General features: G+C 38.4%; 106 protein-coding genes and 3 tRNA genes. 47 read left to right on the top strand and 62 right to left on the bottom strand.

The window, feature by feature from the left end:
• The first annotated feature begins 323 nt into the window (after positions 1-323).
• Positions 324-1,748 carry a glutamine synthetase family protein gene (locus tag RMB06_RS10095; protein WP_311079331.1) on the top strand — a complete coding sequence of 475 codons (1,425 nt, stop codon included), beginning with the start codon at positions 324-326 and terminating at the stop codon, positions 1,746-1,748.
• A 75-nt stretch (positions 1,749-1,823) separates the two neighbouring features.
• Here RMB06_RS10095 and RMB06_RS10090 read toward each other — a convergent pair whose 3' ends face one another.
• The 9 genes from RMB06_RS10090 to RMB06_RS10050 form a co-directional block, all read right to left on the bottom strand.
• Positions 1,824-2,540, bottom strand: a complete 717-nt coding sequence (locus RMB06_RS10090) for a response regulator transcription factor (RefSeq protein ID WP_311079330.1) — start codon at positions 2,538-2,540, stop codon at positions 1,824-1,826.
• An 11-nt stretch (positions 2,541-2,551) separates the two neighbouring features.
• Positions 2,552-5,206, bottom strand: a complete 2,655-nt coding sequence (locus RMB06_RS10085) for a sensor histidine kinase KdpD (protein WP_311079329.1) — start codon at positions 5,204-5,206, stop codon at positions 2,552-2,554.
• A 38-nt stretch (positions 5,207-5,244) separates the two neighbouring features.
• On the bottom strand, positions 5,245-5,850 hold the full coding sequence (gene kdpC, locus RMB06_RS10080; protein ID WP_311079328.1) for a potassium-transporting ATPase subunit KdpC: 606 nt from the start codon (positions 5,848-5,850) through the stop codon (positions 5,245-5,247).
• Positions 5,851-5,863: 13 nt separating this feature from the next.
• Complete coding sequence (gene kdpB / locus RMB06_RS10075) at positions 5,864-7,903, bottom strand: potassium-transporting ATPase subunit KdpB (RefSeq protein WP_311079327.1); 2,040 nt, start codon at positions 7,901-7,903, stop codon at positions 5,864-5,866.
• An 8-nt stretch (positions 7,904-7,911) separates the two neighbouring features.
• The gene (gene kdpA, locus RMB06_RS10070; protein WP_311079325.1) at positions 7,912-9,621 is read right to left on the bottom strand and encodes a potassium-transporting ATPase subunit KdpA; all 1,710 of its coding nucleotides are present in this window, start codon (positions 9,619-9,621) and stop codon (positions 7,912-7,914) included.
• 258 nt (positions 9,622-9,879) lie between these two features.
• Positions 9,880-10,317: a 2-amino-4-hydroxy-6-hydroxymethyldihydropteridine diphosphokinase gene (locus tag RMB06_RS10065; RefSeq protein ID WP_017480850.1), complete on the bottom strand. Its 438-nt coding sequence runs from the start codon at positions 10,315-10,317 to the stop codon at positions 9,880-9,882.
• Positions 10,274-10,654, bottom strand: coding sequence for a dihydroneopterin aldolase (gene folB / locus RMB06_RS10060; protein WP_000338783.1), 381 nt, complete (start codon positions 10,652-10,654; stop codon positions 10,274-10,276). Before folB ends, RMB06_RS10065 begins: the two co-directional genes overlap by 44 nt.
• A 15-nt stretch (positions 10,655-10,669) precedes the next feature.
• The gene (locus RMB06_RS10055) at positions 10,670-11,968 is read right to left on the bottom strand and encodes an AarF/UbiB family protein (protein ID WP_311079322.1); all 1,299 of its coding nucleotides are present in this window, start codon (positions 11,966-11,968) and stop codon (positions 10,670-10,672) included.
• Positions 11,969-12,026: 58 nt separating this feature from the next.
• The gene (locus tag RMB06_RS10050) at positions 12,027-12,803 is read right to left on the bottom strand and encodes a HesA/MoeB/ThiF family protein (protein WP_311079320.1); all 777 of its coding nucleotides are present in this window, start codon (positions 12,801-12,803) and stop codon (positions 12,027-12,029) included.
• Between the two features lie 173 nt (positions 12,804-12,976).
• Here RMB06_RS10050 and RMB06_RS10045 point away from each other — a divergent pair, with 173 nt between their 5' ends.
• Positions 12,977-13,555: a flavin reductase family protein gene (locus RMB06_RS10045; RefSeq protein WP_311079318.1), complete on the top strand. Its 579-nt coding sequence runs from the start codon at positions 12,977-12,979 to the stop codon at positions 13,553-13,555.
• Positions 13,556-13,694: 139 nt separating this feature from the next.
• Here RMB06_RS10045 and RMB06_RS10040 read toward each other — a convergent pair whose 3' ends face one another.
• Both RMB06_RS10040 and RMB06_RS10035 read right to left on the bottom strand, forming a co-directional pair.
• A complete protein-coding gene (locus RMB06_RS10040) occupies positions 13,695-14,831 on the bottom strand; it encodes an acyl-CoA dehydrogenase family protein (RefSeq protein WP_311079535.1) in 1,137 nt (378 codons plus the stop codon).
• A 19-nt stretch (positions 14,832-14,850) separates the two neighbouring features.
• The gene (locus tag RMB06_RS10035; RefSeq protein WP_311079317.1) at positions 14,851-15,621 is read right to left on the bottom strand and encodes a 3-hydroxyacyl-CoA dehydrogenase; all 771 of its coding nucleotides are present in this window, start codon (positions 15,619-15,621) and stop codon (positions 14,851-14,853) included.
• A gap of 169 nt (positions 15,622-15,790) precedes the next feature.
• Between RMB06_RS10035 and RMB06_RS10030 the strand changes: the two genes are divergently transcribed.
• From RMB06_RS10030 to RMB06_RS10020, 3 genes are all read left to right on the top strand, one after another.
• Positions 15,791-16,819: an AraC family transcriptional regulator gene (locus RMB06_RS10030; protein WP_311079315.1), complete on the top strand. Its 1,029-nt coding sequence runs from the start codon at positions 15,791-15,793 to the stop codon at positions 16,817-16,819.
• 242 nt (positions 16,820-17,061) lie between these two features.
• Entirely contained in the window at positions 17,062-18,036 is a 975-nt protein-coding gene (locus RMB06_RS10025; RefSeq protein WP_068563427.1) for an aliphatic sulfonate ABC transporter substrate-binding protein, read from the top strand.
• A 3-nt stretch (positions 18,037-18,039) separates the two neighbouring features.
• On the top strand, positions 18,040-18,879 hold the full coding sequence (locus tag RMB06_RS10020; RefSeq protein WP_262739729.1) for an ABC transporter permease: 840 nt from the start codon (positions 18,040-18,042) through the stop codon (positions 18,877-18,879).
• Positions 18,880-18,881: 2 nt separating this feature from the next.
• Here RMB06_RS10020 and prmC read toward each other — a convergent pair whose 3' ends face one another.
• From prmC to RMB06_RS10005, 3 genes are all read right to left on the bottom strand, one after another.
• Positions 18,882-19,697 carry a peptide chain release factor N(5)-glutamine methyltransferase gene (gene prmC, locus RMB06_RS10015; RefSeq protein ID WP_078225097.1) on the bottom strand — a complete coding sequence of 272 codons (816 nt, stop codon included), beginning with the start codon at positions 19,695-19,697 and terminating at the stop codon, positions 18,882-18,884.
• Positions 19,697-20,785, bottom strand: a complete 1,089-nt coding sequence (gene prfA / locus RMB06_RS10010) for a peptide chain release factor 1 (protein WP_002119588.1) — start codon at positions 20,783-20,785, stop codon at positions 19,697-19,699. Before prfA ends, prmC begins: the two co-directional genes overlap by 1 nt.
• Before the next feature lie 290 nt (positions 20,786-21,075).
• Entirely contained in the window at positions 21,076-21,915 is an 840-nt protein-coding gene (locus tag RMB06_RS10005) for a type 1 glutamine amidotransferase domain-containing protein (RefSeq protein WP_311079533.1), read from the bottom strand.
• Between the two features lie 119 nt (positions 21,916-22,034).
• Here RMB06_RS10005 and RMB06_RS10000 point away from each other — a divergent pair, with 119 nt between their 5' ends.
• The 5 genes from RMB06_RS10000 to RMB06_RS09980 all read left to right on the top strand — a co-directional run bounded on the left by RMB06_RS10000 (position 22,035) and on the right by RMB06_RS09980 (position 26,139).
• Positions 22,035-22,937, top strand: coding sequence for a LysR family transcriptional regulator (locus RMB06_RS10000; RefSeq protein ID WP_130118858.1), 903 nt, complete (start codon positions 22,035-22,037; stop codon positions 22,935-22,937).
• Positions 22,938-23,129: 192 nt separating this feature from the next.
• Entirely contained in the window at positions 23,130-23,549 is a 420-nt protein-coding gene (locus RMB06_RS09995) for a glycine zipper domain-containing protein (RefSeq protein WP_005068514.1), read from the top strand.
• Positions 23,550-23,783: 234 nt separating this feature from the next.
• A complete protein-coding gene (locus RMB06_RS09990; RefSeq protein WP_002119687.1) occupies positions 23,784-24,290 on the top strand; it encodes a hypothetical protein in 507 nt (168 codons plus the stop codon).
• 133 nt (positions 24,291-24,423) lie between these two features.
• Positions 24,424-25,428, top strand: a complete 1,005-nt coding sequence (locus tag RMB06_RS09985) for an LLM class flavin-dependent oxidoreductase (protein ID WP_086394989.1) — start codon at positions 24,424-24,426, stop codon at positions 25,426-25,428.
• Positions 25,429-25,575: 147 nt separating this feature from the next.
• Positions 25,576-26,139 carry a hypothetical protein gene (locus tag RMB06_RS09980; RefSeq protein WP_002119689.1) on the top strand — a complete coding sequence of 188 codons (564 nt, stop codon included), beginning with the start codon at positions 25,576-25,578 and terminating at the stop codon, positions 26,137-26,139.
• A gap of 39 nt (positions 26,140-26,178) precedes the next feature.
• On the opposite strand, the gene pgaD is transcribed toward RMB06_RS09980, so the two are convergent.
• The 5 genes from pgaD to RMB06_RS09955 form a co-directional block, all read right to left on the bottom strand.
• Positions 26,179-26,637 (bottom strand): poly-beta-1,6-N-acetyl-D-glucosamine biosynthesis protein PgaD, encoded by a 459-nt coding sequence (gene pgaD / locus RMB06_RS09975; RefSeq protein WP_005073598.1) that lies wholly within the window; start codon positions 26,635-26,637, stop codon positions 26,179-26,181.
• Positions 26,634-27,881 carry a poly-beta-1,6-N-acetyl-D-glucosamine synthase gene (gene pgaC, locus RMB06_RS09970; RefSeq protein WP_046811962.1) on the bottom strand — a complete coding sequence of 416 codons (1,248 nt, stop codon included), beginning with the start codon at positions 27,879-27,881 and terminating at the stop codon, positions 26,634-26,636. The genes pgaD and pgaC overlap by 4 nt, the downstream gene beginning before the upstream one ends.
• Complete coding sequence (gene pgaB, locus RMB06_RS09965; protein ID WP_311079308.1) at positions 27,881-29,707, bottom strand: poly-beta-1,6-N-acetyl-D-glucosamine N-deacetylase PgaB; 1,827 nt, start codon at positions 29,705-29,707, stop codon at positions 27,881-27,883. Before pgaB ends, pgaC begins: the two co-directional genes overlap by 1 nt.
• Entirely contained in the window at positions 29,707-32,145 is a 2,439-nt protein-coding gene (gene pgaA / locus RMB06_RS09960) for a poly-beta-1,6 N-acetyl-D-glucosamine export porin PgaA (protein WP_311079307.1), read from the bottom strand. The genes pgaB and pgaA overlap by 1 nt, the downstream gene beginning before the upstream one ends.
• Before the next feature lie 388 nt (positions 32,146-32,533).
• Positions 32,534-33,370 carry a pyruvate, water dikinase regulatory protein gene (locus RMB06_RS09955; RefSeq protein ID WP_016145814.1) on the bottom strand — a complete coding sequence of 279 codons (837 nt, stop codon included), beginning with the start codon at positions 33,368-33,370 and terminating at the stop codon, positions 32,534-32,536.
• Between the two features lie 147 nt (positions 33,371-33,517).
• Here RMB06_RS09955 and ppsA point away from each other — a divergent pair, with 147 nt between their 5' ends.
• From ppsA to alr, 12 genes are all read left to right on the top strand, one after another.
• Positions 33,518-35,905 (top strand): phosphoenolpyruvate synthase, encoded by a 2,388-nt coding sequence (ppsA, locus tag RMB06_RS09950; RefSeq protein ID WP_262447807.1) that lies wholly within the window; start codon positions 33,518-33,520, stop codon positions 35,903-35,905.
• A 64-nt stretch (positions 35,906-35,969) separates the two neighbouring features.
• Positions 35,970-36,725 (top strand): RDD family protein, encoded by a 756-nt coding sequence (locus tag RMB06_RS09945; protein WP_002119677.1) that lies wholly within the window; start codon positions 35,970-35,972, stop codon positions 36,723-36,725.
• 316 nt (positions 36,726-37,041) lie between these two features.
• Entirely contained in the window at positions 37,042-38,094 is a 1,053-nt protein-coding gene (gene cyoA / locus RMB06_RS09940; protein WP_002119579.1) for a ubiquinol oxidase subunit II, read from the top strand.
• A gap of 3 nt (positions 38,095-38,097) precedes the next feature.
• A complete protein-coding gene (gene cyoB / locus RMB06_RS09935) occupies positions 38,098-40,089 on the top strand; it encodes a cytochrome o ubiquinol oxidase subunit I (RefSeq protein WP_311079303.1) in 1,992 nt (663 codons plus the stop codon).
• A 4-nt stretch (positions 40,090-40,093) separates the two neighbouring features.
• Complete coding sequence (gene cyoC, locus RMB06_RS09930; RefSeq protein ID WP_016140562.1) at positions 40,094-40,714, top strand: cytochrome o ubiquinol oxidase subunit III; 621 nt, start codon at positions 40,094-40,096, stop codon at positions 40,712-40,714.
• Positions 40,714-41,043, top strand: coding sequence for a cytochrome o ubiquinol oxidase subunit IV (locus RMB06_RS09925; protein WP_016140561.1), 330 nt, complete (start codon positions 40,714-40,716; stop codon positions 41,041-41,043). Before cyoC ends, RMB06_RS09925 begins: the two co-directional genes overlap by 1 nt.
• A gap of 10 nt (positions 41,044-41,053) precedes the next feature.
• Positions 41,054-41,932, top strand: a complete 879-nt coding sequence (gene cyoE, locus RMB06_RS09920; protein WP_014207135.1) for a heme o synthase — start codon at positions 41,054-41,056, stop codon at positions 41,930-41,932.
• Positions 41,933-42,112: 180 nt separating this feature from the next.
• Positions 42,113-42,496 (top strand): 30S ribosomal protein S6, encoded by a 384-nt coding sequence (gene rpsF / locus RMB06_RS09915; RefSeq protein WP_002119610.1) that lies wholly within the window; start codon positions 42,113-42,115, stop codon positions 42,494-42,496.
• Positions 42,497-42,507: 11 nt separating this feature from the next.
• Positions 42,508-42,735, top strand: coding sequence for a 30S ribosomal protein S18 (rpsR, locus tag RMB06_RS09910; protein ID WP_000090661.1), 228 nt, complete (start codon positions 42,508-42,510; stop codon positions 42,733-42,735).
• 8 nt (positions 42,736-42,743) lie between these two features.
• Positions 42,744-43,190, top strand: a complete 447-nt coding sequence (rplI, locus tag RMB06_RS09905; RefSeq protein WP_000382591.1) for a 50S ribosomal protein L9 — start codon at positions 42,744-42,746, stop codon at positions 43,188-43,190.
• Between the two features lie 197 nt (positions 43,191-43,387).
• Entirely contained in the window at positions 43,388-44,833 is a 1,446-nt protein-coding gene (gene dnaB / locus RMB06_RS09900) for a replicative DNA helicase (RefSeq protein WP_002119718.1), read from the top strand.
• A 32-nt stretch (positions 44,834-44,865) separates the two neighbouring features.
• Positions 44,866-45,936: an alanine racemase gene (alr, locus tag RMB06_RS09895; RefSeq protein ID WP_081404559.1), complete on the top strand. Its 1,071-nt coding sequence runs from the start codon at positions 44,866-44,868 to the stop codon at positions 45,934-45,936.
• A gap of 59 nt (positions 45,937-45,995) precedes the next feature.
• Here alr and RMB06_RS09890 read toward each other — a convergent pair whose 3' ends face one another.
• Genes RMB06_RS09890 through RMB06_RS09875 form a run of 4 tightly spaced genes read right to left on the bottom strand, consistent with a single transcriptional unit; the run spans position 45,996 to position 49,698 of the window.
• The gene (locus RMB06_RS09890) at positions 45,996-46,730 is read right to left on the bottom strand and encodes a proteasome-type protease (RefSeq protein WP_311079298.1); all 735 of its coding nucleotides are present in this window, start codon (positions 46,728-46,730) and stop codon (positions 45,996-45,998) included.
• A gap of 16 nt (positions 46,731-46,746) precedes the next feature.
• A complete protein-coding gene (locus tag RMB06_RS09885) occupies positions 46,747-47,526 on the bottom strand; it encodes a transglutaminase family protein (protein WP_311079296.1) in 780 nt (259 codons plus the stop codon).
• Positions 47,527-47,528: 2 nt separating this feature from the next.
• Entirely contained in the window at positions 47,529-48,125 is a 597-nt protein-coding gene (locus RMB06_RS09880; protein ID WP_311079294.1) for an alpha-E domain-containing protein, read from the bottom strand.
• A gap of 22 nt (positions 48,126-48,147) precedes the next feature.
• Positions 48,148-49,698 (bottom strand): circularly permuted type 2 ATP-grasp protein, encoded by a 1,551-nt coding sequence (locus tag RMB06_RS09875; RefSeq protein WP_014207140.1) that lies wholly within the window; start codon positions 49,696-49,698, stop codon positions 48,148-48,150.
• A gap of 225 nt (positions 49,699-49,923) precedes the next feature.
• Between RMB06_RS09875 and RMB06_RS09870 the strand changes: the two genes are divergently transcribed.
• Positions 49,924-50,931, top strand: a complete 1,008-nt coding sequence (locus RMB06_RS09870) for a YafY family protein (protein WP_017385459.1) — start codon at positions 49,924-49,926, stop codon at positions 50,929-50,931.
• 376 nt (positions 50,932-51,307) lie between these two features.
• On the opposite strand, the gene mnmG is transcribed toward RMB06_RS09870, so the two are convergent.
• Complete coding sequence (gene mnmG / locus RMB06_RS09865) at positions 51,308-53,188, bottom strand: tRNA uridine-5-carboxymethylaminomethyl(34) synthesis enzyme MnmG (RefSeq protein WP_311079292.1); 1,881 nt, start codon at positions 53,186-53,188, stop codon at positions 51,308-51,310.
• Between the two features lie 232 nt (positions 53,189-53,420).
• Between mnmG and RMB06_RS09860 the strand changes: the two genes are divergently transcribed.
• From RMB06_RS09860 to RMB06_RS09810, 11 genes are all read left to right on the top strand, one after another.
• Positions 53,421-53,651 carry a hypothetical protein gene (locus RMB06_RS09860; RefSeq protein ID WP_000859008.1) on the top strand — a complete coding sequence of 77 codons (231 nt, stop codon included), beginning with the start codon at positions 53,421-53,423 and terminating at the stop codon, positions 53,649-53,651.
• Positions 53,652-53,805: 154 nt separating this feature from the next.
• On the top strand, positions 53,806-54,711 hold the full coding sequence (gene prmA, locus RMB06_RS09855) for a 50S ribosomal protein L11 methyltransferase (protein ID WP_311079288.1): 906 nt from the start codon (positions 53,806-53,808) through the stop codon (positions 54,709-54,711).
• Positions 54,712-54,723: 12 nt separating this feature from the next.
• Positions 54,724-55,569 (top strand): zinc-ribbon and DUF3426 domain-containing protein, encoded by an 846-nt coding sequence (locus RMB06_RS09850; protein WP_032035554.1) that lies wholly within the window; start codon positions 54,724-54,726, stop codon positions 55,567-55,569.
• A 376-nt stretch (positions 55,570-55,945) separates the two neighbouring features.
• Positions 55,946-56,215, top strand: coding sequence for a DNA-binding transcriptional regulator Fis (gene fis / locus RMB06_RS09845; RefSeq protein WP_001086304.1), 270 nt, complete (start codon positions 55,946-55,948; stop codon positions 56,213-56,215).
• A gap of 85 nt (positions 56,216-56,300) precedes the next feature.
• Positions 56,301-57,875 (top strand): bifunctional phosphoribosylaminoimidazolecarboxamide formyltransferase/IMP cyclohydrolase, encoded by a 1,575-nt coding sequence (gene purH, locus RMB06_RS09840; protein ID WP_311079285.1) that lies wholly within the window; start codon positions 56,301-56,303, stop codon positions 57,873-57,875.
• Positions 57,876-58,001: 126 nt separating this feature from the next.
• On the top strand, positions 58,002-59,288 hold the full coding sequence (purD, locus tag RMB06_RS09835; protein ID WP_311079283.1) for a phosphoribosylamine--glycine ligase: 1,287 nt from the start codon (positions 58,002-58,004) through the stop codon (positions 59,286-59,288).
• Positions 59,289-59,775: 487 nt separating this feature from the next.
• Entirely contained in the window at positions 59,776-60,648 is an 873-nt protein-coding gene (locus RMB06_RS09830; protein ID WP_002119639.1) for a MetQ/NlpA family ABC transporter substrate-binding protein, read from the top strand.
• 75 nt (positions 60,649-60,723) lie between these two features.
• Positions 60,724-61,749, top strand: a complete 1,026-nt coding sequence (locus RMB06_RS09825; RefSeq protein WP_002119636.1) for a methionine ABC transporter ATP-binding protein — start codon at positions 60,724-60,726, stop codon at positions 61,747-61,749.
• Positions 61,746-62,441 (top strand): methionine ABC transporter permease, encoded by a 696-nt coding sequence (locus tag RMB06_RS09820; RefSeq protein WP_002119707.1) that lies wholly within the window; start codon positions 61,746-61,748, stop codon positions 62,439-62,441. The genes RMB06_RS09825 and RMB06_RS09820 overlap by 4 nt, the downstream gene beginning before the upstream one ends.
• 152 nt (positions 62,442-62,593) lie before the next feature.
• Positions 62,594-63,325, top strand: a complete 732-nt coding sequence (gene gloB / locus RMB06_RS09815) for a hydroxyacylglutathione hydrolase (protein WP_311079279.1) — start codon at positions 62,594-62,596, stop codon at positions 63,323-63,325.
• Between the two features lie 361 nt (positions 63,326-63,686).
• Positions 63,687-63,890 carry a hypothetical protein gene (locus tag RMB06_RS09810; protein ID WP_002119766.1) on the top strand — a complete coding sequence of 68 codons (204 nt, stop codon included), beginning with the start codon at positions 63,687-63,689 and terminating at the stop codon, positions 63,888-63,890.
• A gap of 166 nt (positions 63,891-64,056) precedes the next feature.
• Here RMB06_RS09810 and RMB06_RS09805 read toward each other — a convergent pair whose 3' ends face one another.
• Positions 64,057-65,355, bottom strand: coding sequence for a dicarboxylate/amino acid:cation symporter (locus RMB06_RS09805; protein ID WP_046811946.1), 1,299 nt, complete (start codon positions 65,353-65,355; stop codon positions 64,057-64,059).
• A gap of 457 nt (positions 65,356-65,812) precedes the next feature.
• Positions 65,813-66,373 (bottom strand): TetR/AcrR family transcriptional regulator C-terminal ligand-binding domain-containing protein, encoded by a 561-nt coding sequence (locus RMB06_RS09800; RefSeq protein ID WP_311079276.1) that lies wholly within the window; start codon positions 66,371-66,373, stop codon positions 65,813-65,815.
• A gap of 137 nt (positions 66,374-66,510) precedes the next feature.
• Between RMB06_RS09800 and RMB06_RS09795 the strand changes: the two genes are divergently transcribed.
• Positions 66,511-67,713: an MFS transporter gene (locus RMB06_RS09795; protein WP_311079274.1), complete on the top strand. Its 1,203-nt coding sequence runs from the start codon at positions 66,511-66,513 to the stop codon at positions 67,711-67,713.
• A gap of 39 nt (positions 67,714-67,752) precedes the next feature.
• Here RMB06_RS09795 and RMB06_RS09790 read toward each other — a convergent pair whose 3' ends face one another.
• From RMB06_RS09790 to RMB06_RS09770, 5 genes are all read right to left on the bottom strand, one after another.
• Positions 67,753-68,904 (bottom strand): sterol desaturase family protein, encoded by a 1,152-nt coding sequence (locus tag RMB06_RS09790; RefSeq protein WP_311079272.1) that lies wholly within the window; start codon positions 68,902-68,904, stop codon positions 67,753-67,755.
• Positions 68,905-69,128: 224 nt separating this feature from the next.
• Complete coding sequence (locus RMB06_RS09785; RefSeq protein WP_311079270.1) at positions 69,129-70,475, bottom strand: sorbosone dehydrogenase family protein; 1,347 nt, start codon at positions 70,473-70,475, stop codon at positions 69,129-69,131.
• Positions 70,476-70,642: 167 nt separating this feature from the next.
• Positions 70,643-71,053 (bottom strand): PH domain-containing protein, encoded by a 411-nt coding sequence (locus RMB06_RS09780; protein ID WP_262440311.1) that lies wholly within the window; start codon positions 71,051-71,053, stop codon positions 70,643-70,645.
• A 66-nt stretch (positions 71,054-71,119) separates the two neighbouring features.
• The gene (locus RMB06_RS09775; RefSeq protein ID WP_311079531.1) at positions 71,120-72,949 is read right to left on the bottom strand and encodes a DUF1302 domain-containing protein; all 1,830 of its coding nucleotides are present in this window, start codon (positions 72,947-72,949) and stop codon (positions 71,120-71,122) included.
• A gap of 100 nt (positions 72,950-73,049) precedes the next feature.
• Complete coding sequence (locus RMB06_RS09770) at positions 73,050-73,655, bottom strand: alpha/beta hydrolase (protein WP_081410479.1); 606 nt, start codon at positions 73,653-73,655, stop codon at positions 73,050-73,052.
• Between the two features lie 290 nt (positions 73,656-73,945).
• On the opposite strand from RMB06_RS09770, the gene RMB06_RS09765 reads away from it, so the two are divergent.
• Positions 73,946-74,956, top strand: coding sequence for an AraC family transcriptional regulator (locus RMB06_RS09765; protein ID WP_159137627.1), 1,011 nt, complete (start codon positions 73,946-73,948; stop codon positions 74,954-74,956).
• Positions 74,957-75,048: 92 nt separating this feature from the next.
• Here RMB06_RS09765 and RMB06_RS09760 read toward each other — a convergent pair whose 3' ends face one another.
• The 8 genes from RMB06_RS09760 to RMB06_RS09725 form a co-directional block, all read right to left on the bottom strand.
• On the bottom strand, positions 75,049-76,059 hold the full coding sequence (locus RMB06_RS09760) for a YeiH family protein (protein ID WP_130120190.1): 1,011 nt from the start codon (positions 76,057-76,059) through the stop codon (positions 75,049-75,051).
• Positions 76,052-76,360 (bottom strand): Rieske 2Fe-2S domain-containing protein, encoded by a 309-nt coding sequence (locus RMB06_RS09755; RefSeq protein ID WP_130120384.1) that lies wholly within the window; start codon positions 76,358-76,360, stop codon positions 76,052-76,054. Before RMB06_RS09755 ends, RMB06_RS09760 begins: the two co-directional genes overlap by 8 nt.
• A gap of 14 nt (positions 76,361-76,374) precedes the next feature.
• On the bottom strand, positions 76,375-77,031 hold the full coding sequence (locus tag RMB06_RS09750) for a DsbA family oxidoreductase (RefSeq protein WP_159137626.1): 657 nt from the start codon (positions 77,029-77,031) through the stop codon (positions 76,375-76,377).
• On the bottom strand, positions 77,028-78,377 hold the full coding sequence (locus tag RMB06_RS09745) for an MFS transporter (RefSeq protein WP_311079265.1): 1,350 nt from the start codon (positions 78,375-78,377) through the stop codon (positions 77,028-77,030). Before RMB06_RS09745 ends, RMB06_RS09750 begins: the two co-directional genes overlap by 4 nt.
• A 117-nt stretch (positions 78,378-78,494) precedes the next feature.
• Positions 78,495-79,547 (bottom strand): 3-keto-5-aminohexanoate cleavage protein, encoded by a 1,053-nt coding sequence (locus tag RMB06_RS09740; protein ID WP_262440309.1) that lies wholly within the window; start codon positions 79,545-79,547, stop codon positions 78,495-78,497.
• Between the two features lie 60 nt (positions 79,548-79,607).
• On the bottom strand, positions 79,608-80,456 hold the full coding sequence (locus RMB06_RS09735) for a TauD/TfdA family dioxygenase (RefSeq protein WP_262440308.1): 849 nt from the start codon (positions 80,454-80,456) through the stop codon (positions 79,608-79,610).
• A gap of 11 nt (positions 80,457-80,467) precedes the next feature.
• Positions 80,468-81,454: a quinone oxidoreductase gene (locus tag RMB06_RS09730; RefSeq protein WP_311079256.1), complete on the bottom strand. Its 987-nt coding sequence runs from the start codon at positions 81,452-81,454 to the stop codon at positions 80,468-80,470.
• Positions 81,455-81,590: 136 nt separating this feature from the next.
• Entirely contained in the window at positions 81,591-82,343 is a 753-nt protein-coding gene (locus RMB06_RS09725) for an aspartate/glutamate racemase family protein (protein ID WP_311079255.1), read from the bottom strand.
• 137 nt (positions 82,344-82,480) lie between these two features.
• On the opposite strand from RMB06_RS09725, the gene RMB06_RS09720 reads away from it, so the two are divergent.
• From RMB06_RS09720 to RMB06_RS09705, 4 genes are all read left to right on the top strand, one after another.
• Positions 82,481-82,975 carry a GNAT family N-acetyltransferase gene (locus RMB06_RS09720; RefSeq protein ID WP_032055581.1) on the top strand — a complete coding sequence of 165 codons (495 nt, stop codon included), beginning with the start codon at positions 82,481-82,483 and terminating at the stop codon, positions 82,973-82,975.
• A 168-nt stretch (positions 82,976-83,143) separates the two neighbouring features.
• A complete protein-coding gene (locus RMB06_RS09715) occupies positions 83,144-83,716 on the top strand; it encodes a nuclear transport factor 2 family protein (protein ID WP_262440305.1) in 573 nt (190 codons plus the stop codon).
• Positions 83,683-84,177, top strand: a complete 495-nt coding sequence (locus RMB06_RS09710) for a chalcone isomerase family protein (protein WP_000350280.1) — start codon at positions 83,683-83,685, stop codon at positions 84,175-84,177. Before RMB06_RS09715 ends, RMB06_RS09710 begins: the two co-directional genes overlap by 34 nt.
• A gap of 17 nt (positions 84,178-84,194) precedes the next feature.
• The gene (locus RMB06_RS09705; protein ID WP_086611365.1) at positions 84,195-84,890 is read left to right on the top strand and encodes a response regulator transcription factor; all 696 of its coding nucleotides are present in this window, start codon (positions 84,195-84,197) and stop codon (positions 84,888-84,890) included.
• Here the strand turns inward: RMB06_RS09705 and RMB06_RS09700 are convergent.
• The 10 genes from RMB06_RS09700 to RMB06_RS09655 form a co-directional block, all read right to left on the bottom strand.
• Positions 84,887-86,215 (bottom strand): HAMP domain-containing sensor histidine kinase, encoded by a 1,329-nt coding sequence (locus tag RMB06_RS09700; protein WP_208753321.1) that lies wholly within the window; start codon positions 86,213-86,215, stop codon positions 84,887-84,889. The genes RMB06_RS09705 and RMB06_RS09700 overlap by 4 nt on opposite strands.
• A 32-nt stretch (positions 86,216-86,247) precedes the next feature.
• Positions 86,248-87,294: a cyclopropane-fatty-acyl-phospholipid synthase family protein gene (locus tag RMB06_RS09695; RefSeq protein WP_017398545.1), complete on the bottom strand. Its 1,047-nt coding sequence runs from the start codon at positions 87,292-87,294 to the stop codon at positions 86,248-86,250.
• 8 nt (positions 87,295-87,302) lie between these two features.
• Complete coding sequence (locus RMB06_RS09690; protein ID WP_262440303.1) at positions 87,303-88,082, bottom strand: DUF1295 domain-containing protein; 780 nt, start codon at positions 88,080-88,082, stop codon at positions 87,303-87,305.
• 29 nt (positions 88,083-88,111) lie between these two features.
• Positions 88,112-89,311: a cyclopropane-fatty-acyl-phospholipid synthase family protein gene (locus RMB06_RS09685; protein ID WP_064193032.1), complete on the bottom strand. Its 1,200-nt coding sequence runs from the start codon at positions 89,309-89,311 to the stop codon at positions 88,112-88,114.
• Positions 89,308-90,099, bottom strand: a complete 792-nt coding sequence (locus RMB06_RS09680) for a DUF1365 domain-containing protein (protein WP_206258195.1) — start codon at positions 90,097-90,099, stop codon at positions 89,308-89,310. The genes RMB06_RS09685 and RMB06_RS09680 overlap by 4 nt, the downstream gene beginning before the upstream one ends.
• 21 nt (positions 90,100-90,120) lie before the next feature.
• The gene (locus RMB06_RS09675; protein WP_311079253.1) at positions 90,121-91,383 is read right to left on the bottom strand and encodes an FAD-dependent oxidoreductase; all 1,263 of its coding nucleotides are present in this window, start codon (positions 91,381-91,383) and stop codon (positions 90,121-90,123) included.
• The gene (locus RMB06_RS09670) at positions 91,380-92,351 is read right to left on the bottom strand and encodes an acyl-CoA desaturase (protein WP_033847546.1); all 972 of its coding nucleotides are present in this window, start codon (positions 92,349-92,351) and stop codon (positions 91,380-91,382) included. The genes RMB06_RS09675 and RMB06_RS09670 overlap by 4 nt, the downstream gene beginning before the upstream one ends.
• A gap of 119 nt (positions 92,352-92,470) precedes the next feature.
• Entirely contained in the window at positions 92,471-93,034 is a 564-nt protein-coding gene (locus RMB06_RS09665) for a lipocalin family protein (RefSeq protein WP_311079250.1), read from the bottom strand.
• Positions 93,035-93,130: 96 nt separating this feature from the next.
• Positions 93,131-94,534 carry a heavy metal sensor histidine kinase gene (locus tag RMB06_RS09660; protein WP_311079248.1) on the bottom strand — a complete coding sequence of 468 codons (1,404 nt, stop codon included), beginning with the start codon at positions 94,532-94,534 and terminating at the stop codon, positions 93,131-93,133.
• Positions 94,531-95,202 (bottom strand): heavy metal response regulator transcription factor, encoded by a 672-nt coding sequence (locus RMB06_RS09655; RefSeq protein WP_044100947.1) that lies wholly within the window; start codon positions 95,200-95,202, stop codon positions 94,531-94,533. The genes RMB06_RS09660 and RMB06_RS09655 overlap by 4 nt, the downstream gene beginning before the upstream one ends.
• 125 nt (positions 95,203-95,327) lie before the next feature.
• Between RMB06_RS09655 and RMB06_RS09650 the strand changes: the two genes are divergently transcribed.
• Positions 95,328-95,795 carry a heme-binding protein gene (locus tag RMB06_RS09650; protein WP_075383676.1) on the top strand — a complete coding sequence of 156 codons (468 nt, stop codon included), beginning with the start codon at positions 95,328-95,330 and terminating at the stop codon, positions 95,793-95,795.
• A gap of 10 nt (positions 95,796-95,805) precedes the next feature.
• On the top strand, positions 95,806-96,207 hold the full coding sequence (uraH, locus tag RMB06_RS09645) for a hydroxyisourate hydrolase (protein ID WP_075383637.1): 402 nt from the start codon (positions 95,806-95,808) through the stop codon (positions 96,205-96,207).
• Between the two features lie 60 nt (positions 96,208-96,267).
• On the opposite strand, the gene RMB06_RS09640 is transcribed toward uraH, so the two are convergent.
• Genes RMB06_RS09640 through RMB06_RS09625 form a run of 4 tightly spaced genes read right to left on the bottom strand, consistent with a single transcriptional unit; the run spans position 96,268 to position 100,054 of the window.
• The gene (locus RMB06_RS09640) at positions 96,268-96,975 is read right to left on the bottom strand and encodes a PqiC family protein (RefSeq protein WP_311079245.1); all 708 of its coding nucleotides are present in this window, start codon (positions 96,973-96,975) and stop codon (positions 96,268-96,270) included.
• Positions 96,965-98,632: an MlaD family protein gene (locus RMB06_RS09635; protein ID WP_311079243.1), complete on the bottom strand. Its 1,668-nt coding sequence runs from the start codon at positions 98,630-98,632 to the stop codon at positions 96,965-96,967. The genes RMB06_RS09640 and RMB06_RS09635 overlap by 11 nt, the downstream gene beginning before the upstream one ends.
• A gap of 7 nt (positions 98,633-98,639) precedes the next feature.
• Entirely contained in the window at positions 98,640-99,449 is an 810-nt protein-coding gene (locus RMB06_RS09630) for a paraquat-inducible protein A (protein WP_017398558.1), read from the bottom strand.
• Positions 99,446-100,054, bottom strand: coding sequence for a paraquat-inducible protein A (locus tag RMB06_RS09625; RefSeq protein WP_311079240.1), 609 nt, complete (start codon positions 100,052-100,054; stop codon positions 99,446-99,448). Before RMB06_RS09625 ends, RMB06_RS09630 begins: the two co-directional genes overlap by 4 nt.
• Positions 100,055-101,057: 1,003 nt before the next feature.
• Between RMB06_RS09625 and aspT the strand changes: the two genes are divergently transcribed.
• Both aspT and RMB06_RS09615 read left to right on the top strand, forming a co-directional pair.
• Positions 101,058-102,743, top strand: a complete 1,686-nt coding sequence (gene aspT / locus RMB06_RS09620; protein WP_017398559.1) for an aspartate-alanine antiporter — start codon at positions 101,058-101,060, stop codon at positions 102,741-102,743.
• A 56-nt stretch (positions 102,744-102,799) separates the two neighbouring features.
• Entirely contained in the window at positions 102,800-104,398 is a 1,599-nt protein-coding gene (locus tag RMB06_RS09615; RefSeq protein WP_005073522.1) for a bifunctional aspartate transaminase/aspartate 4-decarboxylase, read from the top strand.
• Between the two features lie 91 nt (positions 104,399-104,489).
• Here the strand turns inward: RMB06_RS09615 and RMB06_RS09610 are convergent, their stop codons facing one another.
• Both RMB06_RS09610 and RMB06_RS09605 read right to left on the bottom strand, forming a co-directional pair.
• A complete protein-coding gene (locus RMB06_RS09610) occupies positions 104,490-105,044 on the bottom strand; it encodes a TetR/AcrR family transcriptional regulator (RefSeq protein ID WP_311079236.1) in 555 nt (184 codons plus the stop codon).
• Positions 105,045-105,722: 678 nt separating this feature from the next.
• Positions 105,723-106,814: a DUF6670 family protein gene (locus RMB06_RS09605; RefSeq protein ID WP_311079234.1), complete on the bottom strand. Its 1,092-nt coding sequence runs from the start codon at positions 106,812-106,814 to the stop codon at positions 105,723-105,725.
• Positions 106,815-107,227: 413 nt separating this feature from the next.
• Between RMB06_RS09605 and RMB06_RS09600 the strand changes: the two genes are divergently transcribed.
• Entirely contained in the window at positions 107,228-107,461 is a 234-nt protein-coding gene (locus RMB06_RS09600) for a hypothetical protein (protein ID WP_016806139.1), read from the top strand.
• 149 nt (positions 107,462-107,610) lie between these two features.
• Here the strand turns inward: RMB06_RS09600 and RMB06_RS09595 are convergent, their stop codons facing one another.
• Both RMB06_RS09595 and gltS read right to left on the bottom strand, forming a co-directional pair.
• Positions 107,611-109,446, bottom strand: a complete 1,836-nt coding sequence (locus RMB06_RS09595; RefSeq protein WP_311079232.1) for a monovalent cation:proton antiporter-2 (CPA2) family protein — start codon at positions 109,444-109,446, stop codon at positions 107,611-107,613.
• Positions 109,447-109,640: 194 nt separating this feature from the next.
• Entirely contained in the window at positions 109,641-110,876 is a 1,236-nt protein-coding gene (gene gltS, locus RMB06_RS09590) for a sodium/glutamate symporter (RefSeq protein WP_014207191.1), read from the bottom strand.
• A 432-nt stretch (positions 110,877-111,308) separates the two neighbouring features.
• On the opposite strand from gltS, the gene RMB06_RS09585 reads away from it, so the two are divergent.
• Positions 111,309-112,460, top strand: a complete 1,152-nt coding sequence (locus RMB06_RS09585) for an alpha/beta fold hydrolase (RefSeq protein WP_311079230.1) — start codon at positions 111,309-111,311, stop codon at positions 112,458-112,460.
• Positions 112,461-113,166: 706 nt separating this feature from the next.
• Complete coding sequence (locus RMB06_RS09580; RefSeq protein ID WP_005073518.1) at positions 113,167-113,490, top strand: hypothetical protein; 324 nt, start codon at positions 113,167-113,169, stop codon at positions 113,488-113,490.
• Here the strand turns inward: RMB06_RS09580 and RMB06_RS09575 are convergent, their stop codons facing one another.
• The 5 genes from RMB06_RS09575 to RMB06_RS09555 all read right to left on the bottom strand — a co-directional run bounded on the left by RMB06_RS09575 (position 113,491) and on the right by RMB06_RS09555 (position 115,211).
• Positions 113,491-113,961, bottom strand: coding sequence for an AnBLUF65 family BLUF photoreceptors (locus RMB06_RS09575; protein ID WP_262440294.1), 471 nt, complete (start codon positions 113,959-113,961; stop codon positions 113,491-113,493). It abuts the gene before it with no gap.
• 278 nt (positions 113,962-114,239) lie between these two features.
• Positions 114,240-114,449 carry a cold-shock protein gene (locus RMB06_RS09570; protein ID WP_002115279.1) on the bottom strand — a complete coding sequence of 70 codons (210 nt, stop codon included), beginning with the start codon at positions 114,447-114,449 and terminating at the stop codon, positions 114,240-114,242.
• Positions 114,450-114,885: 436 nt separating this feature from the next.
• Positions 114,886-114,959: transfer RNA gene (locus tag RMB06_RS09565), tRNA-Trp, on the bottom strand.
• A gap of 66 nt (positions 114,960-115,025) precedes the next feature.
• Positions 115,026-115,110: transfer RNA gene (locus RMB06_RS09560), tRNA-Leu, on the bottom strand.
• A gap of 27 nt (positions 115,111-115,137) precedes the next feature.
• Positions 115,138-115,211, bottom strand: a tRNA-Trp gene (locus RMB06_RS09555).
• Positions 115,212-115,343: the final 132 nt, after the last annotated feature.

Below are 115,343 nucleotides of genomic sequence, written 5' to 3'. Positions count from 1 at the left end.
AGATTTATAAATAAATGTTTAACTGGATAAGCATTTAAGTTTAAAGCAGTTTGACCATCTCACCAAATGAGAAGCTTAAATTTTTAGCTTTGTTTAATTTAAAAAAGAGAAATCCGTAGAATTTTGTAATGCGCTGACTGCTCTTATACACTAATTTTACTTTAAAAATTGATTATCAAAATAAACTACAATATATTGATTATAAATATAAAAAATCAAATTACTCATAAAATATTGTTCAACCATCTTTACTCTTTTTTTACGCGATTTCCTTCAAAGGCTAAGGTAGGATTTTAGCTAAATAACCACCAAGGTTTTTTATAATGAGTACGCTTATTTACCCAAATTTAAACTTAAAAGATCCTCACTTTAAGGCATTTAAAATATCAGATGATTTTATTCCACCGACACAAGATCATACTTTCAACGCAGATCTTTTTTTAAAAGAAGTTGATGAATATTTAAGTTTATATCCTCACACTCAGCACATTGATATTTGTCTACATGACTTAAACGGGCATATTCGTGGCAAACGTATTGATGTTAAGAGTTTGAAAAATCTATCTAATGGATGTTATTTTCCTCTTTCTGTTTATGCCATGAGCCTTGATGGGAAAGTGATTGAAGAAACAGGCTTGGGAAAATATATTGGTGAACCAGATAGACTTTGCCTGCCCATTTTAGGCAGCTTGCAACCAAGTGCCTTATCCCCAGAATTAAATGCTCAGCTTTACCTATCAATGCAAGAAGAAGATGGTTCAGAGTGTCGCTATGAACCACGTAATATATTAAAAAAATTATTAAATCAGTTACATGCTAATAATTATTTTCCTGTCATGGCTGCCGAGCTAGAGTTTTACCTTTTCTCACCTCAGCATCAATTCGAGACATGTTCAGAAAACCAATGTTTTGATATAGATGCGCCAAATAACTATCAACAAGTCCTAGATGAGGTTGAAAAAGCAGCCTTACTACAATCAATTGAAATTACCGCAATTGTTGCGGAATCATCCCCTGGACAATACGAATTAAATCTTCAACACAGCCATGACATTTTAAAACTCTGCGATCAAATTAATGCTTTAAAAAGAATTGTAAAACAAGTCGCAAGAAAGCATGACTTAACCGCTTGTTTCATGGCGAAACCAAACTTGGCAAAGGCTGGTAGTGGCATGCATTTTCATATGAGCATGCTGAATCAATACCATGAAAATATATTTAGCTCAGAAGTAGAAAAAAATGAGCTTTCAGCTAAATTATTGAGCGCGATTAGCGGACTCATTGAGTTAATGCCTGCATCTATGGCGATTTTAGCGCCTAATATTAATTCTTATAGACGTTTTAAAATTGGTCATCACGTGCCATTAGAAGCCAATTGGGATACCAACAATCGTAATGTCGCAATACGAATTCCATGCTCAGATATACAAAATCAACGCTTAGAATATCGTGTTGCTGGAGCTGACTGTAACCCCTATCTGGTGACAGCGACTATTTTAGCGGGCGCGTCTTATGGCTTATCTTATAAGTTACCGCTACCAAAACCTGCACATCTTTTAAAATTTCCAGACGAGCACATTTTATTAGCCAACAATCAGCCGGAAGCCTTAAAAATACTTAAGGGAAGTCTTATTTTAAAAGGGTATTTAGGGGCAGACTTTGTAGAACATTGGTACACGGTTAAACAGGCTGAATATCAAAATATTTACAGTCAAATGACTGAAGCAGAACAACATTGGGATATATAAATAAAAGAGCAAAAAACTATAAACCACTTTTCACACCCTTAGGGAGAAATACCCTAAGGTTTTTTTTATATCTAATTAATGATTTTTCTGTTTAGCTAAAAAACGTAACCCAACCCCTGGTTCAGTAGCAATATAACGTGGCTGAATCGCGTTATCCCCCAGTTTACTGCGTAACTTGCCCACTAAAATACGTAAATAGTGCGTATCTTCCTGATGAGTGGGTCCCCATAGCTCTTTTAAGAGCTGAGGCTGTGTTAAAAGCTGCCCTTGATAGCGCATTAATAACGTCAAAAGCTGAAACTCTTTTCGAGTTAAAGTAATTGGTTGTTGCTCGATCCAAACTAAACGTTGCATGATATCAACCTTGAGATAGCCATCGTCATACACATGAGCTTCTTGTTGAATCGGTTGATTTCTTAAAATGACACGTATGCGCGCCAAAAGCTCTTGCACACTAAAAGGCTTGGTCATGTAGTCATTTGCCCCTGCGTCTAGCAAGGCAACTTTTTCATATTCATCAGCACGTACAGATAACACAATAACGGGAACGTTCGACCAGCTACGTAATTCTTGAAGCACTTCTTTTCCATCTAAATCGGGTAAGCCTAAGTCTAGAATCACCAAATCAGCCCCTTGGGTTGCCAAAGCCTCTAGGCCTTTGTACCCCGTTTCGCAGAGCGTGGTTTTGTATTTTTGAGTTCTTAAAGCAATGTCTAAAAATTTACGGATTTGAGGCTCATCATCAATAATCACAATACGTGTTTCTACAGGTGAGGTTTCGGAACTTATCATGAATTTACAACTTATTCTTTTACTGGATGAATGGGTAATTTGATTTGAATTAAAGTACCTTTATTTTGGCGCCCTGAAAATGCTTCTATTGTACCCATATGAGCACCAATAATCGCTTTTACGATTGTAAGCCCTAAACCAGTACCAAACTTTCCACGGTCTCCTCGTTCCATCGTGTAAAACATATCGAAAATACGATGTCTTTCGTCTTCAGGAATTCCCGCTCCTCTATCTTCAATTTCAATTTTTACTTCATCTTCTGAGGAAAGTTGAGCACGAATCATGACTGGTTCATCTGGAGGTGAAAAGTTTGCAGCATTTTCTAAAACATTAAAAATAGCTTGCTCTACCAGTGCTGGGTGAACATACAAACTAATTGGTTGCTCAGGTAACTGGACTAATACTTGCGTATCTGGTTTATAACGCTTTAAACGGCGGGTTGCCGAACCAATTAACTCATCGACACCAATCCAGTCTCTTTTTAAAGTTAGACCTTCGTGTCCCAAACGAGTCATATCAAGCAAGTTTTGAATATAACGGTCTAAGCGCTCACCTTCCAAATGAATTGTTTCAAGCAAATCTTGCTGGTCTTGTTCTGACATTTCAGCTTTAAAATTAGCAAGCGTGTCTGCTGCGCCAATGATAGAAGCAAGTGGCGAACGTAAATCATGCGATACCGAAGATAATAAAGCAGAACGTAAGCGCTCTGTTTCACTGGTGACTTTTGCTTGTTCAAGCTCATTCACCAATTGGGTTCGAAGTACTGCCTGTGCAATGTACTCAATTACACTTTCAGTCAATTTTTTTTGCTCAAAATTTAAGGAAACCACTTCATCCTTAAAGTAAATTCCCACAATACCTAGGCTATTTTTTTGTTCTAAAAGAGGTAAAAACCACCAGTTTGACTGACTCAGAGTATCGGTAAAACGCCCACACGGCTGCTTGTGTTTCAAACACCATTCTGCGGCTACTTTTTCTTTATCATTTAGCTCAATATCAGATGAAATTACCTTATCTCGAATAGAAATCCACACTTTAGTTTGAAGTTGTGTTTCTAAAGTCATACGTCCTGTTTGCATGACTTCTTCAAGGTTTACTGCACTAGAAAGCTTACGTGCCAAGTCTTGCATTACCGTAGTGTAGGCATTGGCAGCTTTTAAAGATAAAACTTGCTGGCGTAACTGAGAAGCCAAACGCCCGGCAATTAAAGCTGCTGCAAAAAAAGCCACAACGGTGACCACCCCTTGGTGTGCTGAAATCTGAAAAGTATAACGTGGTGCAATAAAGAAAAAATTATAGGCCAAAAAACATATTAAGGCTGCCACTACAGCAGCAAGCATTCGGGTTTTCGTTGCAACAATTAAAACAGAAATAATAAAAATGACAGAGAAATCTTCAATACCAAATAGAACTTCGGCGAAGTGAGCTAGAAAAATACTACCGCACGTCACAGCTAAAACAAAAATGCTTTCTTTTAATGATAAAAATGAAGGTTTTCCGAACTGATTAATCTTTTTAGTGCCCTGTTCTGGGTGCAAAATGGTTAAAGCAATCGAGTTTTCTTGATTTAATAATTGCTGAGCTAAATTTTTCTTAAATAACTTTAACCACCACGGTGAAATACTTTTACCAATGACTAGATTCGAAATTCCTCGGTCAACGGCCGCATCCATTAACACTGACGCAACTCGCGGCCCATATAAAACTTCAGTTCGACCACCGAGTTGTCGAGCCAGCTCAAATGCACGATCGATTTCAATATATTCTTTTTTATAAGAACTCACTGAACTCTGTCCAAAGTCCAAACTTTTAGCCACATTCACCACAATCCACGTAGCCCCATAGCGTTCAGCTAAGCGGCAGCCTGCTCGCACTAAATATTCAGAAGAGCCTTGCCCATCTATCGCAATCATCAATTCATTTTGTAAAGATATAGATTTCAAACCCTTTGAGGCATAACTCTCCTTTAAGTCTGAATCGACATGTTCAGCAACGCATTGCATTGCCAGTTCACGTAATGCTGTTAAATTTGAAATGCTAAAAAAGCCTTGTAATGCCAGATTTGCTTGCTCTGGTACATAGACTTTTCCTTGATGGAGCCTTTCAATGAGTTCACTGACGGGTAAATCAATTAAGCGAATATCTCGAATACGGTCAAATACCCGATCTGGTACTGTTTCATTTACTCGAATGCCTGTAATTTGATAGACCACATCATTTAGGCTTTCTAAATGTTGAATATTTATAGTGGTAAATACATCAATACCAGCATCTAGCAACTCATTAACATCTTGCCAGCGTCGTTCATGACGACTATTTGGGACGTTGCGATGAGCCAATTCATCAACCAAAACGATTTGCGGATGCCTAAGTAAAATAGCATCCAAGTCCATTTCTTCTAAAATATGCCCCTGATATTGCATTTCTTTTCTAGCAATCTGAGGCAACCCTTCCAAAATTTTTAGAGTTTCGATTCTTCCATGGGTTTCAACAATACCAACAACAACATCTGTGCCCTGTTGAAATAATTCTTTGGCGCGGGCGAGCATGGCATAAGTTTTTCCTACACCAGGTGCCGCACCAAGAAAGACCGTTAGTCGACCGGCTTGATATCTGTTGACATGATTTAATAAGGCCTCAGCCTGATTTTCGCGATTGCTTTGCACTTGATATCATCCGGTAAACTAATAACTTTATTTTTAAGTTAATGTGTAGATTGTAATTGATCTAAAGCAATATTGAGCTGTAATACATTAACACGAGCTTGCCCTAGTACACCAAACTGCTTCGGTTCAACATACTTTTGCAAAAGCTCTTCCACAATCTTAGGGTCTAAATGACGAGCTTGAGCCACTCTGGCAACCTGTAACTGAGCAGATTCAGGACTAATATGCGGATCAATACCACTACCAGATTTAGTCACTAAATCGCTTGGAATAGGTGTATTGCCCGTGTGATCTTGTTTTTTCACCGCAAGAATCTGAGCATCAATTTGTTTCTGTAGTTCAGGATTAGTACGAGCTAAGTTTGTACCTGCCATAGCCATCGGGTCATAAGCAACTGCTGAAGGACGCGGATGAAAATAAGCCTCTCCAACAAATGGCTGAGCAACTAATTTTGACCCTAAAACTTTATGATCTATTTCAATCAAACTACCATTTGCTTGATTGTTGAATAACACCTGTCCCGCACCTGTAGCAATCGCACTATAAGCAGCGCCACAGCCAACTAAGGTAAAAATTAATAATCCCAAAGATGCTCTTAAGGTCTGACCCAAATTTGCTTCTGAATTTTGTGCATAAGTTTTCATTTCAAACTCCAGATTACAAACCAAATAATTGAACAATCACTACATCAATTGCTTTAATGGCAAGGAATGGTAGAACTACACCGCCCACCCCATAAATCAACATATTTCGACGTAGTAACTGAGTTGCAGTTGAAGGTTTAAATTTCACGCCTCGGAGTGCGATTGGAATTAATAGCGGGATAATAATCGCGTTAAAAATTAATGCAGATAAAATCGCGCTGTTTGGACTTGCTAAGTGCATTACATTCAATACTTGCATTTGTGGAATCGCAGCAGCGAACAATGCAGGCAAGATGGCAAAGTATTTAGAGACGTCGTTTGCTAATGAAAATGTTGTTAAAGCACCACGGGTAATCAGTTGCTGTTTCCCAATCTCAACCACAGCAAGTAGTTTGGTTGGGTCTGAGTCTAAATCGACCATATTGCCGGCTTCTTTCGCGGCTTGTGTACCCGAGTTCATGGCTAGACCAATATCAGCTTGTGCTAATGCTGGCGCGTCATTGGTTCCGTCACCGACCATTGCAACTAAACGACCTTGTTGTTGTTCGGTGCGAATACAAGCCAATTTGTCTTCTGGTTTTGCTTCGGCAATATAATCATCTACACCAGCTTCAGCAGCAATCGCGGCCGCAGTTAATGGGTTATCACCTGTGACCATGACGGTTTTGATGCCCATTTCTCTTAAACGAGCAAAACGTTCTTTAATGCCGTGTTTAATTACATCTGAGAGTTCAATTACGCCCAATACATGGTGTTGATTTGCGACAACCAATGGTGTTGCCCCTTTTTTGGCAACTTGTTCAACACGCGCTTTTAATTCCAAATCTTGAGAATAATCTTCATCTACAAACTTCAAGATCGCATCTAAAGCACCTTTACGAATTTGGTCACCATTAGGTAAATTCACACCAGAAATTCGAGTCGAAGCACTAAAAGAGATAAATTCGGCTTGTTCAGGTTCTTGCTGTTTTAAACCTTGCTCTTTTGCTAACTTAACAATCGACTTCCCTTCTGGTGTTGGGTCAGCAAGTGAACTTACCCAAGCAGCAGCTCTCAACTCAGACTCGGTTACCGAAGTTAAAGAATAAAAAGAAGTCGCTTGACGGTCACCATAAGTAATCGTTCCTGTTTTATCGAGTAAAAGCACATCAATGTCGCCCGCAACTTCGACAGCTTTACCTGATTTTGCCAAAACATTGGCTTTAAGTGCACGGTTCATACCCGCAATCCCAATCGCAGGTAACAAACCACCAATGGTTGTAGGAATCAAGCAGACCAATAATGCGACGAGCACAACTGGATCAAGTTCAATATGCAAATACTTGGCAATAAATGGCAGGCTAATCACGACAATTAAAAACGTGATTGTCATCACCATTAACAAGAAGCCAAGTGCAATCTCATTCGGAGTTTTCTGGCGATTTGAGCCTTCAACCAAAGCAATCATACGGTCTAAGAAACTTTGACCAGATTCAGCAGTCACTTGCACAACAATACGATCTGTCAGAACTTTGGTTCCGCCAATAACACCTGAACGGTCTGTTCCAGCTTCACGTAACACAGGTGCTGACTCACCTGTAACAGCCGATTCATTAATAGTGGCAAAGCCTTCTACAATCTCACCGTCGGCTGGAACAAGCTCACCTGCATGTACTTCAATAAAATCATTTAAATGAAGTTCAGTCGCTGCAACTTGAGTCGCTTGACGGTCTGTCAAAGAGTTGAGTCTTCGAGCCGTTAAATTTTCTCTTGCTGCACGTAATGAAGATGCCTGTCCACGACCTCTGGCCTCTGCAACCGCTTCAGCATAATTAGCAAATAAAATGGTAATAAACAGAATTGCTGTAACCGTGAAACCAAATAACAGCGTGGTGTAACCCAAGACTGTACTAAATGCTGTAACCACTGTTCCAAGCCATACAATTGCCATCACAGGGTTTTTAATTGCATGCTGCGGTAGCAGTTTCACAAATGCATTTTTCCAAACTTCAAAATTTGGCACTGCCATGGTTTGTTTATGGCTATTTACATGAGTTTGTGTATTCATTTTCACTCGCCTCCTTAGCCTTTAACCAACAAAAGTTGATCGGCAATAGGCCCAAGGACAAGAACTGGCATAAATTGTAATAAGGTAAGCAACACAACAATCGTAATCAGCGTTAAAGCAAAGGTTGGAGTTTCAACCTGAAGACTACCTGCTGTTTCGGGTGCTTTTCTTTTTGCTGCTAAACGTGTCGCAATCATTAATGGCAAAATTAAGGTCGGAAAACGTCCTAACAGTAGAGCGATACTACAAGTGACATTCCACCATACAGTGTTGTCTCCAAGACCTTCAAAACCTGAACCATTGTTGGCAAATGCAGAAACATATTCGTAGAACACTTGGCTAATACCATGTGGTCCCGGATTACTAATTCCAGATATGCCTGGAACGCTGAGGCTTAATGCGGTAAATGCAAGAATGACTAAAGGTTGAATCAAGATAATAATCGCGAGCAATTTAATTTCTGCTGCTTCAATCTTACGTCCAAACAATTCAGGGGTACGGCCTGTCATTAAACCTGCAATAAATACGGCAAGTAACAGATAAATCATAAACTGTTGCAGACCACAGCCCACACCACCCCAAATCGCATTAATCAGCATGTTAATGAGTTCGACTAAACCGGTAAGCGGTGCAGAAGAATCATGCATCATATTGACCGAGCCGTTATTTACCTGTGTAGTAAGCGCTGCCCAAACTGCTGATGCTGCTGGTCCAAATCGTTGTTCTTTACCTTCCATTACGGCAAATTGAGATGCTGTCGATGACATACTTTCAGACCAGACAGCCGCTGCACCTGAAATAATTGACATGAAAAGCATGCTGCCAAAGACAAAGTAAGCAAACTTTTTACGCTGGGTAAAATGCCCCACCATAAAAATGACTGTGATTGGAATAAGTAAGATCGCAATCATTTCTAGTAAATTAGAAAATGGTGTTGGATTTTCTAAAGGCACAGAACTATTTGGACCGTACCAACCACCACCGTTACTACCTAATTGCTTAATCGCCACCATTGGCGCAACTGGTCCTAAAGGAATTTTTTGAGTTTCAACGCTATCGGCTTTATCAATAAGTTGTACTTCTGGCCCACCTTGGAAAGTTGCTGGCACGCCTTGGCTGTTAAGCAACAATGACCAGACAAAACAGAGTGGAAGCAAAAAGCGAACTGTAGGACGAATTACATCTGCCCAATAGTTACCAATTAAAATTTGATCTGGCTGCTCAGCAACATCGGCCGTAATATGGCTTGGACGCTGATAAAAGAAAGCTCTTAATGTCGCAACAACCAAAGCCAGCCCCATCATTGGAGTAATGACTTGCAAACCTACAATACCTGTCATTTGCGACAAATAAGATAACTGAGCCTGACCAGAATAATGCTGTTGGTTGGTGTTTGTTAAAAATGAAATAACAGTGTGTAGTGCTAAATCCCAACTCATATTTGGTGCATGATTTGGGTTTAATGGTAGCCATGCTTGCGTCATAAAAATAGCAAGAATAGCCACAGCAAGAAAAATACAGCTCACAACAAATGCTAAAGAATATTGTTTCCAGTTCATTTGTTGTTGTGGAGATACACCTAACAAGCGGTATACAGGATTTTCAATCCAGCGGAATAATCCATCACCCCACATCGGCTGATTTGCCATCACTTTGGATAGATATTTACTGAGGCACCATGCTAAAAAAATAGCAATAAATAAAACAAGTATAAGTTCTAACATGGTTATTCTCCTCTATACCCCTTGGCTTGATTTGCCAAACTGGAAATAAGGAGAGATGGAGAAATATCATTTGTTTTAAGTCCGCATAAGACAATGCCAGACTGATGCAAGATGCGCATTTGAGAATTTATAAGCATCTTTATTGTCCTGAAATAACACTAATTTAGTGAATTTCAGTATCGATAAAATGCCCGTAAATTCTCTATTGAGGAAGTCAAAGCCCACGTAAATTTTGCGTAAAATTTAGTTTGAAGGGCATTAAGCTTTAAAATTAACGACTGGATAAATCATGCTATCAGCCTTTAAGGTTTCACAATGCCAAAGTTCATATAAAGGAATTTTTACATCGAGTGCCAAAGGTAGCTTTTTAGAATTAAATTGCATATGGTCCAGATCACTTCCCCATGCAATCAAATCTACATCTAAAGAAATATGATGCGACGGACGAACACGCCCCGAATCTGACTCAAGTTTCTTTAAAAAAGATTCAATTTGGTCACACGATAAAGTGCTTTTTAATAGACATGCCGAATTCCAATAATCATCTCCAATACCATCTCGGCATGGAATTTGATAAACAGATGAAAACTGCACTTTCCCCAAAGTTGCCAATTGCGTATAAGCAAAAGTAAAGTGCTGATCTGCGTCTAAATTACTCGCTAGGGCGAGCGCAAAAATTGTTTCTGGTGCGTTCAAGACGAATTCCTACAGCATTTGCTTCTGCAATGATGGCTGGCTTACGGATGGTTATGGTAATTTTTTCAATTGATGGAAAGGTTTCAAACAAACATTGTAAAACCAAATGTGCTGCATGCTCGATTAATTCAGGTTTAGCTTGTTGAATGGTTTGAGCCGATAACTCACAAATCTGGGCATAGTTGAGTGTGTCCTCAAGCTTGTCAGACTCTGCTGCTCGGCTCAAATCATTATGGATGGTTAAATCCAACATTAAAGGTTGAATGATTTGTCTTTCCCAGTTGAAACAGCCAATCACTGTCTCAACTTTCAAGCCTTCAATAATAATGGCATCCATAAATTTAAACTGACCTTAGTGCTTTAACAACGAAGCAGGTTCCATATTTTGAACCATTTTCAAACGCTGGTCTGCATAAATATCAGTATATGGTGCGAGTACGCGCATAAAACGATCGAAATAAAGCATTTGCTTAAATAATAAAGCAAAATCACGTGGGAATTTAATCCCGTGACGCTCACCTACACCTACCATATCCATCATGATGTCGTTTAAATCAGCTGGGTTTGAAGACAATATCTGTTGCGGATCGGCCATTAATACGCCATTAAACAAACGCTCTAGATCTTGAGCCAACACATGAACGTCAATTTTGTTATGGGTCATACCCATTTTCAGCATATTTTCAGCCATTGCCTGATAATCAGTTTTTTGTAAGGCATCCATAAATGCAATACATGCTGTCCAAACTTCAGGTTTTAACTGACCGACGATACCAAAATCAATAAAACCAATACGCCCATCTTCAAGCAACATTAGGTTCCCAGCATGTAAGTCGGCATGGAAACTTTTACATAGCATGAGACTACCAAACCATGTATTCATGGCAGTAATCAGTACTTGTGATGGATCTTTAGCATATTGTTTTACAACACTAAAGTCAGTCAAAGACACACCGTATAAACGCTGCATAGTCAAAACACGGCGTGTAGAAAACTGATGATAAACTTTAGGTGCAGTCGCAGCTTTGTTTTGAGAAATATTTAAATATTCAATAAAGTCATCTAAGTTTTGTGCTTCTTCAATGAAATCGACTTCACGAACCATACGGCTTTTAATTTCATCAACAATTTCGGAAAGAGCAGCAAATTTGATTTTTGGTACTGCACGTTCAAGCAGCTTGGCAGCCCAATGCACCACACTTAAGTCTGTATATAAAATGGTTTCAACGCCAGGCTTTTGTACTTTAATAACAACATCTTCACCTGTGGTCAGCTTAGCTGCATGAACCTGAGCAATTGACGCAGAAGCTAATGGCTTTTCATCGATATAGCTAAAAATCTGGCTTAAATCGCGTCCTTCAAACTCAGATGCAAGCACACCTTGAATATAACTAAATGGGAGTGTTGGTGTCTGGTCTAAACAACCTTGAAATTCTTCTACATATTCACGTGGGAAAAGCGATGGCGTACTCGCAATAAACTGACCAAGCTTAATATAAGTTGAACCAAGTGACTCAAAAGTCTCTCGCATGAGTTTGGCATTACTTGGTTTTTCTGTTGCGTATTTAATTCCAGCTTTGGCCGCAACCACTGCTGTTTCACCAATGCGGGCGACGGAACGTAACCCATCAAACAAAATATTTTTTTTCATATTTCTTCAAAACCGAATCATTCAGGTTGAGTGTAGCAAATTTTGTTTCATTTACTGATTAGCTTGCCTGACAAAGTGGGCAATTTACATCTTTATCAAAACTAACAATACGTTGTGTCATATTTAAACCATCCCACAATAATAGTTTCTGCTTTAAAGGTACACGATTTAAACCTAAATACAGCAAAGTGTGATGCGCTTGTAATGACGCTATCATTACAGGTGTAGTTGCAAGTACCCCTGATTCTGCACAGCGCAGCCCTTCATTGCTATGCTGTTCTTTTGGAAAAAGACATTCATAACAAGCTGAATCTCCTTCAACCATAAACATTTGCGCCTGAAAACCAATTGCTGAAGCGCTAATTAATGCGACTTGATGTTTCTTACAAGCTGCGTTTACCAGATAGCGAGTTGTAAAATTATCACAACCATCTAAAACCACATCTTGGTGTTCAACAAGTCTATCAATGTTATGTTCATCTAAACGTTCGTTATAGTATTCAACACAGATATAAGGGTTAATTTTCTGTAAACGTTTAGCCAAAATTTCTGCTTTATAGCGACCAACATCTTCATGACCAAATGCGATTTGTCGTTGTAAATTACTTATCTCAATGGTATCTGCATCAATCAGTGTAATTTTCCCAACCCCTGCTCGCACTAGTAGCTCTGCACTGCTACATCCTATTCCGCCAGCACCGACAATCAGTACATTAGCAAGTTTGAGTTTTTCCTGAGCTTCAATATCCCATCCATCAAGTAAAATCTGACGGCTATAGAGATGCATTTCTTCATCACTTAACTCTACAAAATCGATATCTTGAAGCTCGGTCACGCGTTAATCCTTTCACTTAGAAGCCAAGTGATTTTATGACTAAGTTCGTTATTATGAAAGCTATAAAATAGAAACAACTTTTTTATTCTAATAAAGCTTATTTACCAACATTGCATCTATCAAGCTTTCTGCAACAATAGAAATATCCATTTTCTTTATTACTTAGGCTAAATATGACGCAATCATATATTGCACCTGTAGAGTTAGAAAAAGCTTATCGTTTATTAAATCATGGCCCAACTGTGCTTGTTTCCGCACAACATGGAGACGACTGCAATGTAATGGCTGCTGCTTGGGCATGTGCCTTAGAGTTCAAACCAGCCAAAGTGTCCGTGGTTCTTGATAAAAGTACTAAAACCCGACAGCTCGTTGAGCAAAGTGGCTATTTCACACTACAAGTTCCCTGCTATGCACAGCTCGATCTGACTCATCAACTTGGAACCATTAGTAAGTTGGATGATCCACAAAAACTTGAGCATTGTGGTGTTGAACTATTTTATCAAGAAGGTCTTCCTAGCCCACTTGTATCAGGTTGCATTGCATGGCTTGTATGTAAACTTATTCCAGAACCCCATAATCAGTCAGTTCATGATTTATTTATTGGTTCTGTTGTGGGTGCATGGGCAGATAGTCGCGTTTTTAGAGATGGGCACTGGCATTTTCAAGATGCACCGAAAGAACTTCGAAGCCTACATTATATTGCTGGAGGAACGTTTTATTTAATTGGTGAAGAAGTCAAAGCTCAGCTTTAATCAACAAAAAGCGAGTTTTATTTAAATTTTTGAAGTGTATTGAATCGAATTCAAACTAGAAAGTTTCTGCTCAATGGCAAAAGACCGCATAACAATTGCGGTCTTTTGCAGTCAGTGACTATTTTTTAAAATCTCATATTTAAACTTGAGCAACTTCACGAGCAATCACCAAACGTTGAATATCAGAAGCACCTTCATAAATCTGGCTTACACGAACATCACGATAAATTCTCTCAACTGGGAAATCACTGACGTAGCCATAACCACCATGAATCTGGATCGCATCTGAACAAACCCGTTCAGCCATAGTAGATGCAAACAGCTTTGCCATTGAGGCTTCTTTTAAACAAGGTAATCCCGCATCCTTTAAAGTTGCAGCATGTAAAACCAACTGATGTGCAGCTTCAATCTGGGTTGCCATATCGGCTAAGCGAAAACCAACCGCCTGATGCTGAACCAGCTCTACACCGAAGGCCTTACGTTCATTTGCGTATTGGACAGCAGCATCAAAAGCAGCTCTTGCCATTCCAACAGATTGAGCAGCAATCCCAATACGTCCAGCTGCTAAATTAGAAAGTGCAATTTTATAACCTTCACCTTCTTGACCCACCAAATTTTCTAAAGGAATCCGGCAGTCCTCAAAAGTAATGGTTGCGGTGTCCGAAGCATGTTGACCCATTTTGTCTTCAATACGAGTCACTAAATAACCTTGTGTATTGGTCGGTACAAGAAAGCACGAAATGCCTTTTTTGCCAGCCTGTTTATCTGTAACCGCAAATACCAAAGCCACTTGGGCATTTTTGCCACTGGTAATAAATTGCTTTACGCCATTGAGTACCCAATGGTCGCCATCTCGCTCGGCTTTACATAGAATTGCGCTCGCATCGGAACCGACATGAGGCTCAGTTAAACAAAAACATCCTAGCCATTCACCAGATGCAAATTTTGGCAAATAGGTTTGTTTTTGCTGCTCTGAACCGTATGCCAGTGTAATACCGCAAATCAATGAATTTTGAACACTGACGATAGTCGAAATAGCACCATCACCTGCGGCAATTTCTTCAATTGCAAGCACCAAAGATACATAGTCCATTCCCGCACCGCCCCATTCATTTGGAACGGTCATGCCCATAGCACCTAGTGCCCCTAAATCTTTTAATTCCTGAGCAGGAAACTCATGGGTTTTATCGCGATGTGCGGCTGTTGGTTTTAACTGATTCTGCGAGTAGTTACGCATCATCTCCTGAACCATACTTTGTTCAGCATTTAAAATCATTTCAGCATCCTTATTTTTATTATTTTGCTGCCATACGAATTGCACCATCTAGACGGATGACTTCACCATTTAAATATGAGTTTTCAGCAATATGCCCAACTAAACGAGCAAATTCTTCGGGTTTTCCTAAACGAGATGGATATGGCACCATTTGTCCTAAAGCATCTTGAACATTTTGTGGCATACCCTTAAGCATTGGTGTTTCCATAATTCCTGGTGCAATGGTCATAATACGAATAGCATGTCGCGCAAGCTCACGAGCAATCGGCAATGTCATCGCAACAATAGCGCCTTTTGATGCCGAATAAGCTGCCTGACCAATTTGACCATCAAATGCTGCTACAGACGCAGTGTTTACAATCACTCCACGGTCTTCTTCACCTTCTTCAACCATGTTTTTACTCATTGCATCTGCTGCAAAACGCAGCATGTTAAATGTACCTGTAACATTAATATTTAAAGTCTTTGAAAATAATGCCAAATCATGTACACCTTCACGACCAACTACTTTCGCAGAAGGGCCAATACCCGCACAGTTCACCAAACCATGCAAATGACCATGTTTTGTCAAAACATCCTTAAAGAACTGTTCAGCAGCAGCTTCATCGGCCACATCAAGTTTTACAAAGTCAGCTTTTGGCCCCAACTGTTTTGCTTGTTGCTCACCTGCTTCTACATTCATGTCTACCAAGGTAACTGAAGCACCTTGTTGGACTAAATACTCAGCTGTTGCAGCACCCAAACCAGAGCCACCACCTGTAATTACGAAATGTTTCCCTTGAATTTTCATTATGTAATGTCCTATAGAAATGTTCTTTAAACTTAGTAGTGAGAGTAAAAGTTGTTGTTTTCCGATACAATTTCAAAAAGCCTCAAAATGTTTGCAGCTTTTGATCAATCCAAATTTTAAATATGCAGTATTTCACTTGAAATATATGAAGAAAATATGAGTCTTTGACATGGTTGTCCAATCTTCTTTAAGTAAAGGCACAATTTCGATTGCACTAGTACATGAAGCACTGAGTGCGGCTTATGCCAAAGGCCTAAATACACAAATAATTCTAAATAAAGCAGGCATCCCCGTTGAATTACTTATGTCTCCAAAGGCACGTGTGCCTGTTACGACGTATGCCCAATTGTGGATAGAGCTTGCAAATGCCATGAACGATGAATTTTTTGGGATGGATAGCCACCCCATGCGTCGTGGAAGCTATAAATTACTGACTAAACTCGTCAGTACGGCTGAAACTTTACAAAAAGCACTCTACGATATTTTGAAGTTTTTTAACTTTGTTTTAGATGATATGCATGGAGAACTCATTCGAGAACAAGAAAAAGCTTATTTAGTGATTCATGATCATGAACAACCTAAACGTATGTTTACCTACGCAACCTTTTTAATATTAGTACACGGACTTATGTGCTGGTTGGTAGACCAACGAATTGGTTTAAATACTATTATGGTACGTTGTGCTAAACCGAACGATATTCAGGACTATTTAGTTCGTTTTGGTGAAGATATTCAATTTAATGCTGAGATAAATCGAGTTGAGTTCGATGCCCACTATTTAGATATTAAAATTAAAAAAGATAAAAAAGCGCTTTATGATTTTTTAGAGCAAACTCCGCAAAATCTTTTAGTTCGTTTTAAAAATGAAAATGCCCTGAGTGTACTTATTCGTCGCCATTTATTGAAACTCCACCCTGCACAATGGCCCGAACTTAAAGATGTAGCTCACCAACTCAATATTTCAGAAGCCACCGTTCAACGTAGACTGAAACATGAAGGTGTAAGCTATCAACAAATTAAAAATGAAATCCGCTGTGATATTGCTGTTCAACGCTTAAGCAAAACGAATGACTCAATTCAAGATATTAGTGAAGATTTAAGCTTCCATGACCCAAGTGCATTTCACCGTGCTTTTAAAAAATGGACAGGTGTCAGCCCAGGTGCATATCGAGATAATTTAACTGGACACAAGCAATAACATATACATCGAATGAAGCTTAAGGCGTTAGAGATTAAGCTTATGATATTTATGTATTTTAAATTCAATATTTCAGATAAATGCATTATTTAAAATTTGATAATGGTCATAAAAACAGTGATTTATCATTTTATTCAAACTTTTATCTTTCAAACTGATTTATAAATCAAAATAACTAAGTTCATAAGCCTCTAAACACGTGAAAGGATGATCTCCTATTTCATTTCGGTTTTATTTTTATTATGTCTTTAAAATCAAAATTTTCTCTACCAAAGACTTTGTTGGCATCAACATTGGGGTTTGTATTTGCTTCATCTGCTTTTGCAGCAATTCCGACTACACTTAAACTTGATTATGCTTACTATGCACCAACCAGTTTAGTCGTTAAAGATCAAAAACTTCTCGAAAAAGCACTGCCAAATACCCAAATTAAATGGGTTTTTAGTCAAGGTAGTAACCGCTCATTAGAATATCTCAACAGTAACAGCATCGATTTTGCTTCTACCGCTGGATTAGCTGCTGTATTAAGTCGAGCGAATGGTAGTCCAATTAAAACGGTTTATGTACAAAGCCAACCGGAATGGACCGCGCTTGTTGTCGCAAAAAATTCACCAATTAAAAGCCTAAAAGATTTAAAAGGTAAAAAAATTGCAGCTACCAAAGGAACCGATCCTTTCTTATTTACACTACAAGCACTAGATACAGTCGGTTTGAGTAAACGTGATGTACAACTGGTTCATCTACAACACCCAGACGGCAAGACTGCATTAGAGCGTGGCCAAGTAGATGCTTGGGCTGGACTTGATCCATTAATGGCTTCAGCTCAAATTCAATCGGGTGCAAAATTGCTTTATCGTAATGTTGGATTTAATAGCTATAGCGTACTGAGCGTTAAAGAAGATTTTGCAAAGCAAAGCCCTGAAGCGGTAGAAGCCGTTATTAAAGCCTACGAACAAGCCCGAAAATGGGCAAAAGCCAATCCAGATAAAGTGGCAGCACTTTTAGCTCAAGAATCAAAACTTCCTCTACCTGTGGCTAAACTACAACTGAGCCGAACCAACTTCGATCAAAGCATTCCATCAGCAACTCAAGCACAAGCGCTAAAACGTTCTGGGAAAATTTTGACTGAAGAAGATTTGGTTAGAAAAGGTACTAACGTCAATCAAGTGGTTGATCAGTTGCTAGACCCACGTTTTGCTCAAAAAGTCGTGAAATAGTATATGAGTGATTCACTTAACAAAGCTGAGCTAAATCACTTCTTAGCTCAGCAGGCTTTAAAATCTGAGAAAAAGCATCTAAACCATAAATTTACACTGTGGTTTAAAGCGCTACTCATTCCACTTATCTTTTTAACGGCTTGCGAGTTTTTAGTCAGAAATGGCTATATCGATGCTTATCTACTCCCCGCACCTTCTAGTTTATGGCAATCTTTTTTAGATTTAGCTCATAGCGACCTGTTTGCCCATATTTATATTAGTACATGGCGTGTTCTGTTGGGCTTTATTATAGGAAGCGGTTTAGGTTTAATTTTTGCGATTTGGGTTGGATTAAGTAAAGAAGCAGAAGCTTATTTAGAACCAACTTTTTCAGCAATTAAATCAATTCCAAGTCTTGCTTGGATTCCCCTGTTATTGCTTTGGTTAGGAATTGACGAAGGTTCTAAAATTACATTGATTGCAATCGGAGCATTCTTTCCAACCTATACCAATACAGTTGCAGCAATTCATAATGTAGATAAAAAGCTCATTGAAGTTGGAAAAGTTTATCGGCTTAATGCTTTTCAGCGGATTATATCTATTATTTTACCGGCAGCCTCTCCGGGCATTTTAACGGGTTTACGCAACAGCTTAAGTTTGTCTTGGATGTTTATGATTGCAGCTGAACTGATTGCGGCCACACAAGGGATTGGCTATTTACTCAGTGATGGCCGAGAAACGTCTCGACCTGATATTGTTATCATTGCAATTATTTTATTGGCGCTATTGGGTAAAATAACCGATACCTTAATGAAACTTATCGAAAACTGGTTTTTACGTTGGCGTGATACGCTACAAAAATAACTTTAAATCCAGCATGCCAAAGTGACTCGATCATTTTGGCCATAGTCTTGAATAGTTTTAATTTGGCTAAAACCATGCTCTGTGAAAATATCTCGAACAGCTTGTCCCTGATCATAACCATGCTCTAGTGCAATCCAGCCTTGCGGTTTTAACCAGTTTTTGCCTTGAGCAATAATAATTTCAATATCAGCCAGTCCCTGATGATCTGCAACCAATGCACGGCGCGGTTCTGTAGCCAAAGCTTGCATGTGTTCATCGTCAGGGTCGATATACGGCGGATTAGAAACAATTAAATCAAACTTTTGTGGTTCAAGTGCATCAAACCAAGCGCCGCAGGCAAATTTCACACGTTGCAAATTATGAACTTGTGCATTTTCTCTTGCGACTTCTAAAGTAGGCACATAAATATCAGTTGCCGTGACTTGCCAATCTGGACGTTCACTTGCTAATGCAAGCGCAATTGCACCTGTTCCCGTTCCCAAATCAACAATATTTGCAGTATTTGGCAAATTTAGATTTAAAACGGTTTCAACTAGAATTTCAGTATCAGGTCGTGGCACTAAAGTATCAGACGTTACTTTTAAATCGAGTGTCCAAAATGGCTGTGAACCCGTCACATAAGCTAAAGGCTCACCATTTTGGATACGTTCTAGACCAGTCAAGTAATCTTGCTCTTGTTGGGCAGTTAACTCTTGCTCAAGTCTAAACTTTAATTCAAGCGAATTGATTTTTAGAAAATGCTCAAGTAACCAAGCATTTTCTTGACGTTCATAACTGTCAGGCTCACCACGAATTGCAAGCGCTTGAGCAATATTCATTAGCCGCCATTTTCCTGTGCAAGCATCGCAAGCTGATCTGCCTGATATTCACGATGTAAGCTATCGAGCAATTCAGTTAAATCACCTTCCATAATCGCGTCTAACTTATATAAAGTTAGGTTAATACGATGGTCTGTCATACGCCCTTGTGGGTAGTTATACGTACGGATACGTTCAGAACGGTCACCAGAACCGACCAAATCACGGCGCATTTCAGAAGTTGCTGCATCGGCTGCTGCACGTTTAGCATTTTCTAAACGCGATACTAACAATGCCATCGCCTTAGCTTTGTTTTTATGCTGTGAACGTTCTTCTTGGCACTCAACGACTGTACCGGTTGGAATGTGAGTAATACGCACGGCTGAATCGGTTTTGTTAATATGCTGACCACCCGCACCTGACGCACGGTAAGTATCGATACGTAAATCTGCCGGATTAATTTCAACGTTGGTATCAACATCAATTTCAGGCAAGATCGCAACTGTACACGCTGATGTATGCACACGACCTTGTGATTCAGTTGCTGGCACACGTTGTACACGGTGAGCACCACTTTCAAACTTTAAGCGACCATACACACCATCACCATCTACACGGCAAATGACTTCTTTAAAACCACCATGCTCGCCTTCATTTTCCGAAAGGACTTCAATACGCCAGCCTTGTGTCTCGGCATATTTGCTATACATACGGAACAAATCACCAGAGAAAATCGCAGCTTCATCACCACCTGTTCCAGCACGAATTTCTAAATACGCAGCATTAGAGTCATTTGGATCTTTTGGAATCATCAAAATATTGAGCTGGCTTTCTAATTCTTCAAGCAATGTTTTATTGGCTTGAATTTCTTCTTCTGCCATATCTTTAAAGTCTGGGTCCGACTTCATCATTTCAGCAGTTTCAATATCTTCTTCTGCTTGACGGTATTTGCCCCAAACTTCGGTAATTTCAGATAAATCACTATGTTCACGAGACAATTTACGGAAACGTTTGTTATCGGAGATCACTTCAGCATCTGCAAGCAATGCAGTAAGTTCTTCATGTCGATCACAGAGTTGATCAAGTCGTAAACGGAGTGACGCTTTCATAAGAGGAAATATCTCAAAAGTCCAAAAAGCTTATCGAAGGCTATGTAAGTATAGAAGATAAGCAAAATCGTAAAAATAGCGCATAGTTTACAGATTATGCTGCTTAAATGACATATATAATCAGCCAATTCATCAACTTTCCCAATAACTAGAGGCGTATAAATATAATGATTTCGTATAAGATTTATTTACTTGCCTATAATTTGGCTGTTCTGTAGAAAATAATAAGTCATCTTTTCCCTCTATATGGCAATAGAGGCTTTGTTTAAAAACCTCTTTGCCCAGCCTACTTATTTTAATTTTTCTAATAAGGTTTTGCCCACCAAAACAGCTGACGCCGGATTTTGTCCTGTTATAAGTTCACGGTCCACTATCACGTTTGGGGACCACGCAGTGGTATTACTTTGATACTTAGCGCCAAGTGACTGTAAAGCCGTTTGTGGATAAAACTTCATTTCTCCACCTTTTAATAAAGCTTTAGCCTGCTCTTCTTCCTGATTACTAATCACCGTCATTCGATAATTTTTATAAATCCATTCGCCAGTTTTTACTGGCTTGCCTTGTTCGAGTTGACCAACTGCTTCCGAGGCATTAGGTAAAGTAGACATCAATGCAATAGGACCATGACAGACCAACGCAGTAGGTTTACCAGCTTTATGGAAAGCTGTAAGTACTTTTCCAAGTTGTTTATCTTTTAATAGATCTTGCATAGGTGCATGCCCACCTGGAATATAAATAGCATCAAACCGACCCACACCAATTTGTTCAATACGAGATAGGCTCACAACTGGAGAATCTGGAGCAGATGTTAATTTTAGATCATGCAATAAATCTGCATATTGCTTTAATGCTTTTTCATCTTGGTTAAAATACATCGCATTATTCGATGATTCATCTAAGGTTGGAGCTTTCCCTTTTGGTGTAGCGAAAGTTACTGTATGGCCTGCATCTAAAAGCATTTTTGTAGGTTGCATCAATTCATTTAAATAAAAACCAGTTTTAAAAATATGGCCTTTTTTCAGCTCTAATTGGGCTTCATCAGACAACACAACTAACACATGAGCAGCATTTGCACTGAATGCTGCTGAAGCAGTAACTACTGCAAGCATTATTTTATTTAGAGATTTCATCATTCGACCTTCATTCCAACCATTTACTGGATTTATATTTTGGATGGATATATTCTATTTTTGCCAATCAGGTAGATAAACAACCACCTTTGAAAATCTTTTTTGCGTTTGAGGACTAAATGTCACGTCAATTTGACCATCTTGCCGATATTGAAGTGTTTTTAATTGTCGCTGAGAAGCTTTCTATTAGTGCAGCTGCAATTTATTTAGCAACAACTCCTTCAGTCATTAGTAGAACAATTACGCGGCTAGAGAAAAAACTTGGCATTCAGTTTTTTAGAAGAACAACTCGTCATTTGAGCCTGACTGAAGCTGGTCAACTTTATTATGAAAAGATGCAATATGCATTTCAGTTAATTGACCATGCAGAGCGTGCTATTCAAGGTAAGCAACTGCAAATTTCCGGCAAAATTAAATTAAGTGTACCCACCACCTACGGACACTATCGCCTTCCAGAATTACTACAAAAATTTCTTTTGCAATATCCAGATATTCAAATTGAAGTCAGTATTTCTAATCGAAACGTCGATTTAATTGCGGAAGGATTTGATTTAGCTATTCGTCAAGGTCAGCTTCCTAGTAGCACTCTCATTGCCAGACCTTTGGAGCTTGCCCCTCTTCAACTTGTTGCTTCACCCGAATATTTAAAACGTATGGGTGTTCCTCAAACCTTGGAAGACTTAAACCATCACCAATGTATTGCCTTTGAATTACCGAGCACAGGTAAGGTCACTCCATGGTTTTTTAAAAATGGTGATAATGAAATTCAATGGATACCATCAAATCGGATTTTAGTAAAAGAAGATATTTTGGGAGTAGTTTCTCTTGCCGAAAGTGGATTAGGAATATGTCAGAGTTATAGCTTTATTGTTAATGAAAAGATCCAGCAAGGAAAATTACAGCCCGTACTTGAGGGTTATGCAGGTCACACACGGCCCTTTTCTTTACTGTACGCACAACATAAACATATGCCGTCTGCGACAAGAGCTTTAATAAATTTTCTATGTTCTGATCGTGAGTAACCCCGTCAAAACTAAATAAAGCTAAATTTATCTATATGAGTATTAAATATTCTATTTTAATAGAAAACATACAAACCAGACACTAAACTGCAATAATCGAAAGATGGTTCTCCATATTTGGGGAGAAGTGTTTTGTTACATTTGCCGTAACAAAAGATATAGGGTCCTGCAACTAGGGACACGGAGTCAAAAATGAAATTAAATGCTTGGTTATGTAGCGCTGTTCTAGCAACTTCAATGGTTACTGTGGCACATGCTGACAATACAACACATGTAGCAGCCGCTTCTGCTTTAGGTAGCGTAGCAGGTACTGCAATTGGTAAAAGCATGGGCGGTACATCTGGCGCAACAATTGGTGCTGCTTTAGGTGGTGCTGGTGGTGCAGCTGTTGCAAGCGATCGTCGTAACCGTACTGAATCTGCGATTGGCGGTGCTTTAGGTGGTGGTGCTGGTTATACGGTTGGTAAAAGCATGGGTGGTACAAATGGTGGTTATGTAGGTGCTGCTTTAGGTGCTGCGGGTGGTTCTGCTTTGGGTAATAAAATCTCTAAAGACCGTGATGCAGACAGATCTTCTAAGCACTGGAAGAAAAAACACCGTCGTCATCACTAATTAAGCTGATGAAACAATTTTAAGCACCTGCGGGTGCTTTTTATTGTGATGAAGTTATACACTCATATTTCGTATGCTCATGATTTATCCACAAATTAATACAAACACTACAAACAGACACAAAACACTTGTATCACCCTTGGGGTTCTCCATAATTATCACGAAATTTTTTATTACATTTACCCCAAGATAAAGATAACTGTCCTTCCAGTAAAAAGGACATGGAGTTCTACGATGAAAATGAATATTTGGTTGGCTAGTGCATTAATTGCAACATCTTCTATGGTAACAGTTGCACATGCTGACAATGGTACACGTGTTGCTGCAACCTCTGCTTTAGGTAGTGTAGTGGGTACTGCAATTGGTAAAAGTATTGGTGGTACCTCAGGTGCAACAATCGGTGCTGCTTTAGGTGGGGCTGGTGGTGCAGCTGCAGCAAGTGATCGTCGTAATCGTACAGAAGCTGCAATTGGTGGTGCTTTAGGTGGTGGTGCTGGTTATACAGTCGGCAAAAATATGGGCGGTACCAACGGTGGATACATCGGTGCAGCAGTAGGTGCAGCTGGTGGTTCTGCATTAGGTCGTAAAGTTGCTGAAGATCGTAACTACGATGACCGTTATGACCGTGATCGTTACGATCGTGATGACCGCAGATATTACGATGGTGACCGTCGTTATTATAAAGGTGGTAGCCGTCGCCATGACAATGGCTTACACCGTGGTTGGTATAAAAACCGCTAATTCACAGATAAATCAAAAGAGCACCTTCGGGTGCTTTTTTATTTATAGCTAAAAATTAATATCGAAAAAAAACGATATACATCACACCCTATATATCGTATTATTTCGATATATCCTTATTCGAGAATATCGCATGCGATCACTTCAAGATACCAAGTTCTCTATTTTGGAACTTGCTCCTATTCGTAATGATAAAACCATCGAATTCTCATTACGTCACGCATTAGAATTGGCACAACATGCAGAAAAACTAGGTTATGAACGTTTCTGGCTTGCAGAACATCACAACATGGATGGAATCGCAAGTTCAGCTACCGCTGTCTTACTCGGTTTTATTGCAGCACATACACAGCATATTCGCTTAGGTTCAGGCGGAATTATGCTTCCTAACCATGCCCCTTTAGTTGTCGCAGAACAGTTCGGGACGCTTGCTACTTTATATCCAAATCGTATTGAACTTGGTTTAGGCCGTGCTCCCGGTACAGATCAACTCACCATGCGAGCTTTACGTCGTGGCCATCAAGAAACAGAAGATCAGTTTCCTCGAGATGTTGTCGAAATCTTAAAATATTTCGATGTACCTCAAGCAGGACAAAAAATTATTGCAACACCAGGGCAAAGCACCCATGTTCCTGTTTGGTTACTTGGATCTAGCCTATTTAGTGCACAACTCGCCGCAAAACTTGGACTTCCCTACTCATTTGCATCACATTTTGCACCACGTATGTTAGGTCAAGCGATTCAACTCTATCGAGAGAACTTTGAACCTTCTGAGTATCTAGATAAGCCGTATGTTTCAATGGGTGTGCCTGTTGTCGTTGCAGATACAGATGAGGAAGCACAATTTTTAGCAACTAGTGCTTACCAACGTGTATTAGGTTTAATCCGTGGTGAAAGCTTGAAGCTGAAACCACCAGTTGAATCAATGCAGGGATTATGGAATACAGCAGAACAACTTTCTGTCGAAAACTTCTATGCAATGGCGCAAATTGGTTCTGTAGATACAGTTCGCTCTGGCTTACAAAAGTTATTAGCGACGTATAATGTTGATGAATTTATTTTTACATGTGATGTATACGATACAGCTAAACGTTTAGAAAGCTTTACACAACTCATGAATGTAAAAACAGAACATTAAACTCTACTTTAAGCTCCCATACTTGAATTGATTTTGAGTATGGGATGACCATCTATCTGAAAAGACTTTACCCCAACTGCCTGCTTGGTTATTTATATTAAAACGATAAAAACATCATGATTTAAAAACCAAAAGGACTTTTGGAAAATGAGTATTAATATTAAAAATAACACTTCAAAATCAGTGATTTTTCAGAATATCTCTCAAGATTTCGAAGATTTTACTGGTCAAGTGATTTCCTCAACATCAATTAAAGAGTTTGACTTTTCACATTCATCTGTCGCGATTATTGGTACAAATCAAGATAGCGTGACTCATCTTGAAAAAATCTGCCAGCAAGCAAAATTTGTGACTGTCTTCCAAATCACCCCTCATTTTATTTTGCCCCATAGTCAGATGGGTACACATAAGTTAATTACTCACCCACTTATTATCAAAAACCGCAGGTTATTTAACAATCGTGTTAAGAGCATTCTGGCATTGCGGTTTCTAGAAACTCAAGTAAACGAACCATGGCTTAAGCGTCTTTTGACTCCCAATACTGCAACCACCAAAAAAGTATTTTTTAAGTCCGACAGTTATTATGCAGCACTTCAAAAACCTAACTGTAAATTGCAAACATGGCCAATTGTTAAAATTACCAATAGATCTATTCACAGCATGGATGGTATAGAACAACCCGTTGATATTATTATCAGAGCAATGCCATAAAAGTAAAAAAAAGCATGGTTTTAGGCCATGCTTTTTTATTTACTCATATTTTTGCAAATTACCATGATCATCGTAATGCAAAATGATGCGCTGTTTTTCTTGCAAATCATTTAGCATGTCGGAAGTAACTGAAAATTGGGCCGCTAATAATTCTACAGAACTATTAGGTGCCTTAGCACGTCGGTCCTCACCACTAAACCTAATCCAGTTATAACTTGCCCATAAAATTAAAATAAGCGCGCTAATTCCGATCATTAATGCTAAATGTAATAAGGTCTTAACTTCTGATAAGTGGTCTACCCAGACGTAATCATAAATTAAGTGACCTTCAAAAACCCATAAAAATAGTGAAACCAACGGGAAAAGCAACCACATTAAACAAATCCAGCCAATGGTTTGTAATGTATAGTTTGCTGTTTTATTTTTGACATATTCCGGCTGATCAATATATTCAGGGATATCTAAAGTCTCTATATCCTTATTTTCCTCAAGTTTCATGGGTTATCTCCACGGAAGCCTCGATCTGGACTTACCCAACGGGCACGTTTTTTTGTGTTAAATAAAGTTTTTGGTACCGCAACGACACTCGTGAACAAAGTCAGTAGCCAGAAAAATAACGGGTACCAAATCACCCAAAAGTAATTTCTAAAAAAACGCCCTCGGTCATAACGATGATCAATCCACAAACTCACTAAAAACTGGATCAAACATGTTCCGCCTAGTATTACACCGTACCACTGTGGCATAAGCGTTTTGATCTGCCATTGCTGAGGCAACTCAATAAACAATCCCACAAAAAATAACGTGAAGATCATGATCATCACATAAGACCAGATAATACTGACTAGCGCCTCAATCATGACCGGCCACATTCTGCGAACACGCAGTTTGAACATTTGTGGAATATATTCTATAAGAACCTCTACTCCACCTTGCGCCCAGCGAAGACGCTGTTTCCATAGACCTTTAAATGTCTCAGGCATATAGATATAACAAAGCGCTTGTGGAATATACTGAATATCCCAATGGTCGAGTTGTAACTTCCATGAAATATCAATATCTTCGGTAATTTTATCGTCAGACCAAAACCCGACTCGAACGAGTGCAGTTTTACGAAATGCTGCAATCACACCAGATACGGTAAAAATACGACCATATGTACGTTGTGCACGTTTGATCAAACCAATAATCGAAGAAAACTCACCAACTTGTAATTTTCCTAAAATACTAGATCGGTTTAAGATTCGTGGATTACCAGTTACAGCACCAATTCGCGGGAAGTTAATAAATGGTTGCATTAACCAAAGTACCGCATGCGGATGCAACAACGCATCTCCATCGATACAAACAAGATATTCGTATTTACTAACCAGTACTCCCGATCTTAAAGCTACAGCCTTACCCTGATTTTCTGCTAAGTGTACAACCCGAAGTCGTGAATCTTGCGCTGACAATTCATCTAGAATTTCGGCAGTCCTATCACTACTTCCATCATTAACAGCAATGACTTCAAAATTAGGATATTTGGTTTGTAACGCATAACGAATTGTTTGGCGTACTTGCGCTTCTTCGTTAAAACACGGAATGATGATACTGCATCCTTCACCTGTAGGTTCAGGAAGCGCTTGTTCGCGGTATTCTCTTTTAAAGAAAAACCAAAGCCCCCCTACCATCCATGTCCAAGCCATCAGTAAGGGATATAAAAAGGCAAAAGCAAACAGAATATCGAGTAATACTCTCATTACTTTTTCCCCTCTACCAATCCAGCAAAAGGTTGATACATCACAGGGCTAGCATTCAGACTAAGTGGATTATATAAATATTGATAAACATCTTTTGATTTTTCAAAATCATAGCCGTCAATACCGAATTTCTGGATTCCTACTCGCTGAATCGAAAAGAGTCCTTGCTGAACCTCTTCCCAAGCAGTTTTTTGCGAGTTTTCTGGTAATACTAAAGTCAGCATTATTCTTTGCTTATCATTTTCATCAAGTGTATTTAAAAGCATTAACAATTCATTAAATTGCTTTTTCTTACCAATCCCATCGAACTTCAAATTGACTAAATCATGTTGTAATAAAAGCGTTTTGATAAGCTCAGGTAGATTTTCGATATGATCTAAATCAGGTGTAAGCAATAAACTAAACTGTGCCTGATTACTCATATTTAAATAAGGTTTGACCGCTTTTTTAGTCAGTTCACTCAGTTGTTCGAGCTGTTTTGATTGTTCAATGCAACTGCTTTCTTGCACAGTTATTTTTTGCATTGCGCAATTTAAAGATGATCCTGCATTAAGCTGAACACCACTTAAATTAGTGTTAAAACGCGCAATATCTTTAGCCAAATCTACAGTTAGAAATGGTTTATCTTTTTGCGGATAAGCAGGCAACTCTAATATTACAGATTGACCAGCACGAGTTTGAGCCTGCCATAAACTACGGTTTAAAATATCTTGTTGAACAGATATTTTATTTGTAGGGAAATAAGCGACATCATATTGCCCATCTCCATCTTTGTCTTCTAAAGGCTTTAAGATTAAAGCGTTGTTTTTTAAGCTATACAGTTTTGATAATAACTGCCCAAGTTTTTCATCAGTTTGAGTATTGTGCTGCGCTGCTAACTGCTTTAAATCCATACTCACAAAATGACGTGGTTGCTTAAATAAATCTGACTCTTCGAAGTTCAGAATATTTAACATGCCCTCTGTCAGTTGTTCAGCTGTTGGGTTATCAATGACTAAGCTACGTTTAAAAGTTGAGTCACTTACGCGATTCATTCCATCACGTCCCAAACTGAATGAAAACTGGAAACCCGCCTGTTGTGCTAGCTTCTCTAACTGTTCATTCACGGCGCCATATGGCCAAATAATTGCTTTAGGATTAACCCCTACTTCTTTTTTTAAAACCGCATAAGATTTTTTTAAATCCTGCAAAATGCGTTGTTGATATTCTGCATCGGTTTCATAACGTGATTGCGATTTTAAATAGGCATAAGAAGTCGCAGCCGGTTGCTCATTACCTTGAGGATTGGCTAATACCCCATGATGTAAATCATCGCTATGGCTTGCAAACTCGGCTAACCCAGATGCTTGCATTTCACGAACTTGAGCCCAGTTCACCAAATTACCTTGACCATAGGCTTCATAACCCGCTTTTGTATTACCATTTAACCAACTGGTTGGAAGCGCAAAAACTGCTGGAATCTGATATTGCTTCAGCAAAGGAAATACTCGGCTATAGCTACTTAAAGCACCATCATCAAAGGTCAGTAGAATAGAGTTATGAGGTAATTCTTTACCTTGCTTACGTGCCTCTTCAATGTCTTTTAGACGAATCGGTTTCCAGTCCGACTGGCTAAGCCAATCGAGAAACTGTGCCAGATTATTGGTCTGAATCGCATAAACATCGCGGTCACCTTCCTTGAGTACGTCATCTCGCACATCATGAAAAGTTAAAGAAACCGTATGGTTTTTTGGTAGTTCAGTTTCAATGCGGGCATAGGCAAATTGTACGGGTAATAACGTTGAGGCAAACACACAGCTCAACATTTTTGACATCATGTTATTCATTAAAAACGCCCTTCAAATCCGAAAATACCGTAGGTATGTTGTTCATCATGACCATCATATGGATGGTATTGCCAACCAATTCCATAATTAAGTTGCCAAGTCCGTGAGAGCTGCCATTGATGTTGATATTGCAAAGAATATGTTGGTCGAGCTGAGTAATCTGCTTGTTTATAAAGTCCAACTCCAGCTTCAAAATGCTGTTTAAATGAGCGTTCGTACTCGCGCCAAGTGACCCAGTCATGGCTTAAATTCAACTCGGCACTGTAATGATTGCTTGGGCTAAAGTAAGCAGTCTGATCTTGGCTATTGCTGCCATAAAATCCACGAACGGTTCCGTAAGTAATATGGTGAGGCGCATCAAATAATCGCTCACGCCAAAAAGTTGAAAATTCTTGTTGTTTATTACCATCGCTTATATCTGTTAAACCGTAACTCGCCCCAATTTGACGCGACTCATCTTTTTGCCAAGTCAAAGCGGCACGGTAAGCCTGTCCATCCTCACCAGCGTCAATTGCCTGCAATGGAATATTAGCTTGACTGTCATATTGCAATTGATATTGCCAGTGATCGTTTAACCATTGCGACCAATCCAGACGGATACCTGCTTGACCACCATCTGTACTTTGCGACAAGATTGCCGACAATGCCTTACGGTTTGCTTGCCACTCAGCACCAACACCATAACGTTGGTCATGCACATCACCAAAACGATATTCTCCGAAACGATCTTGATGCCAAGCAAATAGACGATAATTATCTTTAATCCACGGGCTATTAAGACGAGTTTCCATTTCGCGGTCTTTTAAACCATTTTGCCCACTCACAGAATCGCTATTCTCTGCTTTACTCTGGCCCCAAGTTGTAGAGTGCGAGATGGTTGCTCTATCACGATCATCCAACTCTTTTCGACTTTTAACTACACCGCTATCTTCAGGATAATATTGCAAAAGACTTTCTGTACTTTTGCGCCATTCAGGAATATCTCCTAAAGCCTGAGCATTTTGCATTTGATTAATACGTGTATCTTTAGCAACGGGTGTTAAACCATTTAAACGAGCAATTGTTTGCTTTGCCTGTAACGGTTTATCTCTCCAGCGCTCAACACGAGCAAGGTTGTTAATTAAACCTTCATTAGCAGGTGCAAGATCTACTTGTTTTTGAAAATGCTTTTCTGATTGATCCAAATGATTTGCATAAGCTAAATGCATGCCTTGTAAAGCAATATAATCATCACGATCAGGATGGCTTGATTTATCTACTCCCTTGGCTTGACTATATTTATACATAGGAATCAACCTATCAACATCATTCAAAAGTTGATCAGCCTGTTTATATTTTTCTTGTTCAATGTAAGAATAATAAAGCCCCGTATATACCGTCATATCTGAGTAGTTTTTTTCGGTAAGTAAGGTTTTAAAAGCGAGTTCAGCCTGCTTCGGTTGTCTTTCAGCTAAATAACTATCAGCAATCGCATGACGTACATAAGCTGGTAGCTTTTCTAACGGTACATTTAATTTAGTAAATTCATCTAATACCGTACGGCTACGCCCACGAAAGTCCAACGCATATAAATAGTCATAATGAAATCTTAAATAATTAGGGTCTGACGGTTGAATCAAAGGCTGTATTTGCTCACCTTGTTTCAACACAGCATCAAGCTCGGCAAAGCCTTCACTGTCCGACATGCCTTCCCGATTCAAATATTTATAGCGAGTAATTGCGTTATTTACACGTTGAGAAAACTCGCTGACTTTTAACCAGTGTTGTAACGATTCTGTTTGCGCATTTTTATCGCTGGCAAGCAGCAACTGCTGAGCTTTTTTATAAGCGCCTACAGCCGCCAAGTCGTAACTATATTCTTGCAAAACCGCAAAAGATTTTGGTTGTTGTTGATAAGCTTGCTCGATTGCAGATAAAGCATCTACAGGTGAATTAATAAGTCGATATGCATAAGCAATTTGAACAAATTGATCAGCTGTAAGATTTTTACTCTTAATACCTGATAAATGCACCTTAGCATTTACAGGATCTTTAGCCTCAGCATATAGAACCGCTAATAAAATCTGCCCATCAGATGTCTTTTGAATATTAAATTTATTCGACCACTCAATTGCATCTTTAAAGTGTTTAAAATCACGAAAATTACGTATTAATGGTAGCTGCCCATATTCTGGAAAATTCACATAATTAACATTTGCTAAATGCTGAGAAAAGGTTAATAAATCTCTTTTTTCACTTGACATGACAACTAAATAATCAGCTAGTAATTTTTGGTCATGCGGGTATTTATTTAGCAATTGTTCTAATTGCAATATTGCTTGTTGAGTTTGCCCAGTTTTGTAAGTGTGAATAGCTTGCTCTCGCAATTCATCTACTTGAGCAGCATATAAATTAAGAGGCAAGATATATACCAATGAAAAAACACATTTTTTTAGCATTTTGATAATCGGATAGTCCCATATCGAGGTGGGAAAGTATAATTAAAATCAAAAACCAATCACACAACATCAAAAAAGTGTGATCTATTTAACATTTTATAAATTGTGGATTTTTCATGAATGCTTTTCTAAAATATTTATAAAAAATAAAGAATTACTATTTTTCAGCACAATAAAAAACATACACTTCTTTTCAATAGTGTTATTTAAATTTACAAATGAGTTTCAAAATAACTACGGGCTTATAACCAATAAAAACTATTTAATAATATTTAGTTTTATATATAAAACTTTAATTTTTGTCTGTGATATATATTAAAAAAACCATTCAATTTATCTATAAATTAATATACAAAAATTGAATGGTTAAAATAAACAATTGATTAAATTAACCAATACGACGTTTTAATCCCGTCATTTGTAAAATACGAGTTGAAATCTCTTCAATCGACATTTCGGTCACATTTAAATATTTAATGCCTTCTGAAATATAAATCCCTTCAATTGCTCTTAGCTCCATTTGGCATTGGCTAAAACTTGCATAACGGCTATTCGCTTTACGTTCACTACGAATTGCGACCAAACGCTCAGCATCAATCATCAAACCAAATAACTTATTACGATGAGCTCTTAATACTGCTGGTAACCGGTTATCATCTAAATCTTCTTCAGTTAATGGGTAGTTCGCAACACGAATACCGAATTGAAGAGATAAGTAAATAGAAGTCGGTGTTTTACCTGAACGGGAAACTCCAATTAAGATTAAATCCGCTTTATCGTAATGACGAGTACGTGCCCCATCATCATTATCAAGCGCAAAATGAACAGCATCGATACGGGCTTTATAATATTCAGAATCGGTTACCGCATGAGTCTGCCCGACCAATGTTGTTGGTGGTGTTCCAAGCTCTTGTTCAAGTTTACTAATTAAACCTTCAAACACATCCAGATTAACCGCTTTAGCCGTATTAATAATCTCTCGCACATGCGGATCGACTAAAGTATCAAATACTAAAGGTAGGCAACCATCTTTGGTTTGGCATCGATTAATCTCAACCACCACATCCATTGCCGCCTCTTCAGTTGTAATATACGGCATGATGTGAATATCAAAATCTACATTGGGAAATTGTGCTAATAACGAATGTCCAAGAGTCTCGGCAGTAATTGCAGTTCCATCAGAAATAAAAAAAACACTCCGCTTAAATTGTTTACTTTCTGACATTAAAATTCTCCTTAAACATTTGTCTTAGTGCTATATAATCTTTATAGTAAACTGATCTTACATGACTGTCGCTTAGTATAATTCTCAACTAAGCACTTTATTTTTATAATTTCATGCCAAGATAGACATTAATACTGCAAAAGTGGAGTGAAAACTTTGGAAGCGCGCGTAATCGGTCTAGAAAAATTAGGGAAACACGATGTCGAACTCGTAGGTGGGAAAAACTCATCTTTGGGTGAAATGATCAGCCATTTATCAAATGCTGGTGTATCGGTACCTGGTGGCTTTGCAACTACTGCTGCTGCCTATCGTGAGTTCTTAGACCAAAGTGGTCTTAACGCTCGAATTCAAGCAGAACTTGCTCAACTCAACGTCGATGACGTAAATGCTCTTGCAGAAACAGGCGCTAAAATTCGTCAATGGATTGTAGAGACTCCACTCACTGCAACCTTAGAACAAGAAATTCGCGCCGCTTTTACAGCACTTTCTAACGGCAACCCTGATATCGCGGTTGCCGTTCGTTCATCTGCAACTGCTGAAGATTTACCAGATGCTTCTTTCGCGGGTCAACAAGAAACTTTCTTGAATATTCGCGGTATTGATAACGTACTTATTGCGATTAAAGAAGTATTTGCTTCTTTATATAATGACCGTGCAATTTCTTACCGTGTGCATCAAGGTTTTGATCATGACATCGTTGCACTTTCAGCGGGTGTTCAGCGTATGGTTCGTTCTGAAACTGGCGCTGCGGGTGTAATGTTTACACTTGATACAGAATCTGGTTTCCGTGATGTTGTATTTATCACTGCCTCTTACGGTTTAGGTGAAATGGTTGTACAAGGTGCCGTTAACCCAGATGAGTTTTACTTATCTAAACCATTATTAAATGCAGGAAGACATTCTGTTTTACGTCGCAACCTTGGCTCTAAACACCAAAAAATGATTTATGGTGAAGAAGGTTCTGCGGGTAAATCTGTTGTTGTTGTTGATGTTGAAAAACAAGACCGTCAACAATTCGCTTTAAATGACCATGAGTTACAAGAGTTAGCTAAACAAGCGCTTATCATTGAGCAGCATTACGGTGCGCCAATGGACATCGAATGGGCAAAAGACGGCGATGACGGTCAAATTTATATTGTTCAAGCTCGTCCTGAAACTGTAAAAAGCCGCCAAAATGTAGGCACTATGGAACGCTACCTTCTCAAACAGAGAGGTACTGTTCTTTGTGAAGGTCGTTCAATTGGTCAACGTATTGGTTCTGGTAAAGTCCGTATTGTTAACTCAATTAAAGAAATGGACAAAGTTCAAGAAGGCGACGTTCTTGTATCAGATATGACCGATCCTGACTGGGAACCGGTAATGAAACGTGCTGCTGCAATTATCACTAACCGTGGTGGTCGTACATGTCATGCAGCAATTATTGCACGTGAACTTGGTGTACCAGCGATTGTAGGTTGTGGTAACGCAACAGAAGTATTAACTGATGGTCAGGAAGTAACTGTTTCTTGTGCTGAAGGTGATACAGGTTTCATTTACGAAGGTGCTTTAGATTTTGAAGTTCAACGCAACTCAATCGAATCTATGCCTAAGCTTTCGTTCAAAATTATGATGAACGTAGGTAACCCTGACCGTGCATTTGACTTTGCTCAAATTCCAAACGAAGGTATTGGCCTTGCTCGTCTTGAGTTCATCATTAACCGCATGATCGGTGTGCACCCTAAAGCCTTACTCAATATTGATAGCCTACCTCGTGAAACTCGTGCTGCGGTTTTAACTCGTACCGCAGGTTATGCATCACCTGTAGATTTCTATGTTGAAAAATTGGTTGAAGGTATTGCAACTCTTGCTGCTGCATTTGGTGACAAGCCAGTTATCGTTCGTATGTCTGACTTCAAGTCAAACGAATACGCAAACTTAATTGGTGGTAAGTTATACGAGCCTGAAGAAGAAAACCCGATGCTCGGTTTCCGTGGTGCAAGCCGTTATGTATCTGATAACTTCCGTGATTGTTTCGAATTAGAATGTCGCGCACTTAAGAAAGTTCGTGATGAAATGGGTCTAACCAATATTCAAATCATGATTCCTTTTGTACGCACAGTATCTGAAGCGAAACGTGTTATTGAATTACTTACACAAAATGGCTTAAAACGTGGTGAGAACGGCTTAAAAGTAATCATGATGTGTGAATTACCAACTAACGCTCTGTTAGCTGAACAATTCTTAGAGCACTTCGATGGTTTCTCTATTGGTTCTAATGACTTAACTCAGTTAACGTTAGGCCTTGACCGTGACTCAGGTATTGTTTCACACTTATTTGATGAACGTGATGCAGCTGTTAAAGCTCTTCTTTCAATGGCAATCCATGCCTGCCGTAAAGCAGGTAAATATGTAGGTATCTGTGGTCAAGGTCCTTCAGACCATCCAGATCTTGCAAAATGGTTAATGGAACAAGGTATTGAATCTGTCTCTCTTAACCCAGACTCAGTTTTAGATACATGGTTCTTCCTTGCTGAAGAAAAAATCAAGCAAATCTAATATGTTATAAAAAAAGGCCCATCCGTGGGTCTTTTTTCATCTTTAGAATAGAGAATTTTTATTTATGCAAATTTACTTGGCACGTAATAATCAACAAGCTGGGCCTTATACTTTAGAACAAGTAAATCAAATGTTGGCTAGCCAACAAATTTTGTTAACTGATTTAGCTTGGCATGAAGGCATGACAGAATGGAAAGCTTTAGGAGAATTAACCCAAGGTAAACTTGTATATCAACCTATCGGTTATTCTGTACCTACAATAAATACGAATACATCAACTAATGAAACTATTCGTCAAATTCGTGTAGAACCTAAAGTTCATGAACTTGCGTCTATTCCGGCTCGGGCTTTAGCAAAAATTATTGATTTATTGCTTTGGTTACCGATCGCTGCAATTCCTTCTTTTTTCTTTAATGAAGCTCAATATAAGCAATTATTCGAGTTACAAAAACAGATGCAATCTGCCGAAGTCGCATCGACTAAAGCTGCAGAATTGCAACAGCAACTTTTTACTTTAATTCCAATAGAAGCTTGGCATTCAATGCTTCTTTACGTCGTAATTATGCTTGCAATTCAAGCCGTTCTTTTAACAAAGTTTGGTCAGAGTATAGGTAAGAAAATCGTTGGAATTAAAATTGTAGATGCTGAGGACAATAGCAAGGTTAATTTAACTCGCATCTTCTTATTAAGAAGTATTGTTTTTATCATATTAAACTTACTGTTTATGCCGATCAGTACAATTATTGACTATGCTTTTGCATTAGGACAAAAGCGACAAGCTTTACATGACAAAATTGCAAGAACAAAAGTGATCAAATGATAGTAAATGACTCATTCATTTAATGTCTAAAAAAAGAGGAGGCACCCTGCCTCCTTTTTTCTATAGGGAGTTGATATTTAAATAAAAGCTCTATTGAAATTAGATACCCTACAAAAAAAATCGGGTTTTAAAACAATTATTTCAGCCTACTTTATGTATAGCTTAGTTTGTCGATATGAGGCATAATGCCCTACAACGTAGCGGTGTCATATAATTGAGAAGTCTAAATTTAAGGATTAGCGTTCTCAATCATGCGACACTTTAATCGCTATCCCATATTTAATTAGGGAATGGGACTCTTCACCGAGGTTGTAAAATGAGACAAACGATTTTAGCTGTATTGTCTTTATCAACGCTTGCCGCACTTTTGACTGGGTGTGGTGGTGATATGGTACTTCTAAACTCTAAAGGTCCAGTTGGTCAAGGTCAAAGTGACCTTATGATGACTGCGATCTATTTAATGTTACTTGTGGTGATTCCTTCAATCATCATGGCATTATGGTTTGGTTGGAAATATCGCGCGTCAAATAAAGATGCAGACTATAAACCTACATGGGCACACTCAACTGCAATTGAAGTTGTAGTATGGGGTATCCCTGTCATTATTATTGGTATTTTAGCTTGGTTAACTTGGTGGGGTTCCCACAAGTATGACCCATACCGTCCTTTAGAATCAGATAAAGCACCTTTAACTATTCAAGTTATTGCTGAACAGTTTAAGTGGATCTTTATTTATCCTGAACAAAACATTGCAACAGTTAACGAAGTACGTTTCCCTGAAAAAACTCCGTTAAGCTTTAAAATCACTTCTAACTTTACAATGAACTCATTCTTCATTCCACAGTTAGGCGGCCAGATTTATGCAATGGCAGGTATGCAAACTCACCTTCATTTGTTAGCAAATGAAACTGGTGTATATCGTGGTTTCTCTTCTAACTACTCAGGTTACGGTTTCTCTCAAATGCGTTTCAAGGCGCATAGTGTTACAGAGCAACAATTCAACGAATGGGTAGCAGCGGTTAAAGCAGGTAATGGTTCAACCATTAACCCAGAAGCAGTTCAAAAAACTACGCTTGACCAAGCTGAATTGGCAACCTTACGTGATGGTAACCGTTCTAAGCATCAGATCGAGCATTTAGTAAATCGTGCTAAAGCTGCTGGTGATGAAAAAGCAGTTGCTGAAGCTGAAGCTATGAAACCGTTCCCGACTAAGCCACACCCTGTGACTTATTACTCTACTGTTGAGCCTAAATTGTTTGAAACAATTATCAACCACTATATGAGTAACTATCATGGTGTTGACCACTCTGCTGAACACGCAACAGCTGACACTCATGCTGCAGCTGAACACGCTGCTCAAGGGGAATAAGACATGGATATGATTTTTGGTAAACTGGGTTGGGACTCTATCCCGACAGAGCCAATCGTACTTGTCACCATGGTCCTTATGGCAATTGGTGCAATTGCAGTGCTTGGCGGTATCACCTATTTCAAAAAATGGGGATATTTGTGGAATGAGTGGTTTATTACGGTAGACCATAAAAAGATTGGTATCATGTATATCATCGTATCTGTTGTCATGCTTCTGCGTGGTTTCGCCGATGCGATCATGATGCGTTTACAACTTTTCCTCGCTAAAGGCGGCGGCGAAGGTTATCTACATCCTGACCACTACGACCAGATCTTCACCGCACACGGTGTAATCATGATCTTCTTCGTAGCAATGGGTCTCGTTGTAGGTATGATGAACATCTCTGTACCTTTACAGATTGGTGCTCGTGACGTTGCTTTCCCATTATTGAACTCTTTAAGCTTCTGGTTATTCGCTGGTGCTGCTGGTTTGATGATGCTTTCACTTGTATTAGGTGAATTTGCTGCGACTGGTTGGATGGCTTACCCTCCTCTATCTGGCATTCAATATTCTCCTGGTGTAGGTGTCGACTACTATATCTGGGCACTTCAGGTTTCTGGTCTAGGTACGCTTTTATCTGGTGTTAACTTCTTCGTTACCATCATCAAAATGCGTGCACCTGGCATGAAATTAATGGACATGCCTATTTTCACGTGGACTTCACTTTGTACGGCTGTATTAATCATTGCATCATTCCCTGTATTAACAGGTACACTTGCAATGCTTACTCTAGACCGTTACTTCGGCTTCCATTTCTTCACAAATGAGCTTGGCGGTAGCCCAATGCTTTATGTGAACTTGATCTGGACATGGGGTCACCCTGAAGTATATATCTTGGTATTACCAGCATTTGGTCTATACTCAGAAATCGTTGCAACCTTCTCTCGTAAAGCGTTGTTCGGTTACAAGTCTATGGTGTATGCAACTATCGCGATTACTGTTCTTGCGTTTGTTGTATGGCTTCACCACTTCTTCACCATGGGTGCTGGTGCGAACGTTAACGCGTTCTTCGGTATCATGACCATGGTTATTGCGATTCCTACTGGTGTGAAAATCTTCTCTTGGTTATTCACCATGTATAAAGGTCGCATCACCTTTACTACTCCAATGTTATGGACGCTTGGCTTCCTTGTAACATTCGGTATCGGTGGTTTAACTGGTGTACTTATGGCGGTTCCACCTGCGGACTTCTTGGTACACAACTCATTATTCTTGATCGCTCACTTCCATAACGTAATTATCGGTGGTGTGGTGTTTGGTATGTTTGCCGGCATCATTTACTACTGGCCAAAAATGTTTGGTTGGAAGCTCAACGAAGCATGGGGTAAAGCTGCGTTCTGGTTCTGGTTCTTCGGTTTCTATTTTGCATTCATGCCACTTTATATCCTTGGTTTCATGGGTATGACTCGTCGTTTGAATACATATGACAACCCTGAATGGGATCCGTACCTTGCGATTGCATTATTTGGTGCTGTCCTTGTTGCGATTGGTATTGCATGTTTCTTAATGCAAATCATCGTTGGCTTCTTACAACGTAAAGACAACATGGACCTTACTGGCGATCCATGGGATGCTCGTACGCTTGAATGGGCGACCTCTTCCCCTGCTCCGTTCTATAACTTTGCGCATGAACCAGATGCAAGCGGTATCGACCGTTTCTGGACTGACAAAGAAAATGGTGTAGCATACGCACGTAACACTACATATGAAGACATCCACATGCCGACTGATCGTGCTGCTGGTTTTGTCATTGCAATGTTCATTACTCTTCTTGGCTTTGCACTCATCTGGCATATTTGGTGGCTCGTTGTTGTTTCATTCGTTGCAGCTGTTGTTAGCTTGATCGTAAGCTCATTCACTAAGAATGTTGATTACTACGTTCCTGCTGCTGAAGTTGAGCGTATTGAAAACGAACGCTATGCTTTACTTGAAAAACACTTGAAGAAGGACTAAGGAAATGGCTGAAGTACTTCATCACGACAACCACGGCCATGACGGTCATCATGAACATGATGATACTGATTTAACGGTTTTTGGTTTCTGGACATACTTGATGAGTGACTTGATTCTTTTCGGATCACTCTTCATTGCGTTCGCTGTATTAAGCAGTCATGTTCCAGCAGGGACTCCAAGTGCATATGACCTATTCCATGAATCATTAGGCTACGTGTTAACTGAAACATTTGCCTTATTGATTTCATCGGTAACTTTCGGTTTTGCTGTACTTGCATCTTATAAAAAGAATGTAAATCAAGTTATTACTTGGTTATTTATTACATTCCTTTTTGGTGCGACCTTCATCGGTATGGAACTCTATGAATTCCATCACCTTGTAGAAGAAGGTCATGGTCCTACTCACAGTGCATTCTTATCATCGTTCTTTACTTTGGTTGGTACACACGGTATCCACGTAACTTCTGGTTTAGTGTGGATGCTAGTATTAATGTATCAAATCAAAACTAAAGGTTTGACTTTACCGAATACACGTCGTCTTGCTTGCTTAAGCTTGTTCTGGCACTTCCTTGACATCGTTTGGATCTGTGTATTCAGCGTCGTTTACTTACTGGGAGTTCTCTAATGAGTAGTCATGAGCATAATGCTGCTGGTGCGTCACACGGTAATTTTAAGCAATACACTGTTGGATTTATCCTTTCTGTTATCCTCACCATCATCCCGTTTGGGATGGTGATGATGGGTGGTTTCAGTCGTGGTCTTTTAGTTACTGTGATTGCGATCACTGCGGTTGCTCAGGTTCTTGTACAACTTGTGTACTTCTTACACATGAATACATCATCTGAACAACGTTGGAATATGATTGCATTCATCTACACAATCCTATGTATCGCTGTACTTTTAATCGGTTCTGTGTGGATTATGAATTACCTTCACTACAATATGATGATCTAAACTGATTGTCATGTTGAGAAAATATCTATTCCTGACTAAACCAGGAATTCTCTTCGGTAATTTCATTACCACCTTGGGCGGCTTTTTCTTAGCCGCCCAAGGCTCTATAGACATCTTATTATTACTCCTCACCCTACTTGGAACAACTTTAGTTGTGGCTTCAGGTTGTGTGGTTAATAATGTTATAGATCAAGATATTGATACAAAGATGCAGCGCACTCAAAACCGTGCACTTGTTAAAAAAACAATCTCTCCTACTGTTGCGCTGATATATGCATTAGTGCTTGGAATAATTGGTTTTAGCATTTTGTGGTTCGGTGTAAATGGTTATGCATTTTTGTTTGCAATGATTGGTTTTATTGTCTATGTCGGTTTTTATAGCTTGTGGACCAAACGTACTTCAATCCATCAAACCGTCATTGGTAGTATCTCCGGAGCGAGCCCTCCTGTTATTGGTTATACAGCAGTAACTCATCAATTTGATGTGGCAGCCTTGCTTTTGTTTTTAGCATACGCTTTATGGCAAATGCCTCACTCTTGGGCAATTGCAATTTATCGTTTTGATGATTACAAAAATGCGGGAATTCCAATTTTGCCTGTAGCACGTTCTATTTATCGTACGAAAATTGAATGTGTAATATATATCCTATTATTTGCAGCTGTTTTGAATGGGTTATATTGTTTTGGCTATACCAATGTATTCTTTTTAATTACCTTTAATGCTTTGACTGCATATTGGTTATATTTATCAGTTATTGGATTTAAAGCCGAAAATGATCAATTGTGGGCTAAACGTTTTTTCCTGTACTCGGTCATATTAATTACCCTGTTAAGTTTGAGCTTTAGCTTTACCTATCAATCCCCTGCTCCAAATCTTCCTCTCTTTTAAACAAGAGAGGATTCCTCTTTATAGTAAAGAAGTTTTACTTTTCTGATCAAAAGATTTGTTTTTAGTCGAACTTTTACCTATAATTCAGCCTTCGCAAATTTTGCGACATAACTTATTAAGTTATGACTCCTTGCTTCTAATTTTTTTATTAGGGGCTGTTTAAACCGTAAGGAGCTGACAATGCGTCATTACGAAATCGTACTTTTGGTACACCCAGACCAAAGCGATCAAGTTGTAGGTATGGTTGAACGCTATATCTCTCAGATCAAAGAAGCTGAAGGTCAAATTCACCGTTTAGAAGATTGGGGCCGTCGTCAATTGGCTTACCCAATTAACAAAATTCACAAAGCGCACTACATTCTTATGAATGTTGAATGTGGTCAAACTACGCTTGATGAGTTAGAAGAATTATTCCGTTATAACGACGCGATCATTCGTAACCTTATCATCCGTCGTGAACACGCAATCACTGAAGAGTCATTGCTTGCTAAGAGTGCTGAAGAAAAGCGTGCGCGTAAAGCTCAACGCGAAGAAGCACAGCAAGTTGCTCAAGAAGCTGAATAAGGAGAACATCAATGGCACGTTTTTACCGTCGTCGCAAGTTCTGCCGCTTTACAGCTGAGAATGTTGCGTACATCGACTACAAAGATATCGACACTTTAAAACAGTACATCACTGAAAACGGCAAGATTGTTCCTAGCCGTATCACTGGTACTAAAGCTCGTTATCAACGTCAATTAGCACTTGCTATCAAACAAGCTCGCTATTTGTCTTTGATTCCGTACACTGACAACCATAAGTGAGGTGATCTGTGGACGTTATCTTATTACAACGCATTAAGAACCTTGGTAAATTAGGCGATAAAGTATCAGTTAAAGCTGGTTACGGCCGTAACTTCCTTATCCCTCAAGGTAAAGCAGTTGCAGCTACTGAAGCTAACACTGCTGCTTTTGAAGCTCGTCGTGCTGAACTTGAGAAGCAAGAAGCTGAAGTTTTAGCTGCTGCTCAAGCACGTGCTGAACAATTGAATGAAGTTAACATCGTTATCACTGCTAAAGCTGGTGACGAAGGTAAACTCTTCGGTTCTATCGGTACTCGTGACATCGCTGACGCATTAACGAATGCTGGTCTTACAGTTGACCGTGCAGAAGTTCGTTTACCAAATGGCGCGCTTCGTCACACTGGTGAATTCAACATCGCAATCCAATTGCACCATGATGTTGTTGCAGAAGTTCTCGTTACTATCGTATCTGAGTAATTTCTCATCAAAAAAAGAGCATGCTTTTGCATGCTCTTTTTTTATGTTTCAAATTTTAAAATAAGATATATTAATTCCTGATCAGTTCTTCAGTTTAATTGGTTTTTTAATTAGGTAGTTTATTTAATTTTGTTTTAAGATAGTTCTCGGCTTTACAGCCTCTTTGTGTACACCTTTCTTTATCATCAGGTCTAATTATGTCTCAGGCGAATGCCACTTCTTTAGCGCTTTCATCTCCAACAGAAAATAAAACGAGTGAATCAGGCCAACTTAAAGAGTTTCGCACTCCCCCACACAATTTAGCTATTGAACAGGCTGTTCTAGCAGCCCTGATGACAGTTGCCGAATCTTTCGAACAAGTTAACGATGTACTCAAAGAAAATGATTTTTACGCGACTCGCCATAAATATATTTTTCGTGCAATCGAGAAATTAGCACAAGAAAACTCACCCTATGATGCTGTCTTAGTAAGTGACTGGCTCTTAAAACAAAATTTACTTGATGCTATCGGTGGCGAAGAATATTTAATGCAGCTCATGGCTGACTCACCTTCAAGTTTCTATAACTTAGAAACTTATGCCACTAAAATTAAAGAATTTTCTACGCTTCGTAGCATGATTAAAGTTAGTACTGAAATTTTACAAAATGCTTATGACACGAAAGGCCGCGGTGTTAGTGAAATTTTAGACTTAGCTGAAACAAGTATTTTCTCATTAGCAGAACAGCACAATAACAATAAAAAAGATGCTGGTCCTAAATCTATTAGTTCTGTTACCGCAGACGTAATTAGTAAGCTTGATGAGCTTTCAAAATTAGATGGCAATATTACAGGTTTAACGACAGGCTTCTTAGAACTTGATAACAAAACATCTGGTATGCAACCTGGTGACTTAATTATTGTTGCTGCACGTCCATCGATGGGTAAAACTACTTTTGCCATGAATCTGGTTGAGAGTGTTTTGCAATATAATAAGTTACCTGCTCTGGTCTTTTCAATGGAGATGCCAGCAGACTCGATTGCGATGCGTCTTATTTCCGCAATGGGTAAAGTCCATCAAGGACATTTACGTTCGGGGAATTTAGATGCAGATGAATGGACCAAGGTGACTGGTACAATTTTGCAGCTTCAGCAAATGCATTTGTATATTGATGACTCATCAGCCCTACCTCCAACTGAACTTCGTGCCCGTGCTCGTCGTGTTGCCAAAATGCATGATGGTAAAATCGGTTGTATCATGGTCGATTACTTGCAGCTCATGAAAGTCCCAGGCATGGGGGATAACCGTGTAGGCGAGATCTCGGAAATTTCACGTAGCTTAAAAGCATTAGCGAAAGAGATGCAATGTCCTGTTATTGCACTTTCCCAGCTTAACCGAAGTCTGGAAAACCGTCCAAACAAACGCCCTGTAATGTCCGACTTACGTGAATCCGGTGCGATCGAGCAGGATGCCGACTTAATTATGTTTATTTACCGTGATGAGGTTTATAACAAAGAGTCAAAAGAAGCCGGCACTGCAGAAATTATTATTGGTAAGCAGCGTAACGGTCCAATTGGTTCAGTTCGTCTTGCTTTTGAAGGTCAATATACTCGATTTAGTAATCTCTCTCCTGAGTATTACAGCCAATATGATGATGAAGAATAAGCTCTATCTCTAGCCCAAAGGAGTAAATGAGGGTGCGCCAAGCAACAGTTTATATTGACCGCAATGCACTTCAATATAACTTAAACCGTGTCAAACAACTCGCAACAAATTCAAAAATTGTAAGTATGGTAAAAGCCAATGCTTATGGACATGGAATCAAAGACTGTTTAGCAGCCTTAAATGCATCAGATGCCTTTGGTGTCGCCTGCCTACAAGAAGGTTTAGAAATTCGTGAATTAGGATTTCAGCAGCCTGTTACTTTAATTGAAGGGGTATTTTGTGAAGATGAAATGCCAATTGCAATTAAACAAAAATTTGAATGTGTCATTCACCATCAACAACAGTTTGAATGGTTGATTAAACACAAACAAGCGTACATCGATCAAGGTTTAAAAGTCTGGGTTAAACTTAATAGTGGGATGAACCGGTTAGGTTTTAAAAATCCAGAAATTATTGAAGTTATTAAGACTTTAAAATCTGAAGGATTTACTTGTGTACTTGCAATGCATTTCGCAAATGCAGATGTAGACCATCCACTTAACGAGCAACAAAAACAACAATTTCTACAAGTTAAACAAGCTTGTGATCCAGTTTTAGCTTCTTGCTGTAACTCTGCTGCTATTTATAAATGGCCAGAGTTACATTTTGATTATGTTCGTCCGGGTATCATGCTTTACGGCGCCTCGCCTTTTGCAGATCAAACAGTTCATGATCTTGACTTAAAACCAGTGATGACTTTTTCAGCAGAAGTGATTGCACTCAATCATATTCAAACTAATGAACATGTCGGTTATGGATCAACTTTCTGCGCTACGCAAGCAATGGATATCGCGATTGTTTCTATAGGTTACGGTGATGGTTATCCACGAGCTTATATTAAACAAAACTATGTCGCTATCGATAAACAACCCTGTGCGGTTGTAGGGCGAGTGAGTATGGATATGATTGCAATCGACGTGACAGGCATGCAAGTAAAATTAGGCACTCCTGTTGAACTCTGGGGTCCGCATCGCTTAGTTGATGATGTTGCGGATGCAAACGGAACGATAGGATATGAATTACTCTGTCGATTAAGCAATCGCCCCACTCGTAAAAGCACTTAAATAATAAAATATAAAAAAATCCAAGCATGCTTGGATTTTTTTATGTAAAAATTCAAAATTTATCGCCAGTAATCATCTGTAGGCTTTGGCATTTCCTGTAATCCCCGACGAAGAGTATCTGACCATTGTTTACTAATCTGTGAGAAATAAGGATCATCTTCAGTTATTCGTTTTCCCATAGGGATAACAAAGCTATCTTTAATGTATACCAATGCATCAAGTGGTAAGCCAACCGAAACATTTGAACGCAAAGTCGAATCAAAAGAAATCAGGCTACAACGTAATGCGTCGTCTAGTGGCATTGCATAATATAAAGCTCGATCCAGAATAGGCTTTCCATATTTACTTTCACCTATTTGGAAATAAGGTGTATCTGTAGTTGCGCAAATGAAATTGCCTTGTGGATAAACATTATAAAGTTGCATGTCACCACCCTTAATCTGCCCACCAACCAAAATACTACAGGCATAATTCATTTGTTCTTGGGTATCCGAACTAATATCCTCTAAAACAGTTTTTAAGGTTTTACCAATTAGTTCAGCCGCCTCAAACATCGTATTAACACTATATAAACTAGGCTCTTGCTGCAAAGTCAGGGCATTTTGTAAATGACCTATAACAGCTTGCGTTGTTGCTAAGTTACCTGCAGTTTGCAAGGCAATAAAACGTTCTCCGGTAACGCCGAAAGTATGCAGTTTTCGGAACACAGAAATATGGTCAACTCCTGCATTGGTTCTTGTGTCACTAATAAACACTAAACCTTGTTCCAATCTTAACGCACAACAATAGGTCATTTCATTCTCTTTACATTCAACATGCCAACACTTGAACCACAGACATCATGTTCTCAACTCCACCTTGCTCTCTTACGCCACGAATAGGTGCCACATCGAGATAGTCACGTCCTACTGCAAGGTAGATATGATGTTTGGGTGTAAACAACTGATTGCTTACATCAAAACAATACCACTGATTTTCTAAAAATACCTCCGCCCAAGCGTGACTGGCCAGGTGCGGATAGTTTTGGTCAAATAGATAACCAGAGACATAACGTGCAGGTAATTGTAGCGCACGACACATCGCAATTAAAATGTGAGCATGATCTTGGCATACACCTTGACCCGCATGAAATGCTTCAATCGCAGTTGTCTGAACCGAAGTACTCTCAGGCTGATAAAGTATTTTGTGCAAGATATATTCGCTTAATAACGCAATATGCTGTCGGTCCTTGACCACTACAATATGTTTGGCAAAGTCCAACATTTCCGAATCACATCGAGTTGCACCTGTCATCTGCAAAAACAAATTGGTAGGTGTAGAGAGATTTACACAACCTAGTTCTACATTTTGAAGCTCAACAATTCCTTGGGCCATAAATGTAAGATGTTGGTATGGATAACGCTGACTAGCCGTCATCCATACATTGTTAAATATATCTCTCTTTATTGTTTTATCACCCGGCACGCTAATTGCCCAATTCATAACATGTTGGTGAGGCGATGTTTGAGGCATCATTTTAATATACTGAATGCTGTTCCGAGCAGTTTCAGTATAGCTATAATGCGTTTGATGATTAACCATCAATTTCATAATCAGCCCTCAAACATATTTTCCAACTGCTGTGTAAAAGTATAGTAAGCGTCCCACGTAAGTTGCTGCTTTAGTGCTTGCCAATTTTCATCTATATTTTCCCACTTCAAATTAGCGAGCTGTTGCACCACAATATCTAGCTCTGATATGAGAACAGATAAATCTTCTCCAAAACGCAGTTCTATATCAAATTGCTCTATTTTTTGGCCTAAATACAAAAATAAACGAACATCTTCATGTTCCGCTTCTAGTATTTGTGTGCATTGTTCGACCACTTTACTCAATGCATCAGGTTGAGCTTGAAGCGTATTAATCACATTATTTAATTCTGCATAAGCATGTGATGACAAAATACCTCTTAGTTCCTGAATATTATCTTTAGCAATAATGAGCTGGTTCAGTAATGAAAATGTTTGCTTCTTGTCTAACATATAGTGATTTAGTAATTCAGCATTTTCTATGACCAAACCAAATGCTGTTGCAAATCTTGTTGCTTTCTCATCTTCTGTAAAGGGTAAATGAGAGGCTGCAAATTTAACTCGCATCAAATATCGACCCAACCAATATATTTGATGCGCACTCGAATTGAGTAAAACCATAAAGTTCCTCTTTAACCCACAATCAGGAATGTAATGTTTCAACAACCCATGTATCTTTTATACCGCCACCTTGAGACGAATTTACAACTAAAGAACCCGCCTGCATGGCCACACGTGTTAAGCCTCCAGGCACAATCTCTGTACGATAAGGTGAACTCAATACAAATGGACGCAAGTCAATATGACGTTCCGCTACTCCGCCTGTTGTTAAAGTTGGAGCGACAGATAAAGCCAAGGTAGGCTGTGCAATATACATATGAGGCATCGCAATCAATTTTTTTCTAAACTCATCAATTTCGCATGAGCTTGCTTTAGGTCCAATCAACATACCGTATCCGCCCGAACCTTGTGCTTCCTTAACGACTAATTGATCAAGATTAGAGAGTACGTAATCTAAGTGTTCTTCTTTACGGCACTGATAAGTGGGTACATTTTTTAGGATTGGTGTCTCATCCAAATAATATTGAATCATTTGATCTACATAAGGATAGATTGATTTATCATCAGCCACGCCTGTTCCAGGTGCATTTGCAATTACCACATTTTTCTGCAAATAAGCAGACATAAGACCTGCTACGCCTAAAGCACTGTCTGGTCGAAATGCTAAAGGATCTAGAAAATCGTCATCTAAACGGCGGTAAATTACGTCTACTTTTTGACGCCCACGAATAGTTTTGACAAATACTTGATCATTTTCTACAAATAAATCTCGATTTGTAACCAATGGCACATCCATTTCACGTGCTAGAAAAGCGTGCTCATAATAAGCACTATTAAAACGCCCTGGTGTTAACACCACAATAAAAGGTTGATCTGCAGAAGAATTTTCTTGCAATATTTCTTTTAAAAGTTTTGGATAATGCTCAATCCCCTGTAAATTATTAGCTGTACATAGCTCAGGCATTAATTTCTGGCTAATATTTCGGCTCTCAATCATATAAGACACCCCAGAAGGTGTTCTCAAATTGTCTTCTAATACAAAAAACTCCCCTTCACCATCACGGATAATATCGATCCCACTAATTTGTGAATAAATTTTTCCTTTTAAAGAATGTTTAAGCATATGGGGTTGAAAAGCATCATTTCCCATAATTTGTTCTTCGGGAATGATTTGTTCTTTTAAAATATGTTGTCCATGATAAATATCATCTAGGAAATAATTTAATGCTTTAACACGCTGTGCACAGCCTGAGGCAATTTTTTCCCATTGTTTTTTCTCGATTACTCTTGGAATTAAATCAAAAGGAATAGTGCGCTCCGTTCCTTCTTTATCGCCATAAACATTAAAAGTAATCCCATGATAAAGAAAATGCTGTTTTGCTTGGGTATTTAACTCCTTTAACTCATCTAAAGTACGGATGCTCAACCATTGTTCAATTTTTTTAGAAGCTGCACCATTTGATGTTACATCATCAAGCATCTCATTAAAGAACTGTGATTTGAGTTGCTCAAAGAGATTGGTTTGCACAGAAATATGTTCTAAAAAAGAGGTTGGGTTAATGAGTGCTGTTGTTGTCTGCTCTTGTATAAAAAAATCATTATCTAGATGTAATTCATGCTCTTGTTCTGACATAACCACCTCGTCTTATCATTTATCTATATTTCATTTTTAAATAAGCAATTTCAGTGCCACTTATATATCTGTAATACTTGTACGGCATCATTGTTATAACTTTCTTCTAAATCTTATCATCGTTTGCCCAATGGGCTATAAACTGAATCTGACAAACTTGCTAAATCTGTAAAGATTTTTTATTGTGTTGACACCAAAGCAATTGGATATAGATGTATTACGCTTATGTCTGTAATAGAAAAAGAAACTTCGAATAGTTTATATCGCCAATGGCAGATCTTGTCTCGCCTACCGACCGGTAAATGGATCGGGACTCGAGAATTGCAAGAAATGCTTGAGCGTGAAGGTATTGATATTAGTTTAAGGACTATTCAGCGTGACTTAAATCAAATTGCTCAACGTTTTCCGATAGAGAGCAATAAAGCCGTACCTCAAGGCTGGCGGTGGCAATCCGATGCACCTATTCAAAGCTTACCTCACATGACAAGTTCTCAAGCGGTAACCTTTATGATGGTTGAGGAGCACCTTAAGCATCTCCTTCCTCCGAGCCTGCTTGATGAGATGGGACCATGGTTCGATTTGGCCAAACGTAGTCTCTCTACACAAAATAATGTGAGACAGTGGATTAACCGTGTACGTATTGTTCCGGCAAGTCAACCTCTTATTCCACCTGTAGTGGATCGTGCCGCTCAGCAGGCAATTTATGAAGGTCTACTACAAGACAAACAGATTGAGTGTGTTTATCGGGCACGGGTCAATCAGGGTGAAGACAGAACTTATGTTTTAAATCCTTTGGCTTTGGTACAAAAAGGTGCAGTCATTTATTTAATTTGCACACGACATGACAAAACTGAAGTACAAACATTTGCTCTGCACCGTTTTAAATCAGCAAAAGTATTAGACAGCCGAGCACTGCATCCAGTTAATTTTGATATTGATCATTATATTGATTCAGGGGCCTTAGGCTTTAGAGTGGACTATAATCAACCAACTGAATCAATTCAGCTCACCTTAACCATGACGGAACAAACTGCGAAAACTTTTTATGAAAGTCAGTTGAGTAAAGACCAAACGATTACTCCGCTTGAAGAAAATATTGTAGAAGTTTCAGCGACTGTACCTTTTACATCTCAACTAGTATGGTGGCTACGTAGTTTTGGTAAGAAATTACTGCATATTGAGCCAGTACAAGTACATAATGCTGTACGTGAAATTGAAACTGATAGTAAGTAGATATAAAAAAGAGAACCATAAGGTTCTCTTTAGATTTTGAATTATAATTTTCTTAATTTTATATTGTTCTTATTTTTTTACTGTTTTCAGATCAATGTGTTCTCCCCCATCAAAACTGATCTGCCCTTTCTTTTGCGCTATTTTGAACATGAGCATTGGCATGCCATTTCATATCCATTGTAGCGAATTGATTTCATTGTCATGATTAAAGCCCTCTTGTTTGAACGTGAATTCAATATAACTGGCGACTTAAAATATGTGAAATAAGAAAAAAAGGAAGCAAAATCTCTTTTCTTCCTTAGGAAATTTCCATATATTTTTTGAACAGAAAATAAAAAAGCCCAGTCTTAACTGGGCTTTTTGTACATTTAAATGATTAAGCTGTTTTCTTAATCATATTGTTTTTACGAATTGTGATCATTACAAGCTGAACTGCTGCTGGTGTAACACCAGGAATACGGCTTGCTTGAGCTAAAGTTTCTGGAAGAACTGTTTTTAACTTCTGCGTGATTTCGCGTGATAAGCCTGACACTACATCATAGTCAAAATCGGCAGGAATTTTGGTTTCTTCAAGACGCTTTAATTGAGCAACATCTTCGTGCTGACGGTTAATGTAACCTTCATATTTCACAGCAATTTCAATTTGCTCACCCACTTGTTCTGAAACTTCAGAACCAGTAAGTTCAGCAATTTGACCGAAGGTGATATTAGGGCGCTTAAGCAAATCAATCGCACTACATTCCTTGCTCAAATCAGCACCCGTCATTTCAACGAATTTTTTACCCATAGGGTTATTTGGTGCTGCCCATAAATGTTGTAAACGAGAGGTTTCACGCTCAACCGCTTCCATTTTTTCGCAATAAGCAGCCCAACGTACATCATCAACCAAACCAAGTTCACGACCGATAGAAGTTAAGCGCTGATCCGCATTATCTTCACGTAACATCAAACGATATTCAGCACGTGAGGTAAACATACGGTACGGTTCTTTAGTACCTAACGTAATGAGGTCATCAACCAACACACCCATGTAAGCTTGGTCACGTTTAGGCGTCCATTCTTCTTGCTCCCACGCACGGCGTGCAGCATTTAAACCTGCAAGTAAACCTTGAGCACCAGCTTCTTCGTAACCTGTTGTACCATTAATTTGACCAGCGAAATACAAGCCATTAATCGCTTTAGTTTCGAGGGTAAATTTCAAAGCTTGCGGGTTGAAATAATCATATTCAATTGCATAGCCTGGACGTAAGATATGAGCGTTTTCCATACCACGGATTGAACGTACAAGCTCGAACTGAACATCAAACGGTAAAGAAGTCGAAATACCGTTTGGATAAAGCTCATGTGTATCTAGACCTTCTGGTTCCAAGAATACTTGATGTGAGTCTTTATCAGCGAAACGATGAATCTTATCTTCGATTGATGGACAGTAACGCGGACCTACACCTTCAATAACACCAGTGTACATTGGTGAACGGTCTAAACCACCACGAATAATATCGTGGGTTTTTTCATTTGTATGAGTGATATAACAGTTTACTTGTTCAGGATGCATAGAAGCATCACCCATGAATGACATCACTGGAGATGGGAAATCACCCGGCTGCGGAATCATGACTGAAAAATCAACTGACCGTGCATCAATACGTGGCGGAGTACCAGTTTTTAAACGTCCCACTGGTAATTTTAATTCACGTAAACGTTGAGCAAGTGCAATAGAAGGAGGATCCCCCGCACGGCCACCGCTTGATTTTTCTAAACCAACGTGGATTACACCACCCAAGAATGTACCTGTAGTCAACACAACAGTTTTAGCATCAAAGCGAATACCCATTTGGGTAACAACACCTTTAACGGTATCGTCTTCAACAATCAGGTCATCAGCTGCTTGCTGGAAAATGTCAAGATTTGCTTGATTTTCCAAAGTATCACGAATGGCAGCTTTGTAACGAACACGGTCAGCTTGAGCACGTGTTGCACGCACAGCTGCACCTTTACGCGAATTTAAAATACGGAACTGAATACCACCTTTATCGGCAGCCAGAGCCATTGCACCGCCAAGTGCATCAATTTCACGTACTAAGTGAGACTTACCAATACCACCAATTGCTGGGTTACAACTCATTTGGCCCAAAGTCTCAATGTTATGGGTCAAAAGCAAAGTCTGTCGTCCCATACGCGCAGCAGCAAGGGCCGCTTCCGTACCTGCGTGACCGCCACCGATAACGATAACATCATAAACTTTAGGATAGTGCATGAGTACAAAAACACCAGAAAAAAAAGACGGAACATTATAGCAAAATTATCTGCTTATTGATGTACATAATTACAAAATTGTCTTCACATAATTTACGCTATGCCACATGATTTGACATTTTGTTTCATGAATTCAATACAAAGTGAATGTTTTTAAAATTAATTCATCTTAGAATAAAAAATGTACAGCACTTCTATGACTTTAAAATTAACGCAACGAGAAGGAATACAAAATGAAAACGACCATGTTAAAAATCTTAACTGCATCTCTAATTTGTTTTTCAGGCGTAACTTTTACCCATGCTGCTGACACGAGCAAAGCCGAAACGCAAAAACAAATTCGAGTCTGTGCAAAAAAACAGCAAGGTGAATGGGTTTCATACAATCACAACGGTGTAACCTTTAACGGTACTTGCCAACCAAACGAAAATGGCAAGTTACAATTTAAGGCCCCTGCTCCTTAATCTGTTTTGACATAGGTATAGAAGAAGTCATTTATTTTCCGCTATATCTCATCAGTATTTTCAAAGACGGTCCATTAAAGATGGGCCGCTTTCTTTTTTAAAATGGTCTAGTCCGCTACAATACGCCTTTAAATAAAATTTTTAGGTCCTTTTCGTGAAGTGGTTACAAATACACATTACCGTTGATCAAGAACAAGTTGAGTTCACAGAAACACTTTTAATGTCTCTAGGTGCGGTAAGCGTAACGCTGGATGATGCTGAAGATCAGGCTTTACTTGAACCATTACCGGGTGAAACACCTTTATGGAACAAAGTTATTGTGACAGGCATCTATCAACAAGACGAACAAGACCCAATTGATGTCGACACTTTAGAAGCTTTCTTAAAAGCTCAACTTCCAGATGTTCCTATGCGTCATGAAGAACTTGAAGATCAAGTGTGGGAACGCGCATGGATGGACTACTATGAGCCAATTCAGATTGGGGAAAAGTTCTGGATCGTACCTGAATGGCTAGAGCCACCAGAAGCAGATGCAACTAACATTAAGTTAGATCCAGGTCTTGCATTTGGTACAGGTAATCACGCAAGTACTTTCCTATGCTTACAATGGCTGGGTAAAACTGACGTTAAAGATAAAATCGTGATTGATTATGGCTGTGGTTCAGGCATTTTAGGCGTAGCGGCTTTATTACTAGGCGCTAAAAAAGTATATGCCACAGATATTGATCCTCAAGCTGTTTTAGCAACTAAACAAAATGCAGAGCTCAATGGTGTATTAGATCGACTATATGTAGGTCTTCCTGAAGAGTTTGATCAAGAATTCAAACCTAAACAAGCCGATGTTTTAGTTGCAAACATTTTAGCAGGACCTTTAATGATACTTGCACCTGAATTTGCAAATTTAATCAAATCTGAGGGCGAGTTCGCACTTGCTGGTGTGATTGAAGAGCAAGTTACTGATGTTTCACGTGTTTATTCTGAATTTTTTGATATATTAGATGTCGAAAAGCGCGAAGAAAACTGGTGTCGCATTTCAGGAAAACGTAAAACAATAAATTGAGATTTTTAACTCATGAATGAAAAACAAACCCGCTGCCCTAAGTGTTTAACAGTTTATAAAGTATCTCTTACTCAATTAACTGTCGCTCAGGGTATGGTTTGTTGCCCTAAATGTAATTCAAGCTTTAATGCCTTAACCCATCTAATCAATATTGAACAGCCAGTTATGGTCAACTCAACGACGCTAGCTAATGGTTCAATGCAGACAAGATATATGACGCATTCTCACGTATTAGATATCTTTGACCAAAAAGTAGAAAACTCTAATATTGATCTTTTAACTTACCTCAACAACTTAAATTACTTTCACAACGAACCTATTAATGCTCTACCAAACCTTAATTTAGCTGAGCAGGCATCACCACAAGAACAAGACAACAATAAAAAGCATAGTTGGCTTTACTATACGCTCTGGAGCTCTGCCAACCTTATTTTAATTTTAGTCTTTACTTTTCAAATCCTCTGGTTTAACCCTAAGCTCATGCATGCAAGCCCAACCGTTAGCCATGCATTTAATTACGTTTGCCAAATACTACACTGCAACAAATCAGCAGAACTTTATCAACTTATCTATATAGAAAAGTTAAAAGTCCGCAAGATTGATGCAAACCATACCCAGTTCTCAGGCATATTGCTCAACCAGAATGATAAAAGTATTGAGCTTCCTAACCTAAAGTTGATTTTTGCAACAGAGCCAGACAAAACAGAGGAAATCATATTAACTCCTCAACAATATCTAGTTGAAAACTTAAGGGGTATTCAACGTATTCCATCAAATACCCCTTTCCGATTCGAATTTGAGCTAAACAAAAGCAAAAAAAGGCTAGTAAATTATCGATTAGAAATTGTCCACCCCTAAAATGTAAAAAAAGTGAAAAAAAAATAAAAAAAAATGCAGTTAATTTGCTCACTTTTTCCTAGACAATGGTATGATACGCGCCACGAAAGCTTTGACTCATATACTCCTCGCTCTCAATCCAAAAAAAATACTGTTAAGCATGTGTGCTTTTCTACTTTAAGCGCATAGCCTAACTTTTTTTGTTTTTGAGGGGGCTGTAACAAATATTTAATTATTGTTACGCTTATTTTTTATTCAATACGAAGAAATATGGCAAGCTAATTGTTCTTATGTTTTAGAGTCACTGTTTTAGGATCTAAAACAGGACTCCGTATTTTTAGACCACATTTATATACTACTTTACCCAAGCTAGTATTTGATTTTCGGATTAACTCGCATGAATAGCAAATCTCCTATTTTTACTGCACAATCTGATGTTGCTCTTCGCATCCACGTGGATCGCGCAGTTCGCCATTATTTTGCACAATTGCAAGGTGAGCAACCATCTCAGGTATATGACATGGTGCTAGCAGAAATGGAGAAACCTCTTTTATCTGTAGTTCTTGAATATACACGTGGTAATCAAACGCGTGCTGCAGAAATTCTTGGACTCAACCGTGGCACTTTACGTAAAAAGTTAAAAGCTCACGGTTTAATGAGTGAATAAATGATAAAATGCTCACGACGTCGTGGGCATTTTTTTATGCTTATTGGTTTTAATCCGTAGACTTGAAATTGTTGAATTAAACATCATGACTATTAAACGTGCTTTGATTTCTGTATCTGATAAGACAGGAATTGTCGAATTTGCTCAAAACCTTGCAGCTCTAGGGGTAGAACTATTATCTACAGGCGGCACATATAAGTTGCTTAAAGATAATAATATCGCGGTTGTAGAAGTATCTGAACATACTGGCTTCCCTGAAATGATGGATGGTCGTGTTAAGACATTACATCCAAAAATTCATGGCGGTATTCTTGCTCGTCGCGGTTTAGACGAAGCAGTTATGGAAGAACACAACATCGATCCGATTGATCTTGTTGTTGTAAACCTTTATCCATTTGCTGCAACTGTTGCAAAACCTGACTGTACTCTTCCTGATGCAATCGAAAATATCGACATCGGTGGTCCTACAATGGTTCGTGCAGCTGCTAAAAACCATGCTTCAGTAGGTATTGTAGTTAATGCTTCTGATTACGACACTGTAATTAATGAATTAAAAACTGCTGGTTCACTTTCTTATGAAACACGTTTTGATTTAGCAGTTAAAGCATTTGAACATACAGCTCAATACGATGGCATGATCGCTTCTTACTTAGGCGCTCGCGTTGGTAAGATCGAAGGTGAAGCTGACTTATTCCCTCGTACATTCAATACTCAATTGAACAAAGCACAAGATTTACGTTACGGTGAAAACCCACATCAATCAGCTGCTTTCTATGTCGAAGCTAATGCAAAAGAAGCATCAGTCTCTACTGCAAAACAGTTACAAGGCAAAGAATTGTCTTATAACAACATTGCAGATACAGATGCTGCACTTGAATGTGTTAAATCATTCGCAAAACCTGCTTGTGTCATCGTGAAACATGCTAACCCTTGTGGTGTTGCGGTTTCTTTAGACGGCATTAAAGCTGCTTATGATTTAGCTTATGCAACTGATCCAGAATCTGCTTTTGGCGGTATTATTGCATTCAACCGTGAATTAGACATTGCAACTGCTCAAGCAATTGTAGAGCGTCAATTCGTTGAAGTGATTATTGCTCCAAGTATTGCTGATGGCGTACTTGAAGTAACTGGCGCTAAGAAAAATGTACGTGTTTTAGTATGTGGCGAGTTACCTGCTATTGATGCACGTGCACCGCAACTTGACTATAAACGCGTAAATGGTGGCTTACTTGTTCAAGATCAAGACTTGGGCATGATCACTAAAGATGATCTTAAAGTAGTTACTAAACGTGCGCCAACTGAACAAGAAATTGATGATCTTATCTTTGCTTGGAAAGTTGCAAAATATGTAAAATCAAACGCAATTGTTTATGCTAAAAACCGCCAAACTATTGGTGTAGGTGCAGGTCAAATGAGTCGCGTTAACTCAGCGCGTATTGCTGCCATTAAAGCTGAACATGCTGGTTTGGTTGTTGAAGGTGCTGTAATGGCTTCCGATGCATTCTTCCCGTTCCGTGACGGTATTGATAATGCTGCTAAAGCTGGCATCAAATGCATCATTCAACCAGGTGGTTCTATGCGTGATGAAGAAGTAATCGCTGCAGCAGACGAAGCTGGTATTGCAATGGTGTTCACTGGTATGCGCCATTTCCGCCACTAATTTAAATTTAGTCCTCCCTAATAACCCTCCTTTTATTCAGGAGGGTTTTCCACAATAATGGAGCTAAACTCCACCTTGAGGAATAGAGGGGGATGAAAAGGATTAAAGTTAAGGAACAAATTAAAAATGAATATTTTAGTTTTAGGTAGTGGTGGTCGTGAACATGCTTTGGCATGGAAAATCGCGCAAGATACCAAAGTTACTCAAGTTTTCGTTGCACCGGGAAATGCGGGAACTGCAACTGAAGACAAATGCGTTAATGTTCAGCTTGATATTTTAGACAACCCTGCAATTATCGCTTTTGCTAAAGAAAATAATGTTGAACTTATTATTGTTGGTCCAGAAGCACCTTTAGTGAATGGTGTGGTAGATGCTGCTCGCGAAGCAGGTCTAAAAATTTGGGGACCAACTCAATATGCTGCGCAGCTTGAAGGCTCAAAGGCATTTGCTAAACATTTTTTAAAGCGCCATAACATTCCAACTGCTTTTTACGAAGTATTTACGGAAGTTGATGCAGCTAAAGCTTATGTTGAAAAAAATGGTGCACCAATTGTAATTAAGGCAGACGGTCTTGCTGCTGGTAAAGGTGTAATCGTTGCAATGACCAACGAAGAAGCTTTTGCAGCAATTGATGACATGCTTGCAGGCAACAAATTCGGTGATGCTGGTTCACGTGTTGTAATTGAACAGTTCCTTGCAGGTGAAGAAGCTTCTTTCATTTGTATGATTGATGGTAAAAACATTTTACCAATGGCAACTTCACAAGATCACAAGCGTATTTTTGAAGGTGACCAAGGTCCTAATACTGGCGGTATGGGTGCTTACTCTCCTGCTCCGGTGGTAACTCCTGAAATTTTCGAACGTGTTATGACTGAAATCATGCGTCCGACTGTTGAAGGTATGGCTGCTGACGGACATGTCTACACTGGTTTCTTATATGCTGGCTTAATGATTGATGAACAAGGTCAACCGCGTGTGATCGAGTTCAACTGTCGTTTCGGTGATCCTGAAACTCAGCCAATCATGATGCGCTTAAAGTCATCTCTTGTTGAATTGGTAGAAGCTGGTATTGCTGGCAATTTACCAAAAGAAGCTGAATGGGATGAACGTAAGTCAATCGGTATCGTACTTGCAGCCGAAGGCTATCCTGATAGCGTACGCAAAGGCGATGTAATTTCAGGTATTGGACAATCACCTGAAGATACTAAAATTTTCCACGCAGGCACTGCAAGTCGTGAAGATGGTCACATCGTGACTTCTGGTGGTCGAGTTCTTTGTGTAACTGCGCTAGGCGACAGCGTACTTGAAGCACAAATTAATGCACTTGAAGTATGCGGACAAGTGACCTTTACAGGTATGCAATATCGTAGTGACATTGGCTATCGCGCAATTGCACGAGAAAAAGCTGAGTAAAAAACTCTCAACTGATAAAAAGCCCTCTATTACAGAGGGCTTTTTATATTTCATTCTTATTTATCAGAAAATTTTATATAAATCCCGGTTTTTATTCACTTCCAATCAATAAGATCGAAACATGTCCACTATATTGAATATGTTTTTATTGATATGATTAGATAAAGCGTTGGAACTTTCCACAAAGTTATTGTGCCTTTAAATATTGAGGCTCATCGTCTAATTCTGTTAGGGATAATAGTTATTTTTAACATTGAATACTTTTAAAAATCGCTTAAAGACTGTCAACTCATGATAGAACTGTTGTGAAAATAGTTTTATTTAGTACAGATCAAAAACGGTAAAACAAGTATCTAAGGAATTAGAAAAGAGCTAAAAGCTATAACTTTTAGCATTCAAAACTTTGTGACGTGACAACAAAACTCATTTTCTTTTCTAGAGAGCCAACTAACTAGTTGATATCTCTCTTAATCAGGACTTTTTTTACATGAAAAAGCTGATCAGTCTTTTTTTAAGCGTGTCTGTACTATTACTTGCAGCTTGCGGTAAACAACAAAGTGAACCACAAGCTGGAAAGAGTGGTGATTCATCACAACTTCAAACTGTGGTTATTGCCTCAACTGGTTCTGACGCTGATATCTGGCGTTATATTTCGACTTTACCAGAAACTAAAGCTGCTGGTGTTAAGCTTGAGGTGAAAAATTTCACTGATTATGTTGCAATGAATACAGCTGTAGCAAATAAAGAAGTTGACTTAAATGCATTCCAATCTTATGCATATTTGGTGGCTTTCAATGCATCAAATAAAGATAAAATTGCTCCAGTTGCTACAACTTATCTTGAGCCAATGGGGATCTACTCAAGTAAACATAAAAAAGTAGAAGAATTTCAACAAGGTGCAAGCATTGCAATTCCTAATGATGCTGCAAACGAAGCTCGTGCATTATTGTTATTACAAAGTGCCGGCTTAATCAAACTTAAAGCTGACTTCGACCCTGCTAAAGGCACACCAAGCGATATTATCGATAACAGTAAAAAAATTGATATCAAACCAATCCAAATGGCGACAGCTGTACGCGTAAAAGATGAAGTTGATGCAATTGTTTTAGGTAATACATTAGCTTTAGAAGGTGGTCTAAACGTACTTAAAGATTCTATCTACTATGAACCTGTTGACCAAAGCACTAAACTGAATGTAAACATCCTTGCAACAGCTGAATCTCGCAAAGATGACCCAATTCTTCAGAAAGTTGGTCAGCTATACCACACTGAAGCTGTTAAAAAATACGTTGAACAACACTTTGGTGGTACAAAAGTTGACGTGAATCAGCCAATCAGCTACCTCACGGAAGCTAAATAGTAATATAATAGCTGCAACGCGAAACAGGCAAAGACTCTTTGCCTGTTTTTTCTTTTTAGCATAGTTTTTGACGACATGATTCAATTTAAAAACATTTCAAAGCACTATCAGCTTAAAGGCCAAACCATACGAGCTCTGGACCAAATTAATTTGGAAATTCCTGAAGGGAGTATTTTTGGCATTATTGGCTATAGTGGTGCAGGTAAAAGTACTTTAATCCGCCTGATTAACTTACTTGAACGACCAAATGAAGGTCAGGTTATCATTAATCAAAAGGACTTCACTGCTTTGGATGCGCGTTCATTACGTCAGGAACGTGCAAATATTGGTATGATTTTTCAGCACTTCAATTTGCTACAAACCAAAACGGTTGCTGAAAATATCGAAATGCCAATGCGTCTGCTGAATTACAATAAAGCAGAACGTGAAAAGCGCTTAAATGAGTTATTGGAGTTCATTGATCTTAAGCATAAAAAAGATGCTTATCCTGATGAACTTTCTGGCGGCCAAAAGCAACGTGTCGGTATTGCTCGTGCTTTGGCAAATCATCCAAAAATTCTTTTGTGTGATGAAGCAACCTCTGCCCTAGACCCGCAAACAACCAAGTCTGTTCTAGAGTTACTCAAGAAAATCAATCAAGAGCAAAAAATCACAATCGTTATGGTGACCCATGAAATGGATGTCATTGAAACTGTTTGTGATCATGTAGCTGTGATGGAAGCTGGTAAAGTCATTGAACAAGGTTCAACGATTGATATCTTTAGTAATCCTCAACATCCGACGACTAAAAACTTTATTCAAACTGTGTTACATCAACAGTTGCCTGTGAATATTTTAAATCAACTCGAAAATCAGCATCACCATAGCATCTACTGTTTACAGTTTTTGGGCCGTTCTGCTCAAGAACCTGTAATTCAGTCACTGATTAAACAATTTGATATTAGTTTAAATATCTTATTCGCTAACATGACTGAAATTAACGGTACTGTCATTGGTCAAATGTTTGTACAGCTTCTAGGTGAGCCACAGTTGATTAAACAGGCTATCGAGTTTTTAGAGAAAAATGAAGTGAGTGTAGTTCAATCAGGAGATCAAGTATGAGAGATTTAATCGTACAGTGGTTAACTGAACTTACTCAACCTTTCTGGCACAGTTCTCTTTCAATTGACCAGTTTGTAACAGCTCTACAAGAAACATTTCACATGGTGTTTTTTGCGCTGTTATTTGGTGGTATTTGGGGTTTCATTCAAGGGGTTATCCTGCTTGTAACTCGACCAGAAGGTATTTTGCCAAATAGATTCGTCTATCATTTACTCAACCCAATTGTAAATGCGTTACGCTCTCTCCCATTCATTATTTTACTTATTGCAGTGATTCCACTTACCAAGTTATTGGTAGGCACTTCAATTGGTACATGGGCTGCGATTGTCCCTTTAACAATTTACGTTGGTCCATATATGGGACGTCTGATTGAAACTTCCCTACTCGAAGTAAATGAAGGAATTATTGAATCTGCTCAGGCGATGGGTGCTACACCTTGGCAAATTATTTACCGCTTTATTTTGCCAGAAGCACGCAGTTCACTCATTTTAAACCTCACAACAGCGACAATCAGTTTGATTGGTGCAACAGCAATGGCTGGTGCAGTGGGCGCAGGTGGTATTGGTGACTTAGCAATCTCTTATGGTTACCAACGTTTTGATACAAGCGTTGTAATTTTAACAGTAATTGTTCTATTGCTCTTAGTACAGATTGTACAAACGCTAGGTAACTGGCTCTCTAAGATCCGTTAAATTACTCATATAAAAAGCTCCCTAAATGGGGGCTTTTTTGTTTTATATACATCATTTTCATAAAAAGGTTGAGTGAGTGGCTTACTACCATTTTCTGTTATTATCAAAAACAGTGATTACTTACTCTTTGGATTTGGTTTTAGGATAAAACAATGCGTTATAGAATTCATTTTATTGATGTACAGAATGCCCTCCAAAACTATATCTGGATTTTAGAAGATACTAAAACCCAAGAGGCTGTTGCAGTTGATCCAACAGAAGCTGATCTTGTGACTCAATTTTGTCAAAATCATCAACTCACTTTAAAACAAATCTGGCTCACTCATTGGCATAAAGACCATATAGGTGGTGTAGCGGATCTGACAACAGCTCAGAATATTACTGTCTATGGTCCACGTGATGAGCTCTCAAAAATTCCGGGAATTACTCACCCCTTACAACATGACGATCATTTAAAATTTAATGATTTAAAAGTAGAGATTATCGCGACCCCAGGTCACACCTTAGGGCACATTGTGTATTTTATTGAAGAGTTAGAAGCTGTATTCTGCGGTGACACTTTGTTTGCAATGGGATGTGGACGATTATTTGAAGGTACGGCTGAACAAATGTATCACTCACTTAGTCGTTTAGCAGCGCTACCAACACAAACCAAAGTTTATTGTACGCATGAATACACGCTTTCAAATGCCGAATTTGCCTTAACGGTAGAGCCGCATAACCACGCCTTATCTGAACGAGCTGAAGAAGTTCGTGAGCTACGTAAACAAGGATCAATCACCCTTCCGAGTACGATTGAACTAGAATTAGCCACCAATCCTTTTCTTCGTGCAGAAAGTGCTGAAGACTTTGCTCATTTACGTGCACTTAAAGATAACTTTTAAAGTTAAAGCTTCTCCTTTTAAGAGATACAGTTTCATTTTAAGAACTGTATCTTTTTCCATAGCGCACGTTGATCGTAATTATTTTTTACATTTACTTTCTTCATATTTATTCATCTTTTTAAAAATTCCCTCAAATTTATATTTTCTTAAAAACACATCAACAAACAATCCACTCAATAAAAAGTTTTTATTTTTTAGTTACATAACACCACTATATTTTTATAAAAATGAAAACTGTTCTTTCTCTATCTTACTTTTTTTACAAGTTGCAAAATAAAACAAAGTTTTCCCCCTTTAAAAAATCTAATTAAAACCCTATTAATAAATAAGATGTAATGCCACGGATAGAAGGAGTTCTCACGTGAAAAAGGTTGTTAAAGCTAAAAATTTGATTGCGTTTCGTATTTGGTTAGAAAAGTTAGGGTATTCAGTTAAAAATCTTGCTGATGGAAAAGGTTTTACTTTTAGTTTTAAAAAAGAATATGGTTTAGTGACCTGTGATTTAGCAGGTAATTCATTAGCGATGCAATTAGGTGAAGAGTTTGAAGATCACTTAAAAGCATAATTTTTTACGACCCGATTTTAATTACAGTATTGTCTTTTTTAAAGATAAGTAATATTGCAGAACTTTAGAATGGTTTAATTAAAATATATTGTTAGATATTAAACAAAAAAATCTGTAGCGGGGCTACTCTCCCAAATTGCTCTTAGCTACAGATTTTTTTATAAGATTATTGTGCTTTAGGGTTCTTTAAAGCTTTATCTAAAAGATCTTTATCTAAAGCTTTATCCCATCGTGCTACAACAATTGTTGCGCAAGCATTACCAACTAAATTTGTTAATGCACGGCACTCCGACATAAAACGGTCAATACCAAGAATTAAAGCCATTCCTGCTACAGGAACCGCCGGTACAACCGATAGAGTGGCAGCCAGAGTAATAAAGCCTGCGCCAGTCACCCCTGCTGCACCTTTAGAACTTACCATTGCCACAAGAAGCAATGCAATTTGTTCACTAATTGATAAGTCAACATTACACGCTTGTGCAATGAATAGAGCCGCCATAGTCATGTAGATATTCGTACCATCAAGGTTAAATGAATAACCTGTTGGAATCACCAAACCTACCACCGATTTTTCACAACCTGCTTTTTGCATTTTATCCATTAAAGATGGTAAAGCTGCTTCAGAAGAACTTGTTCCTAAAACCAACCAAAGCTCATCTTTGATATAACGGATTAAATGAATAATTGAGAAACCATTGTAACGGGCTACTGCTCCTAGGATCACTATGACAAACAATACCGCTGTAATATAGAACGTCATAATTAATAGTAATAAATTACCAATTGACTCGATTCCATACGCACCGATGGTAAAAGCCATTGCACCAAAAGCACCGATTGGAGCCAGCTTCATTAACATACCAACAAGGTAAAAAACTGGAGCTGTTAAGTTATTTAAGAAGTCGGTAATTGGACGTGCACGGTCACCCAATGCAGCCAAAGAAATACCAAATAATACCGCCACAAACAGAACCTGCAAAATCTCGCCACCTGCCAGAGGGCTAACTAGAGTTTGCGGGATAATATTCATGAAGAAGTCAGTAATATTTGTTGCATGCGCCTTTTCAACGTAAGTATTTACTTTATCGTTGACTAAGGTAGCGGGGTCAATATTAAGACCTTTACCTGGTTGGATAATATTTGCCACAATCATACCAACCACAAGCGCCAAGCTTGAGAAGGTAAGGAAATAAAGCATCGCTTTACCAGTTACACGGCCGACTCGGCTCATGTTTGTCATACTGGCAATGCCTGTAACAACTGTTAAAAAGATGACGGGAGCAATAATCATTTTAACGATCTTGATGAATGCATCACCAAGCGGTTTTAAACTTTCGCCAAGTTCTGGGTAAAAATGACCAATTAAAATGCCCAAAATAATTGCAAAGATGACCTGTACATACAAAATTTGGTGAAACTTCTGTTTTTTCTGTACTGTTTCTTGGTCAAGGGTATTGAAATCCATTATCTAAATACCTTTTCGATGGGGATAAAAAAATAAAATATAAAGCGTGCACCACAAGCTGCTTTATCAAGGAAAAGCCATTGTAAAGAATAAAAAACGGCCTGTGTTATAAATTTAAAAAATGTCAAATTCAATAATCATGCAATAAATTATATAAAATGATTTTAATTTTCTAGTTTTAAAAAATAAAAAAACAACCAAAATTCGCTATAAAGCATTATTTAATCTTAATATTTTAAGTAAAAACATGCACAAAAATGGCTGTAGAAGTTTAATTGTCTTATACTAGCACAACATTTATTAAATAAATGATTTTATAAAAAACATGTAAATTATAAATTATGAAAATTTAGTTTAAAAATAATAAGAAAAATTGATATATAATTTTTTAACAAGATAAAGTGTCTCGTTCTTGTTAAAAAAATCTTACTAATAGGCTTTAATAAATTAATTCAAATTAGGGAGCGTTAAATAACCGTTCCAATAAAATGTGGACGTAATCTAAGCTTAAGGTACGTTCAGTGAATAAGATGCGAAATAGCATAGGGGCAATCACAGCTTCGATAATTTCTTCATTATTTATAGTAGGTTCATTACGCGATTTAGCTCTGGCTTGAATAATATCAAGTTGTTGAATAATTAAGGCTTCACATTTTCTCGCATTTGAAGCGTCGGCTGTATATAGCACATCACGTAATAATGTTTGACCAACTTCAGAAGAATACTCCTCAAAATATTGTTCAATCCATGCAGTGATATCCAGCTGAAATGAACCTAAATCTTTTGGTTCCATATCAGGTTTAAGTTCATTTAGGGCTACATCTGAAAATAGCTGATTGATATCGCCCCAACGGCGGTAAATAGTTGAAGGTGTTACTCCTGCCTCATGAGCAATCATAGGTATAGTAATTTGGCTTTGCTCTAAATTTTTTTGAAGCTCTTTTACTGCTTGATGTACCGCAGTTTGAATTCTTTCACTACGACCACCTGGACGTAATCCAGTAACAACTTTTGCCATTTATAAACTCTGTAAAGGGATCAAAAAATTTATAAATATTTATATCTATATACAAAATACACTAAAGCTAAAGATTTGCTTTAGTGTGAAAATAATGTATAAAAGCTAAATATTCGCTTTTATGTTATTCATCTTATATGAACAATTCAAGTTCAAAACGGTCTGGATCAGTTTTTCAGTTAGATAGTGCAAGTGCATTGACACTTAATACAATCACGCTCATGACTTTTATGGCGGCGTCTAGTGCACCGACTCCACTTTATCGTCTATACCAACAGCTTTGGCAATTTTCACCTGTCACTTTGACTTTAATTTTTGCAACTTATGCTTTTACTCTGCTGGGTTCATTACTGATTATTGGTTCTTTGTCTGACTATATTGGACGTCGTCCTGTCATTATTGCAGCCATTTTTCTGCAAATTATTTCGATGAGCTTTTTCTTATTTGCTTCAGATGTTTCGATGTTATTTATTGCACGGGGCTTACAAGGAATCGCAACAGGGCTTGCTGTCTCGGCTATAGGCGCAGCAATTTTAGATTTTAGTAAGCTTCAGGGTTCGCTTATTAATAGTATCGCACCAATGGTCGGCATGGCTGTTGGTATATTTCTAACTTGTTCTATTTTGCAATTCTCTGCCCAACCGTTACAGCTTGTTTTTGAATTTTTATGTCTTCTTCTTATTTGTGAACTCATTTTAAGTTTTTTTACTCCTGAAACAGCCCAAAAAAGATCGGGTGCACTTGCCTCTTTAAAACCCAATATGGCTATTCCTCCACAAACAAAAAGTGCTTTATTGAGTATTAGTCCAATTAATATTGCTCTTTGGATGGTCAGTGGTTTCTTCTTATCACTTATGCCCTCTTTACTGGCAAAAATTTTCCATACTTCATCTGCATGGCTAAACGGTATTATGTTTATGGCGCTAGCACTCTCAGGCGCAGTCGGTATATTAACACTTAGAAAGTCGACAAATTACCGTATTTTATTAACCGGTACTCTTTCAATTGCTATTGGTTCAATCATTTTATTTTTAGCAATTAATCTTACAAATGCAGTAGTTTTATTTCTCGGTTCTATTATTACGGGTGTGGGTTTTGGTACAGCTTTTATGGGCGCAATCCGCACAGTAATGCCTCTAGCTTTACCAGAAGAACGCGCAGGACTTATGGCTGCATTTTTTGTTGAAAGTTATTTAGCATTTAGTATTCCTGCAATTTTAGCTGGCTATTTTGTTGGGAAAATTGGGCTGATGAGTACAGCAAATAGTTATATTTGTTTTATTGTCTTACTGTCGCTTGTTGCCCTTCTTCTGATTTTTAAAAACTTTAAAAGTAAATAAGCCTATAAAAAATAGCCTCAATAGAGGCTATTTTTTATTTCATTGGTCACGCCAAGGTTTTAAAAACCGCTTTACATATTTTTTAAATGGCCACGTAAATTGTTTTATAAAACTATTTGGAATTTTATAACCCACCGTGCCATACACGCTTGCTAGATGATTTGGCATATATACACTTTTGAAGATGACATCATATAGAGGAATAAAGGCAGCGTAATTTTTATCAATCGCAGGTTTTTCTGAAGAGTGATGCCAATGGTGGAATTCTGGCGTAGCGATAATCCAGCGCAAATATGGAAAACGAAAACGTACATTGGAATGAATGAAAATAGCGTGAAACGAAATAAAAACTAAATAAGCAAAAACTGCTGAAGTATGAAAACCCAACAGGAAAATAGGTAATGTCGCAATAAAGCGAGTCATGAGCACTTCAATGACATGTAAACGAGAAGATGCTAACCAATCCATATATTCAGTCGAGTGATGAATCGCATGAAAGCGCCATAAGAAATTAACCTCATGCATGGCACGATGTAACCAATACACCGTAAAATCGACCACGATGAGCAACTCAATAAATTGCAGCCAAATCGGCTGAGCTTGTACATAAGGTACAATTGGATTATCAGGTAGATGTGTAATCCAATATTGAATTGGCATAACTGTTAAAAAACTGAATAATTGGATTCCAATATGGCTGACCATGAAATATTTCATATCGGTCACCCACCCTACTCTTAATATTTTTTGTTCAGGATTTTTAGCAAAAAAGCCTTCAAGCGGAATAAAAATGAACGCTAAAATGAATAAGGTCAGTACAAAATAATCGATACCTGCATAAAACGGTACACTTGGCAAAACTGGTGCTTCAATTACACCACAGCCCAAAACTGCTGCTACAAGTGAAAAACACAGCCCGTAAAATCCATATCGGTTTTGACGGATAATGGCACTAAATGCACCGAAACCAGCACTAATAATAATGCCTGTGATGAGGCCATAATAAAAAAGATTATAGTGTTTTGCGTAAATAGGACGGAGTTCTGGGGTGGTTAATACACTGGGAAATAAAAAACATAATGCACCAAATAAGCAAAGTAAGCTGAGTGACATGGAAATAAAGGCGCTAATTTTCCCTAAACCTGCGTTAAGTTCTAAATTCTCAAATTTTGCTCTTAATTGATCGGTCATAATTCATATACAGTTCTTATTGTGTATAACGCGAATGCTATCAAAATTTAATAATAAATTGTAAAAAGAACCTGATTTAATTCAGACTAAAATAGATAGATAAAGGAAACTAACTAATTCACCAAATCTCGGGCAAATTAGTCAGTTATTTTAAAATATTTATTTATCTCATACCGTTGAAATAAAATAAAAATAATGAAGTCATGAAATGAGATTTAGACCATTTATTTTTTATATGGAGTCTCATAAGTCGTTTCTGCAACTGGCGAAACGCGCCAGATCGTATTGCCGACATCATCTGCAACTAACACAGCACCTGAGAAATCAATTGTTACACCCACAGGGCGACCATATGCTTTGCCTTTATCGCTGAGGAATCCAGTCAAGATATCTTGCGGTGGACCAGAAGGTTGACCACTTCTAAATGGTACAAAAATAACTTTATAACCACTGTGAGGCTTACGGTTCCAAGAACCATGCTGACCGATCAATGCCCCACCTCTAAATTGTGGCATCAGTTCGGCTGCATAAAATGCGAGGCCTAAAGAAGCCGTATGGTTGCCTAGCGCATAGTCGGGTTTAATTGCACGAGCAACCATTTCAGGATTTTGCGGTTTTACTCGCACATCTACATGTTGACCATAGTAGCTATAAGGCCAACCATAAAAAGCACCGTCTTGAACCGATGTCATATAATCGGGTACTAGGTCACTCCCAATTTCATCACGTTCATTAACCACCGTCCAAAGTTTACCGCTTTGAGGTTGCCAAGCCATACCATTAGGATTACGCAGTCCTGTTGCAAATGGGCGTGACTGACCACTTGCAATATCAAACTCTGTAATTTGTGCGCGATCTTTTTCTTGATCTAAACCATTTTCAGCAACATTACTGTTAGAACCGACAGTAATGTAGAGCTTTGTACCTTCGCGATTAGCAATTACATTTTTGGTCCAGTGGTGGTTTAAAGCACCACCCGGTAAGTCCAATACTTTGGTTCCACTGGCTGTAATTTGAGTTTTCCCTTCTTGATAAGGAAAACGTACTAGTGCATCCGTATTGGCAATATATAAGTTATTACCTACCAATGCCATACCAAATGGAGAATTTAAGTTTTTAAGGAATACCGTTTTCTGGTCAGCGACTCCATCTCCATTGGTGTCACGAAGTAAACTAATACGGTTTGCGCTCGGATGAGATGAGCCTGCACGCCTCATCACAAAAGTCATGATTTTACCTTTAATACCTTTGCTGTCTTCCGGTTTAGGCGGAGCATCTGTTTCAGCAACCAATACATCGCCATTTGGTAATACATAAAGCCAACGCGGGTGCTCAAGTCCTTTGGCGAAGGCTTTGACCTTTAAACCTTCTGCTGGAGTTGGCATAGCGCCATTTGGCCAACCTTCTGCTGGGGCTATATTAACGGTCGGTAATAAGCTTGTTTTTGGTTCAGGAAGTTTTGGTTCTGGCCCATAACTATCAGTAATTGGATATTGAGAGGATGACGCACATCCTGCAAGTACACATACAACCGTAATGCCTAAAGTTGGCTTCAAAAAATCGTTAAGCATCTTTTATCTCCATTTTATTTATTCGCAATAAATACAGGTTAATGCTTTAGAAGAGAGACTTATAGTTGATTTATTTAACTGTACTGAGCATTACAGACCGTATTTTCAAAAATCTAATACATAACTGAGTATTTATTAGGCACTTAATTTACTGTCTTCATTAACTATCAATTAGAACTTTTGTGTAAAGCATTTAAGAAACCCTCTTTATCTTTGGGCGAGATCATTACTGTAGCCATTCTTCCATCTTTCATATAATAAATTTTAAGTCGATCTAGCGATAATGCTGGAGAAGAAAGTGGATTATGGGTAGGTTCTATTTGAGTAATATCATTGATATTAATTTTCCATCGAAATACCAAGCTCTTAATGATTAATGTGTTGTTTTCTACTACGTAATACGTGTTAAAGACCGGAAGCCAAATAACCAAAATGACTAAACTATAAATGAAGAGGTGCTGAAAATTTGAAGCTAAAGAATAATGATGATTTGCTTCATAAATTTTCATAAGGATATTGCCAGTGACAACAATAAATATGAGTAAAAGCCACCAATCAATTTTTGATCTAAATTTCAAAGTTATCCTCCACGTATAAATATCATTTATAACGAGCCTTTCTATATTTTTTATAAAATAATTGAACTAAAAATTAGCTTTAAATGTTAATGATACAAAATCTCGATCATCTATCGTGCTAAATTCATTAGAACCAAAAAAGTTATTATAGGCAATCTCTGTTGTATATTTTTGCTGATAAGTCATAGATAACGCCCCAGTTACACTCATTTGCCCTTCTTGAAAGTTTTGGCTATATCCATAAACATCGTGTCTAAAACTAAGACTTGGCGTAATCACGGTAGAAGGTAAAATATCTTGGTAATTTAATGCTCCACGTAATCGGTAGCCAAATGACCATTCATTAAAAAAACCGTTTTTATTACAAAAGCGTTCATTTAAATTGTCTATTTCTGCATTGGTAAGATGGGCTGTACCATACGGCGTACATTTAAAGTCGCCTGTTTCAGGATTATAAGCACCTGTTGAAAGCTCACTACGGCCAAATGCACCAGTCCGACCAATCCGATGATTACCAATATCTGCAATATGGTTTAAGGCAAACTCTGTAGACCATGTCATCGAATTTGCACCCCAAATATTGAATATGCTGCCAGTTGCTCCAACCGAAAATTGTGTTACAGGTAAGCGTACATATCCTTGGATATATTGACCCAATCCAACAGTTTTTCCCGGCGGTGCAAATGGTGTTCCTTCTGATAACACTTGAGCATAGACAATGTCTGTACCGTTTAGTTGCAAAGGTTGATTAGGTTTGTGGGTTAACTCACTAAAAACGTTTGTTGTTCCAACTTTACCAGTCAAACTTAATCCAAACATTTTGATATTTTCAGGATAGATAGAAAAATAACTCGCGCTATTAAAATGTTCGGGTCCTGCAGCTGTTACGGCCGTTCCATCAAAGTTTGCATTACGGCTATGGTAATTCGCATAGTAAATACCTAACTCAGCATTATTTAAACTGGGTAATGTCTGTTTTAAAGCAATACCATATTGGCCGTTATCCTTTGCTTTTCTACTTTCTGCACGTGGAATATAGGTACGTAAACGAATTGCGGTATCCGATAATTTATCTCCACCTCCAGCAATCAGAACTGGACCTGCATTTTCGGGCACAAAGTCTGAAATCTCAAAGAAAGTTCCGTTACCATCAACAACTGAAGGTCTAAATTTAAATTGATAGAACCCTTCTATTTTCAAATTTTTATTAATGCTTGTGTCGAATGAAAACATTTCGGTTGGAATGATTCTTTCTTTTGCATCACCACCCGGTCGGTTAATTGCAGCAAAATCAAAAGCACTCACCGAATTTAAACCGTTTTGAAAAAACTGAGATTTCCCCCAATTTAAAGTCTGTTTGCCTAATTTTAAATTGATGCTTTTTCCATCGTCTAATTCAAAATCTTTCCATATATAGGCATTCCATAAATCGATACCTTTGAACTTTGCGAGCCTTGGCCACGCTGAATCATTAAAGGGTTTAAAGTCTCCGTGCCCTGTCTCATAGGCATGGTCATACCAGTATTTAGTGCTAATGACCGCACCCTGCTGTTTTCCATTTAGCTTAACTTCGGTTATGCCTCTGATGATCTGTGAAATGGCATCATATTTACTAAAATTCATACGCCCATCATCACCATTCACATCAATGCTAGCGCCTTGTTTACCTATTTTGTTTGCGTCAGGCCGATAAAGTAATGAAACGGATGGATCTTGCGTACTCCAACTGGCTCCTAAGCTTAATGTCGTTTTTGTATCGAACTTCCAATCTTTATCAATATCAAAATTCTCTGCGTTCACTTTAGACATGAATAAAATTAGGCTTAATGAAACACCTATTTTTTGAATATATAGAACGTGATTATTTCTTAGATTTAAATAGACGTACTGACCCATCATATTATCTCCCTATAAATATGATTTTTTTATTTATTGCTTATTACTCAAAGCCATCCATTGGCTTTAAATGGTTTACATAAGCAGGTATTTTTTTGCACTAGGCTGGTTGTTCGACCTGATCTAACTGTTGAATGAATTGTTCAGCTAAAGGCCAATAGCCAAAGCCAGATGCAGGGTTTAAATGTCCCACTTCACCTAAATTTACGAGTCGACTACCCCACTTTTCTGCCATTTCACTGACAGCTTCATAACGAGCTAAATGGTCATTGGTGCTTGCAACCAAAATGCTGGGAAAAGGTAGTTCTTGATCTGGTAAAGGACTCCATCCTTCTTGATGAAGTACAGTTGGGCTTGGATAATTTTCTGGCCAGCTTTCGTTTAAGTCAGGTGGAGCCACAAGTAGAGCTCCTTGAATTGGTCGTTGATATTTTGCAGCCCAGTGTATTGTCATCAGCACACCAGCGCTGTGTGCGACCAAAATGACAGGCCCTTGTATTTGTTCGAGTTGTGCCTGAATAGCAGCAACTCTATTTTCACAATTGAGTTTATTAGTTTCTACAGGTGGTACAGAGCGAACCTTTGCTAGCTTTGTTTCTAAGATTGTTTGCCAATGCTCGGGAACATGATCGCGTAACCCCGGAATAATTAAAATTGTTGCTTTGGTTTGTATTTTTTCCATTTCGACGCCTGTGAATTTTGCCATCTAGGATGCATAAGAATTTTTATAAAACTCCATTCACAATAAAGGCTCATTTCAGTTAATGGTGTACATAAGACGTCACGGACTTTTCATTTGACGACACATCTTTTTAAAATTTCGTAAATTAATTAAAATAGTTTTTGTAATTACAAATGAATTAAAAGAACAGATTTAAAATTGATTCGACATCATGATTAGGCGCTTAAATAAAAGCTTTTGTAATGCAGATATTTTAGTTATAACTAGATATGAGCTGTAAGGAATATGGCTGATTAAGAACAGGAGATAATAAAATGGTGCCTCTTGCGCATACCGCCTCTTTAAAAAATTATTTGGCAGTTGCTCAGCAATTAGATCTAAATCCCTACCATTTATTATCACGTGTTGGGCTTAGCCAAACTCAATTGAATGATCTTAAACAACGTATTCCTGTAGATAAAGCCATTACCTTGCTTGAAGACTCAGCCCAAATGAGTAATTGCGATGTATTCGGATTACATATGGCAGAGCAACGCGAAATCGCGGATTTTGGTGAACTGAGTTTATTATTAAGTTACCAATATACTTTGAGAGAAGCGCTACAAACGATTGTTCGTTATAGGAATTTACTCAATAACTCACTTGAAATATATATTGAAGAAATTAACGATACAGTAGTTATTCGAGAAGAAGTTATAACCACAACTTACGGATATAGCCGTCAAGCCACAGAACTTGCTTTAGGAATCACCCATCGTTTTTGTGCAGCACTCATGATGCAAAAATGGCGGCCTTTAAGTGTACACTTCACTCATAACCCGCCTAGTGATTTAACTTTGCATCGGCGGATTTTTGGCTGTGCGCTAGAGTTTGGTAGTGACTTTAATGGCATTGTTTGTACGGCAGCCGAACTTGATACAACAAACCCTCAAGCAAATCTGGCGATGGCTAACCATGCGCAGCGTTATTTAGATATTTTGCAAAATAACAATGAATCGACCATGATTTTTGATATTCGTAAAAGTATTTATCTTCTTTTACCAATGGGCCGCGCTACGATTGATCAAGTCGCTCAAACACATGGTATTCACGTACGGACTTTACAGCGTCGATTAGAAGAAGCTCAAACGAGTTTTAGTGATTTAATGAATGAAGTACGCAAAGATCTCGTATTTCGTTATTTAAAAAATCTAAATTATTCACTTGCTCAAGTGTCTGATATTTTAGGTTACTCAATGCCGAGTTCTTTTACTCGTTGGTTCATTAGCCAATTTGGTATGTCACCAAATATGTGGCGTAGTCACAATAAAGCCCTGCTCAATTAATTGCTCTTTATTTGAAACGAAATGAAGTCATTTAAAATGTAAGGAAGCTGGAGAACTACTCCAGAACTTCCTTAAAAATTTAATTTTTAAAATTAAAACCACAAGCGCATAAGTCCAAGAACCAATGCCACCAAAAAGATGCTTTCGCCGATCATTAAAAGAATCGGTTTAATGCCGACAGATGCTAATTCTTTTAACTGAGTTTTCATTCCTAAAGCACTAATTGCGATGACTAAAAACCAGCGTGATAAGTCATTAATTCCATTTTGAACCATCGCTGGCACCCATCCTGTACTGTTAATACAAGCGAGTAGTAGAAAGCCAACGGCAAACCAAGGCAGCAATGGTGGTCGCTCCCCTGTTGAATCAGCACCTTGCATACGGGTAATCATAGCCGCACAAACAATTACTGGAAGCAGCATTGCTACACGCATAAGTTTAACTACAGTCGCCGTATCCCCCGTTTGAGTAGACATGCTATAACCAGCGCCAACCACTTGCGCTACATCGTGAATCGTAGCACCAAGAAACACACCAGCCGCTTGTGGCGATAACTCTAGCCACTTCGCAATCATCGGATAGACGATCATTGCAAAGGTTGAAAGTGCCGACACGCCAATCACGGTAAACAAAGTCGCCTTTTCTTTTTGCGGATGATTTGGAAAAGCAGCAGATAGTGCCAATGCGGCTGAAGCACCACAGATTGCCGTTGATCCACCAGTAAGCATGCCAAATAGTTTTTGGAAACCTAAAATTTTAGCGGCAATGACAGAAACGGCAATTGTGACAATAACAAGAGTAACGACTAACGCAACAGGTTGCCAACCTAGTGCGGTAATTTGCCCTAAAGTAATACGCATTCCGAGTAACGCGATACCCATTCTGAGCACACTACGTGCGGTAAACTCGATACCTACCTTACATTTACTTTCAGCTGCTAAAAAATTCACGCTCATGCCGAGTAATAATGCAAATAACATGACTGGCGCGCCATAATGCTCTGATAAAAAACAGGCAGCCGCAGCAACGACCGAACTGACCACAAAGCCTGGTGCTAATTCTCTTGTACGTTGGGAAAAATTTTTCAAAACTAAACTACTCATGATTTTCCCCACAACCGATCACAATAAATACCTTGTCCTCGATCACTTCTACGGGATAGGTTGCAACTTTGAGCTGAGCAGAATTAACTAAACAGCCATTTGTTAAATCAAAGCGTAGACCATGGGCACAACACTGAATCACTCGTCCTTCTAGACGTCCACTAAATAGCGATGCGCCCTGATGAGGACAGCTGTCATCGATTGCATAAAATTGAGTCGCAACGTTAAATAGTGCGAGAGTTTTATCTCCAATTTTAAAAAAAGCCCGCTCACCTGAATTCGGTATTTTCTCAACAGGCACTTCAAATCGGTTAGTCATATCAACTCTCCTTGTGCCAGCATTGCCTCTTGCATCGCTTGATAAAGTGCATCTGCTGATTGCGCGCCCACCAAGGCAGAAGCCCGATCAAAAATAAAGTAAGGCACGCCATTACCTCCTGTACTTGCAGAGATAAAATCTTGATGATCTTGAATAAGCAAATCTTTGATCAGTTCACGCGGGAAACCACAGCGTTTGGCGATTTTGTATAAAGTGGTGGTATTTCCGATGTCTAACCCATCATAAAAATATGCAGCAAAGAGTTGTTCTAACAACGCATTGCACTGCTCAGGAGTTCCTAACTTTAAAGCTTTATCAAATAAGCGATGAGCTTTGGCCGTATTTGGCATGCGTTTAATTTGCTCAAAATCGATCTTGAGCCCAACTTTATTTGCAGCATTATTGACCTGTTCTTGTCTCATACGAACTGCAGTCAAGCTACCTAACCGTTTCAAATAAAACGTTTGAAAAGGTACCCCTTCAATTGCCAAGTCGGGTATGAGCTGAACACCTCGCCAGTGCACAACAACTTTGACTTCGGGGTGAAGCTGATAAAATCTATTTATAGCGATCAGTAGCTGACGTTTTCCGATTAAACACCAAGGACAAATAAAGTCAAAAAATACATCAATATGTAATTGCCGAATCATCATTTGTTATTCATCCCGCATTTTTGAATTTGGTTATCTGAATGATTTTTGAGCTCAGTTATTCCTTGCTGCTCAAAGCGTGAGATATCTTTGTGATAATGGCGTTTGGCATAAAAAAATACGGCTGCAGCTGCAATACTGACCAATGGCATGAGTTGAAATGCACTGTGTAAACCAATCACATCAGATACTTTGCCAACCACTAAAGGGCCAAGAGCTAAACCAAGAAAATTGTTAGCTAAGGTGAGTGTTGCAAATGCAGAGCCATGAACTGAGTTATGTGTGAGATTGGCCACCATGGCACTAGATGGCCCATTGGTTCCTAGAGCAATAAACATTCCGAGACAAATGAGAAGTAACTGATTACGTCCCGCAGGCGCAGCAAAAGCAATTAATAAAAGAACACAACTGAGCAAGCAGTATGTAATCGCTAAACTGACCTTACGATCTGGACAATTACGGCCCAAATAATCACACAACATGCCGCATAGAATTGTGCCTACTGCACTACATAGCAAAATGATCGCTGCCATTACGCCTGCTTTGTCGGTACTCATGCCGTAATAGCGATTGAGATAACTCGGCATCCAGACAATCACTGTGCCACCAACAAATAATTGCAGACCACTACCAATGTAAGTGGCAATGACTGAACGACTTGAATATAAAGTTTTTAAAGGGCTTTTTATGTGCTGGGTTTTACTACGAATTTTATTTTGAGGTGTTGCGTTTATTCTGTTTTCTTTCACTAAAATTGGATAAAGAAAGGCCAAAATGAGACCAAATAAAGCAATGCCTCCAAAAGCCCAACGCCAACCGAAATGCTGTGCGAGTACACCACCTAAAGCCACACCCAAAAACGAGCCAAATACGCCACCCGCCATAAAAGCACTGGCAAGTGTTGCACGCATTTCTCGTGGAAAAACAGCCACAACCACTGCTATTCCAACGCTGCCATAAGCAGCCTCACCCACACCAACCATAAAACGAGCAATAAACATTTGCTCATAATTTTCAGCCAGTGCACATCCTAAAGTCGCCAAACTCCATAACGTCGCCATAATGGCCAAGCTTTTAACTCGTCCAAAACGGTCTGCCATTAATGACAACGGCAGAGTCAATAAACCCACCATTAACGCGACAATGCCACTGAGCAAACCTAACTGACTATCGCTGAGTAACCACTCATTTTTAAGTAAAGGAAAGACTGCGTTTAAGACTTGTCGAGACATGTAATCTGAAATGAGCAAACCAAATGTCAAAGCAAAGACAAGCCATGCATAACGACGAGGTATACTGATTGACGTATCAACATCGCTCATCTGATCTGAATACTGATGTGCATTCATATGACCTCCTTGTATTTTTTATAATTTCTATTTAGCTAGTGCAGCAGCGCACTTTTAAAAACAAAGTGAATAAGCTGCACTACATTTGAGGTCTAAATTCCGTTAGACCTTGTCACATTAGTTACGCTGCGGCACGCCTTTTTGCCCTGCTTTACGGTTGGGTGCCATACCATTTGCGATTAGAGTTTCTTCAATACTGTTGTATTGCACCCCAATACGATAAATTTCACGGGCTTCTTTTCCTGAGGCAATTTCACGGCCTAATTCATGGGCAATCCGAACGGTTTGCTTAATTTGCTCTACAGATGAAAAACGGCGTCCGTGATGATCAATGATCGTGTCTTCGTTACCCACACGGGCATGTAAACCCATTGCCATCGACATCGTATTAAAAGGCAATACATTTTTGAGTAGAGACTCAGATGTCAAAGTACATCCATCGGGTACGCGATGAATAAAATTAAAGAAATTAAATGGGTTTGGACCATCGAAACCGCCACCGATTCCAATCCAAGTTAAGTTTAAAGGCCCCATGTACAATCCTTTACGCACCATACGTTCTAGGGTTTCAAGTCCATGCATACCCGTTAACTGAAAGTGCGGTTGAATATTGTTTTTACATAAGCGCTTAATATGTTCGGTAACCCATGCTGGCCCTGCTGGCACGGTCATCTCTGCATATGCTGCCTGAGTCGCTGGATGTGCCAATGAAGTCCCTTCTAAATATTCAGTATAGAGCAATTCCATAATATTCATTTGTGTAGTGTTAATTGCCACCGTAACCTGATCGGGCTTTGGTGTAAGTTCAGCCAACATATGTCGGGTGTCATCACTTAGCCATAATGCAGCCTCACCTTCACTCTCTGGTGCAAATGAGATCGAGCCACCCACCTGAATAATCATGTCAGGCACAGCTTCACGAACCCCTGCAATAAGCTCGTTAAATTTTGACAAGCGTTTAGAGCCTTTCCCATCAAGCTCACGTACATGTAAATGCAGCACCGTCGCGCCCGCTTCATAGCACTCAACCGCTTTTTGTATTTGCTCATCCATGGTCACTGGAATATCTTCAGGAAAGTCTTCCGGCATCCATTCGGGTCCATACGGCGCAACCGTGATTACCACTTTTTCCATATTTTCTGGGTGCAATGAGTCATCAAAGAATTGCATGTGCATCTCCTCATATATTTTTTAGAATTTTCAATTAGATAAAATTTTTAACCTATAGACTTAATAGGTTGCGTCACCAATAATGCCCGCCCGCTCCATTTTTCGGTGGCAAGGTGGGTAATCCATGACTGCGTAATGTTGTGTGCTGCGGTTATCCCAAATGGCAATGCTGTTAGGCTTCCAGCGCCAACGCACTTGAAACTCAGGAATATACGCTTGAGAAATTAAGTAACGCAGTAGTTCAGCTGCGCCTGGATTGGCATCTTGTCCAAATCTGACGCGCTCTTTGGTGTGATAGTTACTGAAGTGGGTTGTGAACGCGTTGACGTATAAAATTTTCTCGCCCGTTTCAGGATGAGTACGTACCACTGGATGCTCAGCATCAGGAAATTTTGCTTTTAAGTCCAAGCGTTTTTCAAGTGGCATAGCCGCGCCAAAACTCGCTTCTATGCTGTGATAAGCACGTAAGTCTGCAATCTTAGCCTTAATATCGTCGGGTAAAGACGCATAGGCCATGACCATATTGGTCCACATGGTGTCACCACCTACAGGTGGGCATTCGACACAGTGCAGCACACATCCCATCGGTGGAACTTTGCGCCAGCTTGCATCGCTGTGCCAAGCATTTTCATAACGATCGACAGGACTTTCAGGATGTTTATAGATCTGCACCAAACCCGGATGATCAGGGTGGCTGCCTACCGCAGGATGATCTTCTAACTGTCCAAATTTTTCTGCAAATGCCACATGATCCTGACGGGTTAAGTGCTGATCTCGCAAGAACAACACACGGTGTTTAAGTAGTTGTGTGCGAATTTCAGCAAATAATCCATCATCATAAATCGCATCAGCAAGTTTGATACCACTGAGCTCTGCACCAATATTGCAAGTTAACTGTTCAATTTGCATAAGAAATCCCTTCAAATTACAAAGATTGATGAACCTATTGTTTTACGTGCTTCCAAATCATGATGAGCTTGCACAGCATCCTTTAGCTCATAGCGCTGATTAATTTCAATTTTGATTCGTCCATGTCGAACATGATCAAATAATTCATTTGCCAATTCTTTCTTCTCGGCAGGATCTGCAATGTAATCTGCCAAAGCTGGACGTGTGACAAACAATGATCCTTTTACGGCAAGTAATACTGGGTCAAAAGCAGGAATTGGACCAGATGCTGTTCCTACGCAGACCAACAAACCACGGCGTTTGAGAGAGTCTAATGAACTCATAAAAGTAGCTTGACCGACACTATCGAAAACGACATTTACACCCACGCCGCCTGTTAACTCACGTACACGCTCCGCAACATTTTCATGACTGTAGTTAATAACATGATCACAACCATGAGCTCGTGCTACAGCAGCTTTTTCTTCTGAAGATGTGGTCCCGATAACAGTCAAGCCAAGTAATTTAGCCCATTGAGAAACGATCAGCCCAACACCGCCTGCGGCTGCATGTAATAAAATTGAATCGCCAGCTTTAAAGTCATAAATGCGGCGCATTAGATAAGCAGCGGTCAGCCCTCGCATGGTCATGGCTGCCGCTGTTTCACAAGAAATTTCTTCGGGTAATTTAATTAAAGCATTTGCTGGAATTAAACGGTGGGTGCTATATGCACCTAACGTATTTAAAAAACCTGTATAAGTAACTCGATCACCTACTTTAAGCTGAGTTACTCCTTCACCTAAAGCTTCGATAACACCTGAAGCTTCGACGCCCATGCCATTAGGCATTGGAATTTGATAGGTTCCATTACGAAAATATGTATCGGCATAATTTAGGCCGACTGCCACATGACGTAGGCGTACTTCCCCTGCTTTTGGATCTCCTACTTCTACATCTTCATAGCGCAATACTTCTGGCGTTCCTGTTCCATAGAAACGTATAGCTTTCGTCAACGTCATGTCCTATTCCATATTTTGGTTTTTTATTGAGTGCCTATAAAAGCAATAACCAAAATTACAACAGTTAGGATATGGGCCACTTTACATTTGACGACACAAGCTTAACGTTTAATGACAAAGGATATTCCAAATATTGCTAAACAGTATTCCCAGAAATTGCAGCAGATATATTTAAATTGGTGCTATGAAAATTCTTATTTTCATTCAAGCTAAAACTCACCGCCTCTTTTGCATGAATGGTGGTCGTATCAAATAAAGGAACCGAGAATTTAAGCTCACCAATTAACATACAAATTTCGGTACAACCTAAGATAATTCCTTGGGCACCTTCAGCTATAAGCCTCTCTACAATAGCAATATACTTTTGCTGAGAATCGGGGTTAATCACACCTAAACAAAGTTCTTCATAAATAATGCGATGGACTGTCTTTCGATCTTCTTCATTTGGAATAACAACATCAATTCCATGATCTTGTAATCGAGCTTTATAAAAATCTTGCGCCATTGTAAAAGCAGTCCCTAACAATGCAACTTTACCAATGTTTTGACTCAAAATTTCTTTTGCAGTTGCATCAGCAATGTGTAAGAAAGGAACCGTAATTGAATCTTCAATCTGTGCAGCAATTTTATGCATGGTGTTAGTACACACCAAAATACAATCTGCCCCTGCTTTTTCTAAATTTTGTGCTTGCTCAGCTAAATATGTGCCAGCTTCTTGCCATAAACCCTTCGCTTGCAAGGCTGCTATTTCTTCAAAATCAACACTATTAATAATGACCTTAGCTGAGTGCAATTTTCCTAATTTATGATGAACCATTTTATTAATTTTCTGATAATAAAGCGCTGTCGATTCCCAACTCATTCCACCTAATAAGCCGATTGTTTTCATTATTGAATCCTTCTATTTATGTAAAATTTATCTATATCTCTTATGGGTAAAGCGCAGCTAGAATAAAATTGCTTTCTTTATTGAATTATTATTCATCTTATAAGCTATAATTTTTTAAACTATTTAATAAGAACTCTATGTTAGAAACAGAACGTTTAATTTTACGGCCATTCCTTGAAGAAAACTTACCTATTATGTTGGAGATGTTTCAAGACAAAGATTTTATGGCTTTTTCACCTCATGGTGCCTTATCAACTGAGGCAGCAACTGATCGTTTTTTAGAAATTTTGGAGCACTATAAAAATCATAATTTTGGCAAGATGGCTATCGTTTTAAAAGATACCCATAAAATTATTGGTTATTGTGGTTTTGAAACTTGTGAGGTTGATAGCAAGACAGAAGCTGAACTAGGTTTTAGACTTATTAAAACTGAGCGAAATAAAGGTTATATTGTTGAAGCTTCACTTAAGTTACTAGAAGACATGCAAAGTCGAAAATTTAAGCATGTGATCGCTTTTTCAGAAAAAGATAATTTACCTGCCCACAACCTATTAAATAAACTTGGTTTTGAAAAAACAAATTCATCTAGTTACATGAATATGGATGTTATCTTTTTCAAAAAAGATCTGTAATTTCTTTGATAAAAAGTAAAGCATTACTATAAAAAACTTTAAGTTAGTGAAGATCTATTTGCCTCAAAGAAACCAGCATTAAATCCCAAATCATAAAACATAAGAATTCACGCAAAATTCACGACCAGCTCTTTAATTTGATCTTATAAAGTTGGCTTGGATATCGACATGAAAATTATAACTATAGCCCTAGGGTTGGTTACTTTGGTAGGTTTAACGGCGTGTAAAAGTGTGCCTAGTTACTCAGGTGACTATGGCAAAGCTGAACAAAAAATTACTGGTATAGAATTAGATGATCAACAGGCGTTAGATATCGGCAATCGTTTTGTCGCTGCATTTAATACACTCGGCACCCCTTCTTTTGTAAATAATGCCAGTAATCTTTACGCTGATCAGCTCTATATCAACGATACACTCTCACAGTTCTCTCAAAAGAAAGATCTCATTAAGCATTTTGAAGGCATGAATGCCCGAGTGAGTAATGTCACTGTAAAACTCATTAGTGCAACTCATCACCAAGATACAGCTTACATCCATTGGTACATGTCCTATGACTTTAAAATGCTAGGTCGTTCAAAAACCATGGCTTCTTATGGAATTAGTCAGATTAAGATTAATGAACAACAAAAAATTATTTTCCAGCAAGATTATTGGGATCCAGCGAATGGCCTCTACCGTTCTTTACCAATATTTGGAGGAGTATATAAATGGATATTGCCGTTCAAAAAAGTCGAATCTTGATATTTCTAGGAATTTTAATCGTATCTCAAGCGAATGCGGCTGAACTAAAAAAATGCAGTTCAGCACCTTTAATGGTGACGAGCAAGAAGGTGGGAAATGTCAGTTACTTTGCTGAAGATTGCCAAAAAAATTGGCAAAGCCAAAGCATCAAAATGGACTTTAGCTATAACCGCGATATTCCCGAGTGGGCATTTAAACGCGCAGCCACCCACTTTTTGAAGAAAAATGTTAGCGGCTTTGATGCTAAATCTCCGCTTAATCATATTAATGAACTATATAGGCCAATTAAGAGTGGAGATCTTTATAGTCTCTACTATCAACATGAAAATCAAAAACTAGAACTGAAATTAAACCAGAAGCTACTCGGCTCTCTAAACAATCCGAATGCAAATCAATATTTTAAAATCTGGTTTGGTAGCGAACCGTTTAATGCTAAATTAAAACAACAACTATTAAATTAATGGCTTAATAAAATCTCATGGGTAATCACTTTATCCTCATGGTTGAGGACCATTTTGAACTTGCAGCAACGGTCTGCGAATTTCTTGAAGTGCATGGTTATGTTGTCGATCATGCACGTAATTTAGATGCTGCACGCACTTTTCTCAAATCTCAGCATTATCATCTTTTGCTGCTTGATATAAATTTACCCGATGGCTCGGGTTATGACCTATGTAACTGGCTACGTACCGAACAAGGCGTTGATATTCCCGTTCTTATGCTCACAGCAAGAGATACTTTAGATGACAAACTTAAAGGTTTTACTGCTGGAACAGATGATTATTTGGTAAAACCTTTTGATTTTAATGAACTAGTAATGCGGATTCGTGCATTAATAAAAAGAGCAGCTGGCGAAGTTACTCACCATAAAATTCAAATCCACGACTTAATTCTTGATAGCGCAACTCAAACCGTGGTTCGTGCCGGAAATAATATCGAGTTACCCCCTATTCAATTTAAACTATTAAAAATTTTGATGCGCCATTCTCCAAAAGTGGTAACCAAGCAAGAACTGATGATGGAATTATGGGGTGATGAAGAGCCTGAAAGTGATGCGTTACGCAGTCATATTTATAACTTAAGAAAAATGGTTGATAAACCTTTTGACCCAAAGCTATTACATACAGTGGCAGGTGTCGGTTTAAAAATTGCTTTGGAAGATTCCGCGACTTAACTTAAATAGACCACAACAATTAAGCCTGTGGTTGGCTCCAAATCGAGTTCAGGATGAGTGGTTAAATAATATTGTCGATCAAACAGCTCCACTCTCCATCCTAATTGCTTGCAAAGCTTTTGTACCAATTGCAAACCAATGCCATGACCTTTAGCCTTTAAGGAAAGTTGTGAATCGCTGAGCTCTTGCACTTTCACATCGTTGGGTAAAGAAATTCCAATTCCATTATCAGCAATAATCAGGCTGTTTTTTTGTTGAATGATATCGATTTGTGAGCCTTGAGAATAGTTCAGCGCATTACGTAAAATATTACCTAAAACCATTTGAGTCATCGAAGGATATAACCAACGTGGCTGCTCAGAAACGTCAGGTTGAATATTAATCTGTATCCCTTTAGCTACACTCACCGCTTCTAAACTTTCAACAAGATCTTTTACCGTTTTGGATAATAAATTTTTCTCAGACGGCAAGCTTTTTACCGTATTCCGGGCAATCGCCAGTAAGGTATCGACGAGCAACTGCATATCTTCAATTGTGTTATGAAGACGAACTAAAGATTTATCGTCTCCGTATTTCGCCTGACACAGTTGTACATTACCTTTCAAAATAGTGAGTGGAGTGCGTAACTCATGGCTCACATCTCCAGTAAATTCTCTTTCACGTCGAATAAAATCACTTAAAACTTGATGATATTTTTCTAAAGCTTGTTTGAGATATTCGGCTTCCATGTTGCCATTGGTATTAATATCTCTAAAAGGAGATGCCTGAGTATCTTGATGTGCCCAATCAATATTTTCTAAAGCGTTCGCTAAGCGCGTAATTGGGGAAAAATAGCGTCGTGCTCTTCGGTTTGACCACCATAAAAAGCTATATAAAACAGATAAGCTGAACATGAGGGGAGCAAGACCAAATAACCAGATCAGCTTATTAACATTGCTTTCGCCAAATACCAACAGAACATGCTGACCATTACGCTCACCATAGACGGTCATTCGTTCTTTACCATCAACGAATACTCGGTGCACGCCACTCTCTAAATGCATGCCCCGAAAAGGTTGAGGCGCGACTTGTGTATTCCACCGATATCCATATAAATTTTTAGTATCTGGTAAATCAGCATTTGGATTACGTTCTATGCGTAACCAGTAATGCTCCATTTCCTGTTCTAAAGCGGTTTTAAGTAAAGAGCCCTTAATCACCCAAGCACTACAAGCCAACCCGACCACGATCGATAATGCAATCAGACCAATCTGCAACCAGTAATATCGATTGAACATTTGGGCTAATGGATGACTCGCTTTGCCATCATGTCGATTTTTTATCATATCTTTATCGCCGGGATAGGCTATAGAAATTACTATGATCGCTTTTTAAATAAAAAGTGACCAATGACCCATTCTTGACCTTGCTCAAAACCAAATAACTCAGCACAAGCCATGAAGAAAATACGCCAGCGTTGCCACCAAATATTGGCATCTTTTCCATAGATTTTTTTAAACAGTGGCTTTAGTTCGACTTCTTGATTATCCATGTTATCAAGCCAAGCATTTGCCGTTCTCATATAATGCTCACCCGACCACTGCCACTGTTGGGCCAACTCTAAATGCTCTTGAAAATGCAAAAAAGTCGAAGTCGAAGGCATTAAACCGCCAGTAAAGAAATACTTGGACATCCAATCATAATCCGATTTCACTTCAAAAGGATAATGTAAAAAGCGATGGCAAAAAATATGACACCAAAGTAAGCCGTCTGCTTTTAACCAACCCTGAATTTTTTCAAAAAGACGTTGGTAATTACGGACGTGTTCAAACATTTCGACCGATACAACACGATCAAACTTTTCTTGGTCTAAGTCGAGTACATTCACATCACAGGTAAGCACTTCAACATTGGTTAAACCTCTCAACTCTGCTTGCCGAAGAATATGCTTTTTCTGCGTTGCAGAATTTGAAACAGCCGTAATCTGTGAGCGCGGATAGTTTTCTGCCATCCACAAAGTTAAAGAACCCCAACCACAGCCTAACTCTAAAATGTGTTGACCGTTTTTAAGTTGTGCTCTTTCACAATAAAGCTGAAGTGCGAGCTCTTCTGCCTGATCTAAAGTTGTGGTTTTAGTCGGGAAATAACACGCACTATATTTGAGTCTTTTTCCAAGCACCGCCTGAAAAAACTCGGTCGGCAATTCATAGTGCTGCTCGTTTGCCTTATCCGTTTCAACGGCGATTTCGCTCTTCTTCAGCATATTAAGCACATCCATGTAGCGCTGCGCCCCTTGTTCAGGGTCATAACGGCCTTCTTGGATTAAGCGCTTTTTACTTAAAGCACGAATTGCAGCTCGAATTGCATGATCTGGAATCACACCACTTTCAACAATTTTCAAAGACTGATGAACAATAAAATCCATATGCGCACCTATTTTTTTGGTTTTCGCGGAATAAACATTGATGTTTTTTGTTGATAATCAAGATAATTTTGACCGCGACTTTTAATTGCTTGTTTTTCACTAAATGGAATACCCGTGACGTAATATAAAAATAGCCACATCAGTAACGGATAAATCCACAATAAATATTGGCCTGCCGCTAAACCAATAATTGGATAGGCAAACCAGTGTAACCATTCAAAAAAATAATTGGGGTGACGTGAATAACGCCATAAACCCTGATCCATCGTTTTGCCATGATGATCTGGATTTAATTTAAATCGGTATAACTGCTGATCAGCGAGCTGCTCTCCAATGAAAGCAATTGCTATGATGACAGCTGCAATTACTAAAGCGACTTTATATCCACTACTCCATTCAGTTGCCTCTACATTGAGGAGCATCCACATCGGCAAAAAGAACAAAAGCACTAAAAGTGTTTGAAAGATAAAAAAGAATAAAAAGCCAATATGCTGAAACTTACCCATCGCTTTACGCATGCTCGCGTAACGGCCATCTTCTTTTTGTTCAGATTGATAACGTCTTAACAGGTGCCAAAATAATCTTAAAAACCATAAGCCGCTAAAAATACCAATAAAAAGGCGCACTTCAACTGGGGCAACTGAAATGAGTAAAGAAGACACGATAATGTTTACTGCCAGACAGAAACTCCATGCAGCATCTACAATTCCAGCTCGGCCATTTAGAGTGGCAAGTAGCCAACTCAGCAACATGATCATTAAATCTAGAATCAGTAAATTCCAAAACATGAGCAGTCTCCTTACTTGAGGTGTTTGAGCTAGTAACTGGTACTTTCAAACAACAAGTGAACATTGCTTATCACGCCTTCTTTAAAACCACCTTCGCAATAACATAAATAGAAATCCCACATGCGAATAAAGTTTTCATCGAAACCTAGAGCCAATACTTGTTCCCGCGCTGCTAAAAAACGCGCTCGCCAGTGATGAAGTGTTTGTGCATAACTTAAACCAATATCATTTAAATGTTTTAACCTTAAACCACTTTCAGAAGCAGTTTGTGTCAATACACTTACACTAGGAATGAAGCTACCGGGGAAAATATAGCGCTTAATATAATCAACTGTATTTAATGCTTTTTTATATCGGAAATCTTCAATAGTAATGGCTTGAATAAATGCCAAACCTTTCGGTTTTAATAGTGCTTTACATTGATCAAAGTATGTCGATAAATATTGCGCACCAACTGCCTCAACCATTTCAATTGAAACCAGCTTATCGAACTTACCTTCGAGCAAACGGTAGTCTTTAAGTTGCACATCAATTCGATGTGCCAAGCCAGCTTCATTTACACGAGTAACGGCTTCATCATATTGAGCTTGTGAAATGGTAATGGTGGTTACTCTACAGCCATAATGTTGAGCTGCATAAATGGCAAAACCCCCCCACCCACTTCCAATTTCAACCAAATGATCTAGCGGTTTTAAATCTAACTTTTTACAAATGATCTCTTTTTTTAAATCAGATGCTTCTTCGAGGGTCATGCTTTCATTTTCAAAAACGGCGCTCGAATACATTAAAGACGGATCTAAAAATAATTTAAAAAAGTCGTTGCTTAAGTCGTAGTGCTCGGCAATATTTTTACGGCTACCACTTATAGAATTCTTTCGATTTTGATACCAAGCTTTAAGAAAAAACTGGCTCGCTTGAGCAATAACATTCTGGTTGATTTGGTCCAATACAGCTCGGTTACGTGCCAAGATCTGAATCAACTCGACAAGGTGCTCGCTGCTCCAGTCACCACGAATGTAGCCTTCTGCTGCTCCCAAAACACCATTTTTTAAAATAAGATCCATCAATAAAGGATTGTGAACTTCAATCACAGCATGTAAGTCTGAAACTTCACCGACCGTCCCATTCCACGCGCCCTGAAAAGTGATCTGTCCATGACGTAGTTTGAGAAGACTCTTGAGCAGTAACGGTAGTGAGTCATCTTCACCATAAAGAAATGTTTTTATCATGTCTTATCTACCTTGATCTTTTTAGGATGACGATAAAATGGAACTTTTTTTCGCCATAACTTAAATGCCTCTAAATATATTGAAAACAACATTTTAAAAGGCGCTAGGCTGTTTATAAGAGCATATCGATATTGCTGTGAAGGAAATGTGATGGGCACAAGCTCAAAACGCATAGTGGCATCAAAGACTTGTTTCTGCTCTTCAAAAAGCTGCATGTGAATGACATTCTGCTGATCTGAAAAACTAAATCGCCAACGGTAAGTCAACTGCATGGGCATGAACGGCGAAACATGAAATGATTTTTCAAAGTTAAAATCGAAACTTTGATAGTCACCTACCTGACCTTGTTGTTTTATACAGTCGTGTGTATAGACTTTTCGTTCATTCCACGGAGTGTTGGTAATTTCACTAAGAATAAATAACGGTTTTCCGGCTTTATTTAAAACAAAATAAAATACGACCGAATTAAACCGAAAGCCCAAACAACGAGGCAAAGCCAAGACTCGAATTTGCCAGTCTGGCCGGAGATGTGAGTTGTTATTTTGCAGTATCGCTTTCTCTACTCTGTCTCTTATAGAACCGTGATACATGTTTAAAAAATCATTTTTAGATAGCTTTAATACATTCCAATGATCCGTCGACCAGAGTGAACAATCTTTTGTAATATCAACTAATTGATCTGGATCGAACCATAAATAATTTAAGGTCGATCTAAACTCATGTGGTTTAGGGCTATAACGCCGATGACGAATAAGTGCAGGAGCGATAGCAAGTTTATTTAATAACATTTGAAAGCTCCTTACTTATTCTTATAACACTAAGAGTTGCTCAACAACACGTGCTGCACTACGGGCACCATCTTCATGAAAGCCCCAGCCCCAATATGCTCCACAAAACGAAGTCCGATTTTGCCCATTAATTTTGTGCCAACGAGATTGAGCTTGAATCGCTTTTGCATCAAATACGGGATGTCGGTATTGCCGCTCAACCAAAATGTCTTCGGCTTTGATTTTCATATTCGGATTTAAAGTAGAAAAAATTTGAGTAGCGCAGGATAAATTCTGCAAATTGTTCATCCAGTAGGTAAAACCATAATGTATGTCGGACTCATCGTTTTGAACTTGAGATTTTGGTGTTACATGTACATGCCAGCTTGCCCACTGCAAACGGCTTTTAGGCATAATTGAAAGATCACGATGGACGACCATTCGATTATCTTGATAACCAAATTGGCTTAATATTTCTTGTTCAAGCTCCGACGCATCTTTAATTAAACTTAGGCTATCGTCAGCATGGCTCGCAAAAATCACCCAGTCATATTGCGCTTGCCCTTCAACGGTTTCGATCAAAACTGTTTCTGGTGAACGGCTCACAGCTTTTACTTCTGCAAATTTCCACTCAATGGATGGGCAATTCTTTTGAATAGCACGAATATAGCTTGCCGAACCATGTTTAACAGTTTGCCATTGCGGGCGGTCTTTTAACTGCAACATGCGGTGATGCTGAAAAAAGCTCACCACAAATCGATATGGAATTTGGCCTACCTGCTCAACGGGTGCCGACCATAAGGCACCGCACATCGGGTAAAGATGTTCATAACGAAACTCATGACTATATTTGTGAAGGTCCAAATACTCTTCAATCGATAAATTAGGATCAATATCCACCACATCTATATCTTTATTATCATCATAAAAACGCAGCAAATCTGAGAGCATTTGCAGAAATTTTCGGTTTAAAAAGTTCTGCGGACGGGCAAAGAGCGACCATTTTTTTGAAGGATTATATTGAAGTCTACTGACCAGATTATTCACCGAGAAACTCATATCGCTGCATTGAGTTTCTACGCCTAATTTTTTAAGCATGTCGGTAAATAACGGATAGTTGTAGTCATTAAACACAATAAAACCACTATCTACCGCGACTTTAGTGCCTTCTATCTCTAGCTCGTGAGTGTCAGTATGACCGCCAAAATAGTTATTTTTTTCATACACAGTGACCTCGTGTTGTTCTGACAATCTCCAAGCCGCGTAAAGTCCAGATATACCCGAACCAATAATGGCAATTTTCATAACACTTCACCATTTTCAATTTTCTCTATCGATAAATTTTTAATCTTTTTATATTGATAAACCTTGTCTGGTACTGGCTTTAGTCCCCACACCAAACCCAATAAAGACATCAGTTTGAGCACATAAAAGGTGATATCAATCTGCCACCAATAAAAACCTTGCCGCACACTGCCTGCGTAAAAGTGATGGTTGTTGTGCCATCCTTCACCCAAGGTAATTAAAGAAAGTAGAAAATTATTACGGCTATCATCTGGGGTATTAAACTCACGTGAGCCATAACGATGAGCGAGTGAATTAATACACAAGGTTGCATGTGTTAATAGAACAGTGGAAATCACAAATCCCCACACTAAAAGTTGTAAGCCATTGGTACCCAACTCAGGGAAATGTTGTGCAAGCCACGAACCTAAACCATAAATTGCTAAGGCCGTCAAAATCACAATAGGCAAACTAAATCGGTCTAGCCAAATCAGCTCTGGATATTTCAACCAGTCTTTAATGACTTTTTTTCGAGTAGCAAAATTTTGCTCATTTAAAAACCAGCCTACATGCGAATACCAAAAGCCTGCTTTTGCTGAATGCGGGTCCTGATCGGTGTCGGTAAAGTGATGGTGATAACGGTGATGGGCTGCCCACCATAAAGGTCCGCGCTGCGCACTCATGGTTCCGATCAGTACAAAAATGAATTGAACAATACGTGATGTCTGAAAAGTTTTATGCGAAAGATAGCGGTGAAAAAAAGCAGTAATTGCAAACATGCGAAGAAAATAAAAACCCAGCATGAAAACAACCGCGAACCAAGATACGCCCACCCAAAACGCTGCTAAACAAGCGATATGTAATAAAATAAAAGGAATAATTCTTAACCATTGAATGTTCTTTTCAATGACATATTCGCTAGAAGCACCCACTTGCGCATTTTCTGAATCTGACCAGCTATCGATCCAGCGCAGAAAAAATTTAGACATTGATTCTTCCTGATCTAAAGCATTTCTTTTGGTTCTAATTTAGAAAATGCGCAATGAATTTTATGTGAAGTTCACTCAATTACGAGATAAATATAAACAACTATGCAACCAGCATTTCACTATTTAGACTGTGTTGTCTTAACGAGTTTGGAAACGTCGTAGCCATAGCTTTTTGCGGTTTGCAGATAAGACTGATATGTCGCCTCATCAAGTTGAGGACTACGAGAAAGAATCCATAAATATTTATGGCTTGGGCCACCGACTAAAGCAACCTGATAATTTGGGTCAACTCTTAAAACCCAGTAATCGCCTTTTGTAAAAGGAATCCATCTAAGGCCAGAAGGTAAAAAGCTTACCTTCAATTTACTGTTGCCTTCATTTTGCGGATAAGCAACTCCTTCAGATGAGATCATTTCGCCTTTTTTAGCCGTACAGCTATTTAAAACACCAACGGTTTTGTCCGCGTTAATAGAATAGTTTGCAGTTGTATTGGCTACACAATTACGCTGAAAAAACATAGGTAAATGCGCAATTTCATACCACTTACCTGCGTATTTATTAATATCGATAGAATCAACAGCGACGGGTTTAGTATTGGTGTCGGCAAAGGTGCTCAAAGGAAGCATTAAACTGACCGCTGCAAGGCTGCTGCTCATGACCAGTGACTTAAATAATAATTTCATGATCGCCCTCTTCTGTTTATTTGATGTGCTTAAACATACGTCAGAGGGCTGTGAACAAAGTGTGAATTTTAAAAATTAAGCAACATTAATAAGGGTTTAATTGTATTTCTTTGCAGCATCTGCAACTGGAAAATCAAGCTCAAAGCACACACCCTCGACCGTGTTACAAGCCTTATAGCGGCCATGATGCAGATCCATAATTGAAGCAACAATCGATAAGCCTAATCCACCTGTTTGATTCTGATCACTTCGACTTGAGTGACATTGGTAGAATCTTTCAAAAAGATGCTCAAGTTGATGATCTGCAATTGAAACACCTCCCGTTACCACAGTCAGACTCACCCATTGCCTATGTTCAATCATCTTATGTTTTGTTGCGATATAAATAGTTCGCTTCTTACCACCGTGAACCAACGCATTTAAAACAAGGTTATGAACGGCTCTTTGAAAAAGCTCAGGATCTGCAAATAACGTTTTAGCTTCTAAGTTAAAACTAAAATGACAGTCTTGTTCCTCGGCCTGATATTCAAAAATCTGGCATAGCCCATCTATAACATCTTGAAGGTTTATTTCTTGTTTGTTTACAAGCACCATTTTCTGATCGGCTCTTGCCAAGAAAAGCATGCTATCAATCATGCGTTTTAATCTGTGGTAGTCGTCTAAATGAGAAACTAGCAAATCTTCATATTGCTCAACCGAACGTTCGCCAGTTAAAGCAATCTCGGTTTGCCCAATCAGATTATTTAAAGGTGTGCGGAACTCATGTGCGATATCTTCAGAAAAACGGTTGAGCTGGGTATAGCCCTTTTCAATACGCTCAAGCATGTGGTTTATATCTTTGGAAAGCAGATCAACTTCTAAAGGTGAATTTGGGAGGTTTAATCGGTTCTGTAGCTGATTTGCATTAATAGAATGAGTTTGTTTGCGAAGCTGTTGTAGCGATCTTAAACCAAGATGACAAGCTAAAATACAAAGCACAAAGATTGCAAGCACGCCCCCGACCACATACATCAAGAGACTTTCTTGAAAAGGTAAAAGAATATTGATGCGTTCCGACCACTGTTTACCTGCAATGAGTAGATAAGGCTCGTCATTAATTTTTATGGTTTTCCATGCAATTCGTGTTGGATATGAGTTGTTGGCTAAATCTTGAAACTGAAGACTGTCGCGCTGTGCAAGTTCAGGTAGTTGAATGTGAAGCGGATTGATATTAATTAAAGTTTTGTCTTTATGAATAAGCAGAAATAAGTTGTCTTGATTGCCAAGCATGTTTTGATACAGCTTAGGACGCGCAATAATTTGCTCTACATTTTCGCTATCTTGCAGCAAAATTTCCAAACGATTAATTCTGTCTGCTAAAGCTTTATCTTGCTGCTTCAATAAAATTTGATTAATGCCTAAATAGGTTATAAAGCCGACTGAACATAAAATTAAGGCAGAACAAAGCGTGACCAGTAATGTAATACGGACTTCAAGAGAACGTAGAAATTTAAAGTTCATAAGCTAACCGAAATTTTATAGCCCAAGCCACGTATGGTATGAATGAGTTTTAATTCATATCCTTCATCAATTTTGCTTCGTAAACGGCGTACCGCAACGTCAATAAAGTTGGTATCGGTATCAAAGTTAATATTCCAAACCTCTGAACCAATTTGTCTGCGTGTCACAATTTGCTCTTTGTTGAGCAATAGATAGCGCAACAAATTAAATTCGGTTTTGCTCAGCTCAATTAAGTTGCCACTACGCCATACTTTATGACTGACCACATCCATCTTTAAATCACTAATAGATAGCTCATTTTCTTGCAGATATTGCTGTCGTCTTAATAGACTTTTAATACGTGCCAACAGTTCAATATAGGAAAAAGGTTTAGCCAAGTAATCATCTGCACCCAACTCTAACCCTTTCACTCTATCTACGACCTGATCTTTTGCCGTTAAAAAAATCACCGGAATTTTTGAAAACTGGCGTAGTACTTGTAATACGCTCCAGCCGTCTATGTCCGGCAACATGACGTCAAGAATAAGTAAGTCATATTGATCTCTCTTTAGCATTTCCAAACCTTGCAACCCTAAGTGAACACACTCCGCTTGATATCCAGACTCTTTTAATCCTTTGACCAAATAAGTGGCGATCTTGATCTCATCTTCAATAATAAGGATACGCATTTTGTAGAGACTCATTTGAAAGATGACAACTTTGTAATGTGATTGTCATGCTTGAAATTAAGCAATTTGTTTAAGATTTTCAAAGCGACATAGAGGCAATCATTATGAAAAAATTGAACTGGCTGATGTTAGCAGCCGTGCTATTTGGTAATAGTACTTTTGCACAGCCCCCTGCTTTGAATCAAGTTTATTCGTTAGATCTCAAAACTGCCCACCTGTTAGCCGACAGTGCGAAAGAGGCATGCAAAAAATTAAATCAAAATATTGCGGTTGTTGTTGTAGATCGCGGCGGTAATCCATTAACTGCCGAACGGCATGAGCTGGTGGGTCCGCATAATTTAATGGCTGCAGAGAAAAAAGCCTATACCGCGTTATCTACCAAAACATCGACCTTAGTTTTAAGCCAAAACAGTAACCAGAACCCCGATGCAAAAAATTTAACCACGGTAACAAATTTACTTTTGTTAGGCGGTGGCGTACCAGTTCGTTTTGAGAACCAAGTGATCGGAGCCATTGGGGTTGCAGGTGCTGGCGGTGCACAAAATGACAATCAATGCGCAAGCAAAGCCATTGAAACCGTTTTTCATTCATAAGGAGTTCACCATGACTAAATCATTTATTGCTTTATCTTCGTTATTTATTGCTGCCGCTACATTTGCACAAACTAATCCACTAAGTGTGCACGTGTTAAATCTAGAAACGGGTTTACCCTCTTCTCAGGTTGAAGTCGTTTTAGAGAAAAACACCAATAACCAATGGGTTAAGCTCAACCAGCAAGTGACCGATTCAAATGGTCGTATTACTGCGCTCTATCCAGAAAATAAAAAACTAGAGCAAGGTATTTATAAAGTTACTTTTAAAACAGAAGACTGGTTTAAAAAGAACAAACAACAAACTTTTTTTGCCGAGGTTCCTGTAATTTTTAAAGTTGATGGAAGCGTAAACCACTACCACATTCCGTTACTACTTAGCCCTTACGGTTATTCAACCTATCGAGGCAACTAAAATAAAAAACCCCTTTATCTGTTGTGCACAAATAAAGGGGTTGGTTAAAAACGATGCGTTTTACGAACAAACTCCATTGCTAATAACCGATTTTTTGTTTGAATCTAGCGCCACAATTGAAGAAGAAACCGTATTAATGATTTGAGTCATCGCTTCACTTGAAGCATTCACAATACCTTCCATCTTTTTAGCTTTCTGATCAATCGGCTGCTTAAAAGCAATTCGACAATTGAGCTGAGATCCTGCATTCGTGATGACTTTTGCATTATTTGACTCTAATTGAGTGGGCGGTATTTGACGCTTCACTACCCAAGACACCGCAATATTAATATAGCTTTTATCTACAATATCAAAATGAGAAAAGTCTGTAGAAACTCGATATAAAGGCTGATTGTTTCCAGCTAGCCCACTGCTATAACTGTCAATTGCCCCTAATTTTTGCTGTAAACCCGCCGACAAGGTATCGCGTAATTGCGTCCCCATGGTTGATGTCCAGCGTTCATTGTTTAACACCGTAGACTTACCACTACTGTCTTGAAGTACCAAAGGCGCACGGTCCAATCGGTCTGGAATCCCTACGGGTAATACCTCAATCACCTGCACAGTTGATTTTGTAGCCGCAGTAATTTTAGGGGACATCGTATAATAGTTTGGCGTTGGTGAACTCGAACATGCCGTCATGGTAACTGCCGTTAAAAGCAGGCCACTCCCAAGCAGCCATTTGGCTGCTTTAGGATGCTGAAAAGATAGAGTGTTTTTATTTTTCATCATCGGTCTCTGGTGTTTTACCACGAATAATTGATTCAGGATGTTGTTCAATATAGTCTGCCATTAACTGTAATGAAGCTGCTGCACGTGTCATTTGCTGTAATGCTTTACGTACGTCTTGTTGTAACGGCGCATCACTCGACAAAATAGACTCTGACGATCTTACAGTTTTACGAACATCGTCTAAGGTTGCTTGTAAACCAGGTGCAACTTTTCCATCTAACTGTTTAACCAGTTTGTCGGTAGACTCAATGGCTGTGTTCATATTGTTGAGCGTTTTACGTACATCTTGCCCAATCTCAACTAACGGGAATTTGGTTAACTTGTCAGCAATCTGAGAAACTTGTGCTTGTAAGCCACTCAGTTCGGTTGGTGTAGTTGGAACCACCACACGGTCATCACTCAAAATTTGTAATGTGGCTGGCTTAGCTTTAGGGAACTTATCTAGGGCAATATAGTTTTGGCCCGTGAGAAGGTTGCCTGTTCTCATTTGAGCACGCCATCCATGTTCAACAAAATCTTTGAAAATATTGCTGTTTGGATTGAGTGCCTGTCCATTCTCAACGCGTGACGGATAGATGACCGCCTCAACACGCATACGAATCTGCTTATAGTTGTTATAAAACTCTGCATTAATCGATTTAACATTACCAATTTCAATGCCCATGAAATCAATTGGTGCGCCAACAGACAGTCCACGTAATGAATGATCAAAGTACATGATCACACCACGAGGTTGCCCATCCGGTTCTTTTAATGCCTCAGTTTTCGAATCCCACAGATTAAAGCGACTATGATTTGCCGCTGTGGTAGCACGCGAACTTTCAGGGATTCCAAAAGCAATACCGCCCGCGACAATACTTGCCAGCGACTGAGTATCTAAACTAAATCCTGAAGCATTCAGGCTCACATCAATACCACTCGCCTGCCAAAAACGTGCATCGGTGGTGACAAACTTGTCATACGGTGCACGGATAAAAGTTTGCAGCTCTACAGTTTTACCATCATCAGATAACTTATAGGCTGTAATTTGCCCCACATTAATTCGACGATAATAAATTGGGGAACCGACATCTAAAGACCCCAAATCATCTGCATTTAAGAAAAATTCTTTGCCCGGCACATCGGAAGTAATCACTGGCGGTATTTCTAAGCCAGTAAATTCAAGCTTTTTCTCTTCCGACTTGCCACCATCCACTTCAATATATGAACCTGACAATAATGTATCTATTCCTGAAACCCCACTCGTCCCAATCCGTGGTCGCACAACCCAAAACCGTGAATCTTTTGCGGCAAAGTTACTGGCATCTTTACGCAAATCGATTCTGGCAATCACATGTGAACGGTCCTCTGAAAGATCAATCTGGCGTACTACGCCAATATCCACCTGTTTATAACGGACCGTTGTTTTACCTGCGACCAATCCCTCAGCCGTCCTAAAAGATACGTCAATGGTCGGGCCGTGAGACAAGAGCGCTTTTATCGCTAATGAAAGCGCAATTAAAAGAGCAATCAATGGAATGAGCCAAATTAAAAGAGGCTTCCACCGACTTTTCTTTTCTTGGGGTTCTGGCAAATCATTCATGCTATCCAGTTCAACATCCGGATCACGACGATCTGAGTTACCAGGGGTTATTTCATTTTCAGACATACTCATTGTTCTTTTATTGACTGGGATTAATGGAATCATTATTCAACGGCGGGTGTTCTGCCTGAATAATCTTGTTTTTGTTTGAGGCAAAAGAAGAAGGCTTATTTGTATTTTGAGATGCGTAGAAGTTATCCCAAATAAGTCGTGGGTCAAAACTTAACGATGCAAACATGGTTAACACCACAACCGCACCAAAAGCGATCGAACCCGGCCCTGCTAAAATGGTAGCAAGCGATTGGATCTGAATGAGTGCTGTTAAGAGTGCCACCACAAATACGTCAATCATTGACCAACGTCCAATAAACTCGACAACTCGATATAATTTAACGCATTGCTCAGGTAAAAACTTCCAAGCTGACGATTGTTGAAGATATACCGCCACCAATAAAAAATACAAAATTAGTAGCTTCAACATGGGAATAAAAATACTGGCCATGAAAATGACCACTGAAACCAGATAGTCTCCACTTTGCCAAAAGTAAATGACCCCACTCATGATGGTATCTTGCTGGCTACCCAACAGTGAGTCAGTCACCGTCATTGGAAGCACATTGGCTGGAATATAGAGAATAGTCGCAGCCACCACTAAAGCAAAAGTTCGATTCAAACTCGCTGGTTTACGTGAATGCAGCACGCTATTACAACGAATACAACGTAAAACTTGATAGCTTTTATCTCGTCGTTTTTTTCCATTTTGAGCAGAATTTACGACGCCACAGCAATGACACACAATTAATGAGAGATCTTTGGCTCTTGGGTATTGCTTAAGCATTGATCCTTGCTGCAAGCTTTGTGTTTGGGTCACATTTTTTATCGTTTTCATGGCAGTGACCTATCAATTTCGTTCCATATATCACTCACCTTTATGGAAGTAATATAGACCAACAATACACTCAAGATCGCAAATGCCCATAACGCAATTTCGGGAATCACCAACACCATTCCTATTAACTTCACAAGCGTGACCAAGATTCCGATTAAGAAGACCTCAACCATTCCCCACACTCTCATAAAATAAAGTGTACGTAAGGCAAATACTAAAAATGTGGGTCTTTTCTTCAATACGCTTACTGTGCCCAACACATAGGAGAGTAATAACAGATAGGAAAGTGGCACAATAAAAGTGGTGATTAAAATAAGAATGCCAACAAAAGCCCGATCATAATGAAACATTACCCAGACCGCACCCAGTAAGGTAGTTTCAGAGATGTTGCCCTGCAATTCAATTTTTACAATAGGAAAGCTATTGGCAATAATAAATACAATTAATGCCTTTAAGATTAAAGCCAACAGTGTCGAAAAAGGTTTGGTGTGCCGATAGAGTTCAGCACCGCAGCATAAGCAATAAGCTCTTTTTCCATAAGCAAGTGGGGTTCTACGATAGACAGTATCGCATTCCTCACAACCTGCTAATTCTTTAAGCTTCATAGTTATACTCTGAGATTTATATTTTTAACTGTGTCACACAAAACTCTTTTTATTACTAAGGTAAATTAAAATATAAATCAATCGAAAAACTATCCAAGTCATCATAAATTTTGAGATGAAAATTACCGTGTACTGTTCAATATATTATTGAAACTGCTGAATAATCTGTACAAATTATGTGGTCAAATTAAAATAGAACCTAAAAGTCAAAGGCTTAAGCTGAGATAACACAGTTTTATGACCAAAATATCTTAGATCGGCATGCGACAGCACGAAACCATCAAAAATTTAGCATTTCTGAACAGTACGGCATGTGAGTGATTGGAAAAACAGTACAAAAGAATAGCGTGTTGGTTATAGAGGCGGGCAGAGATTTACTTAAAAATATGAGCACTCATAGAGTACTCTCAAGTTTCTAAATCTTTAACCCTCTCTTTTTAATATGATAATTTTAATTAGAATATAAAACCAAAACATTAATCACTTTTATATTCAAATATACATTCTATTCAAGAACGGCAATTTCAAATCTTATATTTTTCTTTAAAATAAATGTAATTATGAAGATTAATTTAAATATATTAAAAATTAATTTATGCGACACAATTATCAAAAAACTAATTTTAAGCAGATTGTTTTTTAATTTATATAAAAATTAAGACCAGCCTAACAATTAAAAATTAATCACTTAAATATCAATAAACTAAAAATTTGTTTTCAAAATTAGATATAAGCAATACGCTTTAATTTCATAAAATATTCTTTATATTATTGTAAATAAATTTTATCTCTGATTAAAAAATTAATAGTTGATTTAAACACTCAGAATTACCACCAGACCTTAGTTCACACGTATTTTAAGCACATTATTTTTTATAATTAAACTTAAGAAAACCACTAAACCTGAAGGTTTGCTTAAGTAATTTTCATACTGTATTTTAAAAATGAAAAATAAATAAATTTATATATTAAAGATAGAGCTAATAATAAAAGTGAGATCAAAATGATTGAATGGTTACAAGGTGTTTTAAAGCACAGCCCCGAAATATTATTGTTCTTATCACTCGCAATCGGCTTCTGGATTGGACAATTCCAATTTGGAAAATTTCAATTTGGTGGAGTCGCAGGCTCCTTACTCGTCGCAGTTGTTTTAAGCCTTATTGGCGTACCTGTCGATAACGGCGTTAAAGCAATTTTATTTGCTCTCTTCATTTACGCAGTAGGCTTTGAAAGTGGCCCTCAGTTTTTTAAATCACTGGGTCCACAGTCCATAAAAGAAATTCTTTTAGCAGTATTCATGGCAGTGTGTGGTTTAGTCACTGTTTTAGTGATGGCTAAAATTTTTCATCTCGATAAAGGTTTGGCTGCGGGTCTCGCTGCGGGCGGCATGACTCAATCAGCGATTATTGGGACTGCGGGAGATGCAATTTCTAGACTCGATCTCCCACTCGCAGAAATTCAAAGACTTCAAGCAAATGTCGCGATTGGCTATGCGGTCACTTATATTTTCGGTTCCTTGGGAGCAATTATTGTCTGTGTGAATATCTTGCCTAAATTTATGGGTAAAGAAATTCACGACGATGCTTTAAAAGCTCAAAGTGAACGACTGAAAGGTGCTTTTGAATTAGCCCCAGGCCAAGAACTGGCAATGCCCGAAATTGTTGGCCGTATTTATAAAGTTAAACAAGCCAATGGGCAAACTATTGCGGAAATTGAAGCAAAAGAGCCGAGTATTACGATTGAACGGTTAAAACGTAAAGATCAGTTTATTGATGTCGCTCCCGAGCTAACTTTACAAACAGACGATGTCATTTTACTGGTTGGTCGCCGTGCGAATGTAGTTTCAGTTGCCGAGCAAATCGGTAGCGAATTACAGTCATCGCAAGGTATGGAAATGATTATGGATACCAGCGATGTCATCCTAAGAAATTCCAAATATCTCAACCGCACCTTAGGAGACATTAAGGCCAATACGCCTGCGTATTTAAAGCACGGTATTTATGTACTTGCAATTAAGCGTAACGATGAGACACAACCTTTAAGTGACGATACTGTTTTACGACAAGGTGATGTAGTCACCGTATACGGAACAAAAAGCGACCTCGAGCGCTTGGTGAAAGAAGCAGGTAAAGCCCTACCTGAAAGTTTAAAAACGGACTGGATTTTCCATGGTGCAGGCCTTGTGGTTGGCTTAGTGATTGGTCTTTTTGTGATTCGTTTAGGTGATGTGCCATTAACTCTTGGTGCCGGTGGCGGTGCTTTACTATCAGGTCTTCTGTTTGGTTGGATTCGAAGCAGAAATCAAGTGCATGGCAATATGCCTTTAGCAGCTTCACAGCTTCTTAAAGATTTGGGTCTTGCAGGCTTCGTTGCTGCCGTCGGCTTACAATCAGGTTTACAAGCTATTCAAACCATTAAAGAAAGTGGTCTTTCACTCTTTATGATTGGAGTTGTGGTAACACTGGTTCCTCTCCTACTTTCCATGCTCTTTGCTCGTTATGTTCTGCGTTATGACAACGTTGCAGTAATGGCAGGTGCACTATCTGGTTCACGCAGTGCAAACCCTGCATTTGGTGCAATTTTAGACAAAGCAGGAAACTCGATTCCGACCGTTCCATTTGCAATTACCTATGCCCTAGCAAATGTGTTCTTAACCTTGCTCGGACCACTGATTGTAGGCTTGGCCTGATTTTATACATTGAATTAGAAATTTTATTCATCTCACTATAATTAAGGAGACGTCCCATGGGGAAAGTCGATTATTCTAAATACGCAAAACTTAGCCCATTTGAACTTAAAGATAATTTAATAGAATTAGCTCAAAGCAGAACTGACCGAATGATGTTAAATGCTGGGCGTGGTAATCCGAACTTTCTTGCGACTATCCCACGTAGAGCATTCTTTCAACTGGGTTTGTTTTCTGCGACCGAATCCGAATTTTCATTTTCCTATATGCCAGAAGGTTTAGGCGGCTTCCCGCGCCCCGTTGGACTCCAGTCACGTTTTGATAATTTCATTTTGGAAAACCGTGACAAACCCGGTGTGGTCTTTTTAGGTAAAGCCGTGTCTTATGTACGTGACCAGTTAGGCTTAGATCCAGATCTTTTTTTACTTGAAATGGTTGAAGGGATTTTAGGGTGTAACTATCCAGTTCCAGACCGAATGCTCCGAGTGAGTGAAACCATTATTAAAGAGTACGTCTTACGAGAAATGGGCGTACAAGGCATGCAAAAAAGAGACTTAGATTTGTTTGCCGTTGAAGGCGGAACAGCCGCAATGGCCTATATTTTTAACTCTTTAAAAGAAAATAAAATTATAAAAAATGGTGACCGTATTGCCATTGGTAGCCCTATTTTCACGCCATATCTTGAGATTCCAAAACTCAATGACTACCAACTTGAAGAAGTATTAATTGCGGCAGACCCTAAACTCGATTGGCAATATCCAGAATCGGAGCTTAGAAAGTTAGAAGATCCGTCTATTAAAGCATTCTTTTTAGTCAACCCAAGTAACCCGCCATCGGTAAAAATGAGCGATGAAGGACTTGCAATTTTGGCTGATATCGTCAAAAAACGCCCTGATCTGATCATTTTGACCGATGACGTTTACGGTACGTTTGCCGATAACTTCAAATCACTTTTTGCGATCTGTCCTGACAATACGATTCTGGTTTATTCGTTCTCTAAATACTTTGGTGCGACAGGCTGGCGACTTGGTGTCATTGCACTTTCAAATAACAACGTGCTTGATAAACAAATTGCGAACTTATCGAAAAAAGAGAAGAAAGAGCTTGAAGAGCGCTATTCATCTTTAACTACCGACCCAGCAAGCATTAAATTTATTGACCGCTTAGTTGCCGATAGCCGAAATGTTGCTTTGAACCATACCGCTGGTCTGTCTACCCCGCAGCAAGTTCAAATGGTTTTATTTGCCTTGTTTAATATGATGGACTCACGCCAGAGCTATAAAAAAGCAGTTAAATCTGTTGTTCGTGAACGCGACGCAGCACTTTATAGACAGCTTGGTGTCGAGGTTCCAACAGATCCAAATGCTGTGGACTACTACACCCTAGTCAACCTTGAAAATACATCACGTACTCTCTATGGAGATGAGTTTGCTGATTGGGTCATGAAAAATAAAAATCCGACCGAGCTATTGTTTAGAGTTGCCGATGAAACAGGTGTAGTTTTATTACCGGGTTCTGGCTTCGGTGTGCAGCACCCTTCTGCCCGTGCATCTTTAGCTAACTTGAATGAATACCAATATGCTGCAATTGGTGATTCTCTAAGACGTTTTGCAGATGAAGCTTATGCAGAGTATTTAAAAACTAAAAAAGGCAAATAAACACCTATATACAGTGAGGCTCTAGCAGCCTCACTTTTTTCTTTCTGTTCTTTAATTTGCTATTTCAGTTTTTGAATGTAAAAGGTTCAATTTAAGCATTTATCTTTAAAAAGTAATCTAGCAACTGATCAGGTTCTTCATTTTGGCTTGAACCTAAAAGACTAAAAATCACACCATCAATCATAAATACAAAAATATCTGATTCTTCATATGTAGCCCTTTTTTTAAATTCTCGCAGAACCCAGAAAATTTCATTTTTAAGCCATCGCCTATAGCGAATTGCGGTTTGATATGCATTTGGATAAAGCTGTTTAATTTCAAAAATCGCTTTAAACAACAGGTAATACGCCCCCTTTAAGTCCGCATGTAAAAGGTAGATTTGTCTAAGCGTAAGAGCCAAATCTGGATATTGACGAGATTCACTTATCGCTCTCACTTTTTCTTTTAAGTGTTCTTTTTGAACCAACAAACACATTTCAATTAATCTTTCTTTGGAGTGAAAGTAGTTGTAAAAAGTGGCTTTAGAAATTTTAGTCTCACTAACAATTCGGTCCACCCCGACCTTGTTGAAGCCGTATTGTTTAAATAAGTCTGCTGCTGTGTTAAGCGCTCGCGTCGCTCTAAATGAAACTTCTAAATTTTTCATGTATACCGCTTAAAATAATTTTTTGTTGTATATAAAAGAGATAGAAATGCCGTCACTCTTAAAATGAGTGCTAAATACAGGCATGCAAAAATCGCACAATAATGGTGTGCTCACCTATCTCTGGTTTATTGTTGCTATGTTTTAGTCGTAACGATTCTTAAGGTGTAGAAACCTAAAGTCGATTACATCGTTTTAAAGACTGTTTAAGCGGTATGAGTCGAGAGAATTTGGCAAAGGCCAATAAAGAAAAAGAATTAGTACGCATAGAGGACTCCTCATGTCTAAAGAAGTTCTACCGAATTACTGTCAAATAATTATGGTGGCAGAACGAGAGAAGGTTGACAGACTGGTTAGACGCCAGCACACCCGAAGGTGTCCCTCTCCCGTCCTACCGCAACGGGAGGAGACGAGAAGCTTACACACAAAACTATTCCTCAGAAGGAATAATTCTGATGCGGTCTAAATCAGCCTGTCAAAGCCGGCTGACAATGTAGGTCAGCAGGCAAAGGATAGTGCCCAACCCCATTTCAGTCAAGCACACAAAATGACATCTGTTTTAAAATAGATCATTAAAAAGTAAGGATAAATAATTAAAATCTATTGTTAAATTGAGTTTATAAAACAGATATTTTCTAGTTCGCTTGAAGCTGTAGATAAACAACTAAGTTTTAAACGATTTTATCTTCGGTCAATATATTCCAGATAGCCCCTTCCTACTAATGGCTGATCATAGAATTCGCCTTGCCATGTATATGAAGAAACGAAACCAGCAGCCAATCCAAAACAATATGGAGTGTCTACTTGTGCTGAAATATCTAGAACCTTTTGATTGTTGTGATAAGCAGCCCAGCGAAAAGTATTTGGTAAATTCATTGGAAAACCATCAGGTGTAATCTGTGGTTCTTCTTGAAGAGTGGTTACTTCAAAAAGTATATCGCCGTTGTATTGAATTGATGTTCCATCAATATGACGATAGTAAACAGAAGTCAAAATGGGTTGGTCTTCATAGCAAATAAAAGCCAGTAATAACTGCTGTTCATGGTCAATATTAATAACTTGATAGCTAAAGACTTTTACAGGAAGTTGAATATTCTCAACTAACCATTTGTTTTTGAGCATTGAGGTCGCTACAGCTTTCCAAGACTCAAGCGTACAAAGCCCTTTAATACTCTCACTATTGCCTTTTTGTTTAATATAGCCGTCATAATGCATCAAGACACTAAAATGTTTATAAAAAGCACTATAGGCAAACCATGAAATAGCTTTGGTAGGCTTTAAATGAAGTTCTAGTTCTAAATCTTCTCTTTTAGTAATTAATATAAATCCATCACCATCCTCATGCATGACACTCTGATTGTCAAAATTAATAGCGAAAGGAGTTTGGTTAAACTTGATATCATTTTTGATTGAAAATGTTCTGTAGGCCTCAGGCGTTGTCGATAATGCTGTTCCATGTACCAAAGAAGCTGTATCCCCTTTTCCATCTTTAGACATTTGATAGTTGGTATCTGTAATCGTAAATCCAACATAACCTAATACCGAAGCCCAAGATAAATATCGAAATGGTTCAGGTAAGTCAGGAATCATGACCCCGTAATGTGTACTACCAAAGCGCTTATAAAGAGTATGAGGACTGAATTCAAACTCTTTTGGCAATGTTGCTTGTCGCTCTGGTGTAACAGCTCCCAACAATGAGCCTGAAAGTTTGGCAACCTTTTGATTGGCTTTGTCTTTAAAACTCTTTGGTAATCTATCGCTTGAGATTAACATTTTTAAGATCCTTTATTTTTATCTACTTAAAAAATGAAGTTCCATATTAGAACTTGATTATTTGCAATTGAATGTTAATAAAGGACATCTTGATCTAAGCAAATGCACTAAAACAAAAAAGCCAACTCTTTCGAATTAGCCCTAATTACCTCACGACCACGTCTGTGAAAATTGCTTTTGATTTTATTGTTCGCGACAATCTTCATCAATTTTTGTTATGAATCTAAATTAGCCTTTCTTTATGACATTTCGATTAAAAAAACATCCAAAATCTCTCCTAAACAAACTTCATACATAAAATATGTGTTTTAGAGAACTAAATCACAATTTACAGAGTTGTACATTTTAAAGGCATATTCCGCTAAACGGCCAAGTCTATTATGCTTAAGTCATCTAATTGTTAAGTATGTATGATGGAACAGCAAACTTTATTACAAGAACTGAACTCACTCATTGAATACTACTCAAAAAGAACCGATTGCCCGCCTACTCGAATACGCATCGGCTATAGGGCTTATGCAAAATTGATGCAGTGCCCGCCTTTTGCAGATGAAGTGATGAATTCAGCCCTAGATCCAAATAAGCGAAAATATAAGAAGTTAAAAATTAAAATTACAAAAGATGATAATCAGTTGGAACTTGAGTAAATTTTTAAGAGTTCAAAATAAAAAGTTCTTCAACTCTCCTATTTGCGATTTTATTTATATAACAATCCAGTCAAAGGCACAGCCGTAGAGCATTTATAGTCATTCCGTAAAAGCTCTGCTAAACAAAGCTTTTACAGATATTTTTTATACTAATCCAGACTTTCATTATCTGAGGTATCTTCTTTATTTAAAATCCGCCCTTCTTGTTTTGGTCGAATCAATGGTGCTGTCGGTCTTGGGTGATGAGTATGTGTATATTGCATACCTACTCCCGCATTGACGTCATCTGCCGCGATTTCAGTTTCAAAACGCTCATTATCCAAATCTCGAATTTCCTCGGTAATTCTTTCTACCTCGTCTTCATCCACACCAAGTTCTTGCAAAATCACGCCGCCGAACTTAATTGCAGATTCAAACGTTTCACGAATCATAAAGTCCACTTTTTGTTTAACTAAATGCAGTGAATGCTCACGGTCATATGAACGGACTAATAATTTTGCCAAAGGAAATTCATGGGTCACGAGTTCTACAATTCTATTGGTCGTTTCCTTGCTATCTACACACACCACAATCGCTTGTGCTGTTGCGGCGCCAGACGCATGCAGAATATCTAGACGGCAACCATCGCCATAATAAATTTTAAAACCAAATTTTTCGGCGTTTCGAATCATGTCGGTATTATTATCAATAATGGTGACATCGACACCTCTTGCTAATAATAATTGACTGGTGACCTGTCCAAAGCGCCCAAAACCGATCATTAAAACACTACCGCTTAGCCCGTCAGCAATGTCGATGTTTTCTAATGAAACCTTCGTTTTTGCTTGAGTAAAACGTTTGAAAATAATACCGACAATTGGGGTCAACACCATTGAAAGCACAACAATGGCAGTTAAGTTAGATTTAACGGTACTATCAATGACTTGTGCACTTAGCGCAGCCGAGAAAAGTACAAAGGCAAACTCTCCACCTTGAGCCATAAGTAAAGCGCGATCCAACGCTTCTGTATGAGGGCTTTTCGTTACTCGGGCGACTATATAAATCATCAGCGCTTTGACAAACATCAGGGCAATTACGCCACTTATAATGAGCTGCCAGTTCTGAGCAACTACCGATAAGTCCAATGACATGCCGACCCCAAGGAAAAAGAGGCCCAGCAAGATTCCACGGAACGGTTCAATATCCGCTTCAATTTGATGTCTAAAGGTTGATTCAGATAAAAGTACACCCGCTAAGAAAGCCCCCATCGCCATGGACAAACCGCTGACTTGCATCAGTAACGCCGCACCCAACACCACCAATAATGCGGCGGCAGTCATGACTTCTCGCGCTTTAGCAGCAGCCAAGAGTCTAAATAATGGATTAAGTAACCAATACCCTGCCGCAATAAGCCCTGCAATTGCGATTAAACCAATTCCTATATTTTCTAATCGTACCGACGTGCTTTCGACCACATGATTCGGTGCCATAAAAGCAACAATAGCCAGCAATGGCACAATGAGTAAATCTTCAAATAGTAAGATGGCTACAATCTTTTGCCCACGGGGCTGAGTCAAATCACCCCGATCACCCAATAACTGCATCACAATCGCAGTCGAGGTTAATACAAACCCTGCCGCACCAATAAAAGCAACTTGCCATGTAAAGCCAAATAACAGCCCAACGCCAGTCAAAGCCAGCGCGCAAATAATAATCTGTAGCGTACCAAGGCCAAAAATTTCGCGTCTAAGACTCCACAAATGTGAGGGTTGCATTTCCAAACCAATCACAAAGAGGTACATCACAATTCCTAACTCGGCAATATGCAAAATTGCGGCAGAATCTTGAAAAAAAGCAAAACCGAATGGGCCAATAATTAGACCCGCAATTAAATAACCAAGTACTGAACCTAAACCAATACGTTTAAAAATAGGAACTGCAATGACAGCAGCCGCCAATAAAACCACAGGGGCAACCAAGCTAATTGAATGTGCTTCTGAGCTCATACATTTCTCATTTTATTTATCTGCAATTTATTCTATGTGAAACGAGGTTTAAGGGCGATTATTAGTTTTGAGAAAAAGCATCCTAAAAATAAAATGGCTTGAGTCATACGAAAATAAAAATTGAGCCTATAAATAGGAATCAAATATTCATAGACAAACACCCATAAAAAAAGCCCTAACGGGCTTTTTTCAAATTAAGCAATGAATTTCAACATGAGCTGAATAACCGTTGCATTAATTAAGTCGACAAAGAATGCGCCACAAAGCGGAACAATCAAGAAAGCCTTATGCGATGGACCATACATATTAGTAATGGCCTGCATATTTGCAACGGCGGTTGGAGTTGCGCCCATACCGAAACCACAATGGCCTGCTGCTAACACTGCTGCATCATAGTTTTTGCCCATAACGCGGAACGTCACGAATGCTGCATATAAAGCCATCGTAATGGTTTGCGCACCTAAAATTACAACTAACGGGCCAGCTAGGTCGGCAAGTTGCCAAAGTTTTAACGAAAGCAATGCCATGGCTAAATAAAGTGACAAAGACGCATTACCAAATACATCAATCGCACGGTCAAAAATATCAATTTTCAACACGCTTTCTAAAATGTTTCTTAAAATTACGCCACCACCAAGTGCCCAAACGAAAGTTGGTAACTCGAACCAAGTTCCCTTACTAAAACCAGTCATAAATTCAGCAAACGCTAAACATGCTGCAAACATACCCAGTGTAGTAATTGCATTATCGGCAGTAATTAAACGAACTTGATGCGGGTTTTCAAACGGAGCAAGGTCATCTGAATTTTGTTCAAGATGAGTGTCGCGATTTTGGATTTCAGCATTGGTTTTTGGTTGAGCAAGACTGTAACGATTAATAAGTAGTTTCGCTAACGGCCCGCCAATCACACCACCAATAATCAAACCAAAAGTAGCACTCGCCATACCTAATGCTAAAGCACCCTGAATACCATGCTGACTTTCTAAAATTTCACCCCATGCGCCAGCTGTACCATGACCACCGGTTAAGGTAATTGAACCAGCAATCAAACCAATAAGTGGGTCAAGACCTAATAATGTCGCAAGACTCATACCAACAGCATTTTGCACAACAATAAATGAGGCTACACAAATTAAGAAGATGATTAAAGCAGTACCACCTTCTTTAAGCTTCATAAAATTGGCACTTAAACCAATTGAAGCAAAGAACACGAGCATAAAGCTGGTTTGTAATTCGCTACTAAAAACAATGCTATACCCCCACAAAGTGTGGACAAGTAAAGAAACTACAGCAGCAACCAAACCACCAGCTACAGGTTCAGGGATATTATAACGTTTTAAAAAATCAATACGATTAACAAGAAAGCGGCCCAACAATAAGACGATAACCGCCGAAATTAGTGTATAAAAACCATTAAAAACAAATTCCATATATACTACTTTCTGATTACATTCCTAATGGATTGTAAAATAATTATATTTTATTTTTTATTATTTAAAAAAAACACAAACAAACTTTACAAAAACCATCTTTATTTAATAATAATCATATAAATCAATTTATTATTTTGAGTATTTAGTAAAAAATCACAATGTATCCTCTCTTAAATTTCTATATTGCTTTGATAATTAATTTTTTAAACATTTAAATGCTCAAGCGATGAAATCAAGACATCTGGTTGCCTCAATCTTATTACCGATTTTTTAAGTAAGAGTATGTTGGGCTAAGCTAAGCTCTACTTGATACATTTAAAGAAAAATCCTGTCTTTTGGGTCACTGAACTTCTCCATCATTCACTTTAATATCCTTCAAAGACCAGCTCTTTACTGTTCTGGGCAACATCTTTATAGGTTTTATATTCAATGAGTTTATTGCTTAAAGTTCGTCAGAACGTTCCACAGCTACAATCTATTAAAAAATCTCTTCAGACACGTGCTGGTCAAAAAATACCTCACATGCTGATCAATGCATCAGATCTCTTTTTCAGAGGCCCTCAAATAGCTTTGTCAGGAAAAACACCTTTTGATGTGATTCATAAGCATGAAATCATTACCTTACGCCATTATAAAAATGAGACTGATACCCCTATTCCTAAACATCGCGTACCTTTAGTTATTGTTCCACCACTAGCAGTGAACATGCTCATTTACGATTTGTTCCCTACTCGTAGTTTTGTACGTTTCTTTTTAGCCCAAGGGTTTGATGTTTACTTAATTGACTGGGGCGTACCAACCCGACACCAAGCAAAATACAACTTCGGTACTTATATTAAAGTTTTCATGCCAGAGATGTTAAAGCAAGTTCGCCTACACAGCGGTCAGCAACAGCTTTCTTTACATGGTTGGAGTTTAGGCGGCGCGCTTTCGCTCTGCTATACCGCATTGTTTAAAGATAAAGATATTAAAAATCTAATTATTCTCGCTTCCCCTATCGACACACACAAAGCAGGTTATATGGGGAAACTATACGGTAGTCTTACCAAACCTGCCGAATGGGTTCGTAAACATACGCCATTTCGTATCCGCCATCATGTACCAAGTGAAGCATTTCATATTCATGGCTGGCAAAACACGCTTGGCTTTAAATTAACGGATCCGATTGGAAATTTGAAAACATATTGGGAACTTTTTAAGAATCTAGATAACCGAGAGTTTATTGTCGATCATGCAACCTCAAGCTCATTTATCGATAATATGTTGGCCTATCCGGGCGGTGTGATGCGCGACATTATTCTCCGTTTCTGGATTGATAATGAACTGTCTAAAGGTGTAGTTAAATTTGGTGAACTTACCGCCTATCTAAAAGACATTAAATGCTCTGTGTTAGCTATTGGTGGCAACACAGATATTATTGTCACAGCTGACGCTGTTAAACCACTCATGGATTTAATTAGTAGCCAAGACAAAACATTTAAGGTGGTACCAGGTGGTCATATGGGCGTAGTTTCTGGTAGTCAAGCACCCACTACGGTCTGGCCAGAAGTGAGTACTTGGTTAACTACTCGTTCAGAATAATTAATGCAAAAGCAGTAAAGCCAGTGTAGTCAGTTCTATGCTGGCCATAATTCAAATTTTATAAATCTGATATTCTAGTTTCATTTATATTGCAGTAGTTTTTTCTCTTAATTCAAAAGCAGCTCATTACTAGATGACTCAAAAATATAAATATAATTTCCTCACTATTAACCACATTAAAACCCTTCAATACATAAATTTTATTTATTGGAAATACAACTTAATAAAACTATATTTTATCAAATGTTAAAATTTTTTAAATAGATTAATTTTCTCTTATTAATATTTATAAATTTTAAGAAAAGTACCTCTTAAAGTTGATGTTACTTTTTGTTATTTATGTAAAGCTCATCTAAACAATATATTTACTTAAGTTATTGTTAAATAAATTTTTTTATAAATTTAATTTTGTAAAATTTGATTATTATTTATACAAATGTAGGCAATCTCTCACAATTATGTAAGCCAAAGCTTACAACTCAAATGATTGTTTTTCTTATAATTAATTTCAGTACATATAAGCACTCTTTACTATTAAATAGAAAGCTGAATATTAATAAAGAGATCTGGAGAAAATGATAAAGTCATCTTTATTAATATAAAAACTCTTAATAATAGAAAAAGAATCTCAAAAATTAATATGTACTATCTTTCCTCTGGAAACAGAGGAAAGATACTTTTTTAATCATCAGATAGGGTATAGAAAATGTTTATTGCAAAAAATATATTTGTATATTTACTATCAATGTTAGCTTTATGCTTACTGATTATTTTCTTTAATTACATAGGAATGAACGAGACGATTAATCTTCTTCTCTCTTCTGCACTGTTTGGAATATTTATTACTTGGTATTTTAAAGGTAGTGGACTCTGTCTCGCCCTATTTAGCTTTTTTTATTGGGCTATGTTTGTCATTAGTCAAAGCTTAGAAGTGATATGGATGCTCGCAAGTTCAGTTATTGTATATTTAGTCATGACTAAAATATTACCTAAACTCAAGACCATCCATATTGGCGTGATAGCCAAATAGCTAAAACGGTTTCACCCCACGATTCACCATACCCACTTTCTTAACTGTGTTAATTTTAGTTTGTTCGGCAAAGACTAATTCATTGATGAAAGCTTTTAAGTTTTGCTCATCAAGACGAATAGGATTAAAAGTACTTTCTCCCATTTTTAGAAAGAAAGATTCGATATTTGTATTACGTTGTACATATTTCATTGACCATTTTTGAAAAGAGTTTTGTTCAATGGAATATGTACACAACCATTTAACATTGTGGTGTCTTTCGTCATTTGTAATTTTTTCAAATAATCGTTCAACCACCTCTCGCTCACCTTCCAAGCATTGAAAGAAAGCATTATCGGCATAATAGAGCACCCCACAGATCTGATTCAAATCATTGAAATCTCGTGCTTCTGTCAAAATATCACGTAAATCTTGCAACAAGTCTTCATTTTTTTCGTTCCGTTGACTGGCATAACACAGGCGAACGTTCATTAGCAATTCCGTGAAATATAAAATTTCTTTATTTAAAGATTTTTTAATCTACCATATCTCTATTACTAATAATTTATATTTCACACATATTCTAAAGTTTATATTAAAAATATGTTCGATTATTAACTATAAGAGCTTAATAACTAATGATTTATATTAACAAGAAAATAAAAAGCCCTACTATTGAGGGCTTCTAATGCTCTAAAAGAACAATAAATTGCTTTAAAAGCTAAAATAAAAAAAAGCACTAAAAAGTGCTTTTTTTACTTGCTGTTATATTATTGTGGAATAATATTTACAGCATTTGGGCCTTTTTGCCCTTGAGTAACGGTAAATGTTACGCGTTGACCTTCATGCAAAGTTTTGAAACCAGAACCTGCGATTTCTTTGAAGTGAGCGAACACATCTGGACCGTTGTCTTGTTGAATGAAACCAAAACCTTTAGTTTCGTTAAACCACTTTACTGTACCACTTACTGTATTAGACATGATATATCCTACTGATTTCTAATATTTTAGAATCATTAAATAATGACCCTATCATAACTTTGAAAAAAGAATAACAAATTGAGCTTAATATCTTAAAAAACGAAGGATTATGACTAAAACTACGATACTTAAAAGAAGATTTACTAACAAGTCTTTTTTCTAGTTAACAGCATCATACATGAAATAAAATTGTATTCAAGGCTTTTATATAAATAATTTCCAAAACTTAAGTTAAATAAATATAAAACAATAGCTTAATAAAAAGATTAAGAAATTCAGTATATTGCTTAATTAAAAAACAATCTATGATGTGATAAAAACATTGAAAAGCAACAGCTATAAAAATATCTATTTAGAAAATTGCTTGAGCACGAATGAAAAGTTATTTTTAAAAATATAGATAATAAAAAAACTCCCAAATAGGAGCCTTATTTTATGGCAGAGGATCAAGGACTCGAACCTTGACGAACGGTTTTGGAGACCGTCATGCTACCATTACACCAATCCTCTATATTCATGATTAAACACTCAAGATTTAATCACAAAAAAAGCAAGATTATAATCTTGCTTTTTTAATGGTGGGGGCGAAGAGACTCGAACTCTTACACCTTGCGGCGCTGGAACCTAAATCCAGTGCGTCTACCAATTTCGCCACGCCCCCATCTGGGACATTTATTTAAAATAAATGTGGCAGAGGATCAAGGACTCGAACCTTGACGAACGGTTTTGGAGACCGTCATGCTACCATTACACCAATCCTCTTCCAAGATCTAGATGACTTAACACCTACATCAAACTTTAAGTTATTAACTTAAAGTGGTGGGGGCGAAGAGACTCGAACTCTTACACCTTGCGGCGCTGGAACCTAAATCCAGTGCGTCTACCAATTTCGCC

Origin of the sequence: Acinetobacter sp. V104_13 (assembly GCF_031798995.1) — a bacterium.
GTDB classification, from domain to species: Bacteria; Pseudomonadota; Gammaproteobacteria; order Pseudomonadales; family Moraxellaceae; genus Acinetobacter; species Acinetobacter pittii.
Note: the sequence above shows the minus strand (reverse complement) of the source record. Positions and strands in the feature narration are given on the sequence as shown.

Coding starts and splice junctions, on each gene's coding strand:
- RMB06_RS10095 (WP_311079331.1), top strand. CDS start 324: ATGAGTACGCTTATTTACCCAAATTTAAACTTAAAAGATCCTCACTTT.
- RMB06_RS10090 (WP_311079330.1), bottom strand. CDS start 2,540: ATGATAAGTTCCGAAACCTCACCTGTAGAAACACGTATTGTGATTATT.
- kdpC (WP_311079328.1), bottom strand. CDS start 5,850: ATGAAAACTTATGCACAAAATTCAGAAGCAAATTTGGGTCAGACCTTA.
- kdpA (WP_311079325.1), bottom strand. CDS start 9,621: ATGTTAGAACTTATACTTGTTTTATTTATTGCTATTTTTTTAGCATGG.
- folB (WP_000338783.1), bottom strand. CDS start 10,654: ATGGATGCCATTATTATTGAAGGCTTGAAAGTTGAGACAGTGATTGGC.
- RMB06_RS10055 (WP_311079322.1), bottom strand. CDS start 11,968: ATGAAAAAAAATATTTTGTTTGATGGGTTACGTTCCGTCGCCCGCATT.
- RMB06_RS10045 (WP_311079318.1), top strand. CDS start 12,977: ATGACGCAATCATATATTGCACCTGTAGAGTTAGAAAAAGCTTATCGT.
- RMB06_RS10040 (WP_311079535.1), bottom strand. CDS start 14,831: ATGATTTTAAATGCTGAACAAAGTATGGTTCAGGAGATGATGCGTAAC.
- RMB06_RS10035 (WP_311079317.1), bottom strand. CDS start 15,621: ATGAAAATTCAAGGGAAACATTTCGTAATTACAGGTGGTGGCTCTGGT.
- RMB06_RS10030 (WP_311079315.1), top strand. CDS start 15,791: ATGGTTGTCCAATCTTCTTTAAGTAAAGGCACAATTTCGATTGCACTA.
- RMB06_RS10025 (WP_068563427.1), top strand. CDS start 17,062: ATGTCTTTAAAATCAAAATTTTCTCTACCAAAGACTTTGTTGGCATCA.
- RMB06_RS10020 (WP_262739729.1), top strand. CDS start 18,040: ATGAGTGATTCACTTAACAAAGCTGAGCTAAATCACTTCTTAGCTCAG.
- prmC (WP_078225097.1), bottom strand. CDS start 19,697: ATGAATATTGCTCAAGCGCTTGCAATTCGTGGTGAGCCTGACAGTTAT.
- prfA (WP_002119588.1), bottom strand. CDS start 20,785: ATGAAAGCGTCACTCCGTTTACGACTTGATCAACTCTGTGATCGACAT.
- RMB06_RS10005 (WP_311079533.1), bottom strand. CDS start 21,915: ATGAAATCTCTAAATAAAATAATGCTTGCAGTAGTTACTGCTTCAGCA.
- RMB06_RS10000 (WP_130118858.1), top strand. CDS start 22,035: ATGTCACGTCAATTTGACCATCTTGCCGATATTGAAGTGTTTTTAATT.
- RMB06_RS09995 (WP_005068514.1), top strand. CDS start 23,130: ATGAAATTAAATGCTTGGTTATGTAGCGCTGTTCTAGCAACTTCAATG.
- RMB06_RS09990 (WP_002119687.1), top strand. CDS start 23,784: ATGAAAATGAATATTTGGTTGGCTAGTGCATTAATTGCAACATCTTCT.
- RMB06_RS09985 (WP_086394989.1), top strand. CDS start 24,424: ATGCGATCACTTCAAGATACCAAGTTCTCTATTTTGGAACTTGCTCCT.
- RMB06_RS09980 (WP_002119689.1), top strand. CDS start 25,576: ATGAGTATTAATATTAAAAATAACACTTCAAAATCAGTGATTTTTCAG.
- pgaD (WP_005073598.1), bottom strand. CDS start 26,637: ATGAAACTTGAGGAAAATAAGGATATAGAGACTTTAGATATCCCTGAA.
- pgaC (WP_046811962.1), bottom strand. CDS start 27,881: ATGAGAGTATTACTCGATATTCTGTTTGCTTTTGCCTTTTTATATCCC.
- pgaB (WP_311079308.1), bottom strand. CDS start 29,707: ATGAATAACATGATGTCAAAAATGTTGAGCTGTGTGTTTGCCTCAACG.
- pgaA (WP_311079307.1), bottom strand. CDS start 32,145: ATGCTAAAAAAATGTGTTTTTTCATTGGTATATATCTTGCCTCTTAAT.
- RMB06_RS09955 (WP_016145814.1), bottom strand. CDS start 33,370: ATGTCAGAAAGTAAACAATTTAAGCGGAGTGTTTTTTTTATTTCTGAT.
- RMB06_RS09945 (WP_002119677.1), top strand. CDS start 35,970: ATGCAAATTTACTTGGCACGTAATAATCAACAAGCTGGGCCTTATACT.
- cyoA (WP_002119579.1), top strand. CDS start 37,042: ATGAGACAAACGATTTTAGCTGTATTGTCTTTATCAACGCTTGCCGCA.
- cyoB (WP_311079303.1), top strand. CDS start 38,098: ATGGATATGATTTTTGGTAAACTGGGTTGGGACTCTATCCCGACAGAG.
- cyoC (WP_016140562.1), top strand. CDS start 40,094: ATGGCTGAAGTACTTCATCACGACAACCACGGCCATGACGGTCATCAT.
- RMB06_RS09925 (WP_016140561.1), top strand. CDS start 40,714: ATGAGTAGTCATGAGCATAATGCTGCTGGTGCGTCACACGGTAATTTT.
- cyoE (WP_014207135.1), top strand. CDS start 41,054: ATGTTGAGAAAATATCTATTCCTGACTAAACCAGGAATTCTCTTCGGT.
- rpsF (WP_002119610.1), top strand. CDS start 42,113: ATGCGTCATTACGAAATCGTACTTTTGGTACACCCAGACCAAAGCGAT.
- rpsR (WP_000090661.1), top strand. CDS start 42,508: ATGGCACGTTTTTACCGTCGTCGCAAGTTCTGCCGCTTTACAGCTGAG.
- dnaB (WP_002119718.1), top strand. CDS start 43,388: ATGTCTCAGGCGAATGCCACTTCTTTAGCGCTTTCATCTCCAACAGAA.
- RMB06_RS09890 (WP_311079298.1), bottom strand. CDS start 46,730: ATGACCTATTGTTGTGCGTTAAGATTGGAACAAGGTTTAGTGTTTATT.
- RMB06_RS09885 (WP_311079296.1), bottom strand. CDS start 47,526: ATGAAATTGATGGTTAATCATCAAACGCATTATAGCTATACTGAAACT.
- RMB06_RS09880 (WP_311079294.1), bottom strand. CDS start 48,125: ATGGTTTTACTCAATTCGAGTGCGCATCAAATATATTGGTTGGGTCGA.
- RMB06_RS09875 (WP_014207140.1), bottom strand. CDS start 49,698: ATGTCAGAACAAGAGCATGAATTACATCTAGATAATGATTTTTTTATA.
- RMB06_RS09870 (WP_017385459.1), top strand. CDS start 49,924: ATGTCTGTAATAGAAAAAGAAACTTCGAATAGTTTATATCGCCAATGG.
- mnmG (WP_311079292.1), bottom strand. CDS start 53,188: ATGCACTATCCTAAAGTTTATGATGTTATCGTTATCGGTGGCGGTCAC.
- RMB06_RS09860 (WP_000859008.1), top strand. CDS start 53,421: ATGAAAACGACCATGTTAAAAATCTTAACTGCATCTCTAATTTGTTTT.
- RMB06_RS09850 (WP_032035554.1), top strand. CDS start 54,724: ATGAATGAAAAACAAACCCGCTGCCCTAAGTGTTTAACAGTTTATAAA.
- fis (WP_001086304.1), top strand. CDS start 55,946: ATGAATAGCAAATCTCCTATTTTTACTGCACAATCTGATGTTGCTCTT.
- purH (WP_311079285.1), top strand. CDS start 56,301: ATGACTATTAAACGTGCTTTGATTTCTGTATCTGATAAGACAGGAATT.
- purD (WP_311079283.1), top strand. CDS start 58,002: ATGAATATTTTAGTTTTAGGTAGTGGTGGTCGTGAACATGCTTTGGCA.
- RMB06_RS09830 (WP_002119639.1), top strand. CDS start 59,776: ATGAAAAAGCTGATCAGTCTTTTTTTAAGCGTGTCTGTACTATTACTT.
- RMB06_RS09825 (WP_002119636.1), top strand. CDS start 60,724: ATGATTCAATTTAAAAACATTTCAAAGCACTATCAGCTTAAAGGCCAA.
- RMB06_RS09820 (WP_002119707.1), top strand. CDS start 61,746: ATGAGAGATTTAATCGTACAGTGGTTAACTGAACTTACTCAACCTTTC.
- gloB (WP_311079279.1), top strand. CDS start 62,594: ATGCGTTATAGAATTCATTTTATTGATGTACAGAATGCCCTCCAAAAC.
- RMB06_RS09805 (WP_046811946.1), bottom strand. CDS start 65,355: ATGGATTTCAATACCCTTGACCAAGAAACAGTACAGAAAAAACAGAAG.
- RMB06_RS09800 (WP_311079276.1), bottom strand. CDS start 66,373: ATGGCAAAAGTTGTTACTGGATTACGTCCAGGTGGTCGTAGTGAAAGA.
- RMB06_RS09795 (WP_311079274.1), top strand. CDS start 66,511: ATGAACAATTCAAGTTCAAAACGGTCTGGATCAGTTTTTCAGTTAGAT.
- RMB06_RS09790 (WP_311079272.1), bottom strand. CDS start 68,904: ATGACCGATCAATTAAGAGCAAAATTTGAGAATTTAGAACTTAACGCA.
- RMB06_RS09785 (WP_311079270.1), bottom strand. CDS start 70,475: ATGCTTAACGATTTTTTGAAGCCAACTTTAGGCATTACGGTTGTATGT.
- RMB06_RS09775 (WP_311079531.1), bottom strand. CDS start 72,949: ATGGGTCAGTACGTCTATTTAAATCTAAGAAATAATCACGTTCTATAT.
- RMB06_RS09770 (WP_081410479.1), bottom strand. CDS start 73,655: ATGGCAAAATTCACAGGCGTCGAAATGGAAAAAATACAAACCAAAGCA.
- RMB06_RS09765 (WP_159137627.1), top strand. CDS start 73,946: ATGGTGCCTCTTGCGCATACCGCCTCTTTAAAAAATTATTTGGCAGTT.
- RMB06_RS09760 (WP_130120190.1), bottom strand. CDS start 76,059: ATGAGTAGTTTAGTTTTGAAAAATTTTTCCCAACGTACAAGAGAATTA.
- RMB06_RS09750 (WP_159137626.1), bottom strand. CDS start 77,031: ATGATGATTCGGCAATTACATATTGATGTATTTTTTGACTTTATTTGT.
- RMB06_RS09745 (WP_311079265.1), bottom strand. CDS start 78,377: ATGAATGCACATCAGTATTCAGATCAGATGAGCGATGTTGATACGTCA.
- RMB06_RS09740 (WP_262440309.1), bottom strand. CDS start 79,547: ATGCAATTCTTTGATGACTCATTGCACCCAGAAAATATGGAAAAAGTG.
- RMB06_RS09735 (WP_262440308.1), bottom strand. CDS start 80,456: ATGCAAATTGAACAGTTAACTTGCAATATTGGTGCAGAGCTCAGTGGT.
- RMB06_RS09730 (WP_311079256.1), bottom strand. CDS start 81,454: ATGACGTTGACGAAAGCTATACGTTTCTATGGAACAGGAACGCCAGAA.
- RMB06_RS09725 (WP_311079255.1), bottom strand. CDS start 82,343: ATGAAAACAATCGGCTTATTAGGTGGAATGAGTTGGGAATCGACAGCG.
- RMB06_RS09720 (WP_032055581.1), top strand. CDS start 82,481: ATGTTAGAAACAGAACGTTTAATTTTACGGCCATTCCTTGAAGAAAAC.
- RMB06_RS09715 (WP_262440305.1), top strand. CDS start 83,144: ATGAAAATTATAACTATAGCCCTAGGGTTGGTTACTTTGGTAGGTTTA.
- RMB06_RS09710 (WP_000350280.1), top strand. CDS start 83,683: ATGGATATTGCCGTTCAAAAAAGTCGAATCTTGATATTTCTAGGAATT.
- RMB06_RS09705 (WP_086611365.1), top strand. CDS start 84,195: ATGGGTAATCACTTTATCCTCATGGTTGAGGACCATTTTGAACTTGCA.
- RMB06_RS09700 (WP_208753321.1), bottom strand. CDS start 86,215: ATGATAAAAAATCGACATGATGGCAAAGCGAGTCATCCATTAGCCCAA.
- RMB06_RS09695 (WP_017398545.1), bottom strand. CDS start 87,294: ATGGATTTTATTGTTCATCAGTCTTTGAAAATTGTTGAAAGTGGTGTG.
- RMB06_RS09690 (WP_262440303.1), bottom strand. CDS start 88,082: ATGTTTTGGAATTTACTGATTCTAGATTTAATGATCATGTTGCTGAGT.
- RMB06_RS09685 (WP_064193032.1), bottom strand. CDS start 89,311: ATGATAAAAACATTTCTTTATGGTGAAGATGACTCACTACCGTTACTG.
- RMB06_RS09680 (WP_206258195.1), bottom strand. CDS start 90,099: ATGTTATTAAATAAACTTGCTATCGCTCCTGCACTTATTCGTCATCGG.
- RMB06_RS09675 (WP_311079253.1), bottom strand. CDS start 91,383: ATGAAAATTGCCATTATTGGTTCGGGTATATCTGGACTTTACGCGGCT.
- RMB06_RS09670 (WP_033847546.1), bottom strand. CDS start 92,351: ATGTCTAAATTTTTTCTGCGCTGGATCGATAGCTGGTCAGATTCAGAA.
- RMB06_RS09665 (WP_311079250.1), bottom strand. CDS start 93,034: ATGAAATTATTATTTAAGTCACTGGTCATGAGCAGCAGCCTTGCAGCG.
- RMB06_RS09660 (WP_311079248.1), bottom strand. CDS start 94,534: ATGAACTTTAAATTTCTACGTTCTCTTGAAGTCCGTATTACATTACTG.
- RMB06_RS09655 (WP_044100947.1), bottom strand. CDS start 95,202: ATGCGTATCCTTATTATTGAAGATGAGATCAAGATCGCCACTTATTTG.
- RMB06_RS09650 (WP_075383676.1), top strand. CDS start 95,328: ATGTTAGCAGCCGTGCTATTTGGTAATAGTACTTTTGCACAGCCCCCT.
- uraH (WP_075383637.1), top strand. CDS start 95,806: ATGACTAAATCATTTATTGCTTTATCTTCGTTATTTATTGCTGCCGCT.
- RMB06_RS09640 (WP_311079245.1), bottom strand. CDS start 96,975: ATGAAAAATAAAAACACTCTATCTTTTCAGCATCCTAAAGCAGCCAAA.
- RMB06_RS09635 (WP_311079243.1), bottom strand. CDS start 98,632: ATGAGTATGTCTGAAAATGAAATAACCCCTGGTAACTCAGATCGTCGT.
- RMB06_RS09630 (WP_017398558.1), bottom strand. CDS start 99,449: ATGAAAACGATAAAAAATGTGACCCAAACACAAAGCTTGCAGCAAGGA.
- RMB06_RS09625 (WP_311079240.1), bottom strand. CDS start 100,054: ATGAAGCTTAAAGAATTAGCAGGTTGTGAGGAATGCGATACTGTCTAT.
- aspT (WP_017398559.1), top strand. CDS start 101,058: ATGATTGAATGGTTACAAGGTGTTTTAAAGCACAGCCCCGAAATATTA.
- RMB06_RS09615 (WP_005073522.1), top strand. CDS start 102,800: ATGGGGAAAGTCGATTATTCTAAATACGCAAAACTTAGCCCATTTGAA.
- RMB06_RS09610 (WP_311079236.1), bottom strand. CDS start 105,044: ATGAAAAATTTAGAAGTTTCATTTAGAGCGACGCGAGCGCTTAACACA.
- RMB06_RS09605 (WP_311079234.1), bottom strand. CDS start 106,814: ATGTTAATCTCAAGCGATAGATTACCAAAGAGTTTTAAAGACAAAGCC.
- RMB06_RS09600 (WP_016806139.1), top strand. CDS start 107,228: ATGGAACAGCAAACTTTATTACAAGAACTGAACTCACTCATTGAATAC.
- RMB06_RS09595 (WP_311079232.1), bottom strand. CDS start 109,446: ATGAGCTCAGAAGCACATTCAATTAGCTTGGTTGCCCCTGTGGTTTTA.
- gltS (WP_014207191.1), bottom strand. CDS start 110,876: ATGGAATTTGTTTTTAATGGTTTTTATACACTAATTTCGGCGGTTATC.
- RMB06_RS09585 (WP_311079230.1), top strand. CDS start 111,309: ATGAGTTTATTGCTTAAAGTTCGTCAGAACGTTCCACAGCTACAATCT.
- RMB06_RS09580 (WP_005073518.1), top strand. CDS start 113,167: ATGTTTATTGCAAAAAATATATTTGTATATTTACTATCAATGTTAGCT.
- RMB06_RS09575 (WP_262440294.1), bottom strand. CDS start 113,961: ATGAACGTTCGCCTGTGTTATGCCAGTCAACGGAACGAAAAAAATGAA.
- RMB06_RS09570 (WP_002115279.1), bottom strand. CDS start 114,449: ATGTCTAATACAGTAAGTGGTACAGTAAAGTGGTTTAACGAAACTAAA.